Consider the following 83,145-nt stretch of genomic DNA (forward strand, 5'->3'; position numbering starts at 1 on the left):
TTCACTTTAGTTATACGTGAGCATATTTTTGCGAACCTTCAGAGTGATGCTATGGCCGAGAGTACATAGATAATGCTTTTTGTCAATGCGTAAGTCCTAGATTCCATGAATTCAAACGTCAACTGGAATACAAAGCTAAAAAGTTTGGCTGTGAAATAATTGTTGCTGACTGCTGGTTTCCGTCAAGCAAAACCTGCTCAAGCTGTGGACATACCCAAGATATGCCACTAAAAGAAAGAACTTACAACTGTGGAAGTTGCGGTCATTCGATGGACAGGGATTTGAACGCAGCAATTAATTTATCGCGCTTGGCTTTCATCGTGAAAGCTTACTGAGGGATAACCGCTCCCATGCTCCCGATGAAGTAAGAACCAAATGTCTAGACTTGTCTAGTATTTGTATAGCAGGACACGAACATTGGTGCCAACGTTGTCATATTGTCAGATCTACCTCCTGACACAACAGCGGTTAGTATGTCTACGAATAGGCTTAAATCTACCCAGGCTCAGGAAAATGATTAAATCAATCTTTCAGAAAATCCTTCGCCACTTTGCCATGCGCTATGGCAAGTTCCGAGGCCTCTACGTCAAATTCTGCGAGCCAAGTTCCGAGGAGTACACCCAATTTCTCCGCCTTCACGGCAACCTGTACTCGATCGGCGAAAATTGCACGATCCTGCCAAGCACGGTGTTTACAGACCCCTCCTACGTCCGCATCGGCAACAACGTCCACTTTTCCAGCTCTATCCTGATCGGCCACGACGGAGCGATCGCCATGCTCAATCAAGCCTACAACGTCAAACTAGATGCTGTGGGCAAAATAGACATCCGTGACAACGTATTTATCGGCTATCACTCGATCGTCCTCCGCAACGTCACCATCGGCCCAAATGCGATCGTCGCCGCCGGTGCGGTCGTCACCAAAGATGTCGCAGAAGGCGATATAGTTGCCGGTGTTCCCGCTAAACCCATCGGACGCGTCGCAGACTTGGTGGAAAAATTGCAGGCTGAAACTCAAAGCCTACCTTGGGCCGATTTAATTAACAGTCGCGAGGGAGCCTACGACCCCGAAATGGAATCCCAGCTTATACAATTGCGATTGTCACACTTCTATGGAAATAAATAGACATATCCAATAATACTCAAACCCTTATATACAATCTTTTTTTGAAGATTTTTTGGGCATTTTTGGGGTTTTTCTTGGCAGTAAAGCAGGCTTTTCAACAGAAGAGCTTAATAAGAGTGACCGCTTTTGTAAAATATGCCCGAACTATCAAAAAAGTAGGCGATGCCTCAAATGGCGATCGCGCCAGCTTGCCATAGGGGTACAACTTGAGCTAAAAAGTTGTTAAACCAACAACTGCACTTATGTCCAAAGCCAGCGAGTCCAATCACCCGTATCCACTGCTGGTTGTCATTGTTAACTACCGAACCCCTGGTTTAACCATTGACTGCTTGCGCTCTCTAGTTACCGAAGTGCGATCGCTCCCCGGTATGCGAGTTGCAGTTGCCGACAACGCATCAGGCGACAATTCTAGCGAACAAATAGCAGCCGCGATCGCAGCAGAAGGCTGGAGCGAATGGGCATCCTTCGTTCCCCTAGACCGCAACGGCGGATTTGCCTTCGGCAACAACGCCCTCATACGTCCTGTCCTGCAATCCACCAATCCCCCCCCTTACTTCCTGCTGCTCAACCCAGACACCGTAGTTCGCCTAGGTGCCTTAAAAGCCCTCGTCGATTTCATGGACTCCAACCCCGAGGCCGGCATCGCCGGCAGCCGCTTGGAAGACCCCGACGGAACGCCGCAACATTCAGCTTTTCGGTTTCACGATTTCTTAACCGAACTCGATTTTGGTTGGCGGACGCGCTTTTTATCCAAATTATTGGCAAAGTGGAATGTAGCGCCTCCTATTTCCCAAGAAATCTGTCAAACTGATTGGGTAGCTGGAGCCAGCATGATCGTCCGTCGTGAAGTATTTGAAAAGATTGGCTTGATGGATGAAGCTTATTTCATGTACTGCGAAGAAATGGACTTTTGCCTGCAAGCGAACAAAGCTGGCTGGAGTTGCTGGTATGTACCTGAAAGTCGCGTGGTACACCTAGTAGGTCAAAGCTCAGGTGTGACTGACACCAAAAAACCCCCTAAGCGACTGCCACAGTATTGGTTTGATTCCCGGCGCAGGTACTTTCTCAAAAACTACGGCTTGGTTTACACAGCATTAACTGATGTCACCTGGGCTTCGGGCTTTGGAGCCTGGAGGGTGCGCCGCGTACTTCAAGGTAAGCCGGACGGCGATCCGCCAAAAATGCTCACCGATTTTATCATGAATAGTGTATTTTTTAAGGGGGGTAAGATTGAAGATTCAAAAATTTTTTAAAAGGTGTTTGTAAATAAATCAAAGCCAGAGAAACCCCGTTAATCCTGGCCAACCAAACATTGCTTCAGTTGACAGTTGATCTGGGACAGCTTGTCAGTCAGCGAAGCCGAAGGGTTGACAACTTGAGGACACTTAACAAAGGAAAGAAGAGGATTAGATTAATGAATCGTCTGATTTTAATTTCTCCCTACAAGGGTTCCGGATTTCAAGCAATTCTTTGAGATAATTCACCGCAGCACTTGGTGTTTTTGAGTGAATAAACCGGGTGCACTACTCCCTAAAAACCAGAGAAATAGCTTAATATCTGGGGCATCTAATAACAACTTAAACAAAACAGAGTGTTGAGTACAGCTTATGGTAACGGAGTCAAATTTAATAGCAACTGAAAATCAAGTAGAAACCCCTGCACTCGGATTGTGGGAGCAGATTAAAGAAGACTGGATTGCTCACGGTCGCGATTGGACAAAACCGGGATTTCGCGCCGTAGCAGTTCAAAGATTCGGTGTCTGGAGAATGCAGGTAGAACCAAAACTGCTGCGGGCTCCCTTGAGCATTCTATATCGATCGCTCTACCGAAAAGTCCGCAACACCTACGGCATAGATTTGCCGTACACAGTCAAGCTCGGCCGCCGAGTCGTCATTGAACACGAAGGCTCTATCATCGTTCATGGACACTGCACTCTTGGTGACGACTGCATTATCCGCCAAGGCGTTACCCTGGGGAACCGCTACTTGGAAAAACCCCTAGAATCGCCTCAATTGGGCGATCGGGTGAACGTCGGCGCCGGAGCAAAAATTCTCGGCAAGGTCAACCTGGGAGACGACGTAAATATCGGTGCAAATGCTGTCGTTTTATCAGACATTCCTGCTGGTCAAACTGCCGTTGGCATCCCTGCCAAAATTATCAAATCCCGCCCTGTCGAAAACAATCCTTAAATTAGTACCAAAAAAAGTGACCTGTCTCTTCTGTTACTTAAATAAACTAGAGATCTATCGCCTCTATAGTGATAAATGCTTGTACGAAATCGTGGATTTCTATGGCAATTGTGATTGTTGCACGCTGGGAGCGATGGCTACTGCTTGTTAGTAGACATTAACTCGGTCAACCAAATAATTACAAGTTGACAATATAGTAATTCTGTATGAATTGTAACATTTTGTAGGTTAGTACCCCGCCGTGCCTACCAGTAAAACCTGGCAACATACAAAAACCTTACAACTCAAATAGGATTGTCACAGAATTTCAACAAATAAATATTGTCAATCACCAACCAGCGATCGTATACTGATAATTGAATGTCACATGATTATCAGTATATCTTATCTGTTATCTTGCACAAATAATGCTTCAATCAATAACTACACCTGTCGTTTCTGCCACCGAGCCAGATTGGAGTCGCGAAAAACTTTGCCAGTGGTGGGATCCCAGTCGCCAACTTCTAAAATCTATCCGCGACTATCAAAAATGGCGGCAGCAAGGTGGAATTTTAGGGTATTTTTTATCCCGGTTCAACATAATCCAGCATATATTCTGGAGCATTGTAGCTGGAACTGACATCCCTTTGAACTGCCAGATAGGAGGGGGACTCATTATCCTTCATCCTAATGGCATAGTCATTCACCCAGAGGCATCTATTGGCCCGAACTGTATGATTTTTCAACAGGTGACAATTGTTTCTAATGTCCAAGTTGGCGGTCACGTCGATATCGGTGCAGGAGCAAAAATTATTCGCTCCGTAACGATCGGCGATCATGCTTTGATAGGCGCCAATGCAGTGGTGATTTGCGACGTACCACCGGGCGCAACCGCAGTCGGAATACCAGCAAAAATTATCCCCAAAAAACCCTAAGCCTGAAAATGCACTCCTAGAAATATTCGCAGGAAAAAGGAAGTTGCAGAGCAAGGATTCTTTCAGATAATTCTCCTAATTCCTAAACTTTCAATTTTTCCTGCATCAAATCTTTCCGGCGGCGTGCTACTTTTTCCCAGGTAAATTCCTCGGCTTGCTGGCGAGCATTATAACCCATCTGTGCTCTCAACTCCGGGGACAAAGCAAGCTTTCGCAAGCCTTCAACAAAAGCTTCACAGTCGTAAGGGTCTATGACTATCCCATCTTTGCCGTCCCGGGCAATGGCCCCCGCTCCCATAGGTGAGGTGAGAACTGGCAACCCGTAAGCCATAGCTTCATAAGTAACCATCGGGCCACCATCTTCGAGACTCGGAAAGGCAAAAATGTCAGCTTCGCCATATACGCCCGCAATATTGAGCGTGTAATCTATATGAATTACATCCGAGCGTCCTAAAATATCGCTGCAACTTTCGGCAATTGCAGGCTCCATCTCTCCGCAAAGCACCAGTCTGCCTTTAATGCCAGCTTTTTCCCAGGCTTGCAAGAGCAAGTGAGCTCCTTTTCTGACGCAGATGGTGCCCACAAAGAGCGCAGTAACGGTGTCTGATGGCTGTTTTTTGGGCGAAATATTTGGGAAACGCTTGGGACACCACCCGTAACTGCTTGACATCAGTTTGTATTCGGGAACTCCTATTTCGAGAAAAGATTTTTTTACCTCTGGACTAGGAGAAAAAATGAAATCAGCCAAGCTCATTTCTTCATCTTCTTGCTGAATCATCGCATCTGTAATTCCATGTTCGGGAGCAATGCCCAAGCGACCGTAAGCATCGTCAAGAATATATTTTGCCTTCTTAGTAGAGCAGTTAATACGCTCAAAAAAAAGTGTTTGCCCCTGCTGCTTTACCTTTCTAACAGTTTCGATTGAAGTGCGAGGCCACAAGTAAACTGCATCAAAATCATTGATATCTCTCAGAAAACGCTTTTCAGCAGAAGATTGCGCAAAATTTCCGAGCCTGTAGTACACCCTTCTGAAATATGGGGGTACGCTTTCGACCATATTATACCCGCGATATGACGGTGCACAACTGGGAACAACCATGCGGGTTTTAAAGTCTGGGTAATCCCACTGACAAAGTGACAAAAATGTATGGCTAATTCCTTGACCGCCACAGTAAAAGGTGAACAAAGAACTGATATTTAGCATGGTTGACTCTTCTCAAATAAAAATGCTGGATCGGATTTGACTTAATATATAATAAGCTAAACACGCTTTGACGCGCACTACAGCCACTCGCTAAAAGTTTGGGAATCAAGATATTGTGAAATTAGCTTGACTTTTACTAAAATATTAAAATAATAGATCGCAAGTGGAATTCCAGAGGTAAGCTTTGAAACAAGTTGGATTGGTTGCTATCGGGCGGAATGAAGGATCTCGCCTCGGAGCGTGCTTGCTGTCAGCGATCGGCAAAGTAGCTTGCGTAGTTTATGTCGATTCCGGCTCAACAGACGGCAGCTTGGAATTAGCCCGATCGCTCGGAGCTGAGACAGTAGAACTCGACTTATCTACACCCTTTACAGCAGCACGCGCCAGAAATGCAGGATTTGCCAGCCTGCGACAAGCAGTTCCAGACATCGAATTTGTCCAATTCGTAGACGGCGACTGCTCCATAGTTGATGGGTGGCTCGAATTTGCCCAGCAAAAACTCGCAGCGCAACCCGAATTAGCTGTAGTGTGCGGGCGCCGCCGCGAGCGGTATCCCAATGCCACACCATACAACCGACTCTGCGACATTGAGTGGGACAGCCCGATCGGGGAAGCCAAAGCCTGCGGGGGCGACTCCATGATGCGGGCATCAGCCTTCGAGCAAGTCAGCGGTTTCAACCCCATACTGATCGCCGGTGAAGAACCGGAACTCTGCGTGCGGCTGCGCCAAAATGGTTGGAAAATCGAGCGATTAGATGCAGAAATGACTTTGCACGACGCCCAAATGACTCGTTTTGACCAGTGGTGGAAGCGCTGTCAAAGAGCAGGCCATGCCTACGCCGAAGGTTCCTGGTTGCACGGAAACACCCCCGAACGCCACTGGGTCAAAGACAGCACCAGCATCTGGTTCTGGGGATTCGTTTTGCCCGTGCTAGCAATCGGGACAGCGTGGGTTACGCACGGCTGGAGCCTGTTGTTGCTTTGGGGCTACCCGATACTTGGCTACCGCATCTATCGGCGGATGCAGCAAAACTTAAAATCAAAGGATGCTGCTCTCTACGCATTATCTTGCGTGTTGGGGAGATTTCCTCAATTGCAGGGTCAGATGCTGTTTTACAAACGCCGGTTGCTCAGACAGCGCAGCAACTTGATCGAATACAAGACATCAAGCCCATCAATTGAGAAAGTTACAATGAGTGCTAAGTCTACTAAGTAGATCAGTTACCATCAACTTAACTTGTTTTTTCTGCAACTTCTCCCCTGTAATTGCAAATCGGGTGTTGATGTAGAGGCGGATTTTTCCATCAACCTCTACAGCCGACTCTCGCATCGAAAAAAAAAACGCTTAATATCGATTAATCTCTTCAAAACTCAACTTCCAAATATTCATCGATCGTCAACAAAGGAATCTAACCAATGAACGACCAAAAATTAAAAGTTTTACTAATTGTAGAGCAGTGCAATCCTGAATGGGCTTCTGTACCTTTGGTGGGGTACAATTTTGTTGAACAAATTAGCAAGCTAGTTGATGCAACACTTGTCACCCATGCTAGAAATAAATCCGCTATTCAAAAACACCCTGAATACGAAAAAGTTTTTTATATTGAAGAAGGAAAGATTGCTACGCAGTATTACAAAGTAGTAGAAAAAATTACCGCGAATGGTAAAATAAATTGGCCACTGTATAATGCTTTGAGCTACCCAATTTATGAAGAATTTAATCAGCAAGTATATCAAAAATTTCACTCCAAAATTCTCAAGGGAGATTATGACATAGTTCATGCAATTACCCCGATGATGCCGCGGTATCCGTTTAAGGTAGTCAGCGCCTGCCAAAACACTCCTTTTCTGCTAGGCCCAGTCAATGGAGGCATTCCTTTTCCACCAGGCTTTCAAGAAACTGCCAAACAAGAATTTGCTCAATTCAACTTTTTGAGGGCAGTTGGTCGAGCCTTAATTCCAGGTTATGTAGAAACTTACAAAAAAGCAGACCAAATTTTGGCAGGTTCAACATATACCTTAAATATGCTCAAAGATTTGTTTGCGATACCAGACCAGAGAATTCAACTATTTTACGAAAATGGTATTGCCAGTAGTTTCTTAAAACAAGAACCAAAAACAAAAAAGGGTGGCCAGATAAATTTACTTTTTGTAGGTCGATTGGTTCCTTACAAATGTGCTGACATTCTCATCGAAGCTGTGAATAGACTAGAACCAAAAATTAAAGAAAAAGTTCAATTAACAATAGTAGGTGACGGGCAAGAAAGAAAAGCATTAGAATCTCAAGTAGAGAAGCTTAACTTAGGAGAAAAAGTTAAGTTTGCTGGTTGGGTAGGTCAAGCAGAAACACTTGACTATTACCAGCAAGCGGATATTTTTTGCTTCCCTTCGATTAGGGAATTTGGCGGCGCAGTGGTAATGGAAGCTATGGCTTGTGGGTTGCCTTGTATTGTACCAAACAATGGCGGTATAGCCGAATACGTGACTGAAGAAACTGGATTTAAAATAGAGCCAACTTCTAGAGAGTATCTTACTCAGGAGTTAACAAATAAAATTCAGATTTTGGTCGAAGACGATCGTTTGCGGCAAGTTATGTCAGCTAAGTGTATCGAAAAAGCGAAAGAATTTACATGGGAGCCAAAGGCAGAAAAAATTCTTGAAATTTATCATAAAATGATTGACGCTAAAAGTACCGCTCGCTCTAAATAAGCTGTTGTGCATCTAGATTGTGTATGGTAATTGAGGGTTAGAAGGGCAGCGGATTGAAGATTTTTGTTCGCAAACCGAAATATACAATTTAAATGCACAACAGCTTAGTAGATAAATCTCTTTATGGGGTGGAAAACAAGTTATGCGAATTGTAATTGTTGCTGAAAATGCCTCTAACAAATTCGGTGGAGAGTCATTGCTGCCGGTGCACTACTTCCGAATACTTCGATCCCGCCAAATAGAGACATGGTTAGTGGTACACGGGCGCACTCAAGCTGAACTCGAAGCGCTGTTTCCAGAAGAATGCGATCGAATGCGCTTTGTACCCGACACATGGGTGCATCGGCTGCTTAACAATTGCGGGCGATTCTTGCCTCCAAGGTTAGGTGCGCCTACTTTAGGGCTGCTCAGTCACCTATACACCCAAGTGCTACAGCGCGGTATTGTCGATCGGCTGGTGAGCGAAAAACAGATTGATATTGTTCACGAGCCGACACCAGTTTCGGCAAAATTTCCGTCCCTGATGTTCGCCTTAGGGGTGCCGGTAGTTATGGGGCCACTGAATACGGCGGTTAAATTTCCTTTGGCATTTCGATCGCGCCAAAACCGTTCAGTAGATATTTTAATCGAGATCGGTTATCAGTTCGTCAACTTGTTCAACCGTCTTTTGCCCGGTAAAATCAAAGCAGAGACGGTGTTAGTGGCAAACGATCGCACGAAGCAGGCACTTCCGGCGGGGGTGCAGGGTAAAATCATCGAACTTGTGGAAAACGGCGTGGATTTATCGGTGTGGCGATCGGAATCTATGGCATCAAAGGAGCCTAATCAACAAATCCATTTTGTTTTCTTGGGGCGACTGGCAGACTGGAAGGGGGTAGACTTGCTGCTAGAAGCCTTCAGAGCCGTCGCCGCTCAAACGGATGCTGTTTTGGAAATCATCGGCGATGGGGAGATGCGAGGGGAACTCGAAGCTCAAACAGCTCGTTTAGGCCAGGAGGCCAGGGTTGTATTTAGTGGCTGGTTGTCTCAGGATCGATGCGCTCTCAAACTGCAACAAGCCGATGTACTGGTGCTGCCGAGTTTGCGGGAGCCTGGGGGAGCCGTGGTAATGGAAGCAATGGCCGTCGGCTTGCCCGTCATTGCCACCAATTGGGGCGGCCCGATGGATTATATAGATTCCAGTTGCGGTATTTTAGTAGAACCAGCTTCTAAAGAAGGCTTTGTCAAGGGACTGACTGACGCTATGCTGAAGCTCGCTCAGTCGCAGGAGATGCGACAGAGTATGGGTAGGGCGGGATGGGAGCGGGTTCGGGAGCATTTTGACTGGGAACGCAAAGTCGATCGCATGATTGAAATTTATCAACAAACGATCGACACTTGCCAGAAGCATTAGCTAGTCAAGCACAAAAGCAGCAACTTTCAGATAAAAAGCTGCTGCTTAAGCTTGCAAAAAAGTACGTAGCGGATAAAAAAACACTCTACATCCTCGGTGACGCTCCTACTCTGAATCAACGATTACAGCGTAGGCATCTGAGTCCTCTTACGGATATCAAGATCTTCCTACCCTTCGGGAACGCTTCGCGAACGAGATACTCCAAAATGTTTCTCTCGCTCGGCATTTTATAGTGAGGAACACGTCCAGCCCCACTGTATTTACAGCATATCAAAAGTTGGTTGATTTCGGCGGTGATGGTTTCCCTGCCCTCCAGGATTGGTCAACCATCCCACCTCAATCAACCGGGCTTTCATCCCACACCAATCTGTAAACGATATAGTGTGGGGATTCCCGCCGAACTAGCTAAAAACGGGTTAACCAGTATTTGGTTAACCCGCAAGCTTAGAAACACGCAGAGTTATTAATTTTGCACTACCAACTTGACGTTGGCGTTTTGCAAACCGCGCTGCTTGACTGCTGCCAAGGTCTTGTTAACTGCGTACTTCTGGTTAATGGAGTTAATTAACTCAGTTTGATTGTGCTTTTTGGCAACGCCCCAGAGGTCTGCAATCAGATCAAAGGAACCGTCGCTATTGCGAGACCAACCCAGGTCGTATTCGCCTTCCAGAGTCGCCACGATGTCGGAGCGAACGCGCTGACCATTATAGCCACGAACATCAGCTTCTGACTTGACTGAAATGCCCAAGTCACGTAGGGAAGCTTTCAGGATTTCGGCATCAGTGATTTTGGTACGCAGAGTGCTAAAGTGAGACATTGGATTTCCTCCTAATAAAACTGAGAGAGAAACAACAACGGTCTGGATTTAACGGTGCCGCTGGGCGGCTCTTCAATCGAACTGCTAGCTGTTGCTAGCCTTTGCTCCTGTTTGGACCAGGAGAAAGCTTTTAGAATTCCATTCGCTGGTATTCAGCGACGGAAGACGCAGCGGGCCGTGCGCGCTGTCTCGCCCAATCTCGGAGGGCGCTGACCTGTTCGGTCATGGTTTTAGACAGTGGCAATGTAGATTTAATGGCCGCGATGATATCTAACTGCGTAAACTCTCTATCTTGAGCGAAGGCCTCGTACATGGCTGCTACTAGCCCTTGCTCAATTTCTGCGCCTGAAAAGCCGTCGGAAACATTGGAAAGTTGCTCTAAATCGAAGCGAGAAATTTCCCGACGCCGTTTTGACAGGTGAATTTTGAATATATCTTGGCGTTCTTCTTTCGTCGGTAGGTCAACAAAGAAGAGTTCGTCGAATCGACCTTTTCTCAAGAATTCCCCGGGTAAACGCTCGATTCGGTTGGCTGTTGCCATTACGAAGACTGGGGAAGTCTTTTCTTGCATCCAAGTGAGGAATGAACCGAAAATCCGGCTGGATGTGCCTCCGTCTGAGTCGGCCGAACCAGTGCCTCCTGCAAAGGCTTTGTCTAGTTCGTCGATGAAGAGGATAGCTGGGGAGATGGATTCTGCGGTTTTGAGCGCGTTGCGGAGGTTTGCTTCCGATCGACCTACCATCGAGCCGTCGTAGACTCTACCCATATCTAGCCTGAGCAGGGGCAGTCCCCACAGGCGGGAGGTAGTCTTGGCAATCAGCGATTTTCCGCATCCGGGTACGCCGAGAATTAGCATTCCTTTGGGTTGGGGCAAGCCGTATTCTCTCGCCCTTTCTGTAAAGGCGTTGGAACGCTGCTTGAGCCACCGTTTGAGTTCTTCTAAACCCCCGACTGCATCCAGGGTTTCGTCTTCTTCTACAAACTCTAGAATGCCGTTGCGCCGAATTAATTGCTTTTTCTCCGACAGAACTATGTCTACTTCTTCTTCGGTTAAGCGCCCCGTGGAAACTTGGGCTTTGCGATAAACTTTTTCAGCTTCATCCTTAGTCAATCCCAAGGCTGCTTTTAAAAGTTTTTCTCGCGATTCTGTGGTAATGCGTCGCGATTTCGTTTGCTCCAACTGGCTAGACAATACTTGGTTTAGTTCCGCCATGTCTGGGAGCGCGAAGTCTAAGACTACCACTTCCTTTTCTAGCTCGATCGGGATTTGCTGCAAAGGAGACATCAGTATAATTGTCTTTTGTGTTCCTTTGAAGTTGGCGATCGCATCACGCAACAACCTTGTTACGGTTGCATCATCTTTAAAAGGATGCAGGTCTTTGAATACATAGATAGTAGCGTTGTTGTTCGGTTCGCGCTGCCTAATCGCCCATTCAATAGCTGCCTGCGGCGAGAGGGTGCTTTGCTGAGTGTTTGCACGAGGTTGACCGTACTCTATCATGCCCTGGGTTACAGTCCAGACAAAGACTCGGCGCTGCGGCTTAGCTTGAGCTATTGCGGAAATTGCTTGCTCACACCGCTCTTCCTCGGATGTCACGAGGTAGATCAGAGGATATTGAGCTTGGATTAGGATACTGATCTCTTCTTGCATATTCCTCGACCCACTAGAGACGGTGCTATCTTTGCTGAATCTCAATGCTGCCATTAGCCCATTGCTGAATGAGATTTCCAGTTATGGCTTTTTGAGCAAGCAAGGCATTCTTAGCAGGGAACCAATTCTTCCTCTCCCGGTTGGGCTGTGCTGGCACTGACGCCTGACACTTGCTTGACTGGAAGATCCTGCTCAGCCAATACACTCGGCTGACTTGTTACGGATGCCAGTTCTCCATCTCGCATTACTACTGAACCCGTGCATTCTGGACAAGTGTACACCCGGTGGGTTTGTCCGTAGGAGGCTTCTACTTCGTCAACCAGTTCGGGGTTTCCTAGGTAGAAGACAATTGCCCTTTCTGCAATTGATGACATCGGTTCGGTTTCTACTGCGGCTTTGATTTTGAGCTGGCGATGCAGTTCAGGTGGAAGATACAGTGTAACTTTTTGCTTTTCTTGCATATCAGTGAATTGACTTACCCGGGTATGTATATTACATTAGCTACTTAATTCTTTGCTGTCAAGCCTCTATGCTGCTTTAGCGTCATTTTGTAATATGTCGTTACAATTGCTGCGATCTTGGGGCGGCTAACAACGGAAAAACAAGGAATAGAGTTGATGAGGCAGCTATCTAGGTACGTAGTTGCGCTTGGGCGCTCTTTATATATATGAAAGAGCGCTGAAGCGCAACTACGTACCTAAAGGCGAATGCTGGGAAAAACTCTAATTTGAAAGCTGATTAGCCGATCGCCCCCCGAGATATGGGAAAATCAATCAGAGTCTGCCGGTAAACATCCGGCAATCCCGTGTCATAACACCGCCCTCGCACCACATAACCAGCCATTCCCTCGAACTCCCGCAACTTATCCAAACACGACGTTAACTGAAATTCGCCTCTTTCTCGAAAATTGCTATTAATATGTTCTGCCAAACAATCAAAGATTTTAGGATCGAGGACATACATCCCAAACATTGATAAGAATAAATCCTCTGCCAAGCCTTCTACGCTTAAATGCTGCCGCGCATACTCGATATCCGGCTTTTCGTAAACTTGCGTCACCGACAAAATAGCATCTTGTTCCTGCCAAACTCCCGCCGCACAGCCGTAGTGATGAATTACATCAGATGGTGTTACCCTCAAACCAATGACGCTGTGCTGCACTTGCGAGTAAATATCCAATAGTTGGCGCGCACAAGAAATTTCAGTTTGCGACGAGTAAATGTGATCGCCCAAAAGCAGGAGAAATGGCTCGTTGTTCACCCATTCCTTAGCACAAAATACCGCGTGGCCGAATCCTTCCTGGACATCCTGAGTGAGAATTGTAACGCGCTGTCCCAACTCTTGTAAATATTGGCTATAATCCTGATTTTGCTGAGACAGTTTTTGGAAAAGTTCGGGAGACGGCCCAGTTTTAAAGAAATCTTCAAAAAAAGTGCGATCGCCCTTTTGGACAACTATACCAACTTCCTCGATTCCCGCACTCAAAGCTTCTTCCACAATTGCCAAAATTATCGGTTTAGCGCGGCCAGTGCGATCGATAATTGGTAAGAATTCCTTCTTCACTGCCTTAGTAGCCGGAAACATCCGAGTGCCGAAACCAGCGGCTGGAATCACGGCTTTTCTGACTTGCAGTCGGGAAGCTTTTCCTGCATCTTTTCTTTCTTCTATCTGCGTGGAACAGGCGTCCCGCCTGTATATTTCTGGGGTTTCTGCATCTTTTCTTTCTTCTATCTGCGTGGAACAGGCGTCCCGCCTGTATATTTCTGGGGTTGTTGCTGCATTAAATTCTGTTTCAGGCTGCAAATGGGTCTGAGAACTAATAGTAAGTTTCACACATTCCATCTGAGGAAAATTCCGTGAAATAATCTCGATAACTTGCTGTTGACTTTCATAATCTTTCACGATAAATTGCGCCGTGCCGTCTCCCTGAGAACCAACTCCCTTACCGCCCAAAATATAAGGCTGAATCGGTTGACAATTCAGGAGTTCGTGCAAAACTGGAGCCGTCAATTCCCCTGGACAAGCGGGGATTAAATACCTATCAAATTCCCTCTGAGCAACTTTCATCAACTCGCCGAGTTTAACCGCATCTCCCTGCTGTAAAGCTGCGGCCGCATCTTGCGTAATTTTAGAACTAATCGCGCCGAGATGTTTCTGCACGTTTGCTTGAACTTCAGTCACAGCAAAGGGATAAGCCTGATTCAGACTTGCCAGAATTTGTTGAGTGTTTTTGCTAGCGCCCAAATCTACGATGACAAAAAACAAATCTTTGGCAACTTTTAGCTCAACAACATCCATTTGATCGCCGTCAAAAAACATCAAAATTGGTCGATTTCCATAGGCACAACCCTGATCCATGCGGCCGCAGCGCGAAGGTGTGGCAATTTCGCCTAAATAAGCCATTTCCATTTCGTCGCGGACGTTCATTTTTAAATCGTATAAGCGATTGAAAGCGCGGGCTACTAACACGCAAATTGCGGCACTTGAAGACAAGCCTTTCTGAATTGGCAAATCAGTTAAATAATTGTCAATTTCTACTCCTCCCGCGTAGCCGTGCGAGAGAAATTGAGCGGCAACACCGGCTGCATAACTGAAAAAAGTTCCTGTTTGGGCCTCAGCAAGCAGAGCATTTTTTGCCATCGGGAGTGCAGTTTCAATTTTTGTGCCATCATTTAAAGCTGCCCGCAAAATCAAGTGTGTCGGATGTTTTTTGACTTCGGCATAAATTCCTTGATTTGTACTGGCTATCAGAGTACAGCCTTTTTCTATAGCGGGATTGTGCGGGCGATAACTGGCGGCCCAATCGCTGTGTTCGCCAAACAAACAAAGGCGACCCGGAACAAAAAGTTTCATTGCATCTATCTAAGGGTATCTATATTGTGATTACTCTAACCTGAGATGGAGATATTTTACTAAAGTGCGATCGTCCTTTGGGTTGATGTACTTGACGGAGGAAATTTGTTGTAATAGATGAAAACTAAGAGTTGAAGGAAGCAGTTGCAATGCGTAAGTTAAACATAGGTCTATCTGAGGAGCAACGTGCAGGCGTTATCGAACTGTTGAATCACGACCTGTCAGATGCTTATCTGCTGTTAATCAAAACCAAAAAGTATCACTGGGATGTAGTGGGCCCGCAGTTTCGATCGCTCCACCAGTTGTGGGAAGAACACTACCAGGCGTTAACAGTAAATATCGATGCTATGGCCGAACGGGTGAGAACTTTAGGTGGCTACCCAATTGGTACTGCTGAGGGTTTTCTGAAGTATGGTTCGATTAAAGAACATATCGGCGACTTGCCTTTGGCTACGGAAATGGTATCACGTTTAGTTGATGACCATGAACTGATTATTCGCAATCTCCGCCAACACGTCGAACAGTGCGGTGAAGAGTTTAAGGATGATGGAACCGCAGATTTTTTGACTGGTTTGATGGAACAGCACGAGCAAATGGCTTGGATGTTGCGATCGTTTATTGAAGGTGAATCTATTTCGCCGGATGGTAAGCAGCCGAAAGCTAAAACTCCTACAGCTTCTCACGCTTAGATTATAGCTCGATCGAACAGATTTAACTGTTGTGAGTCAGAGAATTTCACCGCGATTCTCGCAGTACGACAGGGGTTTTCAACCCCTGTCTCATAGCGAAAGTCCTCTTTTAGAGGACTGGAGTTAACCTGATTTCGATCTGGTTTTTGAGTCGTTTTTTAACCGACTTTCGCCTTGAGGCCGGGGTTTAAACCCCGGCCGGACTCCGAGGAGAGCGTGCTTTTTGACAGATTTTGAGTAAGACATGATTACGGACAAATTTGATGTACAGTCTCTACGTATCTGTTCACAGAGTGATATTATTATACTGCTCGATTTCCCAAACTCTTCAACCGCATTTTTTCATACACCTGCGACGGCAACATTCTGTGAATATTCATTCGCTTTTCGATCGCATAAATTGTCGTCCCGGCAATTGAATCCGATGTTTGCTTCAACTCCAATCCCGATTCAATTCTCGATCCTAATATCATTTTTACCAAACTTTCTATTGACAATAAATACAAATTATGCCGCAGCAAAGCCATCACAAAATCTTCTTTTAAAGCTCGATATAGCCAAAACAATGTACTCCGGTAATTGCCGTTGCGGTTGCTTTTGACAGCTAGATAAATATAAAAATTACTGCTAGACCAGCAGTAAACTTTCTCGGGAACTTTCGAGTGATACCGCCGGACATCTGCCAAAATTAAAGTATGGCCTTTTGCCATTGCGGCATAGTTGCAAGACATACTGCTGGAAATCTGTCGGTAGCCGACTAAATACTCCGGTACTACTTTAAATTGATAGTATTGGGCGATGCGGAGGTGCAATTCCCAGTCTTCGCAACCTTGAGCATTTTCTAGTTTGAATTTGCAGTTGTAACCGCCGACTTTTTCAAAGCAAGCGCGACGGATTAGAGATGAACTGGCATTGCCGATAAAATATTTATAAACTAAGGCATCGTGAACCGATCCTTCGATCGTTGAGTTGTAAAATCCACCTGTCAGCAAACCTTCTTCGTTAATATCCAATGACCAGGAATAAATAACTCCAACAAAAGATTCCGATTTTGTCAGGCATTCAACTTGTTTTTCCAGGTTTTGCGGGTACCAAATATCGTCAGCGTCGATCGGAGCAATATGTTCGCCTTTTGAGTGTAAATAGGCTAGGTTGCGAGCGACGGCTACACCTGCATTTGATTGCTGCAATAAGATGATTCGGCTATCTTTTTGAGCAAAAGATTTGATGATTTCAGCGGTTGTGTCTGTAGAGCCGTCGTCCACAACTAAAATCTCTATATTCTGATAAGTTTGAGATAGCACAGACTCGATTGTTTGGGCAATAAATTCCTCAGCATTGTAAGCCGGTATAATTACTGAAATTAATGGCTGATTTAAATTGTGTTTGGTGTTGTTCATGCGATATAAAAACTTTTTTATGTAAAATTTTTGACTCTCAGGCACCGATTTAATGGTATCTTAACAAAGTGGTAAGGTCGATCGCACACCGTCGAAAATTTGCAGGTGTACATTTGAAATATATTGCCAAAACTCATCAAATGTGCATTGACACAGCAGTCGGGATACAGACTTGGTGCAGGAGTGACTCGCCGATCGCATATATAAAATCAACTGTACTGGGCAACTCGCGATCGCCGGAGAGTCTCAGTATATCATATGTTGCTTTTTATACTTGTTACGGTCAAAAAAAATCAAATTCTTGTGCGGTGGAATACTCTGAAACACAATGGCTGGTGGGGCTTTTTAGAAGGTTTACAAAAACAATGATATATATAAAGATTTCGTAAAGCTGTTGTCTTCATCAGGTGAGTCTCAGCCAGATGTGGCTTAGAATACAGGCATGAATGGGGATCAATGCAGCCTACATTGCCAGCAAAAAAATTAGTTGAAGATAAACAGAAATCGGGTTATAAACAAAAATGTAGAGCTGATTTTACTTTTCGTAAAGTAGGAGCATTGAAATTCAATCATTGGTTTTCCATGCAATTCAAAACAAACTCGGTAATGATTTATACTAACGAACCGACTGTATCCGTAATTATCCCAGTCCACAATGGGGGAGCTTACTTCCGCACCTGTTTGTCAAAGCTGGCTCAAGCTAGACCGAAGCCGATCGAGATTATTGTAGTAGCAGATGGGGAAAGCGACGGTTCTTGGCGTCTGGCCAAGGAATTCGGCGCCAAAGTCATCAGAATTCCCGAATGCGGCGGCCCCGCCCGAGCCAGAAATTTTGGAGCGCAAGCTGCGAAGGGAGATATTCTGTTTTTTGTGGATGCTGATGTCGCTGTTTGTCCTGAGGCTGTGGGTTATGCGAAATCGGTGTTCAAAAATAATCCCTACTTAGCTGCTTTGATCGGTTCCTATGACGATGCTCCTGGAGATCCCGATTTTTTATCGCAGTACAGGAACTTGCTCCACCACTACGTGCACCAAACAGGTAATGAAGAAGCTTCGACTTTTTGGGGCGCTTGCGGAGTGATTCGCCGGGAAATTTTTTTGCAGATGGGTGGCTTTAATGAGAGTTATCGCCAAGCTTCGATCGAGGATATTGAGCTGGGCTACCGTTTGAAACAAGCCGGTTATAAAATTCGATTGTGCAAAACATTGCAAGTCAAGCATTTAAAGCGCTGGGAAGCGGTGGGGATGGTGAAAGCTGACTTTTTTTACCGAGCGCTGCCTTGGACTGAACTGATTTGGCGCGATCGCAAATTGAATAATGACCTCAACTTGCAAGTATCGAACCGAATTAGTGTAGTTTTAACTTATGCCATGCTGCTGGCAGTGGTGGGGACGTGCTGGTCGCTGAACTTTCTGCTATTGGCTGGGTTGCTGGCAATACCCTTAGTAGCAATTAATTCAGAGCTTTATCGATTTTTTCAGCAAAAACACGGTATCTTATTTGCGCTGAAAACCATTCCTTGGCACTGGCTTTTCTATTTTTACAGCGGACTGGCATTTGCGATCGGCACGGGTCGTCACTTATCCCAAAAAAAGCTGTTGACTGGCAAAGTTAGGTTGCCAGTATCCGCTCAATAAATCAAGGCAAATTGTCCTTCAACTTCCAGCCGATCGATATTTTATCAGGGTATTCACTGGTGCATATATTAATTTTAGAAGTTATAAATAATTGTATAGTGCAATAAAAAGGCTGGAGGTAGGCTGAGTGAAACATTATCCTGTGGCGATCGTCGGTGCTGGGCCTGCGGGTTTGACGGCTGCTTACGAGCTAGTCAAGCAAGGGATCGTCCCTGTTGTACTCGAAAAAGGGGATAAAGTTGGCGGGTTGGCCCGCACCGAAAGCTACAAAGGCTATCGTTTCGACATTGGCGGCCACCGATTTTATACTAAAGTTGCAGCGGTGCAGCAGTTGTGGCAAGAGGTACTGGGAAATGAGTTTATTAAAGTGCCGCGCTTGTCGCGAATTTTTTATAGAGGTAAATTTTTTAACTATCCGATCGGGGCCTTCAATACTCTGTTTAATTTGGGGATAATTGAGAGTGCGCTAATTATTTTGAGCTATCTGAGAGTTAGACTCTGGCCGCTTCCCAAAGAAGAAACTTTTGAACAGTGGGTAATCAATCGTTTTGGCGATCGCTTGTACAAAACATTTTTTAAGACTTATACAGAAAAAGTTTGGGGAATTCCCTGTTCGGAAATTCAAGCAGATTGGGCGGCGCAACGGATTAAGGGGCTGTCACTGACAACCGCAATAATTAATGCTTTGTTTGGTAGTAATGATACTAAAACTTTAATCAAAGAGTTTGACTATCCGGCTTTGGGGCCGGGGATGATGTGGGAAAAGTTCGCTGAAGCTGTGGAAGCTAAAGACGGCAAAGTTTATCTCGATACTAAGGTGATTAGCTTTGAGCGTGAAGGTAATAAAATTAAAACTATTACTGCTGAACATAACGGAGAAATAGTTGAATATTCGGCGGATAATTTCATTACAAGTATGCCGATATCGGCGCTGGTAGCACGGATGAAACCGCAGCCGCCTGAGCCAGTGTTGCACGCGGCGCGATCGCTAAAATATCGAGATTTTTTGATTGTATCGCTGATTGTCGATCGCCCAAGTTTGTTTCCTGACAACTGGATTTACATTCATTCTCCCGAAGTGAAAGTCGGACGGATTCAGAATTTTAAGAATTGGAGTGCTGCATTGGTTCCCGATGCGAGCAAAACTTGTTTGGGAATGGAGTATTTTTGCAATGAAGGCGAGGAACTTTGGGTAATGTCGGATGCTGAACTTGTGGAGTTAGCAACTCGCGAGTTGGTTGAGTTGGGTTTGGCAAAAGCTGCGGATGTTGAGGATGGGGTGGTGCTGAGGCAGCCGAAGGCTTATCCTGTTTACGATGCCGAATATCGCGGACATTTGCGGGTTTTGGAAGGTTTTTTGACTGGGATTGAGAATTTGCAGACGATCGGGCGAAATGGTATGCACCGATACAACAACCAAGACCATTCTATGCTGACGGGGATGCTGGCGGTGAGAAATCTGCTTGGGGAAAAGCACGATTTGTGGGATGTGAATACTGAGCGATCGTACTATGAAGACTTTAGTGTCGATCGGTCTAAGGAAAAAAAGGATTCGGATTTGATGGCGCAGTCTAGTTGATATTTGGGGATTGTAGTTGTGACAATGTGAGTTAAATCACACCTGAAATGGCGATCGCCCGTTCATATTTTCCGCATAATCTTGTAGGGGCAATCCCCCGATCAGTTGCGTCGCTTCATCCGGCGTAGGTACGGGGTGACTCGCCTACATTTACCACAACCTATTTAGGTGTTGTGAAGTGGAAATATTGTATATTGGTTAAGTAAGCTGACCATTTTTTTAACTTTTCACTCCTCGGAGTCGTTTTTCTATGCTCCAAAGACTATACGTACATAACTTCAGATGCCTGGAGAACTTTGAACTGATTCTCAAAGAGATGCCATCCTCCCTTTTAATTGGGAAAAATGGTGCAGGTAAATCAACCATCCGCGTTGTATTGGAAATCCTTCAACACATCGGTCGAGGCATTAACAGAATGCGTGATTTTGATAAAAATCATCTTGGTCTTATCGACCCGAAAGATTTCAATCGAGGCAGGTCTGATGTTCCAATTCGATTTGAGATAGAAGTATTACTTGACAATAAATTATACAAATATATTCTGGCATTGGAATTACCAGAAAACTTTAGAGAGCTTCGAGTTTTTGAAGAGCAACTGTTAATTTCAGGAAATCCAATTTACTCTCGCAAGGAAGCCCAAGTCACTATTCATTACACCAGCCCGCGAAATCCTGAAGCTAAGTTTCTGGTGGATTGGCATCTCGTTGCTCTTCCAGTGATTCAAGAACAATCAGAAACCGATCCGCTTCGTATTTTCAAGACTTGGCTGGCGCGCACGATTATTTTAGCCCCGATCCCAAGCCTGATGACTGGAGACTCTAACGGGGAAACGTTGGAGCCAAAACGAGACGGTTCAAATTTTGGGGAGTGGTTCTCTGGGTTACTCAGTCGCTACCCTGCTGCCTACACACAGGCTTACAGATACCTCCAAGAAGTTATGCCTGACTTTCAGGATTTTCTGAATGAACAAATCGGGAAAGACTCTAAAAGTATGATTGTTCGGTTTGAAGAAAAGAATGCCAATCTGAGTGTTGACTTTAAAGACTTATCTGATGGGGAGAAATGCTTTTTTCTTTGTGCTGTTGTCTTAGCTGCTAACAAGTATTACGGCCCACTTTTTTGCTTTTGGGACGAACCTGATAACTATCTTTCTCTGTCAGAGGTTGGACATTTTCTTACATCACTACGACGCTCATTTAAGGATAGCGGTCAGATTATAGCGACCTCACATAATGAAGAAGCAATCAGAAAGTTTTCAAATGAAAATACCTTTGTACTCGATCGAAAAAGTCACTTAGAGCCAACCTTAGTTAGGTTGCTCAGTGATATACCTGTCAGTGGCGATCTTGTAGATACCTTGATTCGCGGCGACATAGAATTATGAAAGAGAAGCAAAATCCATACAAGTCTCATGTTGTTGTGTTGCCAGAAGACCGTGCTAATGAAGAGATCGTAAATGGATTTAATAATTTTCTAGACCTTTACTCCAGAGCTATTCAGATTGAGCGGCCTGCTGGTGGTTGGGAAAAAGTTGTGGAGAAATTCCTAAAAAATCATGCCTCTGAAATGAAGAAAAAATTTCCAGAAAGAAAGAATGATGGTCTTGCTGATTGATTTTGATGAAAATTATGAAGATAGGTTTAGTTATGTAAAGGAGCGGATTCCCGAGGATTTAGAAAATAGAGTATTTGTTCTTGGAGTATTATCTGAACCAGAGAAGTTAAGGAGCGATATTAGAAAGAATTTTGAAAATATCGGAGAAGCCCTTGCAAATGACTGTTCCAATAATAACACGAATGGATTATGGGGACACGATCTTCTCAAACACAACAAAACAGAGTTAGATCGTATGATTCTATCTGTTAAACCATTTCTGTTTAATTAAGTCAACGAGGAATGAATGCGTTTTGTCGATATCTGAGCATCTTGTGCTAACTCTTGACCACATACTGATAAAATAAGAAGAGCTAGATTGAGATATCATCTTATGTCGCTGATTAAACAACGCCTTCTAGAAGCGATCGAACGAACTCCTGAATCGCTTTTAGAGCAAACCCTGACATTCCTAGAATTTTTGACCAGTCGGACACAAACCGCGATCGCCCCAGACTTCGACTCAGATTTTGATTCAGACACCGACTCCAACGACCAAATCCTCGCTGATCTGAAAACCTCCCTCCACCAAGCCAAAACGGGACAAACATTCCCCATTGAGGAACTCTGGGATGGCATCAATGTCTGATACGCCAGTCCAACTAAAATTCACAGTTGAGACAAATTTTTTTAACTTGTGCTAAGTCTTGACTTACAGACTTAGAGAGTGAAAATATGCTAAGACGCAAGCAACAAACAAACCAACCTATGAACTTTTCAGAAAAATCAGGGGGCAAAAGTCCCACATCCACAAAAACCAACCCAACACAAAATCTCAACACCGGCGGGCTGCGGACATTACTCCTCGCCGCCGGCATAGCCTCTCTCTGCGCCAGTTGTCAGAGTCCCCAAACACCAAGCGCCACAACCCCCGGCAGCAGTCCTGGAAGCTCTCCCGCAGCCTCTCCCATCGTCGTTAGCACCCCCGGAGACCCAAATACCGTCAAAATAGTCTCCATGCTCCCCATGACAGGCAGCGCCTTGGGTCAAGCTCAAACAATGGTCAACGGTGTCAAACAAGCCCTTGCCGAAACCGACTCTAAAGCCTGCGATGGCAAAATCAAAATCGAATACGAGATTCTCGATGACGCGACTGCTGCGGCTGGCAAATGGGATCCCAGCCAAGTCACATCGAATGCTAACAAAGTAGCAGCGGATGGTTCGGTAGTTGGTGCGATCGGTCATTACAACTCCGGTGCCGCCAAACTTTCAATTCCCGTGCTCAACCAAGCCAATATAGCGATGGTGAGTCCCGCTACCACCTATCCGGGCTTGACAAAACCAGGAAAAGGTGAGCCGAAAGAACCCAACGTTTATTACCCTACAGGCACTCGCAATTTCGGTCGCGTTGTCCCCGCAGACGACCTCCAAGGCTCTGTAGCTGGCAACTGGGCGAAATCTTTAGGAGTTAAAAAAGTCTACATCCTCGACGACCAAGAACTGTATGGCAAAGGTATTGCTGACGTTTTTGAAGCAACTGCTAAAAAGTTGGAAATTCAAGTCCTCGGCCGGGAGGGAATTGATATCAAAGCCAGTGATTACAAAGCTTTAATGAATAAGATCAAAGCTTTAAATCCCGACATGATTTACTTTGGTGGCACTACTCAAAGTAATGCTGGACAAATCATTAAAGACATGAGAAATGTCGGGATGACTGCTGATGCAGTTAAATTCATGGGCCCGGATGGCATTAAAGAACAAGCTTTAATTGATGCCGGAGGCAAAGATGCTGAAGGAGTTTATGCTACTTTTGGTGGTTTGCCTCCTAAAGAATTGACTGGCGTTGGTGCGAAGTGGTATGAAAGCTACAAGGCAAAATATAATGCTGAACCAGAAGCTTATGCAGCTTATGCTTATGAATCTGCTAAGGTGATTATCGGCGCAATTAATAAGGTTTGCAAAAATGACCGCGCGGCTATCCGCGATGCTGTTTTGGCAACTAAAGATTTTAACGGCGTACTTGGCAATTGGAGTTTTGATGCTAATGGTGATACTAGCTTGACTACAATGTCAGGAAATGTTGTTAAAGCTGGTAAGTGGGAATTTGTGAGTGCACTTAAGACTGAATAATTAGTCAGTTGACTGTTGTCAGTTGACTGGTTAACTGGTTCCCCGGCTCTGCCTGGGAACCGATGTCTAGAGGCTCTGCCTCGCTCTTATACCAGGAAAATTGCCTCGCTTTTCTAGTAGGAAGATTGTCTCGCTTTTCTAGTATAAAAATTGGAGGCAGAGCCTCCGGATCTGCGTTACCAGGCAGAGCCTGGGAACGAGTAGAACTTCCCCATGCCCAATTCCCAATTCCCAATTCCCAATTCCCAATTCCCAATTCCCAATTCCAATAATTATGAAAAACTGGAAAAGTATTCTCTTATATATAGGTGTAGCGTATATAGTTTTGTTGTTAGGCCCGATCGCAGGATTTGACTTACCGAAAATTATTGGCGAAATAGTCCGCAGCCCAGAAGTGTTGATTCAACAGTTGTTAGTGGGTTTGGTCAACGGGGCGCTGATTGCAATTATTGCTTTGGGTTACACGATGGTTTACGGCATTATTGAGCTGATCAATTTTGCTCACGGCGATTTGTATATGTTGGGTGCTTTTGCTTCGCTGACTGTTTTCGGGGCTTTTGGGATTCAAGACGGCGCACCTTTAAGTGTTGCGATACCGGTGATGTTAGTCGCTTTGGTTGTATGTTCGGTGTTTTGTGCTGGACTAAATATTGTGGTCGAAAAGTATGCTTATCGTCCTTTGCGAAATGCTCCTCGTTTGGCTCCGTTAATTTCGGCGATCGGGGTTTCTTTTATTTTCCAAAATCTGGGATTATTTTGGGGAGGATTGAAAGCTTTTATTCCGGTGATGGGTTCTAATTCGGCGGCTCCGAAAAGCTTCCCCGATTTGTTGCCGCGAGTTGATATTCTCAAAGCTATGGGAATTCAAACAAGTATTGTATTTACTACAAAAGATTTAATTGTGTTGGTGGTGGCTCTGGTATTAATGGTTTTGCTTCATGTGTTTGTGCAGTACACTCGTCTGGGAAAGGCGATGCGGGCAACTGCTCAAAGCCGCGATGCTGCTAAAATTATGGGAATTAATGTCGATCAGATTATTGCTCTGACTTTTTTGATTGGTGGGGCTTTGGCTGGTTCGGCTGGGATTTTGGTCGGTTTGTACAATAATACGATCGTGTTTACGATGGGTTTTACGGCGGGGTTGAGGGCTTTTACGGCGGCTGTTTTGGGGGGGATTGGCAATATTGTCGGGGCGATGTTAGGAGGGGTTTTGATTGGGGTGTTGTCGTCTTTGAGCGATCAGTATTTGTCGAGTCGCTGGACTAATGCTTGGGTGTTTGGAGTTTTGGTGGTGATTTTGGCTTTCCGGCCGGGCGGTTTGTTGGGTGAGAATGTTCAGGAGAAGGTTTAAAGGTGCAGGGTTGAAAAAATGGCAAAAGACATTTATCATTATCAAATAAGGACTGCTTTAGAAAAGGATGGGTGGATAATTACAGACGATCCTCTGACTCTGCAATTTGGTTCGCGCAGTGTGTTTGTGGATTTGGGAGCTAAAAAGTTACTAGCAGCCGAACGCGAGGGACAAAAAATTGCAGTTGAAATCAAAAGTTTTGTCGGCAAGTCTCTAGTCAAAGATTGGGAAAATGCGATCGGACAATACAGTTTGTACTTAAAAATACTCTCTAAAAGAGAGCCATATCGCGCCCTATACCTAGCCATTACTGAAGAGATTTATACCAGCTTCTTTCAGGAGGATATCGTGCAAGTCGTACTTGAGGATAGAGCAATGAAAATTATCGTTATCGATCCTATTCAGGAGGTTGTTACCAGATGGATAAACTAGATGAATACCGTGAGTTGATTTATAAAATCCTGTCGTACTATGCCAGCCTACCCTACAATTACGCCGAGATTAATAACAAAGTCATTGTCAGCGAAGACCGAAATGATTTTTTATTGATGACTGAAGGCTGGGAGGGGCACAAGCGACTCCACTATTGCCTCATTCACGTTGAAATTCGCAACGGTAAACTCTGGATTCATTATGATGGTATGGAAGACGGCATTACTGATGAATTACTGGAGGGTGGTGTTCCTGAAAACTGCATTGTTTTGGCGTTTCATTCGCCTGAAGTACGCAAGCATACCGGATTTGCGATCGCCTGAAATATACGCTTGCAAATCCAGAAGCGATCGCAGCAGTCAACAGTCAACAGTCAACAGTCAACAGTCAACAATCATTCCGGTGCAACCGGAATTGATATCAATCAATTCAAACAAAATTAACAAAAGGAGCTGGAAGTCTTCTCGCTTCCAGCTCCTTTTGTTAATGCTAACAGTCCCAAATGTTAGACAGTTAGCGGTTGCGCCAATTCCTTGACTGGTGCTTCACTGTCACTTGACTGCTGCACCCGAATTAGCCACCCTTCGGCTTTAGAGTAGTTATCTTTTTGCACCTGTTTGATAGCTTGTTTGAAGTTCAACTGCACGCCCCAAACATCGCTCGTGAAACGCTTTTCTTGCTTCATATTGTCGAAGAACACGGCGGCTTCGATGTGAGATAAACCGCCTTCGGTTTTGGCAATAGAGAGCATCACTTCAAACACATCATCCGCCATCTTCGCATCCCCACAAACGTAGTAGTGACACTTAGGATGACTCAGCAGCTTCCAGACATCCTGGGAGTTTTGCTGCATGAGGTTCTGCACGTACAGCTTTTGGTCTCCAAGACGGGAGAATGCTACTTCCAGACCCGAAAGTACACCTTGATTCTGCCACGTCTGCATCTGCTCCTGATAGAGGAAGTCACTGTGATTGCGACAGCCAAAGTATAAGGTAGCATCGCCCAAGGGTTGTCCTTGCTGCAACAAGGCATCTCGGTACTGAAGGAAAGCAATCAGGGGAGAGACCCCTGTACCCGGTCCTACCATCAGCATCGGTGCATCGAGTTCGCTAGGCGGACGGAAGCTAGAAGTACGGACACCAATGCGAACCTTCGCTCCGGGTTCCAGTCCAGCTAGGTAGTTGGAACAGAGTCCTTGACGGACTTTGCCTGCGTCGGTTTTGATTTGCAGCACGCCAACGGTGATTTGTAGGTGCTGGGGATGGAGCAAGGGAGAGGAGGAAATCGAGTATAGGCGTGGCTTTTGCTTCGGCAGCAACTCTAGTAGGGTGGCGAGGGTAATCTCTGCTGAGGGAAACTCATCAAATAGATCGAGAACACTCATGAAGTTGTCTGCGATCGTTTTCTTGAGCAAAACGCTGTCGGCATTGTCGTCTACCTGCCGGAGAATCTCCAGCCAGGTTTCTAGGCGATGTTTCTCCTGGGGATTTTGGGCTACGGAGTACAGGTAGGTAAGCAGTTCGTTGAAGGGTTCCCGCAAAGCTAGATCGAGTTCTTCGGAGAAAACCTGACCTACGGTTGTTGGGACGGCAATGGGGGGTTGGTCTTCTATTTGAGTGCCATCTGGTGTTACGTAACTAGCTGTGAAATAGGTATTAGGGGTGACTGAAAGGCGATCGCACAACCGCTGTACTAATTCTGGTGGATTGCAAGGATAAATAGCAACGTGATCGCCGGTTTCGTATTGCAAATTGCTATCGGAAATATCGAACATGATATAACGAGTAGAACGACTACCAGGAATCACCTCTTGGAGCAGTTCTTGATTTGCGACGACAGGAACTTCGATGGCTTTATCTCCACTCACGGCTAGAGGGGCAACGGTTGCCGCTTCTGCCTCATTTAAGAAGGTAACGTTGAGTTTTGGGGCGGATGCGGTTGTGGCATCTGCGGAGGTGACATCCTCACCTAAAACGCGGGAGATGAGTCCCAGCCACTGTTTGAAGGTGTCTGCCTGTCCCTTAATTTCATCCCCTTTATGCAACGGCACAATGCAGTTAGCCCCTGCCTTTGCGAGTGTTTTATCTACCGAAATTGCCGCAGCACAGAAGTGTTCGTAAACGGTACTGCCAATGCCGAGGATGGAATAGCTCAACCCACTGAGGGAACCCGCAGGCTGTTTCTTCAACCACTGAAGGAATTTTTGGCCGTTTCCGGGGATTTCGCCATTACCGAAGGTGGAGGTGACGATTAGGAGGAGCTTTTCAGAGGCAAGGGTATCGGTATTGTATTCATCGAGGGCCATCACTTTCGCTTTGTAGCGCTGGAGTTGACGGGAGGCTTTCCGCGCAAAGCCTTCGGCTGTACCTGTTTCAGAGGCGTAGAGAATCAGGATGCGGTCTTGCTTGTTGTCGTCCTCGTCGGTAGTAGTGATGAATTTTTCCAGGTCAATGCCGTCTTCCACTGTCCATCGATCGGCTCCATAGTGATAGGCAGGGTCTAGGTAAAAGTCGCGCATCTGGTGATGCCAGACTGGGCAGGTACTCCCTCCAGAGGGTGGTACGACCCAACCCCAATCTGCCGGACACTCGCGCCCTGCTTTCTTTTCGCGCAAGTCGTGGGCGATGAATTGTTTGGAGGCAGTCTGGTGATCCACCATCGAAACTTTAGCTTTTTGGAATGAGTATAGGATAGCGATGTTGAGTTCTAATGCTACGCGATCGCGCCACAACGTTTGCTCAGAACTGGTATCCAGCTTGAGAACTTTGGCGATGTCCTCCGTTTTGTCGTAGCGCCAATCTTCCAAGAAATCCCGCATAATCTCGGTACCCATGTACCAGCCATTGAAAGGAAGGCAGGCGTAGGTAATGCCGCCGATGTCCATGCGGAAGTTGCTGATGGCTGGGATGGCATACCACCGAAAGCCGAGGGACTTGAACTCTGGAATTGTGGGATGCTCAATTTCCACTTCCAGTACATCGTCTTGATGAAACTCATAGAATTTCGGTTCCATTCCTGGGACTTCAATCACTAGGGGGAGGATGTCGTAGGGTGTGCGTGGTTCCGGTGGTTGCCAGCCGAGTTTTAAGATTGCTGCGGTGAGCTCAAAGTTGGCGCCATCGCCCATAATACTCCCGTTCGGTTGCTCGTAAGCGGCATAGCGAATCAATTGGGAATTCCAGACGCGTGGGCCCCAGCGTTCCTTCGGCTGTTTGGGACGGAAGACGGTCATCGTAATTTGAATATTGCCCCCATTCGTGGCGTATCGCAGGTGTTCTTCTAACTCGCGAAACATCTCGTCGGGGTTGGTGACATAGCGGCGATCGCGCACCACCATATTATTCCACTGAATTCGAGCAATACACTTGGAAGCATTGCGCCACGACAACTGTGCCCCATAGGCTAATTCTTCGTAGGTGTGGGTGTAAGTGCCTGTGGCTTTCACTTCCTCTTGGATTTCTACCCAACGCCGCGCTTGATCCTCCGGTTCCCATTCTTGCTCGGTAGCAATCTGCTTCAAATACTGCTTGGCTTTTTTGAGAAATCGCTCCTCATTCAGCTTGGGCAACTTCATCACGTTAATAACGCGATCGAACAACGTCTGCCATGCGTGCCCTAACTCAGGGGTGAAGTCTGGCACATACTTCTCAAGTATGAGCACCAATACCTGTACCATACCAGCATAGGCGCAGGAGGGTATATCATCAATACTCACCTGGGTTCCTAACTGCTGGACTATCAACTCTTCAAATTCATCAAAGTCAATCTCGCCACTACCATCGACATCTACGCGAGCAAACAGATCGTTCAACTCGCTGATGGGGATGGATAGCCCGGACTTGCGCGAGTAATCGATGAGTTCCTCAATAGAGATTGTTCCAGTCCCGTCTGTGTCAATCTCATTAAAGATATACACGCGGAGATCTTGAATTAGTTCGTCTCTACTGCCGCCGTGGAAGCAGTTAACCAAAAATTCCAATACCTCAAACAGGTTCAAGGACAGATAATCCATGTTTGTCCGTCCAAAAATAGGCAGCATGAACGGGTATTTTTCAAATAGAGTTTGAAAAAATGCCTCTCCAATCTGCTGCGTATTCTGTCTGAGGATGGTTAAAGAATCCGCCATGCGTTGCTTGACATCTGGAAGCATTGCCTCTTCGTAGCGACGCATCGCCTCTACCATTGGGACAATCACATCGGTGTTGAAAAATCGGTAAACAGCGGAGTGGGTTCCTTTTGCTAGATTTTCGCGATCGTACTCTTCTAGGTACGGAATCGACGGCAACATCCACATCCACACCTGCCGGGCTTTCAACCAGTGATGAGGACGCATCCCCATATCGGCAAACAGCGCTCCGTAATCCTGAACATTATCGAAGCTATCACCTTTTTCTGCCGGCACCCCCATCAGAGGTTCCGAAATCACGTTCTGGGTATAAGGCTGAAGCTGATGTACGCAACAGTCAAGCAACTCAAAAAAGTAGTCGCTTACGGTGTCGAGGGCATCCCCAAAGATGTACTCTAGTTCTGGAGCCTCCAGCAAGAGGCGCTTCAAGAACTTTTCCATTTGCAATTCTTTCCACGCCCGCAGCTTGTTCCAAACGTCTTTGACAATTACTTCCTCTTGCGGTGTGAGGGGAACCGCTTCGGGCATCTCGAATTCATTTTGGCCGTTGCTCTGACTTGCTGGCGCGTGGAGGCGACGATTTCCCGAATGTCCCAACAGCGTCAGCGTGCTGCTACTTACGTCACTGGTACTTTGGGTAAGGCGAGTTTTCAACTTCAACTGAGGTGCTAGATTCCAGTTGGCGATCGGAAATTCTAACTCGGCGCTGGTTTCACCATTGAGGTAATCCTGCGTCGCCAATGTGACCGTTGCGGCATCCTGCCAGGGCAGAGTAATATCTCCTTCCCGGTAGCATAGGGTAATGGCGATCGTGCAGTCTCCGTTGTTTTTCAGATCCAATAACCAGCTTGGTTGCTTGCGGCTAAAGGAATCCTTTTGCAACAAAGGTTGTCCCTCATCGGAGAGCATCTGCACGCGGCACTTGTACCTGTAGTTGTCGGAAGTGGGGAAATCGGTCGCCGAAACCTCGGTTAAGTGGATAATTCGTGGATTATTGTGCATACTAGGCAGGAAAATTATGTAAGAAGAGCAAGCAGGCTAGGTGTCGTGCACCTGTGTAGCAAAAGCTTAAAGTATATTATCTTATATTCAAGATAAAAAATAGTCCGCGATCGTGCTAAGTTATATTACTGAAAAAATACTTAATGTTGTGTCGATAGATACAATTAAAATTTATGTTTATTTGTAACATAGCACTTCTCAATTGAGTGCAATACAGTAGCCCCATTAAATATTCCCTGGTTTCAAACCGAGGGATAGCCGCTCCCAATTTGATATCACTCCCTCTTCCCTCTTCCTTCTTCCCTCTTCCTTCTTCCTTCTTCTATGTCAAACAAAATAATCAAAGCAATTAAATCTAGTGGTATTCTAGGAGCGATCGCCTTTTTGACAGTCCTCCTATTCGGCGGTTGGAGCGGCACCGTCATCGGCTGGCTGATGGGCACAGCCGCAGGCTTTATGGCTGGTCAGGAACAGAAGGTTAACAACCCGAAAATGGGTGCGACAATTGGCAGTTTAGCCGGATTGGGATTGGGAGTTTGGCTGTTAGTTGCTAGCGTCCTCGAAGGAGTTGTGATTCGACCTTTTTCTGGTCAATCTGCGGTGGATTTGCCGACTACTTTACTGCACGGAATTTGCAGTTTGACGATCGCAATTTTGACAGCTACGTTAATGGGCGCTTTGCAGGGTTTGCAGGGAGAACGCCAGCGACAGGCTACTCTGGTAACATTAGCTTTTATCTTAATTCTGTTTCCGTTTATCGATCTTGAGGCTAAGACCGGCTGGATTGCTACGGTAGTACAGATTCAAATCTTTATTATGTTGGCGCTGGGTTTGAATATTACTGTGGGTTTTGCGGGCTTGTTGGATTTGGGATATGCGGCGTTTTTTGCGATCGGCGCTTACACGACGGCTTTGCTATCTTCGGGACAGGTAAATATTGCTTGGAACTTTTGGGTGGTTTTGCCGATCGCCGCTGGTGTAGCTGGCCTATCGGGCGTTATCCTCGGTATTCCGACACTGCGACTCAAGGGCGATTATTTGGCGATCGTCACCCTCGGCTTTGGTGAAATTATTCCGGTGGTATTTAGAAATTTAACCGCGATTCGCATCGACGAACCAATCTCGAAGATAGTCGCTGCTGTTTTGGGTAAGCCGGAATTGGTGCTTTGTCTCGTTGGGTGCGATCGACCTTTTAACCTCACCGGCGGCGAAGCGGGCATAAACCCGATCGGGCGTCCATCTCTCCCGATCGTCGGCACATTCAGCACCGGTAACTACTTTCCCTGGTACTACCTAATTTTGCTGCTAGTTGTCTTCGCATATTTCATGATTTCGCGGCTGCAAGATTCCCGTTTGGGAAGGGCATGGAATGCCATGCGCGAAGATGAATTAGCAGCGAGTGCCATGGGCATTAACCTCGTCAAAACCAAACTTTCGGCTTTTGCAATGGGAGCGACATTTTCGGGGTTTGCAGGCGCATTTTACGCAGCTTATATCAGCGCCATTTTTCCCAGCGTCTTCGATTTCTCAGTCTCCGTCATCATCCTGTGCATGGTGATTTTAGGCGGTTTGGGCAACATGACAGGCGTGATTTTGGGCGGTATCATTATCATGTCTGCCGATCGGCTTTATCTACCCCAACTCGCCCAAGTCCTCAAAGGTTTTATGAATACTTTTGTGTTGCCGAGAATAGCAATTCCGCAGTTAGCAGACTTTCTCGCCACCAGTTTAGACCCGATTCAAATGCGTTTATTTCTCTTCGGTTTAACTTTAGTTGTGATGATGATCGTGCGGCCGGAAGGGCTGATTCCCGATAAAATTCATCAAGCAGAATTGCATGATGATGCTGAGGCGAACAATCAGACTTTAGCAGATGCGAGAAATCAATAGATCCATCCAATAATTCTTGTGGAACAGGCATCTTGCCTGTTCAAGAAAGGACTTTCTGGAAATATCTAATAGTTAAGGGGGAAAATGAGCAATGAGTAAGAATGTAACAGCAACTGCTTTTGTTGTCGCAGAATTTAGAGCAGAAGAAAATGCAGAAACTGCTCCTCTTTACACCGACAATGTAGTCAAAATTTGGCTGAATGAGGAAACAAAAAGAATTGCGGGCGAAATAGCTCAAAACTCTCCGGCGGCTAAAGAAATGATTAAGTTGCGTACTAAATATTTTGACGATGTGTTGTCAAATCAAATTTTAGCAGGCTGCAAGCAAGTCGTGATTTTAGGATCGGGTTTGGATACTCGCGCTGCGAGAATGAATGGAGAATCAGTGGCTTATTGGGAAATAGACGATCGCGCGACACTTGAATTAAAAGCCTCAACTCTCAAAGCTAACAAAGTTACAGCCAATGTCCGCTACATTCCCGGCGATTACGTGCAAGATGATTTAATCGCTTTGCTGAAACAGAACGATTTTGATTTTGAGCAAGCTACATACTTTTTATGGGAAGGTAACACTACCTTACTTGCCAAGAAAGATGTCATATTTGTATTAGAACAAATTCGCGACAATGTTAAATCTTTCAAGTTGTCCTTTGATTATATGTCGGAAAAGGTGATTGCAAGAACCACGGGCTACCAAGATATCAATGATTACATCGATAAATACGAAAGTATGTATGCGCCGTGGATTACTGGATTTGAAAATATTGAAACTTTGACTGAAGAACTCCAACTCAAAATTATTGACAACTTCTCAACTGCGGAGTTGCACCAACAATACCGCCCTCACCGTTCCCTAGAATCTAATCTATTAAAATTCTACTTTGTTTGTACGTTAGAAAATGCAGTCTAAAATATCGAACATAACATAATTAAGTCAAGCGAATTCGTAAAGAATCAATCAGACGGTTTTTAGCCAACCAATCTTTTACCTCTGGCGTTAAAAGACTCAGGGTAGCACCCTCATTAGCAGCAACTCTCAGAAAACGAAGCACTGCTTCAGGAACCTCATCAGCATTTAAGCCATCCCAGCACTGCTTTAATTGCTCAATTAGCCGATCGACTTTCTCAAAATCCTCAATGCTTTGGGGAATTGAGTTAGAGTCCCGAATTTGCAAATCTAAACTTCTAATCCGTTGAACAGTTGGCTTAAATGCCGAAACTTTATCCAATAAATTCAGGATTTCATTATTAGTGCTGGGCTTATTTTGATTTCGATAGCACTGCCAAGATTGATTCAATTGCTCTCTCAGAGAATTTTGTAATTGCTCTATCCTAGTAGTGAAATTCTTTTTGTTAAAATTTTCATTGTCTATAATCCACTCAGGATCTGCTTTAAATTCTGCCTCAACATCCGTAATAAATATCAGTAGGGTATCTGCTTTTTGAGCTAAAGCAAAATTGGCAAGTCCTCTTTGATGAAAAGCTCTCAAACATTGAACGAGAGGTATAGTTCCAGCGACAGCTTGCTCGATTTGTTGTTGTCGAGATTGAAAGCCTTGAAGATTAGTTGCATACCTTTGAAGATTAATTTTTTTTTGAGATAACTCAATCAGTTGAGTGGATTTTTCGACAAGCATATTATCTATCCTTTAATTTCAGTAATTAGATTTCGCAGTCTAGCCAATCCATCTTGAATAGCTCTATGGCAAGATTCTACTGTCGCGCCACCTGACCTTTCTAGTAGTTCAATCTGGTTATTGACATCGCTTATAGAAGCATCAAGAAAATTGTTAGTGTTTCCGAGAAATTCCGAAGCTTCTGTCATTGCTTTTTGATGATTTTCGCTGAGATATTTAAGCAGCTTGCTCGGTTTGCTATCTGAATTATCTTTCTCAGCTTGCACGCGCTTCATTGTTTCTAAATAGCTAGAAAGCCCAACTCGTTTAAACTGTTCCACTACAGATGTTAGGTCATCGCCACTCTTTCTCCCTCGAAATACACCAGCTTCTTTTGAACTATCGATCGCCTTTTTGACTAAATCGATAACATTTTTTTTCTTGATGTCTTCTCCTAATTCAGATATGAGAGAATTGTAAACAGCAAGTTGCCGATCGCACTCTTCTTGAATCGCTGTTTCTAGCATTTCATCCGCAGCTTGACGCGCTTTATTGATTTCGGGAAACTTTTCTCGAACATCGACCGGAATTTCACATTGAAGTTGCCAAGATTTGCTAACCTGTTGCAATGGATCGAGGATTTGTACAACATCAATAATCTGAAATTGTTTAGAACTTCCTTTTGTGCAAGCCGTGCGGCTGGTAACAATTTCTAGTAAAGCCTCGCGCTGGTTTTTCAAGCTATTAAATAGCTTTTTCCAGTTAGCTGAACGATTTTCTAAATCTTTTGCTTCTAAGTCGAGAAACAAACTATTAATCAAATCTTCCATCGAATTTGCAGGATTTCCGGCCATTGTTGCTGCGATCGCCAGTAGCTCAACTGCCGCAGGTACAGGACTCCAGGGTTCCCCAGACTCGCGGGGATACAGGCGAATCTGGCCAACAACATACTGACTCCATCTTTCCAGTTGTTTGGCGTAGGTGCGGAAGTAGCGATCGCCCTCGGGGAACTTCCAATGCTTGTAATGATTGTACTGCAAAATGGCTTGAAAGGCGATCGCGCTTTCTCGAAACTCATCTGCATCATCAGGATTAAGGGGAAGAGATAATTTAACTCCAGAAATCGTCTCCCTTGTCACTTTTGGACTGAAAAAAGTAATATTTCTGCTTTTAAAGTATGTTGTCCCACTACTAGCAAAACTCCCCTTAAGCAGCATTTCTGTGTCCCATTCTATCCGCTCGCCGATCGCTGAGTAAATCAACGGTCGCAGTTCTCCACCGATATCTTGCGGGAGAATATCTTGGTTGTTCCAGCGATCGAGATTTTGGAGTTGTTTTGTCAGTTTTTCGGGAAATTTTTCAGTTTGAGATTGCGGCTCAACTTGATAATTATTAACCGAAGTTCTAGACTCTTTAGCCCGCGAAACAGATGGTGAAACTTTAGTCGAATGTACCTTCAGGCCCAGTGCAGGAAGATCGAATGCAGAGTGAATTTCCGGGTGCAAATCGCAAAGCTCGTTACTATCAGTCCACAAATCGAGGAGAATTTGGCGGCGATCGTAATTTTGTTGGTCTTTGGCTTTAATATCTGCCTGAACCATTGCACTCAGCCGCATCTTACCAAAATGTTCTCGCAGAGAAATAGCAGGAAAGTCTCCATGCTTAAGATCGGAAATAGAATTTTCTAGAGTCCACTTGAGAACATCTCTAATCAAAAATCGAGGTTTAAAAGTTTCGGGGTTTACCCTGGCAAGCATCTGCTCTAATGCTTCAGGCGTGAAGGGATACAAACCAAAACCGTCCGCTTCTCCAAAACCTGCATGACAAGCTAGTTTGTGTTCGCATTCACTGCAAGCACTACTTAAAGCTGCTTTATCTGAATCTTCATCATTGCGAGACTTAGCCCAATCTTGAATTATTTTATCCTCCAAACGCACCGCGTTGAGATATCGCGCCACAAATTGTTTGATATCTGAATAATTCACTAAAGATTGTTGTTTTCCAACTGTACCGACATCGAGATTAACGCTAAAAGTAATCCGTTGTTTTACAGTATCTAACCTCAAACCGTCAAAATAGCCCGTAGTACAAGCTAGCGCCGTTCGGATCGCGCACAAAGATTTACCTCCGGCTTGTTGCGGCCTCGCTAAAACTGCTTCTAAAACTTCGCGATCGATTCCTTGAAATTTCGCAAAATCTTCAATTAGCAAAACTAATTCTACTCCTTCTTCGGCTAAAGTTTCGCGAACTTCTCGCATTAATCTTTGCAAATCTTCCCGCCCGAGGCTCAAAACTTGAGCGATCGCTTCATCTAAATGTCGGTTCAACCAATCTACAGTTTCCTTTTGGATATCATCATCGCCGATTAACAAGCTATAAAATTCCCGCGATCTCTCCCCAGCTTTTTGCAAGTCTAAAACATTTAGAGGCAAGTCCTCAAGGGAAAATTGCCGCCGTTCTTCCACAATTTCTACCGTATCTCGATGTCCGAGAATGTGGATAACTAATTGATGAATAATTCCTCCATCCTTTAGCCAGTGTTCTCGGAAAAATGGATCGTATAAAAAAGAGTCAATTACATCAACTAGGTAATCTTGTGCATCAGAAAGATTAGTGCGATCGCCCCGACCATTTGGGCCAACCGCAGCAGCAAGCTGATTCAGAGTTTGTTCCCGCGCTTGTGCTTCAGTCAAGGTGCTAGTGGCTCGATTTAAACGCTGCCGGTATTCATCGAAGGTGGCTCCTGCCATCCCTTCTAATATTAAACTGATAATATCTTTGAGATTCGTTCCTATTTTGGGAATCAGCAAAACTCGACGCTTTTGTGTCGATTCAATATTGGCGGCTAGCCACCGAATCAGGTGAGATTTTCCTGTGCCAGAACTTCCTAAAACTGGTACGAAAGCGAAATCTTGTTCTGCCAGAAAATCCTTCAGAAATTGTTCCTCACTGTAGCGAACTTGCGACGGTATTTCGATAAGTTCCTGGCGGTACATGGCGATCGGATGGTGAGTTGCCAGAAATATACTATCTGCCGTTTGGGTAGCTTCCACACCCATCACGCGGCGAACGCGATCGACATCCCAGCAAACAAATTTTGTAAAAGTCATAGTTCTACTCCCGTCCAAATAATATGAGAAAATCCTGCTTCTTTGTCACCAATTGGAAGGATGAATAAATCGGCATCCGACTCTTTTATAAGCTGGATGCAGCCATCATCCTGAAGGCGGAATAAAGCAAAAGCTGTGCTAGTTGATAAATGATTTGGCAAGCGAGAACCGATTTTATCCTCAACTTGTTCTCGAAATTTGCCAGTTTCAAACAGAGGACATTTTTCGGCTAAACGATCGACGAAATCTGCGATCGAAAGTTTAGCTTGCACTTCTCCTTGAAATAACTCTTTTAAATTGCGTTTGAGGTAAGCAGTTGGCTCGGCAACTATTCTTTTGTTTCCTCCTAAAGCATGACTCCAAGCAAACCCAAAATAACACATCCAATCCTCGACTTGACCGGACAAAGTATTACTGGATATTTTCAAATCTAAAGACTCAGCAACTCCCTGCTCTGCGACAAGCTGTTCTACTTTTTCCCATGTATCGGGAGCATCATAAATATCTTGGGCTAAATACCATGCTATTAACCTGCCTAAATCTGCTTCATCTTCATTATCAGAAGCGAAAAATAGCTGTACCAGCGTATCCGGCAACAACTTATCGCCAGTTTGAGGATGTCGAGCTTCTTCAGTAAGATTAAAATTTATAGCAATATCCTCGTTTTCTTCGATTAATAAACCGCACTTGATACTTTCTCGCAGTGCAGCATCAAACATCGGATGTTCCGCACCTTTGTTTCTCCCTTCTGATAATTTATCGGGAGAAAGCAGCCCAGTGAGTTTTTCCCTGTTTTCTCGCTGTTTGGGTGCTTGAAGTAAATATCTAAATATGCCTCGCATTCGGCTAGGAGCAGCCAAAGCAGTTTTTAATACGCTCATAAATTCACCTCCGTACAAAAGTGGTTAAACATAAAATATTTACCTGGAAAAATATCAATTAGCTTGCGGTCATTGCGACTGGGATCTGCTGTATCTACCGGAAGCACGATAATCAGCGGCGCGTCAGAAGTTCTGTTTGGTGACAGATATTTCTCAGGAATAGCCTTTCCTGGTGGATGAAAGATCAGGGTAGGAATGCGCGGCATCAGAATGGGTTGGTATTTTTCAAACAAAAATATAAAAGCATCTGGGATTAGATTTGGTTCTTTAATTAATGTACTATGAAATTCGCGAGTAACAACTAAATTCTTAATTCCTTGCTCCGTCAACCATTGAAAAACTTGAGGGCTTTTGCGTTTCCAACTTTTCTCCTCCATAGATTCATAGAAAATCAGCATTAATTTATCTCCTGCTAGCAATCGTTCTAGTTCTTTACCTACAAAAAGTTTAGGGTTTTGCCATACAGATATCGGCGCGGGCATAATTCCCGAAAATATTGATTCCCGGTTTTTTCGGCAAACAGGACATCCGCCACAAGCACGAGAAACTATCACCTGCTTTCTCGGTTCTGGTATTGCACGATCGCCTATAGTGTAAGCTTCAGCTAAGATTTCCGAAATACAGCGTTCCGATCGCAAAGCCTCGCGCATCAATTCCAAGTTTTTATAGCTCCTGTTTTGGCTTTGCTGGCGAATTGGTTCTACTTTCTGTTCCCAGGTTTGTTTTTTCAGATGGGATTCATCTAGAATCCGAATAAAGCGGGATTCTCGGTGCAGTTCCCAAGCTTTTTGATAAGCGTCTTTCGATTCAAAATTTTTGATAAGCGGCGGTCGATCGGCATCCATTTCGATTAAACTTGCCCGACTCATCAGCGTTAAAGTGCGGATGTTCCAAGCCTGATTCTGTTCGCTGTTCATGTCAATATCTGCTAGTTGTAAAGATGGAGGAATATTGACAAGAACGCGAAACCGACCATCGATCGAGGGTTCTTTTTTGAGAAACATACTTTCCCACCGCTGCAAACCCCGTTCGATCGTAATTGCAGATTTTTCGTTAAGATACTTGGCAATTTTTAGGTCTTCATCGGTATGCAGTGCGAGGGAAATTGCAGCCTTGCCGTCTCGACCTCCGCGACCGACTTCTTGATAGAATCGATCGATAGTTTCGGGGATGCAGGCATGAATTACGGCTCGAACATCTGACTGATCGACGCCCAATCCGAAAGCCGAAGTAGCAACTACTATATCAACTCGTCTCTCGCGCAAGTCTTGAATCAGTTGAGAGCGTTCTGTTGTGCTAGATTCTCCGGTCATCATCGCACACCGCTTGAATCCAGCACGCAATAAATCCTGTTGCCACCGCCTGACATCTTCGCGTTTGGTGGCGTAAACAATCAGAGGGCGAGGGAGATGATAAACAGCTTCAATTAGTCGCTGTTTTCTGATTTCTGCACTTTGACACCAAGCAAACCAGTAAGAGGGTTCTGGTCGCAATTGCACGGCAGATATCACTTGAAACGGGCCGGGTTTTCCGAATAAAGTTTCCAGGGTATCTAAAATCAGGAAGCCCAAAGCGGCATTCGGGCTGACTCGATCGACATCCTCTACTGCAAGTACCTGGACGCGATCGGCAAATTCAGAGAGAAAGTCAGAGAGATAGAATTTATTTTCTAATTCTTGAAGCCACTGTTCCCGCAGGTATTGCGGTACAATTACCACTGCACGTCCCTGGGGTTCATCGAGGAGATACTGGCGCAGAATAGCACCTGCTTCGATCGTCTTTCCCAGTCCAACTTCATCAGCTAAAAGATAGCGTTGAATCGGGTCTTCGAGCACGCGGCGGACAACTTCAACTTGATGGGGATAAAGGTCAATATTGGCAGAAATCAGCCCTGTCATCCCGCGACTGACGGCGCCCTGTTGGATCAGACACCGGACAAAAGCTAAACGCCGATCGTGAAAGTAAGGCGTTTCCTGACCTTTCATCGCTAGAGTTTCGATGGGATCATCGATGGGTAGGTTGCAGCGAACGTAAATTTCCTGTTCGGCAACTAATGCTATCTTTTTATCGGGTAGATCGATGCGATACAGACTTTTATCTTCGTCCCAGTCAAAAATTCGACCAATTATCCATGTATCCTGGTTTTCTGGCTGGATGTAACATCGTGTCTGAGGCGGGAGTCGAACTCTAGAAAGCGAAGTTAAGGGTAAGATTTTTTCTAGGCGTTGCCCGATCGAGCAGAAGTATTCAACCGTTGCTGTAGAGTAGGATAGCTCGGTAACTTTTCCGATTCCTAAGTCGTTGTTTGGAGATTTTTCTGCGGAGAGGTTTTGCGATCGCACCAGCAAACCAAGCTTCATCATAATTCCGACCTCAACAATACCCCCTACTATAGTAGCCGATCGCCCGCGACCAAATATCAGTGTAATTTAATTTTCCACCCTTTTTGTCGTCGTTAAGCTGAAACCCAGTTATAAAGCTTAGCCTAAGACTTTATGTAACGCATTCCGAGGCCCTAATTTTTCCTTGTCGTAACGAGCATCCCACCACAGCCAAGCTGACGCACTTTAACAGATCAGATTTGGTATTATATAGAATCCGAACTCTCTTACCAATTTAATGTGAAGTTGCACATATCCCGATCCCCCTCGCATCCCCCGAATAGTCGGGGGACTTTGAGTAACTCTTGGCCCCCCCGACTATTCGGGGGGTTAGGGGGGATCAGATTCTATGCACCCTCATAAAAAATTGGTATCACAGCTTAACTAATATTAGGAAACACAACCAAAATGTCACTATTAGAAGCACAGCAACTGACAATGCGATTCGGCGGCTTGACTGCGGTAAATCAAGTCAGCTTAACCTTAGAAAAAGGATCGATCGCCAGTTTGATTGGCCCCAACGGTGCGGGTAAAACCACATTCTTTAATATGCTGACCGGCATCTACAAACCGAGTGCGGGCCAGTTGGTACTGGAAAATAAAAATATCACAGGTTTACCGCCCGATCGCCTGACAACTTTCGGGATTGCTAGAACTTTTCAAAATATCCGATTGTTCAACAACATGACTGTGTTGGATAATATTTTAGTAGGCAGACATTGCCGTTTAAAAGCTGGTTTGTTGGGTGCAATCCTCCGCCCTCCGACTGTGAATTCGGAGGAACGGGAAGCTAAAATAAAAGCGCTGACTATGCTAGATTTTGTCGGTTTAGGCGTGAAGAAAGCGCCGGAGTTGGCAAAAAACCTTTCCTACGGCGACCAGCGCAGATTGGAAATTGCGAGGGCTTTGGCATCTGACCCAAAAGTTTTGCTGTTGGACGAACCGACTGCGGGGATGAACCCGAATGAAACGGCCGATCTAACTCGGTTTATTTACCGGATTCGGGATGAGTTGGATTTGAGTATTTTGCTGATCGAACACGATATGAAAGTGGTGATGGGAATTAGCGATCGCGTGAGTGTAATGGAGTACGGTACTAAAATTGCTGAGGGAACTCCCGATGAAGTTCGCGCAGATCCTCGCGTGATTGAGGCTTATTTGGGAAAAGAAGAAGATGCCAACGGGTAATGGTAAATATGTCCGTGTTTTGATTAAAATCTATATAAAGATAGCCGACAAAGAGTAATTATGCTAGAAATTCAAGATATTCATACCTATTACGGAAATATTCACGCCCTCAAAGGAGTCTCATTAACGGTTAAGGAGGGAGAAGTTGTGACTTTAATTGGTAGCAACGGGGCGGGGAAAACTACCACTCTCCGCACGATTCAAGGATTGCTGCGCCCGCGCAGCGGCACTGTATTATTTGAGGGTAAGCCTTTGGAATCGCTGTCTACAGAGGCGATCGTCCGTTTGGGCATTTCTCAAAGCCCGGAAGGAAGGTTGATTTTTCCGCGGATGACGGTGCAAGAAAACCTGGAAATGGGTGCTTATCTACGCAACGATACTCTGGGTATCAAGTCGGATATGGAAAAAGCTTTAAATTTATTTCCCCGTTTGCGAGAAAGAATTAGTCAAAAAGGGGGCACTCTCAGCGGCGGGGAACAGCAAATGCTGGCGATCGCCCGCGCTTTGATGTCCCGCCCCCGTTTGCTATTGTTGGACGAACCGAGTATGGGTTTGGCGCCGATGTTAGTCAGTCAAATTTTTGCGATCGTCCGCGATATTAATGCTGAAGGTACAACTATTTTACTCGTGGAACAAAACGCTCGCATGGCTTTAAGTGTAGCCCACCGCGGCTATGTGATCCAAACTGGTGAGGTTGTAGTGGCTGGTAGTGCTAGCGATTTGCAGTCAAATGAAACTGTTCGCAAAGCCTATTTAGGTGAAAGTTAAATATGGGAATTGGGCATTGGGAATTGGGAATTGGGCATTGGTGATTGGTTATTGGTTAGGTGCATCTCAATTTTGTAAGGGCGAAGCATTCCGGCAGACAATTTATTAGCGATCGCCAGAGATTTATACCAATTTCATAAAGTAGCGCTAGATATTACCCCCCCCCGCGATTTCGGGGGGGCTAAGACTTCATCCATAGCACATATGAAAGAAAAATGGTATTACTGCCGGAATGCTTCGCCCCTACGAATATATTTCAATACAGTTCACTTAAGACAGTACACCGGGAAAAACGATGTGACAAACAGACCCTGCGATTGCTCTCTCTGGGATCGCAATGACAAAAAACGTTAAGTGAACCGTATTGGAATATATTTGCAAAAAAAGAGATGCACCCTATTGGTTATTGAAACTGGGAGCATCTCAGTTTTGCAAGAAGCATTGTTTATGGTAGTGCGAGCTCTTAAGCTCGCACTGTAAATGCAAAACGGAGATGCTCCCATTGAAACTAACAACTAACAAATAACAACTAACAACTAACAAATAACAACTAACAAATAACAAATAACAACCAACAAATAACAACCAACAAATAACAACCAACAAATAACAACTAACAAATAACAACCAACAAATAACAAATTACCCCATTTGCGATCGCAAATTCCCCGTTTTCAATTCCGTCTCAAAAGCCGATCGCACCTTTTCCCACTCAGCTTCGGCTTCCAATAGGCGATCGCGCGCCGCCCTCGCATCAAAAACCTGTTCCCCTCCAGACTCAACCGCCACGCGGCCCATCAACTCCAACTCCTTGCATACTTCCGAAAAAGACACCGCTCCTAAATTGGCGCTGCTCGACTTCAGCGTGTGAGAAGCTAGCTTCAAACTGTCAGCGTCACCTAGAAAAATAGCTTCCTTAATTGTTTCTAAATGCTGCTGTGCGTCTAACAAATATATCTTAATCAACTCCCCCAAAAAATCCGGATCGTCCTCATCGTCTAGCTCGCGGAGATTGTGCAAAACCTCAAAATTAATCGGAGAATTTGCTGGCGGTTGAACGCTCGAATGTCTAGTAACATGACTGCCATTTTGATCGGAAATATCTGGATTTTTTGGTTCAGTAACGGCATTCAATTCATCCCGACGCAGAGGTTGGCACTTGCTGAGGGCGAGGGCCAACTCTTCCCGGCGCACGGGCTTAGTAATATAATCGTCCATACCCGCTTCTAGACACTTTTCGCGATCGCCCTGCATGGCATTAGCCGTCATCGCAATAATTCTCGGCTTCTTGTTAGCTGGCCATTCCGCACATATGCGGCGCGTCGTTTCCAAACCGTCCATCTCCGGCATCTGCACGTCCATCAGCACAACATCGTAAGATTGCCGCTTGCACGCCTCCAAAACCTCCAAGCCATTAGCCGCAATATCCGCCCGATATCCTATCCTGTCGAGCAAATGCGTAGCGACTTTTTGATTCACCACATTGTCCTCTGCCAGCAAAATCCGAATCTGATTAGCATTACTTGGATCGTGTGGGGCTGAATTGCTCGGAACCTGCCTCAAAACCGCAGGCGTCCGCTGCGCGCGGTGCTGTTCTTGAGAATTTTCAAAATACTTCAATCCCGAAGTCAAAGTCGCCACATTTGAAAGTTCTCCCTTGCTGCTTCTACCAGCAACATACCCAAAAACTTGCAGCAATACATTATAAAACTGGGACTGTTTTAGAGGCTTAGTTAAAAACGCCGAAAAATGTACTTCTGTAGTTTCAAGTTTTTTCCAAACTTCCGCCTTGCTCAAATAAGTAAACAGCACCAAAGGTAGCGTAACTTTGCGAGGGCTTTTAACTTTGATGACATTCGGATTTAGCGCGTCGCCACTAGATAAATTGCTCAGCTCAAATTTCCGAATCTCCACAGCCAAAGCCACACCGTCCATATCTGGTAGATTCATCGCCAAAATAGCCAAATCGATCGCCGAGTTTTCTTTGATGATTTCCAAAGCCTCAGCGCCCGAAGTTACAGCCATGGGTATCATGCCCCAAGCCTCAGCTTGCCGGATCAAAACTTGGCGGTTAATGGCATGATTCTCGGCAATTAACAAACGCTTCCCAACAGTAAATTCCGGTTTTTTTTCTTCAGCCGCGTTTTGATTAGCTTCAGCAATCACCGTGAAATAAAAAATCGAACCGGAACCCGATATCGACGGTGCAGAAAATCCCGCAGGTGGGATTCCTGCCGTACTTTGTCCGATCGCAGAAACAGCAGGTTGAGACTTGGAACTGCCCGGAGCTACCTGACTGACAACCCACATTTTACCGCCCATCATATCGCTCAAACGTTGGCTGATAGCCAATCCCAGCCCAGTCCCGCCGTAATGTCGCGTTGTCGAGGCGTCTACCTGCGAAAAAGCTTTAAACAGGCGATCGATCCGGTCTGGCGGAATGCCAATGCCCGTATCTTGGACACCAAATTGAATCTCGTACAGTCTCCTACCTGCCAACTTTCCCTGGTTAATTGCTAGCGGTTGCGGCTCTAGAATATTGCTAATTTCCGGCGAACTCTTAGCAGGTAATTGTTCAACTTTCCGAGCCGTACAGCAGACAACAATTTCTCCAGACTCGGTAAATTTAACTGCATTGCCCAGCAGATTTACTAAGATTTGGCGCAGCCTTGTGACATCTCCTAAAATGTTTTTCGGAACAGAATCATCAATAAAATAAGCCAACTCTAAACCTTTTTCCGACGCTCTAGGAGCTAGCAATTCCAGAGATTCTTCTATACAGTTTTGCAGATCGAAGGGGCTGCGTTCCAAATCCATTTTACCCGATTCAATCTTGGAAAAGTCGAGGATATCGTTAATAATAGTTAGCAAAGCATCGCCACTGGTGCGAATTGTCTCAACAAAATCCCGCTGTTCTGGAGTTAGTTGCATATCCAGCAGCAAACCCGTCATCCCGATTACCGCATTCATCGGAGTGCGGATTTCGTGACTCATAGTTGCTAAAAATTCGCTCTTAGCTCTGTTAGCTACTTCGGCCGCTTCTCGCGCTTGCTCCAAAGCTTCATTTTGCTCTGCTAACTGTCGCTGGCGCTGAACTTCCGTTTCTAAGAGTAGTGCTTGAGCTAAGGTAATTCCGACTTGAGCGGCAACATCTTCTAAGAGTTCAATTTCGTCGGGAGTCCACTGGCGAGTTGCATCGCACTGGTGCAAAGTAATAATGCCATTCGGTTCTCCTTGATAGGAAGTGCGAACCGCCAACATAGATTTTAATCCGATGCGGCGGCACATTGGTACGGAAGATTCGAGCAAAGGATCGGCAAACACGTCGGGAGATGCCAGGGCGATATCTTCTGCGAGTAGTTTTTCGGTGTAGGGGTTGTAAGTGACAGAAAGTTCTAAATCTAAAGCCGATTCGTGACCTGGTTCTAGGTATTCTGCGACGCAAGGAAGGTGGGGATAAGGTTGGGAAAGATAGGTGTGAATTGTGCAGCGATTGACGCCGAATACGCGGCCGATTTGGGTGGCGGTAGTCTGAAAAATTTCTTGAGTGTCTAAGGTCGATCGCACTTTTTGAGTAATTTGTTTGAGCAGCAAGACGCGCTGGTACTGTCGCTGCAAAGTTCGCTCTCGCTCTTCCCTGGCAATTTCCGCCCCGATGTAATTGCCCATCAGCTTTAAAATTTCAAAATTCAGCGGTTTTAAAGGAGATTTAGGGGTGCGGGAAGTAAAGCTCAAGGTGCCAAAAACTCGCCCTTGAACTATTACCCTGGTGCCGACAAAAGCCTCCAACCTCCGCACGGCGTAAGCGGGATGCTGCTTCCACTGAGTAGTGCCGGCTGATTCGATCGAAATAGGTTCGATCGATCGCAAAACCTCTCGCTCGAAGGTTCTGCTTAAAGAAAAACCGTCTCCTTTAGCAAATCCGAAGGGAAAATCTTGCGGTACATAAGCCGCGAGCACTTCGTAGCGATCGCCCAAAACCCTGCCCAACAGCCCGATATCCATCCCAAACTGACTGCAACCCATTGCCAGCAACCGGGTCGTTCGCTCGTCAAAAGAGCCGGACGAGCCTACCATTACCTCGTAGAGCGATCGAATTGCCCGCTCGCTTTCCCGCAGTTCCTCAACTCCTTCAACGCGGTTGCAGACATCGTGCAAAGTCCCTAAAATTCCCAGTATTTCACCTTGGGAATTCAGCCGGACTTGGGCAAATATTTCAACTGAAACAAAGCCTGAATCAATCTGAATTCCCAATTCGTTTTTGCCAGATTCCAACTTGTATTTAAATCGCAGTTCTCGCCGATAAAATGGTGAATTACCAGACAGCAAAGACTCCAATAAATTTTCACAATGCGAGCGCTCATCTGGATGCACCCAATCTAAAAAATTAGTTGTCAAACTTTCAGCCACCGAAAAACCCGTTATTTCAGTCCAAGCACGGTTGAGAAATGTCCAAATCCCCGCCGCATCCATCTGGAAAATTACTGTTGCTTTCAAAGCATCAAATACTTGGAATTCCTCGACGCCATCGGAGTTTTTGAGTTCTAACTGCTGGTTTGGAGTAATATCTGTATGAGTTCCGACTACCCGCAGCGGTTTGCCCGTAGCGCTACGCAAAACTTGACCTCGGTTCAGCACCCAGACAGTGCTGCCGTCTTTGCAGTACATTCGATATTCGGCTGCAAAATCCGCTGTTTTTTGTGCGAAGTGATCTTCTAAAGCTGCCTTTACTCCGTCAATGTCGTCTCGGTGGATGCGACTCCACCATTCCGATCGCCGATTCGAGATTTCCCCTTCTTTGTAGCCGAGCATTTCTTGCCATCGCGCCGAATAAAAAAACTCATCTGTTTCGAGATTCCAATCCCAAATCCCCTGATTGTTGACGGTAGCGGGGAGATTTGGGGGCTGCGCGACGCTACTGTTTTGAGCAATTTCTGCATCTGGGTAGGGATTGGCTGCCGGAATTTGTATTTGGGCCAAGAGTTTTTTGTACTGCGCGTTGCTAGATTCTAGCTGGCGCTGCAAAGCGAGCAAGCCTGAATGCAGAGATTTTGAGTCCAGTGCTTGTAACAGGATAGTTTGAGGATTGACAATCCCGATCGGGTGATTGCTGTCGTTGATGACTAATAGAGGTAACTGGCAGTAGTGTTTTCGCAGCAGGGCGATGGCTGCTTCGAGGGTAGAGTGCGATCGTACCAGGGCTGGCGAACTGCTGCAAATCGCTCCTGCTTTAATTCTGCTAGAGTCTCTCCCCGTGGCTTGCAACTGCACGATGTCCCGCGAACTTACCACCCCAACCAGTTTGTGGAGGTTGGGATTTGTAAATTTGGCATTTTGAGCTGCACCATTCGAGTTTGGTTCCGGGGTTTCAGTGATTAATACATAGCTAACATTGTGTCGGAACATCAGTTGCGCCAAATAGCGAACTGAAGCAGTAGCCGGAGCGTGAATAATTCGCGACGCTGCGATTTGAGGGATTTGATCGAGTTTAATTAAATTTGCGGGGATCTCTAATTTCGGATGTAAAATTGGCAGTGGCGGAGGAAATGGCAAGGGCGAAGCAGGTGGCGAAGGGCTGCTAATGGGTTGTGGCGATTCCCCAATTTCCTGCAACAGTTGTACCAAGCTTTGAGAGCTAATTAAACCGACAAGTTCTTCAGCGTCGTTGACGACTGGTAAATGCCCGATCAGATGTTTGTCCAGCAGATTGGCTAAGGCAAAAAAGTCGGGAATTTCCGATTCTCGGGCTACAGTTACGGTTCTGATCATGATTTGCTCGATCGCAAATCCCCTCAAAGCAGCGCCGATCGAATTTAGCTGTACGACATCTTGCGCTGTAAAAATCCCCAGCACCATCTGGCCACCGGTATCGTCGGCTTTTGAGCCGTTGAGGCCGTTGAGACTGAGCCTGTTAGCACCTGCGTGTAGCGCACGCGGTAGGCCTTTGTAGAAACCTAACTGTTCCCGCGACTGCGGGGAAGTCCCGTTGGTGGGATTTCCCAGTTGAAAATTTCCGCGCGGTTCTACCACAAGGACGTAACTGGCTCCTGTGCTGCTCATCAGCTCGATCGCCTCTTCTACGGGCGTCCCAGGGGTGACGGTGAGGGGATGGCGGTTAATGACCTGACTGAGAGAGGGAATAAACATCAGCGGGCATAAGAGTGATATTTGTTGGAAAAACCCGATCGCCGCGGGTAGCAGGTTGATTGAGAGGCTTTGCCCGCGAGGTTACCTGTGCGCGATCAAAGTTTCTGTAAGATTAAAATCACCCCTACTTCTAGCATCTTGGCATTAAAAATTAATTCCGTGCCAAATCCTGACAATTGACGGGCGCTGAAAGTCAGAACCAATGCTATCTAGCAGAGGGCGGACATGAAGACTGGCCGGCAATTCCTCGCCTAACCTAACTACTGCGGGTTTACGAGCAAGAATTTCTGCGATGTCTAGACTTCGGCTACCTTCTCGCGCTCAAGGGAATTCTCGATCGGATTCTGTTGGAGGCAAGATACTTACACGCTACCAATTTACCAGCGACAGGAGGGGAATCACAACACGATTTAGATATTTCAACTGTCTAATTAAGGGTTCGAGGGTTCGAGGGCACAAAATAAATAATTGCGATCGTAACTAATTCTATCTTATCCCAATTCTGAACTCCGAGAATTTGACATTCAATTCGGGCGATCCTCTTCGAGGGCTGCGCTAACGAACTTGATGAGAATAGCACTCTTCCCCGGCACCAAAAAAGTCGCCTTACCACCCTTCAGGGTCAAGCTGCTAACAACCTCATCCATTGACTTCAAACTAAACTCCCGCACCGTCCCATTACCAGCTTCGATTAAAGCTGAAATATCGGCACGAACAGTATAAGATTTTGCTCGATCGTTGACAGCCAGCAAGTAAACATTCTTACTAGAATCGAGAGTTGCAACTGCCATTAAATCGGAACTATTAGCGATCGGAAAAAAGCTAGCCCTACCCCCTTGCAAAGCCCGAATTCCCATCCGCAAAGCATAGTAGCTCGCGCGCCGTTTTCCCCCGTCCCCCAGCAAACCTTCCGCCAGTGCCGGCTTTCCCCAGTCGTACAAACAGAATATGTGACTCCCGTAAATATAATTATCCCCCGGTTGGGAACCTCGGATCAAATTTTTAATCAAACTTAAAGCTAAAGGGAAATCGTTATAGCTAATTTGATAACTTCCCCATTCTCCCACCCAAACCTCCGAGTTAGCACGGACTGTCCCCTTCATCCAGCCGCGCACTTTGCGGGTGTAGTTAGAAATATCTGCATCGTAATTGTGGAAGTTGACAGTATCGAAATAATTAGGAATTTCTCGCAAAGCCTCAGCAGGCCAAATGCTGCCACCTACGCTTGTCGGGCTGTGGATGCGGTAAGCGCGCCCAGGCAAATAACTTTTGTAAACAAAGTCGATCGCATCTTTGGTCACTTTCACCAACTCAAAATAGTCAGCCATAGTTCCACCCCAACCCTGTATGCGGTAGTCCGGTTCGTTGTGAATTTCCCAATCATCAACGCGGTAATCGTTGCGTACATTCAACCAATAAACCGTAGCAAACACGTGTTCCCACCACTCGTTCCAATCTTCTTTAGTTCGGGGCGGATTTAATTGCAGCGCCCAGGACGGATTCCAGCTACTGTCCACATTACGAATACTCACAACCGGGCGAATCTTAGCCTGTTTGAGAGCATTAAAAATAGTCCTAGCATTGCCTTCCCAAACTTTACCACGTTCTCCCGACCACGAATAATCGCTACCCCGGGGCGGATCGGTCATAATTTTATCCCAATGCGCCCAATTAATAATATTTGGATTTGCCTTAATTTGGGAGATTTCCGGCCAGCCGTATTTACCGTCATCGTCTTCCGGTTCCCATCGAGACATCCCGCCGTAAATGCGGTATGTATTAATTCCCAAATCTTGCAAATCTTTGAGATCAAAGTTAATGTTGCCCTCGACTGCACCGATGTAGCGAGTGCTGACACCCGCAGCAGTACCGGAGAATTTAATTGTTGCGATGTTTTGAGCAAAAGTTGTCGTTGGGCCCAACAACTCTAGGCCGATGGCAATTAAAAAGGCGAGGGTGAAATTCCGAATTAGAGTTTTTGATAACACTGGGTTAATAACTAATGGCTAACCGCCTAAGACCTACTGACTAATTAACTTTAACCTACGCTGAAGTTCCCCCGCCGCCGTGGCGATTACGATCGCCAAAATCGGGTGCAGTGGCTCGCTGTGGCGAACTTCTGCATAAGTAAGCGCATGAATCAAAGTAAAATAGCCGCAGACTGCCAGCAGTGGCAAAAACTCCCGCCAGCGATGCCGCAAAACTATCATGCCCAAAGCCGCAAATACAGGCAAAATTCGCGACGCTAAAATGCCGACAATCCGTTGCGGCGAAAAGAATTTCCGCATTGCCTGCACATTAAACATAGCGTGATGAGGCCAGTCACTTATAGGGTTTCCCAACCACAAATAAACTGCCTTTTGCAAACAATACCAGAGATAGACAGCCGGCTCGCAGAGTATTGAAGCGATCGCCCGTTTGGTAAAATAGCGATCGCCCTCAATGGTAAAAACATCGTGTCCGCCATTCCGAGCCGGATTGAGTTCTTCCTGCCAAATTTTAGTGATATGGCGTTTTGGCAGTTGTTCGTAGGCAAAATGATAAAACTCTGGACTTCCTTGCCACAGCAGCCCCGTAGAAACACTGTAAATCAAAAAAGTCTTGTGAGTTCGATAATTGTGGTAAGTCCAAGGTGTGGTAATGATGATAATTGCGCCCAAATAAGCAACAAACAAAGCAACCTTGCGCTTAAAAGACCATTGGCGCGGCATCAATAGTGGGACAATTACCGGAAACAACATCGCTGTCGGCCGACAAAGATTCGTAATTGCCAACAACCCACCTGCTAATGAAAAATTTTGCCACTCCGGCTGTTCCAATGCTCGCAGCAAGCCCAGTATTGTTAAAATCATTAAAGGCGCGTATAAAATCTCTGTTTGCAGCAGCCTGACATGAAGAATCAGGGAGGGATGTAGCGCAATTAATCCAGCGGCGACTAAGGAACTTTGAGGGCCAGTAAAACGCCGTGCCAGGATAAAAGTTAGGGGTATGATTGTCGCCCCCAAAAAAGCTTGTACGTAGACTACAGATGCGGGAGAACGACCGAAAATTACATAACATCCAGCTACAAAAAAGGGATACACTGGTGTCCTGCCCGGCCAATCAAAAAATTTACCCTCTAGCAAAGAGTGTCCCAAATACTCGTAACCTGGTTCATCGCCTGTGAGACGGGCGGGGGTATCGGGGAGAGTTTGGTTGGTGCGCCACGCCAAATAGAGCCGGAATGCTAGTCCCAGCAGCGTCAGAAAAATCAGCGCCAAGACAATTATGCGGTCATTTCTTTGCTGCTGCGTTGCCAAGATATCTCGTGTCATCAAAGCTGACTGCGAAAATTTGATTGGTTTCCTCTCAATTTTTTAGGTTGGGAATGTCAAAAATTATATCGTTTTAGATACATTTTTTTCGAGAATTGATATTTTTCACGCCATGTCCGATTATTCCAGCGGACGATCGCATTTTGAGAATCTTGGGTGCAAGTAGATCTTTGGGCCAATCCATGCTGCAAGCTTTCCGTGTCGCAAAAGCTAACGCGCTCCGGGCGATTGTTCCCCACTCCTATCAGGCGCCACAGAGTTGAGTAGAGAGTTGACAGCGGCTCTTGAGAGTCAATCGATTTTAGATTTTAGATTTTAGATTTTAGAGGCGACCCCACGGATAAATTCGGGGGAAGAGAGGATTTTCGATTTTCGATTTGGGATTGAGACACAAAGTTATTGATAATATTTCGCTATAATTGATACTCAAACGCGATCGCCCGCAACACCAATTAAATGAACTTACTCGCCAAAAAATCTCTGATGTACCGATTGACTAACTGCGGCTGTTCCTGATGCACCCAGTGGCTGCAATTGGGAACGTAATGAATCTGAAAATCCCGCACGTAATCTGCGGTTCCGTAGGTTAACTCTTTGCCGAGGGCTCGATCATTTTCGCCCCAAATCATCAACGTCGGAACTTCGAGGATCTCTCTATGCGGGCGATCGACAAATCCGCGAGCAATATTGCGGTAATAATTGATAGTAGCAGTCAGAGCCCCCGGTTTAGCTGCCGCATCTTTGTAAGCTTGGATATCGGAGGGGGTAAAGCTGCTTTTGTCAACTGCCATGCCTTGCAAAGCGCGATCGATCGCCCGATAGTCGCCCAACTTAATTAAAAATTCCGGCAAAAATGGCAACTGAAACAAAAAGATGTACCAACTTTTCAGCAATTGTTGGCGAGTTCGCAACCCTTCAGCAAACTTTGCCGGATGCGGTATATTCATCACAATTAATTTATCCACCATCTCAGGATAAGCATAAGCAAAACTCCAGGCGATCGCGCCTCCCCAGTCGTGGGCAACTAAGACGCAGCTTTTGTATCCAAAGCCTTGAATAATTCCCTTGATATCTTGTACAAATTCTGCCATCATATAAGCAGATTTATCCTTAGGTTTGTCGCTGTCATTGTAACCCCTGAGATCCACAGCAACAACTTTACGATCTGATGCAAATTCCGGGATTTGATGGCGCCAAGAATACCAAAACTCAGGAAATCCGTGCAGCATCAGCATCAGCGGCCCAGAACCTTGAGTGACACAGTGCAGTTTGATGCCGTTTGTAGCGATAAATTCGTGTTTCCAAGCAGCTTCTAGCACAGACATAAATTTTCACTCTAGATGTAAACTTATACTAGCAGTTGCTATCTTCAATAGAGGTAAACTGAAGACAGAGCTCAGCCAAAACTAGGAAGTTAAGGAGTCATTACCATGTCTGGCGATCGCCTGCAAACAATTGTCAACCGCTTGACAGAACGTCTCAAGCGCGACGTATTAATTGAAAAATCCCTATACGACATTCGAGAAGTGGTGCAGAGCGATCGCGCGGTACTGTATTATTTTTACAGGCAGTGGCAAGGTCGAGTGACTTGTGAGATGCTAAGTGCGATCGAACTGTCAATCTTGGGTTCTACTGGCCCAGACGAGTGTTTTAACGACGAATACGCTGCTTTGTACGAAGCGGGTCGAGTCAGAGCAATTACAGATATTGAAACAGAGCCAATCCACCAATGTCACCGACTGTTTCTGCGTAGCCTGAAGGTTCGCGCCAATTTAGTCGTGCCAATTTTAACCAAAAAAGGACTGTGGGGGCTGTTAGTTGCTCATCAGTGCAGCGGGCCGCGCACTTGGTTGCGATCGGACATTGAATTCATGCAAAAACAAGCAGAAAATATGACAATGTCTCCCACGATTCAAGATAGTTAACTAATTAAAATTGACATGAGATGCTGTAGATGCTAGCGTAGAATCATCAATTCATAGGTTATATTTATTTATCATGTCACTTTTGAACGTTCAAGCTTTAAACAAAGCATTGCCTACCGTTATCTTAGGCTTATTCCTTAGCAGTTATACCACCAACATTGACCGCGGCCAAGTGCCTAACATTGACTCGAAATTAAGCAACAATCAATTAACTACACCTATACTCATAAACTCAACAGAGATTATAGCTGATAACACCAGCGATCAAGCAGCAATCAAATTATTAATCGATCGGCAGTTCAAAGCTTTGAATGAAAGAAATCCTGAATCCTATATGGCGACAGTAGATCCAAACTCTCCTGGTTTTCAACCAACAATAATTACAATTGCAGAAGTCTTCAAAAGAAATTTAAAGTACGAACCAACAAAAATTGAAATTGTGGGAATTTCAGGAAACGAAGCCAAAGTAAGAATCGAACAAACAACCACAAAGATTGACGGGTCATCTTCAACTTTCAGAGATAATAAGATGATAATATTACATACGTTACGCAAATCAAATGGAGAATGGAAATTTTTTAGTTCGGTACCGGAAAATATTCAGTATTTGAATTAGGCTAACTTATACCATGAGAGCAAAAGTCGCCCTAGGGCGCCGGTACAGTAGAATATTTTGACAAAAATAACGAAATATGTATTATGTAGGGCGAAGGATGAGGGTGACAGTAGATCGCGATCGCCAACCATTTTTTTGTCCTCATGCGAGAGCCCTGCCAAGGTCTACATCAACATACATACTATGTCGCTTGTGTCAACCTTTAATACTGAACCGACGCCCTAGACAATAGACCTTTTGCAAAAGCCCTTTTAATCAAATTGTGGGACGCTGCTGGGAGAAACGTCCCACAATAAAAAAGATTTTTGTGGGACGTTGCTCCCAGCAACTTCCTAACTATTTTTGCAAGAAGTCTATTCCCCCTCTGACAATTAATCCACCCTGGGTTAACTGGGTTTAAAGGGGGTTGCTCTCAGTTTATTGTGCTGTTGTCGGAATGGTTTTTTGTAGGATGAGTTGAAAGGTTTTTTCAATGCTTTGTACTGTCATAACTCAGAAACGAAACGAGATAACTGTTTGCTTAATCTGCTGCAAACTACCTCGTAATGTATCAGAATTTCTCGCCAGTACGGTACACCACAATTGTTAGACTACAACAGCATATTAGATAGAGCTTGGATCGACTCCCATGAATCCGACTTTTATGCCAGCAGATTTCATTGCTTTCATTGCTTTATCGTGTACCAGTAGACTCAGAATTGGCACAAGTGAACCAACAATAAGCCAAATTATCCATGCAGAAAGCTTGAGGGATCTTACCAGCTTGTATAGCGCAAATATCCGAAATCCTGTTGCTGCAAAATGTGCGAGTAAACGTATAGGTTGTAGATTTATAGCTTGATTTTGTAAAGAAACATGAAATAGGTTAATAACTATCAAGGCGAGGATAGACCATAAAAACAATCTGTGATCCTCGGCAATTTTCTGAAGTTCTAGACGCGAAAAAGTTGTAGTCATTTACGACTCCTTAAAGATGATTTAATGGTGGATATTTCAATTTATTGATTGATGAACTATATCGAAAATTGCGATTGCCAGATCAAATATAGGTTCTTCCTTTGTGATTTGAGCGATCGCTCTCTGCTTTATAGTATTCCTTTTAATATTATTTTATTGTAAGGCTCTAAAATATAAAGATTTATGACCTACATTCCGCACTTCTTAACATAGCCAGAAGTGTATCCGCTCAATAATCCGGGGTAAATCGCTCAACGATGCACCTCAAATGACGCAAAATCGTTCCTGAGTGGGTAGCAGTAGGGTGCGTCAGCCACTTCTGCCTCTCCACCTGAAAATTAGGCTAATCGCTGACGCACCCTACAATATCTATCCTGACCGAGTATTAGCTAACAGCTACAGCACTCCCTAAAGGATGCTGCTCTAAAACAGCTTTCAAATACTTCCCAGTATAAGAACGAGGATTTGCCGCCACATCCTCCGGCGTCCCCGCCACAATAATTTCCCCTCCCTTATCTCCCCCTTCTGGCCCCAAATCGATCGCCCAATCGCAGCACCGAATCACGTCCAAATTGTGTTCGATGACCAAAATTGAATTACCCTTATCCACCAATCTTTGCAGCACATTGAGTAAGTGGTGAACGTCATAAAACGACAAGCCAGTCGTGGGTTCATCAATCAAATAAAGCGTCTTCCCAGTAGCGCGACGCGACAGTTCCGTAGCCAACTTCACCCGCTGCGCTTCCCCGCCAGAAAGCGTCGGTGCAGGCTGTCCCAACTGAATGTAACCCAAGCCAACATCCACTAACGTTTCCAGTCTGGCGCCCGCCCTCGGAATATTTTTAAACATTTCCGAAGCTTCCTCCACAGTCATGTTCAAAACATCAGAAATTGACTTGCCTTTATACTTCACTTGCAGCGTTTCCCGGTTGTACCGCGCACCTTTACAAACCTCGCACTGTACGTAAACATCCGGCAGAAAATTCATCGAAATCACGTTCACGCCTTGGCCGCCACAAGCTTCGCACCTTCCCCCTTTCACGTTAAAAGAAAACTGCCCGGCTTTGTAACCTCTTGCCTTCGCTTCAATGCTTTCGGAAAACAAATCCCGAATCACATCAAAGACTCCCGTGTAGGTAGCGGGATTGGAACGCGGAGTGCGGCCGATGGGAGATTGATCGATGACAATGACCTTATCAACCACATCATCTAGAGAGCGTTCGCCCTTGGTTTTTAGGGCGTCCATATCGGGTGGTAAAGGAACTTTTTTGGTCAGATAGTGTTGCAGTGACGGATAGAGCAATTCATTGATTAAAGTTGATTTTCCAGAACCGGAAACACCTGTCACGCAGACAAGTTTTCCCAGGGGAATTTCCACATCGACGTTTTTTAAATTGTTGCGACTCGCATTTTTGAGCGAGAGAGCTTTGCCGTTGCCTTTTCTCCTTTCATTGGGAGTTTCAATTACTCGTTTTCCCGACAGATAAGCACCAGTCAAAGATTCTTCGGCCGCTAGCAAGTTTTCTAAACTTCCTTGCGAGATGATTTTGCCGCCGTGAACGCCTGCGCCGGGGCCGATATCGACAATGTGATCGGCGGCGCGCATGGTTTCTTCATCGTGTTCTACGACAATCAAAGTATTGCCTAAATCGCGCAATTTTGTTAAGGTTTGCAGCAGGCGAAAGTTGTCTCTTTGGTGCAGTCCGATGCTGGGTTCATCTAAAACGTAGAGGACGCCGGTCAAACCGGAACCGATTTGAGTTGCGAGGCGAATTCGCTGGGCTTCTCCGCCGGAAAGTGTCATGGCTGCACGGTCTAATGTCAGGTAATCTAATCCGACATCGAGCAAAAATTGCAATCTTGCTTTGATTTCTCTGAGGGCTAAATCGGATATTTGAAATTGCCGATCGCTCAATCCCAAATTATTGACTCGTTCCCGACATTCGCGAATCGAAATCCCCGTCAAATCCACAATTCCATAGTTTCCTAACCGTACAGACAGCGCCTCTGGTTTCAAGCGTTTGCCGTGACAACAATCGCAAGAGCGATCGACTCGATACTGTTCCAGCTTCTGTTTGATCAAATCAGAACCTGTATCGTCGTACTGGCGCTGCAACATGGAAATTACGCCCTTAAAATCTCTCCTCAAATCGCTGGCGTTGCTGTCTCGCTTCTTGCTTTCTGCGGTTTGTTTTGACTCATTACCGTACAAAATCACTCGCTGGTGTTCGGGCCTCAAGCGGAACCAAGGAGTGTCGATATCAAACCCGCAACTATCGGCAACGCTGCACAGCAAAGAGAGATAATAGGAGTTGTCTTTGTCTGACCAAGGGGCGATCGCACAATAAAGAGGTGCTTTCTCATCAGGAATGACTAACTCCGGTGCAAAAGTCCGCAAACTCCCCAAACCGTGACAGTTGGGACAAGCGCCGTAGGGCGAATTAAACGAAAACAACCGGGGCGAAAGTTCTTCCATCACCGCGCCGTGTTCGGGACAAGCAAAGTTCTCCGAAAATACGATCGGCCCATTGGCTGGTTCAGAATTTTCGTCAGGCGGTAACTCTTCTACGATCGCAATTCCCTCAGAATGTCGCAAACAAGTTGCCAGAGAATCCACTAAACGCTCTTCTAAACCCGGTTTTTTAACTAACCGATCGACAACTATCTCGATATTGTGGATATGATTTTTATCTAATTCGATATTTTCCGAAAGTTCTAAAATTTCTCCGTTAACTTTGACGCGAATAAATCCTTCGGAAGCTAAACTCGACAATAATTTGCGGTGAGTGCCTTTTTTTCCGCGCACAACTGGGGCCAGAAGGTGAAAGCGAGTACCGTCTGGAAGTGCCATAACTCGATCGCACATTTCATCAATTGTCTGCGGCGCAATGCAGCGATCGCAAATCGGACAGTGCGGTTCGCCAGCTCTGCCGTAGAGCAATCTAAGATAATCGTAAATTTCTGTAACAGTGCCGACAGTCGATCGCGGGTTGTGCGAAGTTGACTTTTGGTCGATCGAAATAGCAGGGCTCAACCCCTCTATCGCATCGACATCCGGCTTATCCAACTGTCCCAAAAACTGGCGGGCGTAGGCGCTGAGAGACTCCACGTAGCGGCGCTGTCCCTCGGCAAAAATTGTATCGAAAGCCAGGGAAGACTTACCGGAACCGGAGACACCGGTAAAAACTATCAGTCGATCGCGCGGCAGTTCCAGATCGATATTCTTAAGGTTGTGCTGTCTCGCACCGCGAATCCGAATCGTATTTTGGCTGTTGGAGTTAGAAGTCATCACATGATGCCCGTTGTCGGATGCACTTGGCTGGCTGTGTGAGGTTTTGGCGCGTTGGGACATGAGAGTAGTGCAAAACAGTGCTTAACCATCTTAGCGCTGCCTTTGGACTAGCTGGCATCCAAACTCAAGAATATCGAATAATTTTAAACAGTTGACAGTTGACAGTTGAGGGTTGAGGGTTCAGTTTTATTTTCCGCTGCTGTTTGCACAGTAGACTGGATAATGTTTACTTCCCCTGCTTTGAAATTCATATTAAAGAATCTTAAAAAATTGACAGTTAACAGTTGACACTTGAGGGTTCAGTTTTAATGCCCGCTGCTGTTTGTAGAGCAGACTGCATATCGTAGACCAAGTGCATTTCTGAAGTAAAATCGAGTCTAATCCTTTAATTGCTGAGGTCTGGTGTGATGCCAATTCCCAAACTTAGTGAAACGATTATCAAGAATAACAGTTCTGAGCGATCGCTCAACCGAGCCGAAGATTACTATCTCGGTGGCAATGTTGCTAGCGCAGTTCTCCGCGGCCATATGGTGCAAGCAAAAGTATACGGTTCTCAAGTTGAACCTTACGATGTTACCTTGCCCTTTACTCATGCCGGATTAACATCTGGAGTATTCTGCACTTGTCCTTACGATGGCGATGGATGGTGCAAACACATTATCGCTACGCTGTTTTTGTGCCTGCGAGAACCAGAAAAAATTGAACGGGGCGAAACGCTGGAAGAGTTGCTCTCTCGCCTCAATGACGCCCAAATCTATGAGTTATTAGAGCATTTAGTGGACAACGAACCGTCGCTGATAAGTGCGATCGAACTATACGTCAACTCAAACGCTGTGTCTGGGCCGACAAACCAACTGGCGACAACACATCGGCGAAGTGCGATCGATCCTGCTCCTTTTCGGCGACAAGTGCGAGAAATTTTCCGACAAGCTCAGAATCATTGGGAGGATGAATATGCTTATGATGAAGAAGACCCGATTACAGAAGAAATTTTAGAACTGATTCAGCAAGCCCAGGAATTCAGCGAACATGGAGACGGCAAAAATGCTTTAGTAATTTTAGAAGCCATTACCTCAGGTTGTGTTGATGATTGGGATGACGTAGCAGAATATGGTTGTGAAAGTTATGAAATCACTAATGCTTTGGATGAAGCTTGGACAGAAGCCATTTTGACGGCTGAGCTAACTGCTGAAGAAGAAATAGATTTCGAGGTGATGTTAGAAGGTTGGAAAGATGAATGGGATTGTGATTTCAGTATGAGCTTGGAAGCTTTACGCCAAGGTTGGGACTACCCGCCACTCCAGCAGATATTGGAAGGAAACCTTAGTGGACAAGGGATTTGGGAGGTTGACGCACCAGATTATGCTCGTGACTTAACCTTGACTAGATTGCAAATTCTCGATCGGCAGAATCGCGACAAAGAATACTTATACTTAGCCAAAGCAGAAGGCTGCATTCAACAATATCTGACAATGTTAGCTCGTTTGGGGAGAATAGAAGAAGCTGTGAAAGCTGCCGCAACCGACATGACATCAGTGGAAGAAGCTTTTGCTCTAGTTCAAACCTTACAAGAAGACGGCAACTCAGAAGAAGCTCTAAAAGTTTGTCAACTTGGGTTAAATTTACCCGGAAATTCTACCTACAAACTGGCAGTTTGTATGAGTGAATTAGCCGATGAATTGGGAGAAAAAGAAGCTGCGTTTAAGGCTAAAATGAAAATTTTTGAGATTCAACCTTCCTTGAATGATTATCTTTCATTGCAGGAGTTATCAGGAGATAATTTGTCAACTTTGAAAGCAGATTTATTGGCAATTTTAAGAGCCAGTCAAAGCTACAATTCTACCGAAGCGAAGGTGGATATTTTTCTGCATGAAAAACTGATTGAAGAGGCGATCGCCCTTGTTGACACATCCTACGGTTCACAACTGGTTCATCGAGTGATGATGGCGGCAATTCCCCATCGCCCCGATTGGGTAATCGTCAATGCTAGTCGCCGCGCTGAATCGATTCTAAATCAAATGAAATCAGCCGAGTACGATAGTGCGATCGAGTGGCTAGAAAAAGCCCGTGCTGCCTATATACAAACTGGGCGAAATGTTGAATGGTCTGCTTATCGCGCTCAACTGATGGAAGTACACAGTCGGAAGCGGAAATTCATGGGCTTGTTCAAAAACTCATATTTAAACTGAGTCTTAACTTTACCTTCATTCAGTTCACAGTTGACAGTATTTGTAGGGTGCGTCGCCACCAACAATCTTTGCATCAAGACCGACAATTTGATAGCGATGCACCTGACACAATTCCCATGTATGAGGTGCATCGCTTGCTAGATAATTGATTGAATTATGGGATTAAAGAAGGGAGAGGCACCCTACGAACAATCTGCGTTTATCTGTGTTTATCTGCCTCGCATCTGCCGTTGACTTATCAATATTATTTGACAACAGCAGTCGGTGCAACCATATTCCAATTTACCCGTGAAGCACCGTACAAAATAAAATTATTCAAAAGCCCGTAAGCATCCCCGCAATTGTAACCTTTAGCCTCAACACACTTCTTATCAGCCCTCTGATTCACAGCCACAAAAATATCAACTCCATCCGGCAACAAACCCGCATACATCTGCAAATTAGCAAAATCATCAAGAATGCGACCTTTATCGTCCACAGGCGGCAATTTCCACTCTTTCGGATTGTTACTTCCCCCTAACTGAATTGCCCAAGCCTCAGTACCATCGAGCGCTCCGTTATGAGCAGTATATCGATTCCAAACATTATTTCGCCTTTCCCCAATGCGCGGATTGTTTTCATAACCGCCCACCCAATATTGTGACATGAATTTGAGAAAAACTCCAGCTTCCGCAGCAAGCGAACCAGTTCCTGGACTCAAATCTGTACTTCTTCGGGAAAAAGGAACCTGGCTTAAATTCCAAGACCAGTTAATCTTCCCTGGCTGCGGATTTATCCAGCTAGAAAAGTCGCAAAAATTACCATTCCAAATACAGTGCGGTCGCTTCAAATCCCATCCCTTACCGTAGTAATTTTTGCCGTTCCAGTGGCGTTTTTCCGGCTCGCGATCGCCAAAATTTTCTACTCCTTGGCTCATGAAAATTCCCTTGGTAGCCGTAGTAGGAATTCCCAACTCGGTTTTGAAGAAAACCTCCAAAGCAGAGCCTTGATGAGTTTCTAGTTTACCCGTTTTAGCAGCAAATCTGCCGGAAGCTACCAACTGCTGCAAAATAATCGTAGGAAATGCCGGACTGGTATTGGAATAATGATATTGACCGAGAGGATACTGAAGGCATCGCCCAGCCAAAACCATCATAGTTTCTTCTAAATTAGGACTAGGCAAAAAATAGCCTGCATTAGCAGAGATGCCGAGTTGATTTTTAGCAGAAATGACAGATTTGTTCCCCCATTCATTGACAAGTAGCTGTTCTTGGGATTTAAAATCTGCTGGGGTTTTCAGATTTCGCAGCACTGGCAAATTTGCCGTCATATCTTCACCGTATCTGGGCGCGCTCCGCTGAAGTCCCGAGCGATGGGATAATAAATTTCCGAGGGTGACGTTTTGCCACTGTTTGTCTGCAAATCCTGAGTTAAGATTGCCACAATTACTGTCTTTAATAGCAACTGGAAATTTGACTTTTCCCGAAAATGCCGCGTGCAATTTTTCCGGGATAATGGCTATTGGATATTGCTTGTTCAAACCGGGAATTAGCGGCGGATAATGTTGGGGGTCGAACAATTTCATCCCTTCAATTTGGTCGTCAGTCAGTTCTAAATTTGCCCGATCGCGCGCCGTCTGTTTTAGCGCCCAGCGCACCATGGCAAAGGTAACAGGCTTGCTGATACTGCCGATCCGCATGGGGGTATCTGCGGGTACGATCGCACTTAGAGGGGTCTGCATATCGTCACCGCAAGCCGGATTTGAGTTATTGGTCGATCGGTCTTTCATGCGCCCCAAACCCCAAACACCCACGGGCTTACCTTTAACAGAAACACCGAGTACGGCGGCACCGACGCAGCGGTGGCGCATAAATTCTGTCAGCGATTGTACAATTGGCTGGAGTTGTGCGTCGCCGCTACCGCTAACGGGGATGCTTTCTTGGGCCAAAGCTATGTTGTTGTTGGACTCGAAAACCTTTCCCAATCCTCCTAAAAGGATAGCTGAAATTAATATCAAAGTTGTGTAGAAAAGTCGGTGGTATTTCGGTCGATCGTCCGCAATTTTCATCATAAAAACTCCTATTTTAAAATAGTGAGAAATCCTCAATTTTCGCCCTGAGGTAGCGAAGCTTAAGCGTGCATTTCAGAGTGGCAAATGTGTCTGGTAGGGGCGAAGCATGACCGCAGTAAATATCAGATCATAACTAATAACTTATATGCGGTCATGCTTCTTCAGGCTTCAAAAACCAGATGCACCCAAGCTTAAGACTATTGAGGGATTGGAGGCGCGGACAAGAATACTTGATTCGGGTTAACATTAGTTAAGTTTGTCTCTAAAACAACACCAATCAAATTGTCCTTGTAGAAGATACCAGTATCTTGAACCTTGTTATTGCTCCAATCGCCAGCTTTCAGCGAATAGCCGTCTGCTAGATTGCCTTTAATTTGGATTTTATCAGTACCTAACGTAAAATCCGTAATCGTAGCGTAGCCAGTGCCGAGATAGTAAACATTATTAACATTACCGAGTACAAATGTGTCCGCACCCGCGCCGCCGGCGAGAGAATCGGATTCACTACCTGCGCCGATACCGTTACCAGCACCCGAAAAATTAGCACCGTCAAGGTAATCGTTACCGTCGCCGCCGATTAGATAATCTTTGCCGCTTCCTCCGAATAGATAATCGTTGTGAAGGCCGCCAGACAGTGTATCTTTGCCACTACCTCCATACAGGAAATCCTCGCCAGCTTCGCCGTATAATTTATCATTACCCGCGCCGCCATCTAGCTTATCCCCCCCGAAGCCACCGTAGAGGATGTCATCTCCGCCGCGACCTGACAAGATATCATCGCCTTTATAGCCGTAGATTATATCATTTGAAATCTGAATTTGACCTTGACCGTCGATTGTCCAATCATCTCCCACTAACGATTTATGGAGTTGACCGTCGCCGTTGACAGTGTTGTTGTCGTCGTAGTCAGTACCTTTGATAAGTGAGGACATTTTTGTTGCTCCTTGTGGTTTTCCAATTAGTGCAAGAATGAGAAAGACTCAACTAACTGGCTTGATGTATTTAGTTTCTCCTCTCGTCAAAGAACCGACAATGGGAATAAAATCAGGTGTTTAAATAAACACAAATATGGCCGGCACCACTGATTTACAGTAAAAACCAAAGTTAATCAGTTAAAATAGGGAAAAGTCAGGGTGATTTCCCGATAGAGGAACAACTCCTCTCTTGCCATAGTCTGCATACTTACGTGTATATTTAATTACCCGTGTCCAGCCCATGAAATCAGAATTAGAATTCTCTTGGAACAAAACCAAAGAATCTGCCGATCGCATTTTTGCCCAAAACACCGGCAAATATCTCAGCGACATCGAAATGAAAGTCCTGCAAGGTTCTTGGGAAGGCAAAAGTTACGATGAAATCGCCACAACTTACGGCTACAGTGCTGAATACCTCAACAAAGATGTCGGCAATAAATTGTGGCATAAGCTTTCCGAAGCTTTGGGAGAAAAAATTACCAAGAAAAATTTCAAAGAAGCTCTAAGAAGAGCTTATGAAGCAGAATGTAGTCAATCTATTCAGACAAATCCACCTTTAGAAACATTGCCGGCGGTGGCAAATTTGCAGTTCCCCGAAGGTTCAGTAGCCTTAGATTCACCTTTTTATATAAAACGTTCTAATATCGAATCACTCTGCAACGAAACAGTTCTCAAACCCGGTTCGCTGATTCGGATTAAAGCACCGGAAATGATGGGCAAAACTTCACTAATGAACCGCATCTTAGCTCATGCAGAACGGGAAAACTATCACGCAGTTTATTTAGATTTGAGCGCAGCAGACCGAGGAATATTAACAAATCTTGATAAGTTTCTGCGCTGGTTGTGTTTGATGGTCAGCCGACAGTTAAAATTAGAAAACAAATTAAACGAATATTGGGATACGGATATCTTAGGTAGCAACGATAACTGCACAGTTTACTTTGAAGAGTATTTGCTAGCAGAAATAGAAACTCCCCTAGTGTTGGGATTGGATGAAGTCGATCGCCTATTTGGCTACACTGAAGTAGTGGAAGACTTTCTGGGGATGCTGCGAAGCTGGCACGAAAAAGCCAAGATTTCGGATATCTGGCAAAAACTGCGGTTGGTAATGGCGCATTCTACCGAAGTTTATATTCCTTTGGACATGAATCAATCTCCGTTTAATGCGGGGGTTCCCGTGGAGTTGCAGGAGTTTGACAGCCAGAAAATTCACGATTTAGCGCGGTTGCACGGCTTGGATTGGGATGAAGGGCAGTTGGGAGAGTTGATTTGTGCGATCGGCGGACATCCTTATTTAGTCAGATTGGCAATGTATGAGATTAGCTGTGGCAACATTACCTTAACCCAGCTATTAAAAAATGCTGCTTCAGAATCAGGAATCTACAGCAATCATTTACGCAAGCATTTGGAAATCCTGCAACACAATCCCGAATTAGCTTTAGCTTTGAAAAAAGTTGTGAATTCTGCCGAACCAGTTGAATTAGATTCCATGCAAATTTACAAATTGCACAGTATGGGAATTGTGCGGCGGCAAAACAATTATGTCCTGCCGCGTTGCAATTTGTACCGCGAGTATTTCTGCCGTGTTTTAGGTTAAAGAAAACACGCTCACCTTTCGGTGAGACGTAGGGCTTCTCGCGAGTTAAGCTAAATCTTTTTCAAAGTGAGCTTCGTCAATGTATTACCAACCTTTTCGCAAGAAAGCTTGGTATTGTTTGGAAGTTTGCATTTGAAAAACCAACTAGGTTTTTTGTTTGTTTGCTTGAATTCCAGATTTACATTATTAGCACCTACGGAGGCAACTACTGCACCACTTTCAAAAGGAGTATTATTTTCTCCTATAAATTTCCATGTTCCTTGCTGGTTTGCTCCCTGTTTGATAACCATTTCAACAGAAGTTACTACATCATCACCTTGAGAATAAAGACTCCCTTTCCAGTTACCGACAATCGAAGATGGGGAAGTAATTACTTCATTGATTTGAAGGTGATTAACCTGTTGTGATTTTAAGGGGTTAGCCAAAACTTGAGAAGTCTTACCTAAAATTGCCATTGCGGACGAAAAAGATACTGCCATCAAGGTGGCAAGGATTATGGATGTTACAGGTCGTACAACTGAGAGGCTTTGGTTTTTAATGTTCTTATCCATGATGATTCTCCAAGTAATGTTGTTGGGTAATAAAATTAGGTATTAGAGCGTATTAGATGCGGAGATAAACACCTGATTTAGGTTAAGTTTGGTAATATTTTGATCTTGCATAACACCAATCAAATCACCCTTGTAGAAGATTGCCGTGTCTTGGACATTGCTACCTTATTTTCCCGATCGCTCTTCGAGGCAGAGACTCTGGATATCGGTTCCCAGACAGAACCTGCGAACCAGTTACCCTAGAGATAAAATTAGACGAAGGAGAGGGTTAAATCCGCAGCCATGTTATCTGAAACCACGGCAATCATGTCACCTTGATAAAATATTCTTGTATCATCGATTGACTGATTTCCATAACCGTAGTTGCCAGACGTAAATTCGTAATCTTGCTTTTTACCAAGCATCAAAATTGCATCTCCATCTGCTTTCTTAAAGTCCCAAATAATCGCATAAGCAGTCTCGCCCAGACCATCTAAGTAAGGAAGTTTAGGGTCTGGCCCCCCGTTCATAACTAGCGAGAATTGATCGGCTCCCGAACCACCAATTAAGGTATCGACTTCATAAGAATCATATTTTCCTTGATCGTTGGTGTGACCAACGAGAATGTCATTCCCACTATTGCCTTCCAACCAATCGGAACCGCGACCGCCATAAAGCTGATCTTTACCACTACCGCCAAACAGGAAGTCGTCACCATCAAGACCTTTGAGTGTATCTGCACCGCGACCACCAAAGATGGCATCACTAACCTGATTGTCATCATTTCCTACTAGGTAATCATTTCCTGGTGTTCCCTTTATGTTGTCATTGGGTAAGCCACCTATTTTATCGATGCTACCAAACAAGCTGTTAGTAAAGTGACGGTCAGAGGCGATTACTTCACGTGTTTCTAGCATTAAATTATCATCGGTGTCTGTCCGAGGAACATCGGTCAAGTCTTCAATAAAACGGGGTTTGTTAGGCTTAGGTTCGCCATCGGGGTCTGTCCAGGGAACATCGGTCAAGTCTTCAATTAAACCGAATGTAGCGGTAGAAATGTTAGCATCGGCGATCGTTCTAAGGGCTGTCATGGGAGTAGTTCCTATTTTTGACTATTGTTTAAGTTTGCGGAAGCAATCGGCGTTTGTATTTTGTTTGCTGCACCTTTTGCTTCCTGTTATCAGTTTGTTGCTAAAAATCCTGAACCGCAATGGTGATATAATCAGGTGTTATAGGAACTGACAAATAGCTTTCGGTTGTGAATTTATAGGAAAAAATCAGGTACAGCCCGATCGCAAATCAGTAAAAGTCAGGTTTTTTGCTAAATCTCTACATAGTCAAGTTTGCGATCGTACAATCAAAGCTAGATTTGGGTACAAGCAATGACCAGAGAATTTCCAGTTAGTTATGAATATCAGATTGGCGGTAGTCTCCCAGCAGATGCGTCGTGTTACGTCACGCGCCAAGCAGACTTGGACTTTTACGAATGCTTGAAAGTTGGTGAGTTTTGTTATGTTTTGAACTCGCGCCAAATGGGTAAATCTAGTTTGCGGGTGCGGGCGATGCGAAGGCTGCAAGCGGTCGGTACTGTTTGTGCTTTTATCGATTTAACTGGGATTGGTAAGGAAGATGTAACTCCCGAAAAATGGTATGCGGGAATGATCAATTCTTTGGTCAGTAGCTGTCAGTTAGGTGATAAAATTAATTGGCGCAATTGGTGGCGAGAACGCCGGGATTTGTTATCGCCACTCCAGCGGTTTAGTTTGTTTATTGAAGAAGTGGTTTTAGTTGAGATAGAACAAAATATAGTTATTTTCATTGACGAGATCGATCGAGTGTTAAGCATGAATTTTTCGGCAGATGAGTTTTTTGCTCTGATCCGCTGGTTTTACAATCAAAGAGTTGACAATCCTCTATACAGTAGGTTGACTTTTGCGCTGTTGGGAGTGGCGACTCCTTCGGATTTGATTGCGGATAAAACTCAAACTCCTTTTAATATTGGTAAGGCGATAAATTTGGGCGGTTTTAAAATTGATGAAGTGCAGCCTTTGATTGATGGTTGGCGGGGGCGGGTTGTAAATTCTGAAAGCGTTATTGCTGAGATATTAAATTGGACGGGCGGACAACCTTTTCTGACGCAAAAGCTGTGTAAGTTGGTGTTGGAGGAATCAGCATTGGGTAATTCGCGATCGGTTGAACAGGTGGTGCAGTTGCGGATTGTGGATAATTGGGAATCCCAGGATGAACCCGAACATTTGAAGACAATTCGCGATCGCATTCTGAGAAATCAGCAAAAAGCCGGACAGTTATTGGGGCTTTACCAGCAAGTTTTGGAATCGGCTAACCCCCCCCAACCCCCCCTTGCTAAGGGGGGGCTAAATACCGCTATATCTCCCCTAGGAATGGGTGAGCTAAATTCTGTTCTTGCTCCCCCCCTTACCAAGGGGGGGCTGGGGGGGGTTATTACCGATGGCAGTCCCGAACAAACCGAATTGCGACTGTCAGGTTTAGTGGTGCAACAGCAGGGAAGATTAAAAGTTTACAACCGAATTTATGCCGAAGTTTTCAATCTGGAATGGGTGGAAAAACAGTTAGGCAAGCTGCGGCCTTATGCGGAAAGTTTTAATGCTTGGGCTGCTGCTAATTTTGAGGATAATTCGCGGCTGCTGCGGGGAAATGCGCTGCAAGAGGCTCTGGAATGGTCGATCGATAAAAATTTGAGTTATCTCGATTACCGCTTTTTAGCAACATCTCAAGATTTGGAAAAACGAGAATTTAAATTAGCTTTAGCCATTCAAGAAGAAGAAGGTCAGATATTAGCAAAGGCGAATGATACTTTAGTTTCAGCTCAACAACAAGCAAAAGTAAAATTAACTCAAGCCCAGCGGAGGGCTACCCGGATTATGGCTATCGGTTCTATAGTTCTGGCAGTTTCTATCATCACAGCAATCTCGATCCAATTACAAGTAAAAAAAGCCCAACAGGAACTAGCAGAACAACAAGTAGTGCTACAAACTTCATTCTCTAAAGTAGCTTTAGTTTCTGATCCTTTTGCAGCACTGCTGACAGCATTACAAGCAGCACAAAAGATGAAAAAATTAGAACCATCAGCTACCAAAGATACACAGATGCAGGTAATGAGAACCCTGCAACAAGCAATATATCATGTCAGAGAACGCGATCGCGCGATCGGTCATCGTGGCGCTATCAGAAGCGTAACTTTCAGTCCCGATAGCAAAATTTTTGCTTCTGCTAGCGAGGATGGTACGGTAAAACTGTGGAATGCCAAACCAGCGACATTGATATCAACCCTGACAGGACATACTGGTAGAGTTACGAGTGTGAGTTTTCATCCTAATGGCAAGATTTTGGCTTCTGGCAGTGAAGATGGTACGGTAAAGTTGTGGGATGTAACGCGCAGCACTTTAATTAAAACTATTAAGGCTCATCATAGCTGGGTAAGAACTGTTAGCTTTAGTCCTGATGGTCAAATTCTCGCTTCCTGTAGTTCCGCTGGTTTTATTAATTTGTGGAAAACAGCCGACGCTACATTATTAAAAACTCTGAAAGGACATACCAATATCGTTACTCATATTAGTTTTAGTCCTGATGGTAAAACTCTCGCTTCTGCAAGTTTCGATACAACCGTGAGGCTGTGGAATATTGGCGATGGAACTATCATAAATACTCTGAAAGATCATAAAAGTAATACCAGAAGTGTCAGTTTTAGTCCCGATGGTAAAACCTTAGCTTCTACCGATCAAGAAGGCCTAGTCAAACTGTGGAATGTATCCGATGGAACTTTGCTACAAAACCTCCCAACTCATCGCAGGGCTGTCTGGAGTGCGATTTTTAGTCCTGATGGCAAAACTCTAGCTACTATTAGTTCCGATAGTACCGTAAAGTTGTGGAATTTAGATGATATAAACGACAATAGAATTGAACCGCAACTTCTCAAAGGACATCGCGGGAGAATTGAGAGTATCGGTTTTAGTCCAGATGGCAAAACTCTGGTTTCTGGAAGTTTTGATAGTGCAATCAAGCTGTGGAATTTAGAGGTTAGGGAACCGCAAACTATTAAAGGAAATAGCACTAATGTTCAAGCTGTAAGTTTTAGTCCCGATGGTAATACGTTGGCTTCCGGTAGCGACGATTTTAAAATAAAGCTGTGGAATAGCAAAAATGGTACTTTACTCAAAACTCTTAACGGTCATCAAGGTCGGGTGTTAAGTGTTAGTTTTAGTCCCAATGGTAATATGTTAGCTTCCGGCGGTGATGACAAAACAGTAAAGTTGTGGAATGTGCAAGATGGTAGATTGCTAAAAACTCTCAACGGCCATCGTGCTTGGGTAAGGAGAGTTCGCTTTAGTCCAGATGGGAATACCGTTGTTTCTGGTAGTTCTGATAGTACAGTAAAACTTTGGAATGTCGCAGATGGTAGGTTGCTGCAAACCTTTAAAGAACCTCGCAGTATTGTCACCGATTTAAGTTTTAGTCCAGATGGAAAAGCTCTAGCTGTGGCTTGTTCTGACGGTGATATAATGCTATTAAATTTAAAAACAGCTACTTTGATGCAGGCTTTTCCAGCCCATAGTGGTTGGGCAAATACCATTAGTTTTAGTCCCAATGGTAAAATTTTAGCTTCTGCTGGTTCGGACAGTATCGTCAAACTATGGAATGCCGAAAATGGCAGCTTATTGTTCACTCTCAAAGGACATTTATCGGGTGTAACTAATATCAGTTTCAGTCCTGATGGCAAGATTTTAGCTTCATCTAGTGAGGAGGGTACTGTGAGGCTGTGGAATATAGAAAATGGTATGGAAATTTCCACGTTAGAAGGGCATCTCGGTAGCGTTAATAGCGTTATGTTTAGTCTCGATGGTAAAACACTGGCTTCTGCTGGGCTTGACAATACTATCAAGTTGTGGAACTTAGAACTTGATTTAGATCGTTCTATTAGTCAAGGTTGCTTGTGGTTGGAAGATTACTTTGCTTCCTATCCTGAAGAGGCGATAAAATTTAGCCAAATCTGTAAATAAATAATTTATGGCTGAGCGATTATATTGCCAATTATCCTGAAGAAAGGGCGATCGCAGATTTGTGCTGTTCAAAAAATGCCATAAATTATCACATAATTCAGGGCTTGTAGATACTGTCTTGACCTTGTATCTTAAAAGAGTGAGGGCGATCGCACCGACAATCAGTCGATCGGCACTTCGATCGCAAATTCCGTACCTGCGCCCAACACAGATTCGCAAGTCAGCTTACCACCGTGGGTTTCCTCCACAATTTGGCGGCTGATAGACAGCCCCAAACCCGTACCCTTCCCGACTCCCTTCGTAGTAAACAAATGGTCAAATATTTTCGCCCTCACATCCGGCGACATCCCTCCCCCGTTATCTTTGATGCGAATCACCACGCTGTTGTTATCCGGCGAGACATGGGTGATAATGGCGATCGTATTAGGTACAGCCTCAACAGAAGCATAACTGCGACCCCGATTGAATTCGTCAAAACAGTCGATCGCATTTGCCAACAAATTCATAAACACCTGATTCAACTGTCCCAAATAACACTTAACTTTCGGAATATTTCCATACTCCTTAACCACTTGAATCAGCGGGCGGCCTGGATTAGCTTTCAAGCGATGCTGTAAAATCATTAAAGTGCTGTCAATTCCTTCATGGATATCCGCCGACACTTTTTGGCGGGTGTCCCCACGGGAGAACGTGCGGAGAGATGTGCTAATATTGCGAATGCGATCGCACCCAACTTTCATCGACCCCAACATTTTCGGCAAATCTTCTATAAGATACTCCAAATCAATATCCTCAGCATCCTGTGCAATTTTTGAGCTAGGATCGAGAACTTCTTCCTGATACAGTCGCAAGTGGCTAATTAAATCGCCCACAGCCGCAGTAGCTTCGGTAATATTCCCCGAAATAAAACCGACTGGATTGTTAATTTCGTGAGCGACACCAGCAACTAAATTGCCCAAAGAAGACATTTTTTCACCTTGAATTAATTGCAATTGCGCTTGTTGCAGTTCCGCAAAAGACTTTTCTAACTGTTGGGATTTTTCTTGCTCGCGCGCGTACAAACGAGCATTCTCGATCGCAATAGCGACTTGACTAACTAAAACCTTTAAAACTTCCACCCTGTCTGCGGTAAAAGCTGCTGCCGCTAACTTATTTTCCAGATAAATAATCCCTTGCAACTGGGATTGATAAATAACTGGCAAACACAGGATTGATTTAATTTCAAATTCTCGAATGTACGCATCCGCATTAAAAGGTGCAGTAACAGTCGCATCATCCAATACCAGAGGCTTTTGAGTGCGAAAAACATAGTTTATAGCAGAAACAGGCAAATCTTGACTATTTTCAAATGGTATAGATCGTAAAACTGTAGCCTGGGTATCAGTAGAATTTCCTACAGCTTCGATGTAGAGTTTATTATCTTTTAGCAGCAGCAGCGCAACTTTTTGAGCCGCCGCATTTTCTAAAATGATTGTGATTAATTTTGTCAGCAAGTTGTCCAGGACAATTTCACTGTTAATGGCTTGCGAAGACTTAATAAAAGTAGCCACGTCTAAAAAATCGCCTAAACTGTTGCTGGTAGTGCTTCCAGTATTAGTGCGCGTGACATCGATGGGTCGAGTTTCTGTTGCGCGCGTTTGTGCTACTAAGAAAGGATGTCTTGATTCCAAGTGTTTAACTTTCGCTAGAGCTCCCCAGCGGATATAGCCGTAATAAGCCTTAGTCAGATATGCTTGAGAAATTATCTGTTTTCCCAGAAATTGATAGAATTCTCCGGCTAATTCATAGGCTAATGCTTCCTCTTGAATATAACCATTTTTGGCAGCTCCAGCAATTGCGCGATCGTACAAATCCATTGCTTGCGTATCATACCCCAATACCCGCGCTTTCTCCGCTGCTACCAAGTCATATTTGTGTTGATAATTCATTGGAGCATCAACAGCCCATTTTTTCATTTTATTTTGGTTTTGTACCAATTTATTTAAATATTGCTTTTGCCCCTCTTTGTCAGATTGGGAATACAAAGCTAGGAGACTGAGAGAGTAGTAAAAATTATTCAAGGAAACTAGATAAAATCCAGAAACTGATTCTTCATATTTCTCAAATAACCTTGAATTTTCTGAAGCTTGTGCATAATTGCCGAAGAAGAAATTAATCATAGATTTGGCATTACAAATAAAACAAACTAAAAAAAAGTTTTTAGTTTCAATTGCAGCCGTAACAATTTGGTCTTCATTAAACTTCTTATCTACCAAGTTACATGATTCTACAGATTGACCACGCAAAATTATGGCTGTATATCTCAATATACTAATACATTGTGAAGAGCCTTCTTGTTTAAGTTTCTGCATTAATTTTAGATACTTACTTATTTCCTCTTCAACCAGTTCGAGAGGCTCTCCCATCCACAGTTTATAAGTACAATATCCATTGACAGAATAACCAACATACGGTAAATCTCCAGTTTCGATTGCAGCCTTAAACCCTTCCATCATATAACTCAAGGCTAACTTGATATCTACTTTACGGTGTTGAATTGAACAAGTAAGTATTAGATAAACTCTACTTTTGATAGAATCAGATGGAAATCTATCTAAAAGCCTAATTGCCAATTGACCAAATTGGTATCCTAAACTAATGTCTCCTATTCCACACAAAATTGCACCATAAAAAACGTAAGCGACACTAGCATAAGGCGAATTTCCATATTTAATGGACAGCTTAACCATCATAAATACTAACAATGGTAATAGTCTGGGCTTGACCGCCATCGCGGTACCCAGAATCCCTGATAAAATTCGCATGGTTGCTTGTTTTTTAGAATCTGTCATTTCTGGCAAATTAGCTAAATCCTCAATTCCTTTCAACCCCAATCTCAGTTTTGTATTAATCAATTCCACCAAGATATTCAATAATTTGGGATTTTGAGGAAAATAAATCCCTAACAATTTTAGGACTTCCAGCCCTGTATTTACTGCTTCACTAACTCTATTTTGAACAGTATAAGACTGAATTTGCAGCTCATAAACATTGAGTTTGTCCAGTAAAGTTTTAGCCCGACTTAGAATAACATCAACTAATTCTTTTGAGATTGAATAGTTCGTATTTAAGTATTCAGCTCCCGCTGTTGATTCATAAATTGCTAACGTTAATTGATACTGACTGTCCCAACTCTCCTCTGGCAATAATCCCATCGCCACCCGCAAATACCTCACAGCAGCTTCATAAGCATTCGCTGATTTTGCTTTGCGTCCCGCAGTTAAATTTAATTCGGCTAACTGCGTCTTTTCTGCTGGCTGGCTAATTGTGTCAATTCCCACATTCAACTGATTGACAATATCAAAGATGTTTTCTTCTAGCTTTTCGGGTGGAGTATTCTGTAACAGTAATTCGCCAATTTTTAAATGAGTGGATTGCTTTTGATTTTCGGGAATGAGAGAATAGGCGGCTTGCTGGACGCGATCGTGCAAAAATTTGTAACTAACCCGCGAAGTATCTAATTTGAGGTCGATCGATTCAGCGCGATCGAAAACCAAAGGAATGCGATAAGCATCGCTCAACGGCAGAATCAACCCTGCTTGCAAAGCTGAATAAAGTTCAGTAGCTGTAACATTCACTGACTCTTCGCTGACAAGTGACAGTACATCTAGAGCAAATTTATCGCCCACGCAAGCTGCTAATTTTAACACTTCTTGCGTGGCTGCGGGCAACTTTTCAATGCGAGAAGCTACGAGTTCGACGACACTTTTATCGGTGATTCCAATCGCTTGAATTTCATCAATACTCCAATCCCAGCCTCCTTTACCTGCTAGATAATCGAACTCGAATTTTAAAAAGTTTTCTTGATAAAGTGCTTGTAACAGTTGCGTTAAAAAAAAAGGATTTCCTCCCGTTTTATTGCAGATTAATTCGGCTAAATCGTTGGCTTTTTCTGTGAAATTGCTAAGGGTTTCAAAGACTAATTCCGTTACATTTTCTAACTCTAGCGGTTGCAATACAATATTGTTGACAACCGTACCCGTTTTTTCAATCTCTTCTACTGTCTGAATTAACGGGTGAGTCGGACTAACTTCATTGTCTCGATAAGCACCGATTAGCAACAAATATTGCTGGTCGGGGTCAGTTATCAGTGTTTGCATTAACTTTAATGTAGCTGAATCTGACCACTGCAAATCGTCTAAAAAGATAACTAGCGGGTGTTCTTTTTGGGCGAAGACGCGAATAAATTCTTTGAATACGCGATTGAAGCGATTCTGCGATTCTACAGGGGAGAGTTCTGCTACTTCTGGCTGTTTACCGATAATCAATTCAACTTCCGGAATTACATCGGAAATTACTTTGCCGTTAGTTTCCAAAGCTGTTAAAATTTTAGTGCGCCATGTTTCTATAGCAGCAGTGCTTTCTGTGAGCAATTGGCGCAGCAGCGAGTTGAATGCTTGAATTAATGATGCGTAGGGAATGTTACGTTTGAATTGGTCGAATTTGCCGCTGATGAAGTAACCTTTTGAGCGAGTTATTGGTTTGCTAACTTCGTTGACGACTGCTGATTTGCCGATGCCAGAATAACCGGATACTAGCATTAGTTCGCTTTGGGAACGGGCGGGTTTTTCTGTATTTTGGTTGGGTGGTAAAGATTGGGGCGAAAGGGTTTCGGCGTTGGGGGGGGCGGGTTTTTCTGTATTTTGGTTGGGTGGCAAAGATTCGGGCGAACCCGCCCCTACACGTTCAAAGGCTGCTAATAGTTCGTTGACTTGGTTTTCTCTACCGTATAATTTTTGGGGTATCAACAATTGGCTGAGAATATCTAAGCGTCCGGGGATAAAATCGATTATTTCTCCTGTTGCTTCTAACTGATGCAAACAATTTTCTAAGTCTGCCAATAATCCGGCTGCACTTTGATATCTATCTTCGGCATTTTTTGACATCAATTTCATCACTATTCCTGAGATTGATGTGGGGATTTCCGAATTGATTTGAGCGGCCGAAATTGCTTGAGTTGCGATGTGGCTGTAAACTATTTCTAAAGGGTCTTTACTCGGAAATGGCAGTTCACCTGTCAGCATTTCATACAAGGTAATTCCGAGTGAATAAAAGTCGGTGCGGTAGTCGAGGGTGCGGTTCATTCTCCCGGTTTGTTCGGGAGACATATAAGCTAATGTGCCTTCGACGGAGTTGGGATTGTTAAATTGTGGGTTTTCTTTGTTTAGTTTTGTCGCAATCCCGAAGTCGGTGAGTTTAACTTGTTTTGTTTGGGAGTTGATAATGATGTTGCTGGGTTTGATGTCTTTGTGAATAATCTGATTTTGGTGCAGGTATTCTAAGGCTTTGACGATTTGGATGGCGATGTTTAAAGTTGCTAGCAAACTCAGCCTTGCTTTTTCGAGTAGTTGTCCGAGAGACTCGCCGCCAAAGTCCTCTAAAACTATGCCTAATCGGTGGTTAAAGGTTTTGAGACTGATGGCTTTGACGATTTGTTTGCTATCTAAATTTTGGCGGATTTGATATTCGTGTTTGAGGCGGGTAATGGCTTCGAGTGTGGGATATTCGGCTTTGAGAACTTTAAGAATTGTTGCGGACTCGTCGCTCGCTCTCTGTCCGCGATAAATAATTGTTTCGGCACCTTCGTGCAGAGTAGAATGTATTTGGTATTCTGAAAAAATTTGCATAGGTTTATTTTAAAAATTTATGGCATCTAATTTAGCCTAGACTAGCGCTAATTTAGGGGAAATTTATGTGATGCCGATCGCACTTTTTGACGCTACAAATCACAAGCAACGTACAAAAGCTTGATGAAAACCTTGCTGGGTCAGGCTTGCACTCATCAATAGACATTTTGTAGGGTGCGCCGCAGCGCACCTTACTCGTAGTAATTGCTGTTTAAATTAGCGATTTTCAATCTTGTACGACCGTAACTTCACTGATATGAACAATTGATTCGGGTTCCGGTAAAATACGGACGCGGGCAAATTTTAAACCGCTGACTCCTTGCAGTGATTCTACCATCCCTGTCTGCACTTTTGCTTCTACCCAACCTTCGCGAGACAAGTAGCGCAGGTATTGTTGGTACTCTTCCCATTCGTCTTCGGTTGAATAAACTACGGTTAGCATTCCTGATTGGGTAATTCGCTCTTGTGCGTCTTTGTCAACGGCTTTTTCGATGCGCTTTTTGACGAGTTCGTAGCGGATGTCGCGGGTGCCTTTGACATCAAACATTTTTTCGGTATTTTCATTATGAAAAATGTCGATGGTGGTATTTTGTACTAAGACTAAATGGGCTAGTTCCATGTTAATTTGAGACTCGGCTTGCAGGCGAAAAACTGTGCGACCGCAGTCGCAAATTGCTCGCAGTTGTTCGTACCGCAAACTGTGCAAATGAAATTGGCTGAATTTGGGATCGATCGCCTTTCCGACATATATCATGTGATCCATGCCGTCGGTGCATTCGATGTCGCAGTAGTGGGGGAGGATTTGCTGCATTTTTTCTTGCCAGCGAGTCCAGGTTTCTTGGAGTTTGGTGCTGATTAGGTTTAACATTTGATCGTAGCGGTTACGATCGCCATAAACGCAGTTGTGTTCGTTATCGCAGGCGGCTTGGTAAGCTTCAACTGCTGCCTGAACCGTGGGGCTACACTGCACAAAGTAGTCAAAATACACTTCTAAACGCTCGTTTAAATATTCGGCTGCTCGCACCTCCATATCGACTGTGACTTTTTCTTTTAAATGCTCGATGTAGTCGAGCAAGTCGAGCCGCAGTTGCTCGCCGAGGTGGGTAGTTTGTGTTTTACAAACGGCATCGGCTATGGCTAAACCCAAGCGGAATTGTTCGAGCAAATCTGTTTGAATGGCTCGGTTTCTTTCGTCGCTGGAACCGCGGATGTCGGAAATTCCGTAGAGGGGATGAACGTCTGCAAATACGATCGTCTCTTGGGGCAGTCCCCAACTTCGCCTTTCTGCTTCTTGGGCGAAGCGCCACTCGACTGCGGGATGAATGTTGTGAATGTGGGTAAACCGCTGCTGGATGGCTTGCCGCAGGGCTGCAATGAAGGCGGGAATGAGTTCTTGGGCGTGTTGGGCGTCAATGTTGTTGAAGTGGTTGGGGCGATCGCACAACAGCCCCACAACGCCCAAAATCCGCAGCCCGCAGCCCTCGCGGGTGACTGATTTGACTACCAGGGGCACCAGCAGCATCGATTGAGCGCCCATTTTCCGCAAAGTTCGCTCGCACTCGGTGCGGCACTCCCGGCGCAAGTCTGGGACGTTCCAAACTTGATTTGCTGCGGTAGCCTTGAAAAAGTGAGAAGTTTCTAGGGACTCCATTGAATAAGCAACCGGCTGCAAATGATGGCCGTCTTTAGCAACTAATAGCTGTACCTGTTCGCCGTCGGGGCGCAAAAGCAAAGTGCCGTCAGCATTAAAGAGCGATCGCAAATAGCGATCGATTCTCTCAAATTTGTCAGGGCGCAGCATGGAATCGCGATCGATCAATAACTGAGTCAGGCGGCGAATTTGCTCCTGTACCGTGACATCAAAACCTTCTAGCAGCAGCAAACCTTCGATGCGGTAATTATCTAAATTTAGTCGATCGGCTAAACTTCCCAATTGATTAGGCTGCATCAGCCAAGCTTCCCGTTCTGCAACAGGCATTAAATTTAAGGGAAGATCTGCAAATTCATCTTTTTTTGAATTAATCTGAGTAATTTTCAACTGTTCCGAACCCAGCCAAAATTCAATAAATCTAGATTCATCCTGTTGCGGATTTTTAATGCTCACCGTGACAGGTTCATCTAGCACCCGCAAACCATCGAGGCTTATTTCATAAAATTGCTTAAATACCCAGTGTAAAAGGTGGCGGCGGTACAATTGTTCTACTATTTTTGCATCACAATCCTCGAACAGTTCTAGCAAACAGATCCCAGTTTCTGTAAACCAACCGTTATGAGATTGAGTTACCAAAGGCGTTCCCTCCCAGCCCGCCAAGCGACAAAATGCCGCGTTAGCGTAACGCAGAGCGAAAGTTCCCGGTTCCATCACTGCGATTAAAACGCGGCGATCGCCCAGAAATTGAAACAGTCGCTCTAAATCTTGTTTCCAAGTTTTCAAGCGTTCAATTTCAGCAGATTGAGTCGGTACTTGAGCCGTCAAAGCTTCGAGTAGCTGTTCCACATCTGGTTCGTTGGGCAGATTCTCACTGTCTTGCTCTGTCGCAATGATATCTGGATCTGCCGTTGGCAGTGATTTTACGGAGTTGTTATTGTTTTGAGAGGAAGATGATTTAGGAGTAGGCATGAGGAAAACACCTGAAAGCAGTAGATTTTGTTAAACAATGTGAGCGATCGGCGATTTATGGATTTGTCAAGAACTTAGAGCCTGTTTGTAAAGTTTCTGTGTATGTATCCGAAACTAAGTATTTTCTCGGACGATATGTTCCTAAATTTTTACTTTTCTTCACAAACAAGCTCTGAGTCTTGACGTTATAAGTGATATTAACGTGTTTGCGACCTGGCTGGTAACACCCATTATAAGTGGTGTGCCGTAGTGGATAGTGTCAGCGACTAATGCTATAGCGGTTCTCAGAAATATCAGGTACGTTGTTGGGCTTGGGCCCTCTTTTATGTGGTTATAGAAGCCGTCAGCCATACCTCATCTTTTTGAGAAAGGCTATATTTGACTCACAGGCGAGATATATGGCAGCTTTCGGTTGAATGAAGAACAGGCCCGGTAATTGGAATTGGGCATTGATAATTGAATTGGTAATTTGTAATTGGCAAGTGGCAAGCAGGTTGCGAGCCACTAATTTAGCCAATCAAACGGGAGCATCTCAGTTTTGTAAAAAGCATTTTTTTTATAGTGCGAGCACTTCAAGAGCTCGCGTATTATACAAATCGCGAGCGGGGACAGCACTATTAAAAGCAAAACCCATAAAGTTGCTATTGGGCAATGGAATAATTAAAATATATAATAAAGGTAGGAACACTTTTGAAAGGACATATCTATGGCTTTAACGCTTAACAATCTCATCGGCGATTTCACCGGATTTCCTGTATTTTCTGGCGGCGGGCCGCGTCTTTTGGGATTCGCTACATCAGATGACATTGACGTAGAGAATGGAAATTTGTCGTCTTTTCCCTGGGGAGTTTGGGGACTAGACGGCAACGATACGATCGCAGGTTCGTCGGATTCCAACGAGCGCCTATTAGGGAATAATGGGGACGATATTATCGGTGGTGGCGGCGGAAATGACATCATTTACGGCGGGAAAGGTAACGATGGTGTGGATGGAAATGATGGCAACGACGTAGTTAGGGGCGACAGCGGCAACGACCTAATCTTTGGGGGGGCCGGGAACGATATCCTGCGGGGAGGGCAAGGAGACGACGATTTAGAGGGCAATGACGGCAACGATTTCTTGGCGGGCGATCGGGGAATTGACGTACTCACGGGAGGCCTTGGTGCTGACATATTTATCCTCAGAAGCAACGAACAGCCTGGAGTCAATGGAGCCGATGTCATTACCGATTTTAACTTTGACGAGGGCGATCGCATTGGTTTGACTGACGGTTTAACAGAATTAGACCTCATCTTCACTGACGACAATTTGATTGCTTACGACAATGACGGAATTATCAACGACATGGTGATTGAAAACGCAATAAATGGACAGATTGTGGGGATAGTTTTAAACACGAATAACTTTGAACTTATCGGTGCATTTGAACCGGCGAGTCCGTTTGCTCTGGCAGTTAACGGTTCTCAATTTCAGTTTTTGGCTTAGCTATTGATAATTCCAGGTAGGGAAACGGCACTGCCGTGTCCTAGTTCCAGGTAGGGAAACGGCACTGCCGTGTCCTAGTTTTGGGTAGGGAAACGGCACTGCCGTGTCCCTACAGATATCGCGGATTTGGCAAGATTGATATTAAAACAGTTCTCCATTTAGATAGTTTTTAAGCTAATCTAGAAGTAGGAAACTCAAACTCGGGGAAAGTATAAATGACCGCTACAATTCACCCCCCATTGACTGCACTCCCAGAACAGCGGTTGATTTTGCCGCTATCAATGACTTGGGAGCAGTTCAAAGCTCTCGATTCCTTGCTAGAGTACACTCGCAGTGTTCGCTTGTCTTACCTCGACGGATATGTAGAAATTATGACACTTTCGCCGGAACACGAAACCATTAAATGCCTGCTGGCATTGCTGCTAGGTCAATTCTTTTTAGAAAAAGATATGAGTTTTAGACCGACGGGTAGCGCTACACTCCAAGGGGAAACAAAAGGCAGCAGCAAGGAACCAGATTTATCTTACTACTTTGGCGAAGACCGGCGGAGGCGAGAAACACCCGATTTGGCGATCGAAGTTACTTTTACTAGCGGAACAATCAACAAACTGGAATACTACCGCAGATTTAACGTAGCGGAAGTTTGGTTTTGGGAAGACGGAGTGTTTTCGATTTACCAACTGAACTCGGAGGGTTACGAGCTAGTTTCTCGGAGTATGCTGTTGCCGGATTTGGATCTAGAATTGCTGGGGAGATGTCTGCAAATGTCGGAAGAAAAAGAAGCTTTGAAAGTGTTTCGGGACGCAGTGCGAGGCTGCTAACCTAGAATATCCACAAGTAAAATATGGCAAAATTACGAAATGTACGAAATGTCATAAAAATCGCGATCGCCTAAAAATTCCCTCCAGGCTTTCTGGTTTTAAAATATTAGATTTTCATCTATACTATTCGGAGTATAAAAAATCTTAGTCTTCAGCAATCATCTATGAATAGGGATTATTCGCGGTTTGATTCCCTCGCCAGCATCCTAGCAGGAACAGTAACGGTGGCAGGAATAGTCGTCTTTGCAGCAGCACCAGTTTTCGCAAAAACTCCCCAAGAAATTGCTAAAATTGCTGAATCAGTCACCCTTCAAATTAATGGAACAGATGGTCGTAGCGGGACGGGATTTATCATTGCCAAACAAGGCACGACTTACACGGTTTTGACAGCTAAGCACGTTGTTCCAAATAGTAAAGCTACCTATAAGATTCGCAGTTCTACGGGAAAAGAACATCAAGTAACCCGTGTTATACCATTACAAAAAACCGATAACGAACTGGATTTAGCAGTCGCAACATTTAACAGTACAGAAACTTATCGAGTTGTAACTTTAGGCGATTCCCTACAAGCAGAAAGCGGTACACAAATTTTTGTGATTGGCTATCCAAATAATAGATCGAGAAATCAGCCGAATCCTGAGTTTACACAGGGTTTTGTTACCAGTCGTTCTCCGACTCATAAGCGCGGTTATACCTTGCGTTATACTGCCATAACTCAAAAAGGAATGAGTGGAGGGCCTGTATTTGATGGGGAAGGGCGCGTAGTTGGGATTCATGGAGAAGGCGAACTAGATTTTTCGACAAATGATACAGGAGCATCTATAGATGCTATCTCCAAAACGGGATTTAATTCAGCAATTCCTATCAACACTTTTCTATCTAAATTATCCGAGGCTGGGTTAAATCGATCGGCTCTTTTGATAAATACCTCTCCAACTGCTACTGCACCTCTGAAACTGAACAATCCGCAAGATGCTAAGACTTATTATGTTCGCGGTTTAACTCGATTTGACAAGGGAGATTTGTCAGGTGCTGTTGCCGATTTTAACCAAGCGATTCAAACTCAATCGGATTATGTAGAAGCTTATTTTTATCGAGCACTGGCTTATTTTGATTTGAGACAAATGCCCAAGAGTATCGCTGATTATAGCAAGGCGATCGCCCTAAATGCCAGTTATGTCGATGCTTACTACAAGGGAGCATCCCACTTTTGCAATCAGTATAAATACTCAGACAATTGTCTGTCTGACTAAGTTGATGGCATAATAGAAAGCAAATAAATTACCATAATCC

General features: G+C 44.8%; 55 protein-coding genes. 31 read left to right on the forward strand and 24 right to left on the reverse strand.

The genetic code is table 11. The annotated features are described in order from the left end of the window. The first annotated feature begins 65 nt into the window (after positions 1 to 65). The 5 genes from JGK07_RS05855 to JGK07_RS05875 all read left to right on the forward strand — a co-directional run bounded on the left by JGK07_RS05855 (position 66) and on the right by JGK07_RS05875 (position 4,228). Positions 66 to 335 (forward strand): zinc ribbon domain-containing protein, encoded by a 270-nt coding sequence (locus JGK07_RS05855; RefSeq protein WP_293186658.1) that lies wholly within the window; start codon positions 66 to 68, stop codon positions 333 to 335. A gap of 178 nt (positions 336 to 513) precedes the next feature. Next, complete coding sequence (locus JGK07_RS05860; protein ID WP_293190828.1) at positions 514 to 1,125, forward strand: acyltransferase; 612 nt, start codon at positions 514 to 516, stop codon at positions 1,123 to 1,125. Between the two features lie 242 nt (positions 1,126 to 1,367). After that, entirely contained in the window at positions 1,368 to 2,378 is a 1,011-nt protein-coding gene (locus JGK07_RS05865) for a glycosyltransferase family 2 protein (protein WP_293186649.1), read from the forward strand. Positions 2,379 to 2,732: 354 nt separating this feature from the next. Continuing rightward, entirely contained in the window at positions 2,733 to 3,314 is a 582-nt protein-coding gene (locus JGK07_RS05870; protein WP_293186650.1) for a serine acetyltransferase, read from the forward strand. A 407-nt stretch (positions 3,315 to 3,721) separates the two neighbouring features. Continuing rightward, on the forward strand, positions 3,722 to 4,228 hold the full coding sequence (locus JGK07_RS05875) for a serine acetyltransferase (RefSeq protein ID WP_293186651.1): 507 nt from the start codon (positions 3,722 to 3,724) through the stop codon (positions 4,226 to 4,228). An 82-nt stretch (positions 4,229 to 4,310) separates the two neighbouring features. On the opposite strand, the gene JGK07_RS05880 is transcribed toward JGK07_RS05875, so the two are convergent. After that, positions 4,311 to 5,432, reverse strand: a complete 1,122-nt coding sequence (locus tag JGK07_RS05880; protein ID WP_293224114.1) for a glycosyltransferase family 4 protein — start codon at positions 5,430 to 5,432, stop codon at positions 4,311 to 4,313. Positions 5,433 to 5,616: 184 nt separating this feature from the next. Between JGK07_RS05880 and JGK07_RS05885 the strand changes: the two genes are divergently transcribed. The 3 genes from JGK07_RS05885 to JGK07_RS05895 all read left to right on the forward strand — a co-directional run bounded on the left by JGK07_RS05885 (position 5,617) and on the right by JGK07_RS05895 (position 9,534). Then, positions 5,617 to 6,648, forward strand: coding sequence for a glycosyltransferase family 2 protein (locus JGK07_RS05885; protein WP_293186653.1), 1,032 nt, complete (start codon positions 5,617 to 5,619; stop codon positions 6,646 to 6,648). Between the two features lie 200 nt (positions 6,649 to 6,848). Continuing rightward, entirely contained in the window at positions 6,849 to 8,141 is a 1,293-nt protein-coding gene (locus JGK07_RS05890) for a glycosyltransferase family 4 protein (protein WP_293190833.1), read from the forward strand. A gap of 142 nt (positions 8,142 to 8,283) precedes the next feature. Beyond that, positions 8,284 to 9,534 carry a glycosyltransferase family 4 protein gene (locus tag JGK07_RS05895; protein ID WP_293190834.1) on the forward strand — a complete coding sequence of 417 codons (1,251 nt, stop codon included), beginning with the start codon at positions 8,284 to 8,286 and terminating at the stop codon, positions 9,532 to 9,534. A gap of 463 nt (positions 9,535 to 9,997) precedes the next feature. Here the strand turns inward: JGK07_RS05895 and JGK07_RS05900 are convergent, their stop codons facing one another. The 4 genes from JGK07_RS05900 to JGK07_RS33115 form a co-directional block, all read right to left on the reverse strand. Further along, entirely contained in the window at positions 9,998 to 10,351 is a 354-nt protein-coding gene (locus JGK07_RS05900) for a DUF1257 domain-containing protein (protein WP_096832348.1), read from the reverse strand. Positions 10,352 to 10,481: 130 nt separating this feature from the next. Next, positions 10,482 to 12,002: an AAA family ATPase gene (locus JGK07_RS05905; protein ID WP_293186656.1), complete on the reverse strand. Its 1,521-nt coding sequence runs from the start codon at positions 12,000 to 12,002 to the stop codon at positions 10,482 to 10,484. 110 nt (positions 12,003 to 12,112) lie between these two features. Further along, a complete protein-coding gene (locus tag JGK07_RS05910) occupies positions 12,113 to 12,463 on the reverse strand; it encodes a hypothetical protein (protein WP_293186657.1) in 351 nt (116 codons plus the stop codon). Positions 12,464 to 12,740: 277 nt separating this feature from the next. After that, the gene (locus JGK07_RS33115) at positions 12,741 to 14,855 is read right to left on the reverse strand and encodes a sugar phosphate nucleotidyltransferase (RefSeq protein ID WP_366516855.1); all 2,115 of its coding nucleotides are present in this window, start codon (positions 14,853 to 14,855) and stop codon (positions 12,741 to 12,743) included. Positions 14,856 to 15,004: 149 nt separating this feature from the next. Between JGK07_RS33115 and JGK07_RS05925 the strand changes: the two genes are divergently transcribed. Continuing rightward, a complete protein-coding gene (locus JGK07_RS05925) occupies positions 15,005 to 15,544 on the forward strand; it encodes a Dps family protein (protein ID WP_293190838.1) in 540 nt (179 codons plus the stop codon). A gap of 302 nt (positions 15,545 to 15,846) precedes the next feature. Here JGK07_RS05925 and JGK07_RS05930 read toward each other — a convergent pair whose 3' ends face one another. Beyond that, on the reverse strand, positions 15,847 to 16,944 hold the full coding sequence (locus tag JGK07_RS05930; protein WP_293190839.1) for a glycosyltransferase family A protein: 1,098 nt from the start codon (positions 16,942 to 16,944) through the stop codon (positions 15,847 to 15,849). A gap of 606 nt (positions 16,945 to 17,550) precedes the next feature. Between JGK07_RS05930 and JGK07_RS05935 the strand changes: the two genes are divergently transcribed. From JGK07_RS05935 to JGK07_RS05965, 7 genes are all read left to right on the forward strand, one after another. Beyond that, positions 17,551 to 18,582, forward strand: a complete 1,032-nt coding sequence (locus JGK07_RS05935; RefSeq protein WP_293181752.1) for a glycosyltransferase family 2 protein — start codon at positions 17,551 to 17,553, stop codon at positions 18,580 to 18,582. Positions 18,583 to 18,709: 127 nt separating this feature from the next. Then, on the forward strand, positions 18,710 to 20,161 hold the full coding sequence (locus JGK07_RS05940) for an NAD(P)/FAD-dependent oxidoreductase (RefSeq protein WP_293190840.1): 1,452 nt from the start codon (positions 18,710 to 18,712) through the stop codon (positions 20,159 to 20,161). A 250-nt stretch (positions 20,162 to 20,411) separates the two neighbouring features. Continuing rightward, entirely contained in the window at positions 20,412 to 21,545 is a 1,134-nt protein-coding gene (locus JGK07_RS05945; protein ID WP_293181679.1) for an AAA family ATPase, read from the forward strand. Continuing rightward, positions 21,542 to 21,775, forward strand: coding sequence for a hypothetical protein (locus tag JGK07_RS05950; protein WP_293181681.1), 234 nt, complete (start codon positions 21,542 to 21,544; stop codon positions 21,773 to 21,775). Before JGK07_RS05945 ends, JGK07_RS05950 begins: the two co-directional genes overlap by 4 nt. Then, positions 21,756 to 22,046, forward strand: coding sequence for a hypothetical protein (locus JGK07_RS05955; RefSeq protein ID WP_293181683.1), 291 nt, complete (start codon positions 21,756 to 21,758; stop codon positions 22,044 to 22,046). The genes JGK07_RS05950 and JGK07_RS05955 overlap by 20 nt, the downstream gene beginning before the upstream one ends. A 102-nt stretch (positions 22,047 to 22,148) precedes the next feature. Beyond that, on the forward strand, positions 22,149 to 22,403 hold the full coding sequence (locus tag JGK07_RS05960; RefSeq protein WP_293181685.1) for a hypothetical protein: 255 nt from the start codon (positions 22,149 to 22,151) through the stop codon (positions 22,401 to 22,403). A 119-nt stretch (positions 22,404 to 22,522) separates the two neighbouring features. Further along, entirely contained in the window at positions 22,523 to 23,884 is a 1,362-nt protein-coding gene (locus JGK07_RS05965) for a branched-chain amino acid ABC transporter substrate-binding protein (RefSeq protein ID WP_293181687.1), read from the forward strand. 4 nt (positions 23,885 to 23,888) lie between these two features. Here the strand turns inward: JGK07_RS05965 and JGK07_RS05970 are convergent, their stop codons facing one another. Continuing rightward, entirely contained in the window at positions 23,889 to 24,140 is a 252-nt protein-coding gene (locus JGK07_RS05970) for a hypothetical protein (protein WP_293181689.1), read from the reverse strand. Positions 24,141 to 24,158: 18 nt separating this feature from the next. On the opposite strand from JGK07_RS05970, the gene JGK07_RS05975 reads away from it, so the two are divergent. The 3 genes from JGK07_RS05975 to JGK07_RS05985 are packed head-to-tail and all read left to right on the forward strand — an operon-like array spanning position 24,159 to position 25,990. After that, entirely contained in the window at positions 24,159 to 25,235 is a 1,077-nt protein-coding gene (locus tag JGK07_RS05975) for a branched-chain amino acid ABC transporter permease (protein WP_293181691.1), read from the forward strand. Between the two features lie 18 nt (positions 25,236 to 25,253). Then, complete coding sequence (locus tag JGK07_RS05980) at positions 25,254 to 25,667, forward strand: element excision factor XisH family protein (RefSeq protein ID WP_293181692.1); 414 nt, start codon at positions 25,254 to 25,256, stop codon at positions 25,665 to 25,667. Beyond that, complete coding sequence (locus tag JGK07_RS05985; RefSeq protein ID WP_293181693.1) at positions 25,655 to 25,990, forward strand: XisI protein; 336 nt, start codon at positions 25,655 to 25,657, stop codon at positions 25,988 to 25,990. Before JGK07_RS05980 ends, JGK07_RS05985 begins: the two co-directional genes overlap by 13 nt. Positions 25,991 to 26,172: 182 nt before the next feature. Here JGK07_RS05985 and JGK07_RS05990 read toward each other — a convergent pair whose 3' ends face one another. Continuing rightward, positions 26,173 to 30,795, reverse strand: a complete 4,623-nt coding sequence (locus JGK07_RS05990) for a nitric oxide synthase oxygenase (protein WP_293181694.1) — start codon at positions 30,793 to 30,795, stop codon at positions 26,173 to 26,175. Between the two features lie 324 nt (positions 30,796 to 31,119). Between JGK07_RS05990 and JGK07_RS05995 the strand changes: the two genes are divergently transcribed. Continuing rightward, complete coding sequence (locus JGK07_RS05995; protein ID WP_293181695.1) at positions 31,120 to 32,685, forward strand: branched-chain amino acid ABC transporter permease; 1,566 nt, start codon at positions 31,120 to 31,122, stop codon at positions 32,683 to 32,685. A gap of 91 nt (positions 32,686 to 32,776) precedes the next feature. Next, entirely contained in the window at positions 32,777 to 33,595 is an 819-nt protein-coding gene (locus JGK07_RS06000) for a class I SAM-dependent methyltransferase (protein WP_293181696.1), read from the forward strand. Between the two features lie 19 nt (positions 33,596 to 33,614). Here JGK07_RS06000 and JGK07_RS06005 read toward each other — a convergent pair whose 3' ends face one another. Genes JGK07_RS06005 through dpdF form a run of 4 tightly spaced genes read right to left on the reverse strand, consistent with a single transcriptional unit; the run spans position 33,615 to position 40,655 of the window. Then, complete coding sequence (locus tag JGK07_RS06005) at positions 33,615 to 34,322, reverse strand: hypothetical protein (protein ID WP_293241550.1); 708 nt, start codon at positions 34,320 to 34,322, stop codon at positions 33,615 to 33,617. Positions 34,323 to 34,327: 5 nt separating this feature from the next. Further along, positions 34,328 to 37,411 carry a protein DpdH gene (gene dpdH, locus JGK07_RS06010; RefSeq protein ID WP_293241553.1) on the reverse strand — a complete coding sequence of 1,028 codons (3,084 nt, stop codon included), beginning with the start codon at positions 37,409 to 37,411 and terminating at the stop codon, positions 34,328 to 34,330. After that, on the reverse strand, positions 37,408 to 38,292 hold the full coding sequence (gene dpdG / locus JGK07_RS06015; RefSeq protein ID WP_293190847.1) for a protein DpdG: 885 nt from the start codon (positions 38,290 to 38,292) through the stop codon (positions 37,408 to 37,410). The genes dpdH and dpdG overlap by 4 nt, the downstream gene beginning before the upstream one ends. Further along, on the reverse strand, positions 38,289 to 40,655 hold the full coding sequence (gene dpdF, locus JGK07_RS06020) for a protein DpdF (RefSeq protein ID WP_293241556.1): 2,367 nt from the start codon (positions 40,653 to 40,655) through the stop codon (positions 38,289 to 38,291). Before dpdF ends, dpdG begins: the two co-directional genes overlap by 4 nt. Before the next feature lie 426 nt (positions 40,656 to 41,081). Between dpdF and JGK07_RS06025 the strand changes: the two genes are divergently transcribed. Together JGK07_RS06025 and JGK07_RS06030 are read left to right on the forward strand one after the other, a co-directional pair. Then, entirely contained in the window at positions 41,082 to 41,861 is a 780-nt protein-coding gene (locus tag JGK07_RS06025) for an ABC transporter ATP-binding protein (RefSeq protein WP_293181701.1), read from the forward strand. Positions 41,862 to 41,921: 60 nt separating this feature from the next. Continuing rightward, positions 41,922 to 42,629, forward strand: coding sequence for an ABC transporter ATP-binding protein (locus tag JGK07_RS06030; protein WP_293181702.1), 708 nt, complete (start codon positions 41,922 to 41,924; stop codon positions 42,627 to 42,629). A 642-nt stretch (positions 42,630 to 43,271) separates the two neighbouring features. Here the strand turns inward: JGK07_RS06030 and JGK07_RS06040 are convergent. From JGK07_RS06040 to JGK07_RS06055, 4 genes are all read right to left on the reverse strand, one after another. After that, positions 43,272 to 48,776 (reverse strand): response regulator, encoded by a 5,505-nt coding sequence (locus JGK07_RS06040; protein ID WP_293241559.1) that lies wholly within the window; start codon positions 48,774 to 48,776, stop codon positions 43,272 to 43,274. Positions 48,777 to 49,300: 524 nt separating this feature from the next. Next, positions 49,301 to 50,764, reverse strand: coding sequence for a hypothetical protein (locus tag JGK07_RS06045; RefSeq protein WP_293241562.1), 1,464 nt, complete (start codon positions 50,762 to 50,764; stop codon positions 49,301 to 49,303). Positions 50,765 to 50,797: 33 nt separating this feature from the next. Then, positions 50,798 to 52,090 (reverse strand): glycosyltransferase family 39 protein, encoded by a 1,293-nt coding sequence (locus JGK07_RS06050; protein WP_293181705.1) that lies wholly within the window; start codon positions 52,088 to 52,090, stop codon positions 50,798 to 50,800. Between the two features lie 452 nt (positions 52,091 to 52,542). Next, a complete protein-coding gene (locus JGK07_RS06055) occupies positions 52,543 to 53,415 on the reverse strand; it encodes an alpha/beta hydrolase (RefSeq protein WP_293181706.1) in 873 nt (290 codons plus the stop codon). 105 nt (positions 53,416 to 53,520) lie between these two features. Between JGK07_RS06055 and JGK07_RS06060 the strand changes: the two genes are divergently transcribed. After that, entirely contained in the window at positions 53,521 to 54,015 is a 495-nt protein-coding gene (locus JGK07_RS06060; RefSeq protein ID WP_293190856.1) for a GAF domain-containing protein, read from the forward strand. A gap of 73 nt (positions 54,016 to 54,088) precedes the next feature. Next, positions 54,089 to 54,631 (forward strand): hypothetical protein, encoded by a 543-nt coding sequence (locus JGK07_RS06065; protein WP_293181708.1) that lies wholly within the window; start codon positions 54,089 to 54,091, stop codon positions 54,629 to 54,631. Between the two features lie 603 nt (positions 54,632 to 55,234). Here the strand turns inward: JGK07_RS06065 and JGK07_RS06070 are convergent. Both JGK07_RS06070 and uvrA read right to left on the reverse strand, forming a co-directional pair. Continuing rightward, positions 55,235 to 55,588, reverse strand: a complete 354-nt coding sequence (locus JGK07_RS06070) for a hypothetical protein (RefSeq protein ID WP_293181709.1) — start codon at positions 55,586 to 55,588, stop codon at positions 55,235 to 55,237. Positions 55,589 to 55,973: 385 nt separating this feature from the next. Further along, positions 55,974 to 58,940 carry an excinuclease ABC subunit UvrA gene (gene uvrA / locus JGK07_RS06075; RefSeq protein ID WP_293181710.1) on the reverse strand — a complete coding sequence of 989 codons (2,967 nt, stop codon included), beginning with the start codon at positions 58,938 to 58,940 and terminating at the stop codon, positions 55,974 to 55,976. Positions 58,941 to 59,287: 347 nt separating this feature from the next. Here uvrA and JGK07_RS06080 point away from each other — a divergent pair, with 347 nt between their 5' ends. Next, the gene (locus JGK07_RS06080) at positions 59,288 to 61,069 is read left to right on the forward strand and encodes an SWIM zinc finger domain-containing protein (RefSeq protein WP_293196937.1); all 1,782 of its coding nucleotides are present in this window, start codon (positions 59,288 to 59,290) and stop codon (positions 61,067 to 61,069) included. A gap of 244 nt (positions 61,070 to 61,313) precedes the next feature. Here the strand turns inward: JGK07_RS06080 and JGK07_RS06085 are convergent, their stop codons facing one another. Continuing rightward, complete coding sequence (locus JGK07_RS06085; protein WP_293241565.1) at positions 61,314 to 63,119, reverse strand: serine hydrolase; 1,806 nt, start codon at positions 63,117 to 63,119, stop codon at positions 61,314 to 61,316. Positions 63,120 to 63,316: 197 nt separating this feature from the next. Beyond that, complete coding sequence (locus JGK07_RS06090; RefSeq protein ID WP_293181713.1) at positions 63,317 to 64,051, reverse strand: calcium-binding protein; 735 nt, start codon at positions 64,049 to 64,051, stop codon at positions 63,317 to 63,319. Between the two features lie 283 nt (positions 64,052 to 64,334). On the opposite strand from JGK07_RS06090, the gene JGK07_RS06095 reads away from it, so the two are divergent. Further along, positions 64,335 to 65,690 (forward strand): AAA-like domain-containing protein, encoded by a 1,356-nt coding sequence (locus tag JGK07_RS06095; protein WP_293241567.1) that lies wholly within the window; start codon positions 64,335 to 64,337, stop codon positions 65,688 to 65,690. A gap of 50 nt (positions 65,691 to 65,740) precedes the next feature. On the opposite strand, the gene JGK07_RS06100 is transcribed toward JGK07_RS06095, so the two are convergent. Together JGK07_RS06100 and JGK07_RS06105 are read right to left on the reverse strand one after the other, a co-directional pair. Further along, positions 65,741 to 66,241: a hypothetical protein gene (locus JGK07_RS06100; protein ID WP_293181715.1), complete on the reverse strand. Its 501-nt coding sequence runs from the start codon at positions 66,239 to 66,241 to the stop codon at positions 65,741 to 65,743. Positions 66,242 to 66,492: 251 nt separating this feature from the next. Then, complete coding sequence (locus JGK07_RS06105; protein ID WP_293181716.1) at positions 66,493 to 67,311, reverse strand: hypothetical protein; 819 nt, start codon at positions 67,309 to 67,311, stop codon at positions 66,493 to 66,495. 291 nt (positions 67,312 to 67,602) lie between these two features. On the opposite strand from JGK07_RS06105, the gene JGK07_RS06110 reads away from it, so the two are divergent. Further along, positions 67,603 to 71,259: an AAA-like domain-containing protein gene (locus JGK07_RS06110; RefSeq protein WP_293241570.1), complete on the forward strand. Its 3,657-nt coding sequence runs from the start codon at positions 67,603 to 67,605 to the stop codon at positions 71,257 to 71,259. A gap of 161 nt (positions 71,260 to 71,420) precedes the next feature. Here the strand turns inward: JGK07_RS06110 and JGK07_RS06115 are convergent, their stop codons facing one another. Together JGK07_RS06115 and JGK07_RS06120 are read right to left on the reverse strand one after the other, a co-directional pair. Further along, positions 71,421 to 76,925, reverse strand: coding sequence for an ATP-binding sensor histidine kinase (locus JGK07_RS06115; protein ID WP_293181718.1), 5,505 nt, complete (start codon positions 76,923 to 76,925; stop codon positions 71,421 to 71,423). Positions 76,926 to 77,151: 226 nt separating this feature from the next. After that, positions 77,152 to 79,545 (reverse strand): GAF domain-containing protein, encoded by a 2,394-nt coding sequence (locus JGK07_RS06120; RefSeq protein WP_293212678.1) that lies wholly within the window; start codon positions 79,543 to 79,545, stop codon positions 77,152 to 77,154. Between the two features lie 706 nt (positions 79,546 to 80,251). Between JGK07_RS06120 and JGK07_RS06125 the strand changes: the two genes are divergently transcribed. From JGK07_RS06125 to JGK07_RS06135, 3 genes are all read left to right on the forward strand, one after another. Continuing rightward, positions 80,252 to 81,031, forward strand: a complete 780-nt coding sequence (locus JGK07_RS06125; protein ID WP_293181720.1) for a calcium-binding protein — start codon at positions 80,252 to 80,254, stop codon at positions 81,029 to 81,031. Positions 81,032 to 81,246: 215 nt separating this feature from the next. Beyond that, the gene (locus tag JGK07_RS06130; RefSeq protein WP_293212680.1) at positions 81,247 to 81,852 is read left to right on the forward strand and encodes a Uma2 family endonuclease; all 606 of its coding nucleotides are present in this window, start codon (positions 81,247 to 81,249) and stop codon (positions 81,850 to 81,852) included. Positions 81,853 to 82,016: 164 nt separating this feature from the next. Next, complete coding sequence (locus JGK07_RS06135) at positions 82,017 to 83,105, forward strand: serine protease (protein ID WP_293226646.1); 1,089 nt, start codon at positions 82,017 to 82,019, stop codon at positions 83,103 to 83,105. The last annotated feature ends 40 nt before the right edge of the window (positions 83,106 to 83,145 follow it).

Source organism: Microcoleus sp. PH2017_24_DOB_U_A (genome assembly GCF_020738205.1).
Taxonomy (GTDB): domain Bacteria; phylum Cyanobacteriota; class Cyanobacteriia; order Cyanobacteriales; family Microcoleaceae; genus Microcoleus.

Bases quoted from the DNA above. Each gene is read 5' to 3' on its own strand.
- JGK07_RS05860 (WP_293190828.1), top strand. From the start codon at position 514: ATGATTAAATCAATCTTTCAGAAAATCCTTCGCCACTTTGCCATGCGC.
- JGK07_RS05865 (WP_293186649.1), top strand. From the start codon at position 1,368: ATGTCCAAAGCCAGCGAGTCCAATCACCCGTATCCACTGCTGGTTGTC.
- JGK07_RS05870 (WP_293186650.1), top strand. From the start codon at position 2,733: ATGGTAACGGAGTCAAATTTAATAGCAACTGAAAATCAAGTAGAAACC.
- JGK07_RS05875 (WP_293186651.1), top strand. From the start codon at position 3,722: ATGCTTCAATCAATAACTACACCTGTCGTTTCTGCCACCGAGCCAGAT.
- JGK07_RS05880 (WP_293224114.1), bottom strand. From the start codon at position 5,432: ATGCTAAATATCAGTTCTTTGTTCACCTTTTACTGTGGCGGTCAAGGA.
- JGK07_RS05890 (WP_293190833.1), top strand. From the start codon at position 6,849: ATGAACGACCAAAAATTAAAAGTTTTACTAATTGTAGAGCAGTGCAAT.
- JGK07_RS05895 (WP_293190834.1), top strand. From the start codon at position 8,284: ATGCGAATTGTAATTGTTGCTGAAAATGCCTCTAACAAATTCGGTGGA.
- JGK07_RS05900 (WP_096832348.1), bottom strand. From the start codon at position 10,351: ATGTCTCACTTTAGCACTCTGCGTACCAAAATCACTGATGCCGAAATC.
- JGK07_RS05905 (WP_293186656.1), bottom strand. From the start codon at position 12,002: ATGCAAGAAGAGATCAGTATCCTAATCCAAGCTCAATATCCTCTGATC.
- JGK07_RS05910 (WP_293186657.1), bottom strand. From the start codon at position 12,463: ATGCAAGAAAAGCAAAAAGTTACACTGTATCTTCCACCTGAACTGCAT.
- JGK07_RS33115 (WP_366516855.1), bottom strand. From the start codon at position 14,855: ATGAAACTTTTTGTTCCGGGTCGCCTTTGTTTGTTTGGCGAACACAGC.
- JGK07_RS05925 (WP_293190838.1), top strand. From the start codon at position 15,005: ATGCGTAAGTTAAACATAGGTCTATCTGAGGAGCAACGTGCAGGCGTT.
- JGK07_RS05930 (WP_293190839.1), bottom strand. From the start codon at position 16,944: ATGAACAACACCAAACACAATTTAAATCAGCCATTAATTTCAGTAATT.
- JGK07_RS05935 (WP_293181752.1), top strand. From the start codon at position 17,551: ATGATTTATACTAACGAACCGACTGTATCCGTAATTATCCCAGTCCAC.
- JGK07_RS05945 (WP_293181679.1), top strand. From the start codon at position 20,412: ATGCTCCAAAGACTATACGTACATAACTTCAGATGCCTGGAGAACTTT.
- JGK07_RS05950 (WP_293181681.1), top strand. From the start codon at position 21,542: ATGAAAGAGAAGCAAAATCCATACAAGTCTCATGTTGTTGTGTTGCCA.
- JGK07_RS05955 (WP_293181683.1), top strand. From the start codon at position 21,756: ATGATGGTCTTGCTGATTGATTTTGATGAAAATTATGAAGATAGGTTT.
- JGK07_RS05960 (WP_293181685.1), top strand. From the start codon at position 22,149: ATGTCGCTGATTAAACAACGCCTTCTAGAAGCGATCGAACGAACTCCT.
- JGK07_RS05965 (WP_293181687.1), top strand. From the start codon at position 22,523: ATGAACTTTTCAGAAAAATCAGGGGGCAAAAGTCCCACATCCACAAAA.
- JGK07_RS05975 (WP_293181691.1), top strand. From the start codon at position 24,159: ATGAAAAACTGGAAAAGTATTCTCTTATATATAGGTGTAGCGTATATA.
- JGK07_RS05980 (WP_293181692.1), top strand. From the start codon at position 25,254: ATGGCAAAAGACATTTATCATTATCAAATAAGGACTGCTTTAGAAAAG.
- JGK07_RS05985 (WP_293181693.1), top strand. From the start codon at position 25,655: ATGGATAAACTAGATGAATACCGTGAGTTGATTTATAAAATCCTGTCG.
- JGK07_RS05990 (WP_293181694.1), bottom strand. From the start codon at position 30,795: ATGCACAATAATCCACGAATTATCCACTTAACCGAGGTTTCGGCGACC.
- JGK07_RS05995 (WP_293181695.1), top strand. From the start codon at position 31,120: ATGTCAAACAAAATAATCAAAGCAATTAAATCTAGTGGTATTCTAGGA.
- JGK07_RS06000 (WP_293181696.1), top strand. From the start codon at position 32,777: ATGAGTAAGAATGTAACAGCAACTGCTTTTGTTGTCGCAGAATTTAGA.
- JGK07_RS06005 (WP_293241550.1), bottom strand. From the start codon at position 34,322: ATGCTTGTCGAAAAATCCACTCAACTGATTGAGTTATCTCAAAAAAAA.
- dpdH (WP_293241553.1), bottom strand. From the start codon at position 37,411: ATGACTTTTACAAAATTTGTTTGCTGGGATGTCGATCGCGTTCGCCGC.
- dpdG (WP_293190847.1), bottom strand. From the start codon at position 38,292: ATGAGCGTATTAAAAACTGCTTTGGCTGCTCCTAGCCGAATGCGAGGC.
- dpdF (WP_293241556.1), bottom strand. From the start codon at position 40,655: ATGATGAAGCTTGGTTTGCTGGTGCGATCGCAAAACCTCTCCGCAGAA.
- JGK07_RS06025 (WP_293181701.1), top strand. From the start codon at position 41,082: ATGTCACTATTAGAAGCACAGCAACTGACAATGCGATTCGGCGGCTTG.
- JGK07_RS06030 (WP_293181702.1), top strand. From the start codon at position 41,922: ATGCTAGAAATTCAAGATATTCATACCTATTACGGAAATATTCACGCC.
- JGK07_RS06040 (WP_293241559.1), bottom strand. From the start codon at position 48,776: ATGTTTATTCCCTCTCTCAGTCAGGTCATTAACCGCCATCCCCTCACC.
- JGK07_RS06050 (WP_293181705.1), bottom strand. From the start codon at position 52,090: ATGACACGAGATATCTTGGCAACGCAGCAGCAAAGAAATGACCGCATA.
- JGK07_RS06055 (WP_293181706.1), bottom strand. From the start codon at position 53,415: ATGTCTGTGCTAGAAGCTGCTTGGAAACACGAATTTATCGCTACAAAC.
- JGK07_RS06060 (WP_293190856.1), top strand. From the start codon at position 53,521: ATGTCTGGCGATCGCCTGCAAACAATTGTCAACCGCTTGACAGAACGT.
- JGK07_RS06065 (WP_293181708.1), top strand. From the start codon at position 54,089: ATGTCACTTTTGAACGTTCAAGCTTTAAACAAAGCATTGCCTACCGTT.
- JGK07_RS06070 (WP_293181709.1), bottom strand. From the start codon at position 55,588: ATGACTACAACTTTTTCGCGTCTAGAACTTCAGAAAATTGCCGAGGAT.
- uvrA (WP_293181710.1), bottom strand. From the start codon at position 58,940: ATGTCCCAACGCGCCAAAACCTCACACAGCCAGCCAAGTGCATCCGAC.
- JGK07_RS06080 (WP_293196937.1), top strand. From the start codon at position 59,288: ATGCCAATTCCCAAACTTAGTGAAACGATTATCAAGAATAACAGTTCT.
- JGK07_RS06085 (WP_293241565.1), bottom strand. From the start codon at position 63,119: ATGATGAAAATTGCGGACGATCGACCGAAATACCACCGACTTTTCTAC.
- JGK07_RS06090 (WP_293181713.1), bottom strand. From the start codon at position 64,051: ATGTCCTCACTTATCAAAGGTACTGACTACGACGACAACAACACTGTC.
- JGK07_RS06095 (WP_293241567.1), top strand. From the start codon at position 64,335: ATGAAATCAGAATTAGAATTCTCTTGGAACAAAACCAAAGAATCTGCC.
- JGK07_RS06100 (WP_293181715.1), bottom strand. From the start codon at position 66,241: ATGGATAAGAACATTAAAAACCAAAGCCTCTCAGTTGTACGACCTGTA.
- JGK07_RS06105 (WP_293181716.1), bottom strand. From the start codon at position 67,311: ATGACAGCCCTTAGAACGATCGCCGATGCTAACATTTCTACCGCTACA.
- JGK07_RS06110 (WP_293241570.1), top strand. From the start codon at position 67,603: ATGACCAGAGAATTTCCAGTTAGTTATGAATATCAGATTGGCGGTAGT.
- JGK07_RS06115 (WP_293181718.1), bottom strand. From the start codon at position 76,925: ATGCAAATTTTTTCAGAATACCAAATACATTCTACTCTGCACGAAGGT.
- JGK07_RS06120 (WP_293212678.1), bottom strand. From the start codon at position 79,545: ATGCCTACTCCTAAATCATCTTCCTCTCAAAACAATAACAACTCCGTA.
- JGK07_RS06125 (WP_293181720.1), top strand. From the start codon at position 80,252: ATGGCTTTAACGCTTAACAATCTCATCGGCGATTTCACCGGATTTCCT.
- JGK07_RS06130 (WP_293212680.1), top strand. From the start codon at position 81,247: ATGACCGCTACAATTCACCCCCCATTGACTGCACTCCCAGAACAGCGG.
- JGK07_RS06135 (WP_293226646.1), top strand. From the start codon at position 82,017: ATGAATAGGGATTATTCGCGGTTTGATTCCCTCGCCAGCATCCTAGCA.